This is a genomic window from Paraburkholderia sp. A1RI-2L, from assembly GCF_048957375.1.
Classification (GTDB): Bacteria; Pseudomonadota; Gammaproteobacteria; order Burkholderiales; family Burkholderiaceae; genus Paraburkholderia.
Window position 1 is genome coordinate 57,672 of the sequence record NZ_JARBTA010000001.1, and the last position, 113,966, is coordinate 171,637.

Sequence of the window (113,966 nt, forward strand, 5' to 3'; positions counted from 1 at the left end):
GGCGGCTGCGGCAGCAGAGGCAGCACCCGAGGCGGAAGGTCCGGTGTGCATGATGCGCCCGGGCGATCCCGGCTTTGAAGAGTGCGAGGCTTGCCAATAAAGCGGCAGCGCGCGATGCAACGTCGCGCACATGCAGCAGGGCCGCAAGCACGGCAGCATCAGTAGTCAGTAGTAAACAGTAGGTAGTCGATGTAACGGTCAGCGCGCGCAATGTGCGCTGACCGACTCTCCTGGCGACGCGCGGCACGCGCGTTGCGAAGCGCGAAGCTGACGCAAACGCGGGATGCAGCGAGATGCACATGCGAGAAGCAAGAAGCGCTAACAGGAAGGAATCCCTGGAGTTTCGCGCGCGAGCGAACGGCGCGCTGCGAACCGACTTTCACACACGCTTGCGATGTCGCGAAGACCCACGATCAGGCTCGCATGGACATGATCGTCGCGACGAACACGCGATGCTTGAGCGCCGTTCATGCGATGCGAACGACACGATGCAATAACAAAGTGTTGTATCGAGGTCGCAACGCGAATCGAAAACAGGATTTTTCGTGTGCGAACCCTTTTATCGCGCATGAAAAGATGGTACAAACCGATCTAAATTGATGGTGACATTTATGCTCAACTGGGATGACGAGATCACGGCCGTAACTCCGTCGAGCGGTGCGCAGCAAAACGCAATGCGCAACCTCGCGGGAGTGGCTGTCTCTGTTCCGGATGCACAGATTGCGCAGCTCAATCTGCATTCCACTCCTCAGTCCTCTTCGGCGCACAACATCTTCGCCGCCGACTTCGCAGTCGCACCGCCGCCGCAAGCACCGGTCTCGGCAGAAGCCCGCGTGAATGTCGCCGACAAGCGCATCATCAACGGCCAGACCGACGTGAACCAGTTGGTCCCGTTCAAGTACAAGTGGGCTTGGGAGAAGTACCTGTCCGGCTGCGCGAACCACTGGATGCCGCAGGAAATCAACATGTCGCGCGACATCGCCCTGTGGAAAGACCCGAATGGTCTGACCGAGGACGAGCGCCGCATCGTCAAGCGTAACCTCGGCTTCTTTGTGACCGCCGACTCCCTCGCCGCCAATAACATCGTGCTCGGCACCTACCGGCACATCACGGCGCCCGAATGCCGCCAGTTCCTGCTGCGGCAGGCATTCGAAGAGGCGATCCATACGCACGCGTACCAGTACATCGTCGAGTCGCTGGGCCTGGACGAAGGCGAGATCTTCAACGCGTACCACGAGGTCAAGTCGATCCGCGACAAGGACGAGTTCCTGATCCCGTTCATTCATACGCTCACGGATCCGTCGTTCAAGACCGGCACGCTCGAAGCGGACCAGAAGCTGCTCAAGTCGCTGATTGTGTTCGCCTGCATCATGGAAGGCCTGTTCTTCTATGTAGGCTTCACGCAGATTCTCGCGCTCGGCCGCCAGAACAAGATGACCGGTGCTGCAGAGCAGTATCAGTACATCCTGCGCGACGAGTCGATGCACTGCAACTTCGGTATCGATCTGATCAACCAGATCAAGCTCGAGAATCCGCAGCTGTGGACCCCGGCGTTCCGCGCGGAGATTACCGAGTTGTTCAAGCATGCGGTCGACCTCGAGTACCGTTACGCGGAAGACACCATGCCGCGCGGCGTGCTGGGCCTGAACGCATCGATGTTCAAGAGCTATCTGCGCTTCATCTGCAATCGCCGTTGCCAGCAGATCGGTCTCGATACGCTGTTCCCGAACGAAGAGAACCCGTTCCCGTGGATGAGCGAGATGATCGACTTGAAGAAGGAACGCAACTTCTTCGAGACGCGTGTGATCGAATATCAGACCGGCGGTGCGCTGTCCTGGGAATAACCCGGGCGCACCCGGAGCCAAGTCTTTTGGGGTTGCCGCCAGGCGCCATATGAGCGCCTCGGCCGGCGGATGATTAGGAGCAGGAACGCCTGATGCAAAGCGTGCCCGGAGCCTTGGCGGCTCACCGATATGACCGGCACTTTGCGAACCCTTCAGTGGGATGGGCAAACTTCCCCCCGGAAAAGGGCGTGGGTCGTGTGACCTGCGCTTTCAACGAACGTTGGCCGGCGTCGGTATCCGACGCCGGATCGATCTGGCGCGCGGTGCCTCATGGCACGGTGCGCCTTACCGCATTCATTAGCGTAAGCGCGCGGGATCAGCGTACGCCGATGAATAGCCCGCTTCGTAGTGTGCGCCGTGAGAAGCGTTCGCGGGAAGCGGGTTTTGACGAAGGGTGTAGTTTGAACTGACTCTCATCTGAACCTGAAGGAGAAAAAAATGGCAACTGCCAAGAAAAAGCCGGCGGCCAAGAAAGCCGCAGTGAAGAAGGTTGCAGCGAAGAAGGCAGCACCGGCCAAGAAGGCCGCAGCGAAGAAGGTTGCTGTGAAGAAGGTTGCAGCCAAGAAAGTCGCAGTGAAGAAGGTCGCAGCGAAGAAGGCCGCACCGGCGAAGAAGGCTGCAGCGAAGAAAGTCGCGGTGAAGAAGGTTGCGGCGAAGAAGGCAGCACCGGCGAAAAAGGCCGCTGCAAAGAAGGTTGCAGCGAAGAAAGTCGCCGTGAAGAAGGTTGCAGCGAAGAAGGCAGCACCCGCGAAGAAGGCCGCAGCGAAGAAAGTCGCGGTGAAGAAGGTTGCTGCCAAGAAGGCGCCTGCGAAGAAGGCTGCTGCCAAGAAGGCCGCGCCTGCGAAGAAGGCTGCTGCCAAGAAGGCTGCGCCTGCGAAGAAGGCTGCTGCCAAGAAGGCTGCACCTGCGAAGAAGGCCGCCGCGAAGAAGGCTGCCAAGAAGGCACCTGCGAAGGCGGCCGCTGCCGCGCCTGCTGCCCCTGCTGCGCAACCGGCTGCGCCCGCAGCAACGGTCAAGACTGCCCTGAACCCGGCCGCAGCATGGCCGTTCCCGACCGGCAGCCGTCCGTAAGTAGTACGAGCCGAAGCGCACGAGAGTCAGTCAATACGCGCGCTTCGGTGGCAGGGCGGGGCGCTGTGTCTGCGGATGCATCTGCGCAGGCGCAAATGCCGGGCCCGCTCCCAGTCCCGTCGTCGGTTTGTCCGCGACGGGATTTTTTTCGTCCGTGGCTTTTGCTCACTCGCCGCGTCAAGGCGCGCTGAGTGCCGGCAACGCCGTTTGGCGCGGGCATGAAAAAAGGCGCATGCACAGGGGAGCACATGCGCCTGAGGTTCCGCAGGAAGGCGCAAGACGCCGCTGCGGTACAGGGGAAACCGGTTAATCAGTGCGTCACGCGCGTGACGCCTCCGCTCGAGACCAGGCGCACCCGCTCGCCAGCTTGAAAGGCCTCGCCGGTGGCGGCCTGGGTGATGGCGCGATAGTCGCCGTTATCGAGGCGCACCGTGATCTCGAGGCCGTTGTGCATCGCAACGCCGTTCTCGACGGCGTTGCCGGCCACTGCACCCGCGATGCCTCCGATGATGCCCGTGATGATCGAGCCTGTGCCACCGCCAATCTGGCTGCCCGCCACGGCGCCAAGCGCGCCGCCGCCCACTGCGCCGATTCCGCTCGGCTGGCCGTTGTTGGAACTGATCTTCACCGCGCGCACGCTTTCGACCGTGGCCATGCGCACCGTGGCTTCGCGTTGCGCCTGGGAGGCGGTGTAGACATCAGCGGAACTGCTGTTATAAGCACAGCCCGACATGGCGAGCGAGCCCGCAATCATGACGGCGACGATCACACGACTTGTTGTTTTCATTTCCCGTAACTCCAAAGAGCGCCGCCGGTGACGAAGGAGGCGGCGCCCGGATTCAGAGCGGCAGTTCGTAGTCGAACGCCGCCTTGAACCGTTCCTTGATTTGCGCCCGCGAGGGCGCGTAGTTCTGCGGTCCGAGATGCTCGATTTTCAGCGCGCCCATGAGGCTGGCAAGACGTCCCGTGGTGGCCCAGCCGAGGTTGTTCTGGATGCCGTAGAGCAGACCGCCGCGGAAGGCGTCGCCGCAACCCGTGGGGTCGAGCACTCGTTCGGCACGCACCGATGGAATTTCTTCGATGCCGCCGCCGTGGTAGATCTGCGAACCGTGCTCGCCGCGCGTGACGATGAGTGCATCGACATGGCTCGCGATTTCTTCGAGCGACCAGCCAGTGCGATGACTGACCAAATTCGCTTCGTAGTCGTTGACCGTCACATAGGTCGCAAGTTCAATAGCGCGTCGAAGCGACGCACCGTCGAAGAGCGGTAGTCCTTGACCCGGATCGAAGACAAATGGAATGCCCGCATGCGCGAACTGCTCCACGTGCTGGACCATGCCGTCGAAGCCGTCCGGCGCGACGATGCCGAGCTTGATGCCAGGCGCTTCGTCGGCGCGGTTCAGGTGCGATTGCATCATCGCGCCCGGGTGGAAGGCCGTGATCTGGTTGTTCTCGAGATCGGTCGTGATCATCGCCTGTGCCGACCACGTGTCGGGCAGCACGCGCACGTGCGCTTTCGAGAGGCCGAGCGTGTCGAGGCGTTCGAGATAAGGTTGCGCATCGGCGCCACCGAGCGTCGCCATGATGCGCGCGTCGCCGCCAAGCAGATGCAGCGAGTAAGCGATATTGCCCGCGCAGCCGCCGAATTCGCGGCGCATCGTCGGCACGAGAAAGCTCACGTTCAGAATGTGCACCTGCTCAGGCAGGATGTGTTCCCGAAAGCGGCCTTCGAAAGTCATGATGTTGTCGTAGGCGAGCGAGCCGCAGATCAGCGTAGCCAAGGCAGGGATTCCTGTAATGCGTTGGGTGGAGACGGCGGCGCGCCGTGAGCGGTATTGAGCCGGCATGGTGCCGGGGCGGTGTCCAGCTCGCGCGCCGCGACGGGTATTACTTCAGTGCAGCAAGTGCGGCGTCGTAGTTCGGCTCGTTCTTGATTTCGCTGACGCGCTCCGCGTAGACGACGTTGTCGTTCGCGTCGATGACCACCACGGCGCGCGCCGTGAGGCCCGTCAGCGGGCCGCTCGTGACGTCCACGCCGTAGGCTTGCGCGAACTCGTGGCCGCGGAAGGTCGATGCCGTGACGACATTTTCGATGCCTTCGGTCGTGCAAAAGCGCGCAGCGGCGAACGGCAGATCCGCCGAGATCACGACGACGGCCGTGTTGTCGAGCTTGGCTGCGGCTTCGTTGAACTTGCGCGTGGAGGTGGCGCAAACCGGCGTGTCGAGGCTCGGCACGATGTTCAGCACCTTGCGCTTGCCGGCGAAATCAGCGAGCGAGACGGCATTGAGGTCGCGGCCGACGAGCGAGAATGCGGGGGCCTTCTGGCCGGCCGTCGGGAACGTGCCGGCGACGTCGATCGGGTTACCGCCTAGCGTGACTTGACTCATGATGTGTTCTCCGAATGTAGTGCTGTAGTGGTGAAGAGCGCGCCCGGCGTGGCCGGGCGCAGGAAACGCGCGCCGGCGCGAAAGTGAGCGCCGGCGCGGAATTCAGGGGTAGAAGATTTCGATGCGGAAGTTCGACGCCACGACGTTGCCGGTGTCGAGCCGCACGATCATCGTCTGCGTGCTGTGCGGGGCCATGCCGGCCTCGATGCGCGTGCCGGGCGGCGCGTAGTCCTGCGGCCACAGCACGCGGCGCAGAACGATGTTGTTCTGGCGGTCGAGCAGCGTGAGCTCCATGGCCGGCCAGGCGAGCGCCACGTCGAAGCGGTTGTGCAGCGGAACCTTCAGCTCCAGGTGATGCGGATCGTCTACCTGGCGCAGATCGGATGGCCGGACCTGCAGGCCGTCGATGTCGCGCGGTGGCCGCAGCTTGCATCCGAGCTCTGCGCAGGCCTGTTGATAGTACGGCTGCGACGCGGGCCAGTAGACCATGACGGTTTCGCGCATCCACCACGCGAGCTGCGCGGCGAGCGTCGCGAGCAGCGCGAGGGCGATCAATACGCCCACGATGCGCCAGCCCGTATGGCGTTTCACACGAACGGGCGCTTCCCGCGTGACCGCGAAGGGTTCGCCGCTGGGGTTGGGTTCGAGCGCAGTGAACGCGGGGGTAGCCGACGAACCAGCTGGCGCGCGCCGCAGCACGGGCTCGGGGTCGGCATGGCGGCTGTGAATGGCGTCATTCGCCGAAAGAGTCGGCTCGACGGGACCGGATGCAGCGGGTTGCCGGCCATGCGTTGCGCCATGCCCGGCGCCAGGCGAAAGCGTGGGCTCGGCGTCGCGGGCGATGCGCATTTCGACATCGCGTGTCGGGGCCAGGCCTGCACGCGGCAGGTGGCTGCCGTTGTATTGCAGGCTAGGGTCGAGGTTGCTGTCCGCGCGCGGCGCCCATGGGTCCCAGCCACGGCCCGAGAAGTTTGGCGCTCGAGGCGAGGTGGATTCCCCGGCCGGGGCCGCTGGCTCGCCTTGCGGCGGCTGTTCGGGAGTTTGCGCGACTTGAGCAGCCGCGGCCTGCTGGGCGGATGGTGCGGCGAGGCTAGCGGCGATATCGGCCGCGACAGGCGTGGCCTGGGCGAAATCGCCGCTTTCGGGCAGCTCGTACAGGCTACCCGACGCATCGAACGCTTCCTGACAATGCCCGCAGCGCACGAGACCGCGACGCGCGGCGAGGTGTGCGGGCTGGATACGGAAGACGGTTTCGCAGAAGGGACAGCGCGTTGCCAGAAGCATGTGTGCCGTGGAACCGGAGGGTTGGCGATACTCGCATTCTACTGGCAATCCACGGCGGCCTACGACTTCGCGCCTTGCTCGTGGGGCGCGAACAAGTTTTACGCGCGTCGCGTCCCGGCGAGGCAGACCCAGCCTTCGTGCTCGCGCCAGACCGAGATGTCGATCCAGCGTGCGTAGACTTGCGCCACTTCGTCGGCCTGACGCGCGAGGATGCCGGAGAGCGCAAGCCGTCCGCCCGGCTTCACGCGCGACGACAGCATCGACGCCATCAGCTTGAGCGGATTCGAAAGAATGTTGGCGACCACGATGTCGAACTCGCCCGCCGGGCAGTCGTCGGGCAGGCCGTAGGTGACGTCGGCGCGATTGCGCTCGCTGTTCTGGCGTGCCGATTCGACCGCCTGCGGGTCGATGTCGATGCCGATCACGGGGTTCGCGCCGCACTTCTTCGCGAGGATCGCGAGGATGCCCGAGCCGCAGCCGTAGTCGAGCAGCGAATTGCCGGGCTGCACGTGCTGCTCGAGCCACTCCATGCACAGCCGCGTGGTGGGATGGCTGCCGGTGCCGAACGCGAGGCCCGGATCGAGCTCGAGCACGAGCGCGTCAGGGTCGGGGGCGTCGTGCCACGAGGGCACGACCCAGATGCGCTGGCCGATCTGGATCGGATCGAACTGCGATTGAGTGAGCCGCACCCAGTCCTGCTCCTCGACTTCGCGCAGCGAGAACTTCGGCGTTTCAGCGAGACCGACCTCGTTCGCGGCAGCCGCGAGCAGCACGGCGGGATCCTGATCGTTGCCGATCAGCGCGATCACGCGCGAATGCTGCCACGCGGTGCGCTCGGGCGTGAGGCCCGGCTCGCCGAAGAGCGGCTGCTCGTCGGGTGTGTCGGCGTCGGCGTCTTCCACCGACACCGAGAGGGCGCCAAGCTCGATCAGCGCGTCGGAGAGTTCTTCCGCGCGATTGCGATCCAGCTCGACGATCAGTTCCCGGTAGCTCATGAATTACGCTTCGTCCTTCTTCACAGCCTGACGTTCGGCCAGACGGCTTTCGAGGTAGTGAATGCTCGTGCCGCCTTCGACGAACTTCGCGTCGAGCATGAGCTCGCGGTGCAGCGGAATGTTGGTCAGGATGCCTTCGACCACCATTTCCGAGAGCGCGATGCGCATGCGCTGAATGGCCTGCTCGCGCGTGGTGCCGTAGGTGATCAGCTTGCCGATCATCGAATCATAGTTCGGCGGCACGAAATAACCATTGTAGGCGTGGGAATCCACGCGCACGCCCGGACCACCCGGCATGTGCCACGACGTGAGGCGTCCCGGCGAAGGCGTGAACTTGAACGGATCCTCCGCGTTGATACGGCACTCGATCGCGTGGCCCTTTAACTGGATGTCACGCTGGCGGAACGAGAGCTTTTCGCCCGCGGCGATGCGGATCTGCTCCTGCACGATGTCGATGCCGGTGATCAGCTCCGTGACCGGGTGCTCGACCTGCACGCGCGTGTTCATCTCGATGAAGTAGAACTCGCCGTTTTCGTAGAGGAATTCGAACGTGCCCGCGCCGAGGTAGCCCATCTTCTTGCAGGCGTCGGCGCAACGGTCGCCGATGCGATCGAGCAGGCGGCGCGCGATGCCCGGCGCCGGCGCTTCCTCGATCACCTTCTGGTGGCGGCGCTGCATCGAGCAGTCGCGCTCGCCGAGCCACACGGCGTTCTTGAACGAATCGGCAAGCACCTGAATCTCGATGTGACGCGGATTCTCGAGGTACTTCTCCATGTAGACCTGCGGGTTGCCGAACGCACGGCCCGCTTCCTCGCGGGTCATGTTGACCGCGTTCACGAGCGCCGCTTCGGTGTGCACCACGCGCATGCCGCGCCCGCCGCCGCCGCCCGCCGCCTTGATGATGACGGGGTAGCCGATCGCGCGCGCGATCTTCACGATTTCCTTCGGATCTTCGGGCAGCGCGCCTTCCGAGCCCGGCACGCACGGCACGCCGGTCTTGATCATGGTCTGCTTGGCCGTGACCTTGTCGCCCATCATGCGGATCGTTTCCGGGCGCGGGCCGATGAACGTGAAGCCAGATTGCTCGACACGCTCGGCGAAGTCCGCGTTCTCGGAGAGGAAGCCGTAGCCGGGGTGGATTGCTTCGGCGTCGGTGACTTCGGCCGCGCTGATGAGCGCCGGCATGTTCAGATAGCTCAGGTTCGAAGGCGCCGGGCCGATGCAGACCGCCTCGTCGGCGAGCTTCACGTACTTGGCTTCCTTGTCGGCTTCCGAATAGACAACGACCGTCTTGACGCCGAGCTCGCGGCACGCGCGCTGGATGCGCAGCGCGATTTCGCCACGGTTGGCAATGAGGATTTTTTCAAACATGGTGGGTATTCGCCCTCGCGCCTTAGGCGATCACGAAGAGCGGCTGGCCGTATTCGACCGCCTGGCCGTTTTCGACGAGGATTTCCTTGACGACGCCGGCTGCGTCCGATTCGATCTCGTTGAGCAGCTTCATCGCTTCGATGATGCACAGCGTCTGGCCTTCCTTGACCGTGTCGCCCACTTGCACGAACGGATCGGCGCCCGGCGACGGTGCGCGGTAGAACGTGCCGACCATCGGCGAGGTCACGACGTGGCCCTGCGGCAAGGCCGGTGCGGCCGCGGCGGGCGCGCCGGCTTCGGCTGCGGGGGCCGGAGCGGCGGCGAACGGGGCTCCGGCGAGGGGGGGGGCATATTGCGCCGCGCTCGGCTGCACGTAAACCGGCGGCGCATTCTTGACGATGCGCACCTTGCCTTCGCCCTCGGTGACTTCGAGCTCCGAGATGCCCGATTCGGAGACGAGGTCGATCAGAGTCTTCAGCTTACGTAGATCCATGGTGCAGCCCCCTTGCTATGCATGCGTGAGGTGCCGGCGCGCGCGCCCGGCACGGGATTGGTGTTGTCTTGCAGAATGCGTTGGTTTCTCGCCGCCGGTGTCACGCGGCCGAGCCGGCTGCGAGCCGGTCGAGCGCGTATTCGAGCGCGTAGAGATAACCCTTCCAGCCGAGGCCGCAGATGACGCCCTCGGCCTGGTCGGAAAAATACGAGTGGTGCCGGAAGGCTTCGCGGCGGTGCACGTTCGAGAGATGGACCTCGACGAACGGAATGCCGACGCCTGCCAGCGCGTCCCGGATCGCCACGCTCGTGTGCGTGTACGCCGCCGGGTTGATCAGGATGAAATCCGTGTGCTCGCAGCGGGCCGCCTGAATGCGGTCCACCAGCGCGCCTTCGTGGTTGCTCTGAAAAGTTGCCAGCTCCACACCCGCATCGGCGGCACGGTCGGCAAGCGCCTGATCGATCTGTGGCAGCGTCACGCGCCCATAGACCTCGGGTTCCCGTGTGCCGAGAAGATTGAGGTTGGGGCCGTGCAGAACCAGCAGTCGCGTCATGGTGGCTTCTTTTTCCGTGGAATTGCGCGAACTTTAGCGCTGATTAGAGAAATTTGTCTAGTTTTCCATACGATCGATATGGCCCCGAGCGCGGTTTGCAAGACGCGCAACGGCCGATCTCCCGCTAATTTCCCTGAATTCCGCAGCAAAAAGTGCTGTACGCCCGTTAAGCCCCGGTCAATTGTTCCGCGGCAATTGCAGCGCGTCAGAGCGTATCAAGCGTGTGACGCAGCTCGCCCATCTTGATTTGGCCTAATTTCGTTGCACGTACCGTGCCGTTCGCGTCGATTACGACCGTGTAAGGCAAGCCGCCTGCTGCATTGCCGAACGCACGCGCCACATCGGCGCCGCCGAATCCGGCGATGTAGATCGGGTAATCGACCGGCACTTTCTTGAGGAAATTCTGGATGTTCGCGGCGGAGTCGACGCCGAGGCCGACGAACTGGATGCCTTTCCTGGCGTACTCGCGCTGCAGCGCGGAGAGTTCGGGCATCTCTTCGACACAAGGCCCGCACCACGACGCCCAGAAGTTGATCACGATCGTGCGGCCCTTATACATGGAGAGCGATTGGGGTTTGCCGTCGGGCGTGGTCACGGCAGCGGTCCACAACTGGCCGACCGCATTGGGCTTGCCGGCGACCGATGCCGCATCGGCTAAGCCGGTGTTGCCGCTGTTTGCATAATGTCCCGCCAGGATGCCGCCGCCGGCTGCCACCGCCGCCACTGCGACGCCGGCCAGAATCCGCTTCATGTTCATTGCTGCGTTTAAGCTCTATATGAGTCAGGTGGTGGAAGAGGTGGCACCGTTTTCGTTAATCAGCGCCTGGAGCGCCTGCGCATTCGCGCGCGGCAGACGCCCGCGGGCGTCTGCGCGCACCGCGCCGCGCAGGTCGTCGGTATTGTAGAGCGCAATATGGATGCCCACCGGCTCCTCGTTTCGCGACGGCTGCCACATGAAACTGAAGGTTTCCACGTAGCCCCGCGCGGCGAAATGGCGCGTTTCCGAGACGTCATACTGCACATTCGCATTGAGAAGCCAGATTGCGACATCCTTCGCGTTGTCGCAAAAAATCTGCAGATGGATATCCGAGTGCTCTCCGGCCGTGCCGTTGAGCACCGCGCCGGTGAGGAACGGATTGAACGGTTCAAGCCGCCGCATCCACTCGAGCGCGATTTCGCGCAGGCGCCGCAGTATCGCCGGCTGGTGATCGCCCTGAAAGAGGGCCTGATATTCGCGGATCTCGTCTTCGATCTGGTCGTTGTCGGGCAGCCAGGCGCCTTCGATGCGCGCGTCCCCCGCAACCTGCCGCGCGGCTTTGCGTTTGGCGGTGGCGTAGTCGAGGCCGTCCTCGGCAATCATCCTTGCTGCCGCGATGGCGATTTCCTCGCGCACGCGCTGGGGATCGAAATGTGATCTGCGAACCATGCGCTCATCATACTAGAGATCGTATGGCCTCCTGTTCGGCTTCCGGCGCCGGGCGCGCCGGGGGCGGCGGCGAAAAAGCCGCAGGGCGTCGGGTACAATAGCAATCTTTGCTCCGGCGGCCTTGCGCCGCCGCTCTGCCTTGCCCACGCCGGCAAACCGCCTGGCTCCGCTTTAACCCACTAACCGTTCACGACGCCCGCGTGGCGCGACAGGCTTATGCACATCCATATCCTCGGCATCTGCGGCACGTTCATGGGCGGTCTTGCCGTGCTCGCGCGCAGTGCGGGCCATACGGTGACTGGCTGCGACGCAGGCGTGTACCCGCCGATGAGCACCCAGCTCGAAGCGCAGGGTATTCGCCTGATCGAGGGTTACGACGCAAGCCAGACCGAACTCAATCCCGATCTTTATGTGATCGGCAACGTGGTTTCGCGCGGCAATCCGCTGATGGAGGAGATCCTCAATCGCGGCCTGCCGTACACGTCGGGGCCGCAGTGGCTCGGCGAGCATGTGCTGCGCGACAGGTGGGTGCTCGCCGTGGCGGGCACGCACGGCAAGACCACCACGAGCTCGATGCTCGCGTGGCTGCTCGAAGACGCCGGCCTGAACCCCGGCTTTCTGATCGGCGGCGTGCCGCTGAACTTCGGCATCTCGGCGCGCCTCACCGATTCGAGCTTCTTCGTGATCGAAGCCGACGAGTACGACACGGCGTTCTTCGACAAGCGTTCGAAGTTCGTCCATTACCGTCCGCGCACAGCAGTGTTGAACAATCTCGAATTCGATCACGCAGACATCTTCCACGATCTGGCCGCCATCGAGACGCAGTTCCACCATCTCGTGCGCACCATTCCGGCTGTGGGCCGCGTCGTCTCGAACGGGCGCGAAGACGCGCTCGAACGCGTGCTTTCGCGCGGCGTGTGGAGCGACGTAGAGCGCTTCGGCGTGCAGGGCGGTTGGCAGGCGCTGCCCGCTGAGGACGGGACGCCGCTCGATGAACGCTTCGCGGTCTATCACAACAGCGAGCGCGCGGGCGTGGTCGACTGGCAGATCCAGGGCGAGCACAACCGCATGAACGCGCTCGCGGCCATCGCCGCCGCGCGCAGCGTGGGCGTGCCGCCCGCGCAGGCTGCGGCCTCGCTGTCGACCTTCCGCAACGTCAAGCGCCGCATGGAAGTGCGCGGCAGCGTCGACGGCGTGACGGTTTATGACGACTTCGCGCACCATCCCACGGCGATCGAAACGACGATCGCCGGGTTGCGCACGCGCATCGGCAATGGGGAAGACGGCAAGCGCACGCGCATTCTTGCCGTGCTCGAGCCGCGCTCGAACACGATGAAGCTCGGTGTGATGAAGGCGCAACTGCCTGGCAGTCTCGCTGATGCCGACCTCGTGTTCGGCTACGGCGCGCCGAGCGGCAAGGACGCGCTCGGCTGGGATCTCGCGGGGGCGCTCGCGCCGCTGGGCGAGAAGGCTCGCGCGTTTCACGATCTCGACGTGCTCGTGAAGGCCGTGGTGTCGGCCGCCCGTCCCGGCGACCAGGTGCTCGTGATGAGCAACGGCGGGTTTGGCGGCGTGCATCAGAAGCTGCTCGATGCGCTCTCGGCGCGGGGCGCGGCGTGATTGTCTATCTGCACGGGTTTCGCTCGTCGCCGCAATCGTTCAAGGCGCGCTTGCTGGACGCGCGCCTTGAAGCGCTTGGGCGCGGTCGCGAATGGCTGTGCCCGACGCTGCCGGTGTCGCCGGTCGAGACCGTGGCGCTCGTCGAGCGCGAGATCGCGGCGCGTGCGCAAGCCGGCGAGCGCATTACGCTGATCGGCAGTTCGCTTGGCGGTTTCTTCGCCACGCATCTGGCCGAAAAGCATGGCTGGCGCGCTGTGCTGCTCAATCCGGCCGTGGTGCCGGACCGCGACCTGTCGAAGTATCTCGGCGAGCAGCCGCTCTGGCACGGCGGCGGCAGCATCGTCGTGGAGCCGCGCCATCTGGAAGAACTGCGCGCGCTGGCCGTTGCCGCGGTGACCGAGCCCCAGCGCTACTATCTGGTCGCCGCAACCGGCGACGAAGTGCTCGATTACCGCGAGATGCTCGCTCATTATCCGGGTGCCAAAACGCGCTTGATCGAAGGCAGCGACCACGGCATCAGCGAATTCGCCGATTACGTCGACGACGTGATCCAGTTCTGCGACGCACCTTGATGCGTCGCTTACGTTCGCGCCGCGCGCGAACGCCTATATGTATACAGCGGCACCGCCAGGGCGCGCCGCGCCCGCGGTCCGGCAAGTTTGAACGAGAGTGTTGAGTGAACGTTTTCTTTGAGGAATCGGGCAGTTTCAAGGCGGGCAGCGTGCTGTCGCGCCAGGGCGATGCGTTTCAGGTCGAGTTGCCAGGTGGGCGGCGCGCCAAGGTGCGCGCGAAAGACGTGCTGATCGAATTCGAGAAACCCGCCGCCGGCGACCTGTTGGAGCAGGCGGACGCCGCTGCACAGGACATCGACCTCGATTTCCTGTGGGAATGCGCGCCCGCCGAGGAATTCGCCTATACGACGCTCGCCGCCGAGTACTTCGGCGAGACCTATGGCCCGGTCGAGCGTGCCGCGCTCGTGCTGCGCCTGCACGGCTCGCCCGTGTACTTCCGCCGCAAGGGCCGCGGCCAGTATCAGCGCGCGCCCGAAGAGCAACTGAAGATGGCGCTCGCGTCGCTCGAGCGCAAGCGTCAGCAGGCGCTCGTGCAGGCCGGCTACGAAGAGGACCTCAAGGCGGGCAAGCTGCCCGAGGCGCTCAAGGACAAGGCGCTGGGTCTGCTCACGAAACCCGACAAGAACTCGATCGAATACAAGGCGCTCGAAGCGGCCGCCGCTGCGCGCGGCATTTCGATGCCGCGCCTGATGCTCGAATGCGGCGGCATTGCCTCGCCGCGCGCGCTGCATGAGGCGCGCTTTCTCGCCGAATTCTTCCCGCACGGCACCGGCTTCCCGGGCGTGGCGGTGGGTGCGCTGCCCGACGACCTGCCCGATGCGGCCGAGCACGTGCAGGCGTTCTCGATCGACGACGTCACCACGACCGAAATCGACGATGCCTTCTCGATCGAGCATCTCGCCGATGGCCGCGTGCGCATCGGCATCCACATCGCGGCGCCTGCACTGGGCATCAAGCGCGGCGATACCGCCGATACGGTTGCGCGCACGCGCCTGTCGACGGTGTACATGCCCGGCGACAAGATCACCATGCTGCCCGACGATTTCGTCGACGCCTTCACGCTGAAGGAGGGCGGCATGCGCCCGGCGCTCTCGCTCTACTGCATCGTGAACCGCGAGACGCAGGAGATCGTCGCCACGGAAACGCGCGCCGAGCGCGTGTTCGTGAAGAGCAACCTGCGCCACAACACGCTCGACGAGGTCGTGACCGAAGAGACGCTGGCCGCGGGCACGGGCGACTATCCGCATAAAGACGACATTGCCGTCCTGTGGCCGTTCGCGCAGGCGCTGTTCGAGAAGCGTCAGCAGGCGCGCGCGGGCTATGGCCTGCGCCGCGAAGTCCAGCGCAACACCGACTTCAACTTCTACGTGGATGGCGAGCACGTCACCATCTCTCCGCGCCGCCGTGGCTCGCCGCTCGATTTGATCGTCGCGGAACTGGCGATTCTCGCCAATTCCACGTGGGGCGCGTTCCTGCACGATCATGGCGTGCCGGGCATCTATCGTTCGCAGCGCGCATTCGGCGCGCCCATGGGCCCCAAGCGCACACGCATGCAGACCAACGCCGCGCCGCACGAAGGCCTGGGCGTTGCGCAGTACGCGTGGAGCACCTCGCCGCTGCGGCGCTATGTCGACCTCGTGAACCAGTGGCAGCTGCTCGCGTGCGTCGAGCACGGCGTGGCCGCCAAGCTGGTCGCGCCGTTCAAGCCCAAAGACGCCGATTTGTTCGCCGTCGTGCAGGGCTTCGACGAAACCTACACCGCCTACGCCGATCACCAGCGCCGCATGGAGTACTTCTGGTGCCTGCGCTGGCTCCAGCAGGAGATGCGCGGCGAGGACGGCCGCGAAGCGCGCCGCGAATTCCCGGCCACCGTTGTGAAGGACGATCTCGTGCGCTTCGAGGAAGTGCCGCTGCTCATGCACGTGCCCGCGCTCGGCGTGCACGCGCGCGGCACGCGCCTGATGATGGAAGTGCTGTCGATCGACGAGTTGACGATCGAGGCGTCGGTGCGCATGCTGCGCGTGCTCGACGCGCCGGTCGTGACGAGCGGCGAGCAAGCCGAAGACGACACGGGCGAGGACGAAGAACTCATCGAATCCGCCGACGCTTCCGCCGAGAGCGAAGCAGAGGCGCTGGCCGAAGCGCCGGCTGATTCGGCTGGTGCGGACAATGCCGCCGAAGGCGAGGACGCGCAGTCGCCAGAGCAGCATGCTACGGAGCCGCGCTCATGAGCGCCCGGCAAGTCCGCGACCGCTATGCCGTGGTCGGTAACCCGGTCGCGCATAGCAAGTCGCCATACATTCACGCGCAGTTCGCCGTCGCAACCGGCGAGCCTGTCGAATATGACCGGCTGCTCGCGCCGCTCGACGGTTTCGTCGAACACGTGCAGGCGTTTCGGGCCGCGGGTGGCCGTGGCCTGAACGTGACCGTGCCGTTCAAGCTGGAGGCGCACGCGCTGGCGGACCGGCTGTCGCCGCGCGCGGCGGCGGCGGGCGCCGTCAACACGCTGCGCTTCGACGAAGACGGCATTTTCGGCGACAACACTGACGGTTTCGGCCTCGTTCGTGACATCGAGGTGAATCTGGGCGTCTCGCTCGAGGGCGCACGCGTGCTGCTGCTGGGCGCGGGCGGGGCGGCGCGCGGCGTCGTGCTGCCGATGCTCGAGCGTCGGCCGCGCGAGATCACCATCGTGAACCGCACCGCGAAAAAAGCGCACGCGCTCGTAGAGCAGTTCGAAGACGCGGCGCGCCAGGCTGGCTGCCTCATCAACGGCGGTGGCCCGGACGCCATCTATCGCGACGCGATCGATCCCAAGCCCTACGACGTGATCGTCAACGCAACGGCCGGCAGTCTCGACGCCGCGCTGCCCGAGTGCGACGCTCGCGCGTTCGGCCCGGGAACGCTGGCCTACGACATGATGTACGGCGCCGAACCGACCGTGTTCATGCGCCATGCCGAATCGCTGGGCGCGCGCGCATCGGATGGGCTCGGGATGCTGGTCGAGCAGGCCGCCGAGTCGTTCTTCGTGTGGCGCGGCGTGCGCCCCGAAGGCGCGCCCGTGCTGGCCGCGCTGCGCAGGCAACTGGCAGCGCAGGCCTGACGCGTGCGCCGCCATGCGTAGAGAAGCCTCGGGGGCGCGCGCAGCAGGGCTCGGCAATGGGCAACGCAGTGGACAACCCGGCGAGCCGTTCGTGCACAGCGTTGCCGCGCTGAACGCGACGTGCCCCGGCTTGCTGCGCTGGCTCGCCTACGTGGCGCTGGTGTTCGGCGTCGCCTGGGCCGGGATGCAGCTTTTCTACTTCGCGCAGATTGCCGTCTGGAATTTCGCCGATCCGCAATCGACGGCCTTCATGCGCACCGACGAGGCGCGCCTTTCCGCCGACCGTCCCGATCTCGACATTCAGCACCAGTGGGTGCCCTACGACCAGATCTCGCGCAACCTCAAGCGCGCGATCATTGCGTCCGAGGACGCCAATTTCGCCAGCAACAACGGTTACGAAACCGACGCCATCCTGCAGGCGTGGGAGCGCAACAAGAAGCGCGGCCACATCGTGCGCGGCGGATCGACGATCACGCAGCAACTCGCGCGCAATCTGTTTCTATCGGGCGAGAGGAGCTATATCCGCAAGGGCCAGGAACTCATCATCACGTGGATGCTGGAGACGCTGCTCGACAAGGAGCGCATCTTCGAGATCTATCTGAATTCGGTGGAGTGGGGCAATGGCGTCTACGGCGCGCAGGCCGCCGCGCGCTACTACTACCGAACGACAGCCGCAAAGCTCACGCCGTGGCAGGCGGCGCGATTGGCGGTCATGCTGCCGCAGCCGAAGTATTTTGACGAGCACCGCAACTCTCTGTATCTCGCCCAGCGCGCGAGGGTGATCGCGCGCCGCATGGGAGCCGCCGAACTCCCGCCTTCGTCACAATAGCCAATAGCCCATCGGCTCAGACGACACACAAGCAAAAAGCGCCGGACGAACCGGCGCTTTTTATTAACTTCCCACTATTGCGGCTTACTGGCGCGCAAGTCTCGCGTTGTCCGGCATCGGCATATTGAAGTTGGTGCGAAACGGATTGATGTCGAGGCCGCCGCGCCGCGTGTAGCGCGCGTACACCGCGAGCCGGTCCGGTTTGCACTCGCGCAGGATGTCCATGAAGATGCGCTCGACGCATTGCTCATGAAAGCCCGTGTGGTTGCGGTACGAAATGATGTAGCGCAGCAGGCCCGCCTGGTCGATCTGCGGCCCCACGTAATGAATCTGCACGCTGCCCCAGTCGGGCTGGCCCGTCACGGGGCAGTTCGACTTCAGCAGATTGGAGATCAGCGTTTCCTCCACGGGCGACTCTTGCTGGGCGGCCTTGAGCAGCGTCGGGTCGGGGTGATAGATCTCGGTGTCCAGATCGAGCCGGTCGAGCGACAGGCCGTCGAATTCCTCGAACGGGATTTTGCCGAATCCGCCCGGCTGATCGAGCCGCGCGGAAACCGAAGCGCCGCACGCCGCCGACACATCGCGCTTGATGGTGTCGCGCACCACGTCGGCGGATTCGAACGGCGTTTGCGCGAACGAGCCCAGATAGAGCTTGAACGACTTCGATTCGATGATGTTGGGTGAATCGGCGGGAATGAAGAACGTGGCGATGGCAATCTGCGGCTTGCCGCGCGCATTGAGCCACGAAAGCTCGTAGGCGTTCCAGATATCGGTGCCGAAGAACGGCAGTTGAGCGCCGATGCCGATTGCTTCGCGCGCGCCCGCGCGCGGAATCGGAAACAGCAGTGAGGCGTCGTACTGCTCGGTGTAGGTCGCGGCCTTGCCGAGCGGGGATTGTTCGGGAGTCATGATGCGCTGGTTTCAGTGGGTGCGTCGTTCGACGCGTTGCTCGTCGCGCTCGTTGCGCGCGCCGCGCGGTTTGCCGGATTCGCGGGGTTGGCCACGCCGCTCGCCACGTGGCCGGTTGCCGTGACCGAGCGGGCCGATTCGCAATGGCGGATCTGGTCGTCGAAGAAAAAGTCGGGCTCGAACTCGCCCAGGAACGGACCTTTGTCGAGTCCGCCGAGGAACATCGCTTCGTCGATTTCGATGTTCCATGCCATCAGCGTGCGGATCGCGCGCTCATGCGCGGGCGCCGAGCGCGCCGTCACGAGCGCGGTGCGGATGCGCATCGTCGCGTTGGCGTCGGCGAGCTTTTGCAGCCGGTTGAGCGCTTCGAGCAGCGGTTTGAGCGGCCCTTGCGCGAGCGGCAGCTCGCGATTGTCGCGCTCGTGGCTCACGAACGCACTCAAACCCTCGCGCTGGAAGATCTGCTCGGCTTCGTCGGAAAACAGCACCGCATCGCCGTCGAACGCGATGCGAATCTCGTGTGCATTGCGTTCCGACATTGTCGCCGAATTTGCTTCGATGCGTGGAAAGACCCGCGCGGCGGGAAACCCGGCGTCGAGCGCCCCGCGCACGTCCTCGGGGTTCGCCGAGAGAAACAGCGATGCGTTGAGCGGCTTGAGATAGCGCCACGGCTCGCGCCCGCGCGTGAACACGCCGCGCTGCACGTCGAGCTGATGCTCGCGGCACGAGTTGAAGGTGCGCAGCCCGCTGATGGGATCGCTGCGCGAGAGGATCACCACTTCCACGTGGTGTGCGCCGTTATTGAGCGCGAGCAGCTTCTCGATCAGCGCGAACGCGACACCGGGCTGCGCCGGCACGTTCAGGCGTTCGCGCTGCAGCGCCTCGTAGTCGCGCAGCTCACCGGTCTCGTAGACGCGGTTCTCTTCTTCGAAGTCGAAGAGCGCGCGCGACGAGATGGCGACGACGAGTTTGTCGGAGAGCGAAACGGCCATGATCGTCGGGCTTTATGCGAGAAACAACCGGTAAGCCGGATTCTGCGTCTCTTCCCAATGCGGATAGCCGAGCGTGGCGAGAAAGCGGCGGAACTCCGCGTCCTCGGCCGCCGGCACCTGGATGCCCACCAGAATCGAACTGTAATCCGCGCCCTGGTTGCGGTAGTGGAACAGACTGATGTTCCAGTTCGGCGCCATCGATGAGAGAAAGCGCATCAGCGCGCCCGGACGCTCCGGAAACTCGAAGCGGAACAGCCGCTCGTCGTGCGCGAGCGGCGAGCGCCCGCCCACCATGTAGCGGATGTGCTGCTTGGAGAGCTCGTCGCCGGTAAGGTCGACGCACGGGAAACCGTGATCGACGAAGGCCTGCGCGATCTGCTGCGACTCGCCCCGGTTGCGGATCTGCACGCCCACGAAAATGTGCGCGCGCTCGGCGTCGTCGATGCGGTAGTTGAACTCGGTCACGCTGCGCGTGCCCACGAGTTCGCAGAAGCGTTTGAAGCTGCCGCGTTCCTCGGGGATCGTCACCGCGAACACCGCCTCGCGCGCCTCGCCCACCTCCGCGCGCTCGGCCACGAAGCGCATGCGGTCGAAGTTCATGTTCGCGCCCGAGGTCACCGCCACCAGCGTCTGGCCCGTGATGCCCTCGCGCTCCGCGTACTGCTTGGCGCCCGCCACGGCCAGCGCACCCGCCGGCTCCAGCACGCTGCGCGTGTCCTGGAAGACGTCCTTGATGGCCGCGCACAGCGCGTCGGTGTCCACCGTGAGCACCTCGTCCAGATACTGCTGGCACAGCCGGAAGGTTTCCTCGCCCACGAGCTTGACCGCCGTGCCGTCCGAGAACAGGCCCACTTCGCTCAGCTCCACGCGCTTGCCGGCCTTCATCGATTGCGCCATCGCGCACGAATCGTCCGTCTGCACGCCGATCACGCGGATCTCGGGGCGCACCGCCTTCACGTAGGCCGCCATGCCCGCCGCAAGCCCGCCGCCGCCGATCGGCACAAAGATCGCGTGAATCGGGGCCTGATGCTTGCTGAGCACTTCCATCGCCACGGTGCCCTGGCCTGCGATCACGTGCGGATCGTCGAACGGATGCACGAAAGTCAGTCCGCGCTGCTCCTGCAGGCGCACGGCGTGCGCGTAGGCGTCGCTATAGGATTCGCCGGCCTGCACGACCTCGACGGTGGGGCCGCCGTGGGCGCGCACCGCGTCGACCTTGACCTGGGGCGTGGTGACCGGCACGCAGATCACGGCCTTCACGCCGAGCCGGGCAGCTGAAAGCGCCACGCCCTGGGCGTGATTGCCGGCCGAGGCGGTGATCACGCCGCGCTCGAGCTGCGCGGGCGTAAGGTGCGCCATCTTGTTGTAGGCGCCGCGCAGCTTGAAGGAGAACACGGGCTGGTTGTCCTCGCGCTTGAGCAGGACGGTGTTGCGCAGGCGCGCCGAGAGGTTCGGCGCCCGCTCCAGTTCGGTCTCGCGGGCCACGTCGTAGACGCGGGCGGTGAGGACTTTTTTCAGATAATCGTCGTGGGATGCCATGCGAGGGACGCGTCGGGCGCGGGATTTGACGGGAAAACGTAAATGATAGCGCCAATGATCATGCCAGCAGCGGGCCAATTCCCGACTGCCCGGACGGCGAATCCATTGCGGCATGGCGCTTCGTGGAGATGTCAGGCCCGATTCATCTGCCTGTATCACGTGCTTGTCGCGTGAATGACAGAGACTGGCGTTTGCAAGATGGCAAAGTTCCCGGCACCGTCAGCGCAGGCGCGGATCATGCGTTAAAATCGCTTTTTGAAACAAGGATCGGAAGATGCACAGGCAGACTCGGATAGCCCATTTGATGCCCGCGCGGCGCGAGACCCGCCCCGCGGCGCAGCGGCAAGTCCGGCACGCACGATCGTGCCGCTAAGTCCGAGCGCCGGGGAACCATCGGCGTGAGTGCAGCCGCCATGCTTGCCCACCCCTAAAGTCCGCCATCAGCCCACCGCGAGCCAACAGCGCGCCACTACGCGCCGGCCGCGAGCCACCGGCGGACACGATTTCAGAATAGCGCCCCACGCGCCCCGTCAGCGTCCGCCATGCCCGCAGCGAGCGATATCAGCGAGCCACATGAGCGGGCCTGTCACCAAGAGTCGTCCAACCATGAACGCACCTCAAGTTTTCGATCCTCACGGCGCCGCCGCTACCGTGGCCGCCGATGTCGAACCGCGCCTGCGCGAGATTCCGTACAACTACACGTCCTTTTCGGATCGCGAAATTGTCATCCGCCTGCTGGGCGAGGATGCATGGAACGCGCTCGCCGAACTGCGCGCCGAACGCCGCACCGGCCGCTCGGCGCGCATGCTCTATGAGGTGCTCGGCGACATCTGGGTCGTGCGCCGCAATCCGTATCTGCAGGATGACCTGCTCGACAATCCGAAGCGCCGCGCGCTCCTGATCGAGGCGCTGAACCACCGCCTCGCCGAAATCGAGAAGCGCCGCCGCGCCGACCTCCAGGAGCATGCCGACAAGGAGGGCATGGACCGCGCCGCGCGCGTGGAAACGTTGGTCGGCGCCACCCGCCGCGCCATCGACGACTTCGCCGCCGAATTCGATAAGATGGCCGACCTGCGCCGCCGCGCGACCAAGGTGCTCGGCCGCTGCACGCAGAAGGACAACATCCGCTTCGACGGCATGGCACGCGTTGCGCACGTCACAGACGCAACCGACTGGCGCGTGGAATATCCGTTCGTGGTCCTCACGCCCGACACCGAGGCCGAGATCGCGAGCCTCATCAAGGCCTGCTTCGAACTGGGCCTCACCGTGATTCCGCGCGGCGGCGGCACGGGCTACACGGGCGGCGCGGTGCCGCTCACGCCGTTCTCGGCCGTCATCAACACGGAAAAGCTCGAGCAGCTCGGCCCGGTCGAAATGACCGACCTGCCAGGCGTCGACCGCAAGGTCGCGACGATCTTCTCGGGCGCGGGCGTCGTCACGCGCCGTGTGACCGAGGCGGCGGACGCCGCCGGCTTCGTGTTCGCGGTCGACCCGACTTCGCTCGACGCCTCGTGCATCGGCGGCAACATCGCGATGAACGCGGGCGGCAAGAAGGCCGTGCTGTGGGGCACGGCGCTCGACAATCTCGCGTGGTGGCGCATGGTCGACCCTGAGGGCAACTGGCTCGAAGTCACGCGACTCGACCATAACCTCGGCAAGATCCACGACGTTCCCGTGGCGCGCTTCGAGCTCAAGTGGTTCGACGGCGAATTCGCGCCGGGCGAAAAGCTGCTGCGCACCGAATGGCTCGACATCGAAGGCAAGCGCTTTCGCAAGGAAGGCCTCGGCAAGGACGTCACCGATAAATTCCTCGCGGGCTTGCCCGGCGTGCAGAAGGAAGGCTGCGACGGGCTCATCACGTCCGCGCGCTGGGTGCTGCACAAGATGCCCGCGCACACGCGCACCGTGTGTCTGGAATTCTTCGGTCAGGCACGCGAGGCGATTCCGAGCATCGTCGAGATCAAGGACTATCTGTTCGAGACGTCGAAGAAGGGCGGCGCGATCCTGGCCGGCCTCGAGCATCTGGACGAGCGCTATCTGCGCGCCGTGGGCTACGCGACCAAGAGCAAGCGCAACGCGTTTCCGAAGATGGTGCTGATCGGCGACATCGTCGGCGACGACGCCGATGCCGTGGCCACCGCCACCTCGGAAGTCATCCGCATGGCCAACGGCAAGAGCGGCGAGGGCTTTGTTGCCGTGAGCGCCGAGGCGCGCAAGCGCTTCTGGCTCGACCGCAGCCGCACCGCCGCGATCGCGAAGCACACCAACGCGTTCAAGATCAACGAAGACGTCGTGATCCCGCTCGACCGCATGGGCGAGTACACGGACGGCATCGAGCGCATCAACATCGAGCTGTCGATCAAGAACAAGCTTCAGCTCGTGGACGCGCTCGAAGCGTTCTTCAAGGAAGGCAAGCTTCCGCTCGGCAAGACCGATGACGCCAACGAAATTCCGTCGGCCGAACTGCTCGAAGACCGCGTGCAGCAGGCGCTCGACTTGCTCAAGCGCGTGCGCGAGCGCTGGACCTTCGTGGGCGAGAAGCTCGACATGCCGCTGCGCGAGGCGCAGCACTATCTCGTCCAGCTCGGCTACGAGGCGCTCGCGGAGAAGTTCGCCGATCGCACCGACATCCAGCCGGACGCCACCGTGTTCGACGTCACCCAGGACCGCACGGTGCGCATCTCGTGGAAGCAGGAGATCCGCGCGGAGCTGCGCCAGATCTTCAACGGCGGCGCGTTCAAGCCGATCCTCGACGAAGCCCAGGCGATCCACAAGAAGGTGCTGCGCGGCCGCGTGTTCGTGGCGCTGCACATGCACGCCGGCGACGGCAACGTGCACACCAACATTCCGGTCAACTCGGACAACTACGAGATGCTGCAGGACGCGCACCACTCGGTCGCGCGCATCATGAAGCTCGCGCGCTCGCTCGACGGCGTGATCTCGGGCGAGCACGGCATCGGCATCACCAAGCTCGAATTCCTCACCGACGAGGAGATCGCCGAATTCCGCGCCTACAAGCAGCGCGTCGACCCGCAAGGGCGCTTCAACAAGGGCAAGCTGCTCGACGGCGCCGACCTGCGCAACGCCTACACGCCGTCGTTCGGCCTGATGGGCTACGAGTCGCTGATCATGCAGCAGTCCGACATCGGCGCGATTGCCGAATCGGTGAAGGACTGCCTGCGCTGCGGCAAGTGCAAGCCCGTGTGCGCGACGCACGTGCCGCGCGCGAATCTGCTCTACAGCCCGCGCAACAAGATTCTCGCGACTTCGCTGCTGGTGGAGGCGTTCCTGTACGAAGAGCAGACGCGCCGCGGCGTGTCGATCAAGCACTGGGACGAGTTCAACGACGTGGCCGACCACTGCACGGTCTGCCACAAGTGCGTGACGCCGTGTCCGGTCAAGATCGACTTCGGCGACGTCACCATGAACATGCGCAATCTGCTGCGCAAGATGGGCAAGAAGAAGTTCAACGCGGGCAACGCGGCGGGCATGTTCTTCCTCAACGCGACCAACCCGCGAACCATCAACCTCGCGCGCGAAGCGATGATGGGCGTGGGCTACAAGGCGCAGCGCCTCGGCAACGACCTGCTCAAGAAGGTCGTGAAGAAGCAGACGGCGCATCCGCCCGCATCCACGGGCAAGCCGGCCGTGGTCGAGCAGGTGATCCACTTCGTCAACAAGAAGATGCCGGGCAATCTGCCGAAGAAGACGGCGCGTGCGCTGCTCGACATCGAAGACAACAAGATCGTGCCGATCATCCGCAACCCGAAGACCACGAACGTGGATTCGGAGGCGGTGTTCTACTTCCCGGGCTGCGGCTCGGAGCGGCTGTTCTCGCAAGTGGGTCTCGCGACCCAGGCGATGCTCTGGGAGGCGGGCGTGCAGACCGTGCTGCCGCCGGGATACCTCTGCTGCGGCTATCCGCAGCGCGGCTCGGGCCAGTACGACAAGGCCGAGAAGATCGTCACCGATAACCGCGTGCTGTTCCACCGCGTCGCGAACACGCTCAACTACCTCGACATCAAGACGGTGGTGGTGTCGTGCGGCACGTGCTACGACCAGCTCGCCGGTTATGAATTCGACAAGATCTTCCCCGGCTGCCGCATCATCGACATCCACGAGTTCCTGCTCGAGAAGGGCATCAAGCTCGATGGCGTGACGGGTACGCGCTACATGTACCACGACCCGTGTCACACGCCGATCAAGACGATGGACCCGGTCAAGCTCGTGAACGAGCTGATGGGGTCAGAGAAGGATGGCTACAAGATCGAGAAGAACGAGCGTTGCTGCGGCGAATCGGGCACGCTCGCCGTGACACGCCCGGATGTCTCGACGCAGGTGCGTTTCCGCAAGGAAGAGGAAATCCGCAAGGGCGCGGCGAAACTGCGCGGCATCCCTATCGTTGGCAATGGCGCGAACGGGGTGCAGCCGGCCACGCAGCAGGAAGCGGGCGGGCAGGGCGGCACGCAGGACGTCAAGATTCTGACGAGCTGCCCGTCGTGCCTCCAGGGTCTGTCGCGGTACAACGAGGATGCCAACATCGAAGCCGACTACATCGTGGTGGAAATCGCCCGACACGTGCTTGGCGAAAACTGGATGGCGGACTACGTTCAGAAGGCGAACAATGGCGGAATCGAGCGCGTGCTGGTTTAATGGCAGCGCCAATTTTTCCGTGACACGGGTTCGAGGACGACGATGGGATGCGTATTCTGCAATGAGGAAGGCGGCGATGTGCTGTGGGAGGACGAGCGTATGCGCGTCGTGCTCGCGACCGCCGAGACCGAGTATCCCGGCTTTTGCCGGGTTATCTGGAATACGCATGTCGCCGAGTTCTCGGATCTGGGCGCCGAGGATCGGGAACATCTGATGCGTGCGGTCTACGCGGTCGAGCGGGCGCTGCGCCGCGTGATGCAGCCGTCGAAGGTGAATCTCGCGAGCCTCGGCAATCAGGTGCCGCACGTGCACTGGCATGTGATTCCGCGCTTCACGAACGATGCGCATTTTCCGATGTCGATCTGGTCGCCGCGCCAGCGCACGGTCTCGGAGGCCATGCTCGGGCAGCGCCGCGCGCAGGCCACGCTGCTGCGCGACGCAGTGCGTCAGGAAATCGAGCAGGCGCTTGCGTGAGCCGGAGCGCCACACACGAACGTCTTGCCTTCGTGCCTGCTCGTGCCGGCAACCTTGAGGGAGGAACAGAAATAATCATGAGTGGATTGAAATCCGATACACCGGTGCCGACCGGCATCGTGGTGCATGCGCTGTCGCGCGTGCTCGAACTCCAGTACGGAAACGGCGAGAGCTATCGCGTTCCGTTCGAGTTGATTCGCGTCTACACGCCCTCGGCCGAAGCGCGCGGCCACGGGCCCGGGCAGGAAACGCTGCAGACGGGCAAGCGCGAAGTGGCCATTACGGCACTCGAAGCAGTCGGTAACTACGCGCTGCAGCCCACCTTCTCCGACGGCCACAATACCGGCATCTACTCCTGGGACCAGCTTTACGAACTGGCGACGTGCCAGGACGAACTCTGGGCCGAGTACTTCGCCAAACTGAAAGCCGCGGGCGTCGATCGCGACGCGCCCATGGCGCGCGAGCCCCAGGGCGGCGCCGCGCACGGCCACTGCCACTGACGCTTCCTGTTACGATCCTGCCCGCCGCGGCGCCCACGCGCCGCACCCATCATCAAATAAGACCCGGACACGACCTGGTCAGACCCGCGAAAGGACGAGCGCGATGAGCAAAACCCACTTCGGCTACGAAACAGTCGACGAACAGGACAAGGCGAAGAAGGTGGCCGGCGTGTTCCATTCGGTCGCTTCGAACTACGACCTGATGAACGACTTGATGTCGGGCGGGCTGCATCGCGCCTGGAAGGCGTTCACGATCGCCCAGGCCAACGTGCGCCCGGGCGCGCGGGTGCTCGACATCGCGGGCGGCACCGGCGACCTCTCCATGGCGTTCGCAAAAAAGGCCGGCCCGACGGGTGAGGTCTGGCATACCGACATCAACGAGTCGATGCTGCGCGTGGGCCGCGACCGGCTCATCGACCGGGGCGTGATCACACCCGCGCTGCTCTGCGACGCCGAGAAAATTCCCTTTCCGGACAACTACTTCGACGTGGTGACGGTGGCCTTCGGCCTGCGCAACATGACGCACAAGGACGCCGCGCTCGCCGAAATGCGCCGCGTGCTCAAGCCGGGCGGACGCCTGCTCGTGCTCGAATTCTCCAAGGTCTGGGAGCCGCTCAAGAAAGCGTACGACGTGTACTCGTTCAAGGTGCTGCCGTGGCTGGGTTCGCGTTTTGCGCAGGACGCCGATAGCTACCGCTATCTTGCCGAGTCGATCCGCATGCATCCCGATCAGGAAACATTAAAGACGATGATGGAACAAGCCGGCCTCGACGCCGTCAAATATTACAATTTGTCAGCTGGCGTGGTAGCCTTACACGTCGGCACAAAATATTAGTGTTCCCAAATCACTGTCTTTAAAGGAAATTCCGCTATGTCTGAGTCCCGAAGCGTTGCTTACAAAAAGCTTTCAGTGTCATGGGCCAGACGGATTGGAGTTCTGGCCCTCGTCGGCGTGATGGTGGCCGGCAGCCTCGCGTCTTTCGATGCCGAGGCGCGCCGCCTGGGCGGCAGCCGCAGCATCGGCAAGCAGTCGTCGGTGGCTTCGCAGCGCAGCACCACGCCGCCGCCGGCCCAGCCGAGTCCCACGAATCCCGCACAGCAGGCCGGCGCCCAGCGCGCCCCCGCTACGCCGGCGCCCACGCCGGCGCCGGCGCGCAACCGCTGGCTCGGGCCGATCGCGGGCCTTGCGGCTGGCCTTGGCATCGCGGCGCTGCTGTCGCACTTCGGGCTCGGCGAGGCGTTCGCCGGCATGATGGCGAACATGATCGTGGTCGCGCTGATCGCATTCGTCGCCATCTGGCTGATTCGCAAGTTCATGGGGCGCCGCCGTGGCGCGCAGCCCGCGTATCAGACGGGTGGCGCGAGCTTGCCGCCTTCGGGCGGGTTGAGCCAGATGGGCGGTTACCAGCCGCCGGAGCCGCGCTACACGGCGCCGCCCACGGGCCAATATCTCGCACCTGAAGCCAATCCGCTCAGCACGCCGCAGATCGAGACGCCGCCGCCGGTTCCGGCGGGCTTCGACACCGAGGCGTTCGTGCGCAACGCGAAGGTCTATTTCGTACGCCTGCAGGCCGCGTGGGACGTGGGCAACGTCGAGGATATCCGCGAGTTCACCACGCCCGAGATGTTCGCCGAGATCCGTGTGGATCTGGCGGGCCGCGGCACGCAGCCCAATCAGACCGACGTCGTTCAGCTCAACGCCGACCTGCTCGCGGTGGAAGAGCGCGGTAACGAATATCTGGCGAGCGTGCGCTTCTCCGGTCTGATTCGCGAAGAAGCGGGCGCTGCTGCGACGCCGTTCGTAGAAATCTGGAATCTCTCGAAGTCACGCACTTCCGGCGAGGGGTGGCTGCTGGCCGGTATCCAGCAGGTCGAATCGCATTGATAGACCAATGAGCCGGCATTGATGCAGCGTTGATCCCGCGCAGCCCCGCGGCGCGCGTTAGCCAGGTGGCCAAGGCCCCGGCAAGGCGCGATCGGACGGCGCGAACGCTACAATAGGAACCCGCGCGAGCTTGAGCCCGCGCGGGTTTTTTTATTCAACGCCGATGACTCTCGCCGCCAAGCCCTTCGCCGCCGCCGTCAATCACCTGCTCGCCCGTGAATCGTGGGCCCGCAACCGCCTCGCGCCGTATGCCGGCAAGACGGCGCGCCTGTCTTGCCCGCCTGTCGTGCTTACGCTGCTCGTGGAGCCCGAAGGCTACCTGGCGGCGGTCGAAGAGCACGATGCGCAGTGCGCGGATGTCGCGCTCTCGCTTCCGGCCGGCGCGCTTTCTTCGTACGTGCAGGGGGGGCAGTCCGCCGTCATGAAGCACGTGAAGATCGAAGGCGACGCCGAATTCGCGCAGATTCTCGGCAAGCTGGCGGAACACCTGCGCTGGGAGCCCGAAGAGGACCTCGCGAAGCTGATTGGCGACGCGCCGGCGTCGCGTGTCGCGTCGCTCGCGCGCACGGTGCATGAGCAGGCATTGCGCACGGGGCGCAACGTGCTCGGCTCCGTGACCGAATACCTGCTCGACGAGAATCCGCAGCTCGTGCGGCGCGCCGAGCTCGACGGCTTCAACGCAGAGCTGTCGCGCGCGCGCGATGCATTGGCGCGCGTTGAGAAGCGCATCGAGCGCCTTGAACAAAAATCACAAGCGCGGGGGGCCGCAAACGGTACCCCGGCGGCGCCGTCGGGCACCGCACCGCGCGGCCCGAGCCAGATAACAGGCCACTAAGACATGCGTTTTCTGCGTTTCCTGAAGATCTTCTTTACGGTCATCCGCTTCGGTCTCGACGAGATGATGTTGAGCCGGATCAATGACCGGCGCGTTGCGCTCTTGCTGCGCATCACGACCGTCGGCCGCAAGTTTGATCAGCCGGCCGGCGTGCGCCTGCGCCTCGCGCTCGAAAGCCTGGGCCCGATTTTCGTGAAGTTCGGCCAGGTGCTCTCCACGCGCCGCGACCTGCTGCCGCTCGAGATCGCCAATGAACTCGCGAAGCTGCAGGACCAGGTGCCGCCGTTCGAATCGCAGGTGGCAATCGACATCATCGAAAAATCGCTGGGCGCGCCGGTCGACACGCTGTTCGACGAGTTCGAGCGCGTACCGGTGGCGAGCGCCTCGATCGCTCAGGTGCACTTCGCGAAGGTGAAGTCCGGCCAGCATGCGGGCAAGGCCGTGGCGGTGAAGGTGCTGCGACCGAATATGCGGCCCGTGATCGATTCGGACCTGCTGCTGCTGCGCGACATCGCCGTGTGGGCCGAACGCCTGTGGGCCGACGGCAAGCGCCTGAAGCCGCGCGAGGTGGTGGCCGAATTCGATAAATACCTGCACGACGAACTCGACCTCATGCGCGAAGCCGCCAACGGCAGCCAGTTGCGCCGCAACTTCGTGGGCCTCGATCTGCTGCTCGTGCCGGAGATGTATTGGGAGTTCAGCGCGCCCGACGTGCTCGTGATGGAGCGCATGGTGGGCGTGCCGATCAGCCAGGTGGACAAGCTGCGCGCGGCCGGCGTCGACATTCCGAAGCTCGCGCGCGAAGGCGTGGAGATTTTCTTCACACAGGTGTTCCGCGATGGCTTTTTTCATGCCGATATGCACCCCGGCAACATCCAGGTCAGTCTCGACCCCGCACACTTCGGGCGCTATATCGCGCTCGATTTCGGCATCGTCGGGGCGCTCTCGGACTTCGACAAGAACTACCTCGCGCAGAACTTCCTCGCGTTCTTCAAGCGTGACTATCACCGCGTCGCCACGCTGCACATCGAATCGGGGTGGGTGCCGCCCACCACGCGCGTCGAGGAACTGGAGAGCGCGATTCGCGCCGTCTGCGAACCGTATTTCGATCGCGCGCTCAAGGACATTTCGCTCGGCCAGGTGCTGCTGCGTCTGTTCCAGACTTCGCGGCGTTTCAACGTGGAGATCCAGCCGCAGCTCGTGCTGCTGCAAAAGACCATGCTCAACGTCGAAGGCCTCGGGCGCTCGCTCGATCCGGAACTGGATCTCTGGAAGACCGCCAAGCCGTATCTCGAGCGCTGGATGACCGAGCAGATCGGCCTGCGCGGCTGGTATGAGCGCTTCAAGATCGAGGCGCCGCAGTGGAGCAAGACACTGCCGCAGTTGCCGCGCCTCGTGCACCAGGCGTTGCTGCATCGCCAGACTCCCGCGCATCTCGCCAACGACGACACCATTCGCCAGATTCTTGCCGAGCAGCGCCGCACCAATCGCCTGCTGCAAGGCCTCGTGCTGTTCGGCGTGGCAGTGGGGGTGGGCATGGTCGCTGCGCGCGTCTGGCTGACGCTGGCCTATGGTGGATGAAGCATGCCTGCTGCGCCGACGCGCAGCGAAGTTGCATGGGACCGGAGCAAGGCGCTTTGCATGGGACCAGAGTAACGATCTTTGCATGGGACCGGAGTAAGTGCTGAAGCACTCACTCCGGCGGACCGCTGAAGCGCGAACTCTGGTCGACAGCTAAAGCGCCAACTCCGGATAGACAAGGAGTGACACGATGAGCGAGCCGAACCTTCCCCACCAGCCAGACGGAACGCCCGCCGAGGCGCCTGAGTTCGAGACGCGCGACCCGGGGGCGCGCGAGTTCTGGCAGGAGCGCTTCGAGCGCGGCTTCACGCCGTGGGACCAAGCCGGTGTGCAGCCGGCCTTCGAGACCTTCGCGCAGGCTCATCCCGCCGCTGCCGTGCTGATTCCCGGCTGCGGCAACGCGTGGGAAGCGCGCTGGCTGGCCGAGCGTGGCCGGACCGTGCGAGCGATCGATTTTGCACCGTTGGCGGTGGCGAACGCGCGCGTAGCGCTCGGCGATTTCGCGGATGTGGTCGAGGAAGCGGACTTCTACACGTACGAACCACCGTTCGCGCCGGACTGGATTTTCGAGCGCGCGTTTCTGTGCGCGCTGCCCAAGGCGCACCGGCCGCACTACGCGCAACGCATGGCGGCGTTGCTTGCGCCGGGGGCGCTGCTGGCGGGCTTCTTCTTTCTCGGCGATACCCCGAAAGGGCCGCCGTTCGGCATCGCGCGCGCCGAACTCGACGCGCTGCTGACACCTTATTTCACGCTGGTCGATGACCAGCCTGTGGAGGGGTCGCTGCCCGTGTTCATTGGCCGCGAGCGCTGGCTCACGTGGCAGCGCAACGACACGCCTGCAGCGCCGCCCCTGTCGTCACGAACGTGAAAACACGCATGCGTACTTGATCGCGCGCAAGCTGCCCCCAACTAACACCCAGTCGCTTTCGTCCAACCTGGCCCGGCAAATGCCGGGCCAGGGGAGCGTTTGCGGCTATAATTCAAGGCTTTGCAAGCATTTCTCAGAATTTCACCCGTTTCATCAGGAAAGAGATCATGCCGATCTACGCTTATCGCTGCGAGTCGTGCGGCTTCGACAAGGACGTCCTGCAAAAGATCAGCGATGCGCCCCTGACGCAGTGCCCGAACTGCGGCGCGGACACATTTCGCAAGCAGGTCACCGCGGCTGGCTTCCAGCTGAAGGGCTCGGGCTGGTACGTCACCGATTTCCGCGGCGGCCAGTCCGGCGGCACGAGCGCGGCTGCAACCGGCGCGAAGACCGCCGAGGGCGCGTCGTCGTCCGAGGGCAGCAAGGCAGGCGTGGGTGCGAGCGCCGCAACGCCTGCGGCCGCGCCCGCAGCAGCACCCGCGAGTTCGGCGACCGGCACGGCCGGCACCTCCTGAAACCTGCTGCCGGGCTCTCCTGAGCCCGGCGGCGCAAGCGCCGCGCGTCGCGCGGCCCGGATGGCGTGTACATGACGATCAAGAAAGCGACCTTCAAATCGGTATTCCTGACCGGCCTTCTCGTGCTGGTGCCTTTGGCCATCACGCTGTGGGTGCTGAATCTCGTCATCGGCACGATGGACCAGACGCTGCTCCTGCTCCCCGCAGCATGGCGGCCGCCGGTGCACCTGCCCGGTCTGGGCGCGATCCTCACGCTGGCGTTCATCTTCCTGGTGGGCTTGCTCACTCACAACTTCGTCGGCCAGAAGCTGGTGGTGTGGTGGAACGCGCTGGTGCGACGCATCCCGATCGTGGGCCCGCTGTACAGCAGCATCCAGCAGGTTTCCGATACACTGCTTTCCAGCAACGGCAATGCTTTTCGCAAGGCACTCCTGATTGAGTACCCGCGCAAGGGCTCCTGGACCATCGCATTCCTCACCGGCATTCCGGGCGGCGATGTGGTGAACCATCTGCAGGGTGAGCACGTGAGCGTTTATGTGCCGACCACGCCCAATCCCACTTCGGGTTTTTTCCTGATGGTGCCGAAGAGCGAGGTGATCGAGCTCGACATGACGGTCGACGCCGCGCTCAAGTATATTGTCTCGATGGGCGTCGTCGCGCCGGTCGCGAATTCCCGCCGCCCCATCGATCCCCCGCTTTAAATACCGGACGCCGCGCCGCATGCGGCGCTCCCGTTCATTCATGCATAACGAAAGACGAACATCATGTCGATGAGATCTGAATACTGCGGTCTGGTGACCGAACAGCTGCTGGGCCAAACTGTTTCGCTGTGCGGATGGGTGCAGCGCCGCCGCGACCATGGCGGTGTCATTTTCATCGACTTGCGCGATCGCGAGGGCCTCGTCCAGGTGGTGTGCGACCCCGACCGCGCCGAGATGTTCAAGACTGCCGAAGGCGTGCGCAACGAATTCTGCGTCCAGGTGAAGGGTCTCGTGCGCAACCGTCCGGAAGGCACGGTCAACGCGAACCTCACGAGCGGCAAGATCGAAGTCCTGTGTCACGAGCTCGTGGTGCTGAACGCGTCGGTCACGCCGCCGTTCCAGCTCGACGACGACAACCTCTCGGAAACCACGCGCCTCACGCATCGCGTGCTTGACCTGCGCCGTCCGCAGATGCAGCACAACCTGCGCCTGCGCTACCGCGTGACGATGGCCGTGCGCAAGTATCTCGACTCGCTCGGCTTCATCGACATCGAAACGCCGATGCTCACGAAGAGCACGCCCGAGGGCGCACGCGACTACCTCGTGCCGTCGCGTGTGAACGCGGGCCAGTTCTTCGCGCTGCCGCAGTCGCCGCAGCTCTTCAAGCAGCTGCTGATGGTGGCGAACTTCGATCGCTACTACCAGATCGTCAAGTGCTTCCGCGACGAAGATCTGCGCGCCGACCGTCAGCCCGAATTCACGCAGATCGACTGCGAAACGTCGTTCCTCGGCGAGCAGGAAATCCGCGACCTGTTCGAGGACATGGCGCGTCACGTGTTCAAGGAAACGATCGGCGTAGAGCTCGACGCGAAGTTCCCGATCATGCCGTACTCGGAAGCCATGAGCCGCTTCGGTTCGGACAAGCCGGACCTGCGCGTGAAGCTCGAATTCACCGAACTGACCGACGCCATGAAGGACGTCGACTTCAAGGTGTTCAGCACGCCTGCCAACAGCAAGGACGGCCGCGTCGCGGCGCTGCGCGTGCCCAAGGGCGCCGAGCTCTCGCGCGGCGACATCGACGGCTACACGGAATTCGTGCGCATCTATGGCGCGAAGGGCCTCGCGTGGATCAAGGTCAACGAAGCTGCGAAGGGCCGTGACGGCCTGCAAAGCCCGATCGTCAAGAACCTGCACGACGCTGCGATTGCCGCGATCATGGAGCGCACCGGCGCGCAAGACGGCGACATCATCTTCTTCGCGGCCGACCGCGCGAAGGTCGTGAACGACAGCCTGGGCGCGCTGCGCCTGAAGATCGGCCATTCGGAATTCGGCAAGGCCAACGGCCTCGTCGAGAAGGGCTGGAAGCCGCTGTGGGTCATCGACTTCCCGATGTTCGAATACGACGAGGAAGAAAACCGCTACGTGGCCGCGCACCATCCGTTCACAAGCCCGAAGGACGAGCACCTGGAATACCTCGAAACGGATCCGGGCCGCTGCCTCGCCAAGGCTTACGACATGGTGCTGAACGGCTGGGAAATTGGCGGCGGCTCGGTGCGTATCTATCAGGAAGACGTGCAGAGCAAGGTGTTCCGTGCGCTGAAGATCGGTGCCGAGGAAGCGCGTGCGAAGTTTGGCTTCCTGCTCGACGCCCTCCAGTACGGCGCGCCTCCGCACGGCGGCATCGCGTTCGGTCTGGACCGCATCGTCACGATGATGGCCGGCGCTGACTCGATCCGCGACGTGATCGCGTTCCCGAAGACGCAGCGCGCACAATGTCTGCTCACGCAGGCGCCGAGCGAAGTGGATGAGCGTCAGCTTCGCGAACTGCACATCCGTCTGCGTCAGCCCGAGCAGAAGACGGCGCAGTAAGCTACGCCGTGACGTGTGCAGGAGCCGCAGCGCGGCTTCTGTGGCACGTAACGCAACACAAAAAAGGCGCATCGTGCGCCTTTTTTGCTTTTTGCGTTAAATTCATTACTAAAGCGCCGCGCGCTGTTCCACACATTGCTCCGCGTATCTCTCAAGACGTACTGTCGCGCACCATCGCCATGCAGAAGCCGCCGAAGATTCCGCAATCCGTACTCGTCGTCATTCATACCCCGCGGCTCGAAGTCCTGATCATCGAGCGCGCCGATCGAGCGGGCTTCTGGCAGTCGGTGACCGGTTCGAAGGACAGCGTCGACGAGCCGCTCGTCGAAACGGCCATGCGCGAGGTGGCTGAGGAAACCGGCATCGTGGTGGGTGCGCCAGGCGTGCCGCAGGACGCGCTGCGTGACTGGCGCCACGAGATCGAGTACGAAATCTATCCGGTCTGGCGGCACCGCTATGCGCCGGGCGTCACGCGCAACACCGAGCACTGGTTCAGCCTCGAGGTGCCCGAGGGCACGCTTGTCACGCTCGCGCCGCGCGAGCATGTCGCATATCGATGGCTGCCTTACGAAGAGGCGGCCGCGCAGTGCTTTTCGTGGTCGAATCGCGAAGCGATCCTGCAACTGCCCGGGCGTCTCGAGCAGCTTCGTGGGGCGCATGTGTGAGCGATACCCGCACCGAACCCCGCACCGAACCCGGTACCGAATCCGGCACAGAATCGCCGCGTGTCGTGCGGCTGCGCGATGTGCTGCTGGGCCGGCGCTATCGTTCGCGCTACCGCTTCACGAGCGGCAACGAGGTGCGTCTGTTCTGCTCGGGCGCGGAACTCTTCGGGGCGATGATCGAGCATATCGATGCCGCCACGCGCGACGTCGTTATCGAAACCTATATCTTCTGCGACGACGAAATCGGCCGTGCGCTTTCCGCGGCGCTCGTGCGCGCGGCGCAGCGCGGCGTGCGCGTGCGCGTGATCACCGACGGCATCGGCACGCCCCATCTCGCGCTCTTCGAGACCTGGCTCGCGGCCGGCATCGAGCATCGCGTCTACAACCCGCATATCTTCGGGCGCTTCGGCTTTTCGCGCACGCATCGCAAGCTTGCCGTGATCGACGACCAGTACGCGTCGTGCGGCGGCATCAACGTGATCGACGACCTCGAGCAGGACGGCAAGACGCTGCCGTATCCGCGCTGGGATTTCGCCGTCGAACTGCATGGGCACGTGGTGGTCGATGTGCACCTCGCGTTCGAACAGCAATGGCGGCGCATCCGGCTCGGCCATCGGCCGCCGCTGCCCGCCGGCATGCCTTCGCCCGGCGTTCCCGCAAGCGCGGGGTACCTCGCGCCGCGCCCGACCGGGCATACGATCGCGAATGCGTCTTCGGCCCAGATCGTCGACGACGCGTTGCGCGCACTCTCGCCCGCCATGCGCTCGGGCCCCGCTGGGCGCCTGTTTGCGCGCTTGCGCGAGCGCCTGCGCGCGAGCGTGCGCGACCCGCGCGCGGCGCAGGTGCCGTGTGTGGCTTTCGTCGCACGCGACAACGTCGTGAACCGGCGCGCGATCGAGAAGGCCTATCTCGATGCCATCGGCGAGGCGCGCCAAGAAGTGCTGCTCGCCAATCCGTACTTCATGCCGGGCCGCCGGCTGCGCCGCGCGCTTCTCGAAGCCGCTGAGCGCGGCGTCGCCGTCAAGCTATTGATAGGACGAAAAGAGTTTGCCGTGCTCGACTACGGCGTGCCGTTCCTCTACCACCAGCTACTGAGCGCCGGCGTGCAAATCGCCGAATACGAGAAGACCATGCTGCACGGCAAGGTCGCGGTGGTCGATTCGAACTGGGCGACCGTGGGCTCCTCGAATCTCGATGCACTCTCGCTCGTGCTCAACAACGAGGCCAATGTGCTGCTCGTGCGGCATCCGGAGATTGCGCAACTGCGCGACGCCATCCTCGACGCCTTCGAGGAATCTCCGCAGATCGACCGGGCGCGCTACGAGGCGCGGCCCTGGCATATGCGTGCGCTGAACTGGCTGGCGTGGTCGTTCTATCGCGCGGCCATGAAGCTGCTCACCGTGGGCGGCTACGACTAGCTGCCTTATCTCCCGGGCATGCCGCCTGCCACACGAATCGACAAGCCTGCAATCCAGAAATGTTCGCTTGTGTATGGCGCGCGATGCCCGAAAATTAGAGTACCGGCTAGAAATCGGTTTCTAATAAAGTTCTTGTTTTCGCGATCGGCTGTCTTCAATAATAGTACGGCCGTTCGATTTCATTTCGGCCTTGATGTGACGGGTTGCCGGGTTCGGACACCTCACATCACGGTCTCATCGTTACGGTAAATAAGCTATGCGAAAAGGCGAACAGACACGAGCCGCCATCCTGGATGCAGCACTCGACCTCGCGAGCCGCGACGGACTGGAAGGTCTGACGATTGGCCTGCTTGCCGAGCGCATGCAGATGAGCAAGAGCGGCGTCTTCGCGCACTTCGGGTCACGCGAGGACCTGCAGGTCGAGGTGGTGCGCGAGTACCACCGCAGATTCGAGGAAGAAGTCTTCTTTCCGAGCCTGCGCGAACCGCGAGGTTTGCCGCGCCTGCGTGCGATGCTCTCGCGATGGATCGAAAAGCGCATCCACGAGGTCACGACCGGCTGCATCTACATCAGCGGTGCGGTCGAGTACGACGACCGGGCGGAGAGCCAGGTGCGTGAGACGCTCGTGGCGAGCGTGACGACGTGGCGAGCAGCGCTGATGCGCGCGATTTCGCAGGCGATTGAAGAGGGCCATCTGCGCAAGGACACCGATCCAGCGCTGATGTTGTTCGAACTGTATAGCGTGACACTCGGTCTGCACCATGACGGCCGCTTCCTGCACTTGCCGGATGCGGTTGACCATACGTGGGCCGCGTTTGAAAAACTGATCGTTTCGTACCAGAGCGTAAGCCATTAGCGGCCGGGCGCGCGCGAGCGCAGCGCGGCGGCACATGACGGTACGCGAGAGGCCCGAAACTCCAGGTTCAATTCAGGGAGAAGAGAGATGGGACAGTACACCGCGCCGCTGCGCGACATGCAATTCGTGCTGCACGAACTGCTGAACGTCGAAGGCGAAGTCAAGCAGATGCCGAAGCACGCCGACCTCGACGCCGACACGATCAACCAGGTGCTCGAAGAAGCCGGCAAGTTTTGCTCGGAGGTGCTGTTTCCGCTGAACCAGGTCGGCGACCGCGAGGGCTGCACCTACGCCGGCGACGGCGTCGTGACCACGCCGACGGGCTTCAAGGAAGCGTACGCGCAGTATGTCGAGGCCGGCTGGCCGGCGCTCGGCTGCGATCCCGAATTCGGTGGCCAGGGCTTGCCTGCGTTCGTGAACAATGCGCTCTACGAAATGCTCAATTCGGCGAACCAGGCGTGGACCATGTATCCGGGTCTCTCGCACGGCGCCTACGAGTGCCTGCATGCGCACGGCACGCCCGAACTCCAGAAGACCTATCTGCCGAAGATCGTCTCGGGCGAATGGACCGGCACGATGTGCCTGACCGAGCCGCACTGCGGCACCGACCTCGGCTTGCTGCGCACGAAGGCCGAGCCCAATGCGGACGGCTCGTACGCACTGTCCGGCACGAAGATTTTCATCTCGGCCGGCGAGCACGATATGGCGGCCAACATCATTCACCTCGTGCTCGCGCGTCTGCCGGACGCGCCGCCGGGAACCAAGGGCATTTCGCTGTTCGTCGTGCCGAAGTTCGTGCCGACCGACGCGGGTGAGCCGGGCGAGCGCAACGGCATCAAGTGCGGCTCGATCGAGCACAAGATGGGCATCCACGGCAACGCGACCTGCGTGATGAATCTCGACGGCGCGAAGGGCTGGATGGTCGGCGAGCCGAACAAGGGCTTGAACGCCATGTTCGTGATGATGAATGCTGCGCGCCTGGGCGTGGGCATGCAGGGTCTCGGCCTTACCGAAGTCGCGTATCAGAACTCGCTCGCCTATGCGAAGGAGCGTCTGCAGATGCGCGCGCTGACCGGCCCGAAGGCGCCTGAAAAGGCCGCCGATCCGATCATCGTGCATCCGGACGTGCGCCGGATGCTGCTCACGCAGAAGGCCTGGGCCGAAGGTGCGCGCGCGTTCGCGTACTGGGCCGCATTGCAGATCGACAAGGAACTCTCGCACGGCGACGAAACCGAGCGCAAGGAAGCGGCCGATCTCGTCGCGCTGCTCACGCCGATCATCAAGGCCTTCCTCACCGACAACGCGTTCGAATCCACCAACCTGGGCATGCAGGTCTACGGCGGTCACGGCTTCATTGCCGAGTGGGGCATGGAGCAGTACGTGCGCGACGCGCGCATCAACCAGATTTACGAAGGCACCAACACGATCCAGTCGCTCGACCTGCTCGGCCGCAAGGTGCTCGGCGACATGGGCGCGAAGCTCAAGAAGTTCGGCAAGCTCGTGACGGATTTCGTCGAGGCCGAAGGCATCAAGCCGGAGATGCAGGAGTTCGTGAATCCGCTCGCCGACATCGGCGACAAGATGCAGAAGCTCACGATGGAAATCGGCATGAAGGCGATGCAGAACCCCGACGAAGTGGGGGCCGCCGCCGTGCCGTACCTGCGCACGGCGGGCCACCTCGTGTTCGCGTATTTCTGGGCGCGCATGGCGCGCATCGCGCTCGACAAGGAAAGCTCGGGCGATCCGTTCTACAAGTCGAAGCTGGCCACGGCGCGCTTTTACTTCGCGAAGCTGCTGCCCGAAACGGCGACCTCGATCCGCCAGGCGCGCGCGGGTTCGAAGACGCTGATGGAAGTCGACGAAGCGTTGTTCTAAAAGCCAATGGGTGCGCGCTTGCCAAAGACGCGCGCCCCATCAACACGATGTCCAGAGGCGGTCCACGCGTGACGCATGCCGCCCCCACACCTCAATCCGCTCGACATTGCATATCCGCTGGAGGAACAACGTGAGCAATCTGAATATTCGCAAGGTGGCCGTGCTCGGCGCCGGCGTGATGGGCGCGCAGATCGCCGCGCACCTGATCAACGCGCGCGTGCCCGTGCTGCTGTTCGATCTGCCCGCGAAGGAAGGCTCGAAGAACGCCATCGCGCTCAAGGCGATCGAAACGCTCAAGAAGCTCTCGCCCGCGCCGTTCGGCGTGAAGGACGACGCGCAATACATCACGCCCGCGAACTACGAAGACGACATTGCCAGGCTCGCGGAATGCGACGTGGTGATCGAGGCGATCGCCGAGCGCATGGACTGGAAGCACGATCTTTACAAGAAGGTCGCGCCGCACCTTGCCCCGAACGCGATCTTCGCGACCAACACCTCGGGCCTGTCGATCACGGAATTGTCGGAAGGCTTCGACGATAACCTCAAGGCGCGCTTTTGCGGCGTGCACTTCTTCAATCCGCCGCGCTACATGCACCTCGTCGAGCTGATCCCGACGACGCATACGAAGCCCGAAATCCTCGACCAGCTCGAATCGTTCATGACGAGCGTGGTGGGCAAGGGCGTGGTGCGCGCGAAGGATACGCCGAATTTCATCGCGAACCGCGTGGGCGTTTTCTCGATCCTCGCGGTGATCGCCGAGGCGAAGAAGTTCGGACTGCGCTTCGACGAAGTCGACGATCTCACGGGCGCACGCCTTGGCCGCGCGAAGTCGGCAACGTTCCGGACTGCTGATGTTGTCGGCCTCGACACCATGCAGCACGTCATCAAGACGATGCAGGACAACCTCAAGGATGATCCGTTCTTCCCCGTGTACGAAACGCCGGAGGTGCTCGCGGGCCTCGTGGCGAAGGGCGCGCTCGGTCAGAAGACCGGCGGCGGCTTCTATCGCAAGGAAGGCCGTGCGATCAAGGTGCTCGACGCCAGCACGGGCGAGTACGTCGACGGCGGCGGCAAGGCCGACGAACTGGTGGGCCGCATCCTCAAGCGTGCGCCCGCGGAACGTCTCAAGCTGCTGCGCGAAACGCAGCATCCGCAGGCGCAGTTCCTGTGGTCGATTTTCCGCGACGTGTTCCATTACATCGGCGTGCATCTCGCGTCGATCGCGGACAACGCGCGCGACGTCGATCTCGCGATCCGCTGGGGTTTCGGCTGGAATGAAGGTCCGTTCGAGGGCTGGCAGGCCGCGGGCTGGAAGCAGGTCGCCGAGTGGGTGAAGGAAGACATCGACGCGGGCAAGGCGCTCTCGAATGCGCCGCTGCCCGCCTGGGTGTTCGAAGGCGCGGTGGCCGAGAACGGCGGCGTGCACGGTGCGCAAGGCTCGTGGTCGCCGGCCGCGCAACGCTTCGAGCCGCGCTCGAATCTGCCGGTGTACGAGCGCCAGGTATTCCGCGCGGCGCTGTTCGGCGAAACCGGTGCGCGCGATCCGAAGACCTTCGGCAAGACGCTGTTCGAGAACGAGCATCTGCGCGCGTGGGTCGACGACCGCGCCGGCGAGGACGACGTCGTGATCGTCTCGTACAAGAGCAAGATGAACACGATGGGCCCGGGCGTGCTCGACTCGCTCGTGAAGGCCATCGATATCGCTGAAGACGGCTACAAGGGCGTCGTGATCTGGCAGCCGACGTCGCTGAAGCTCGGTGCGCCGGGCGGCCCGTTCTCGGCGGGCGCGAACCTCGAAGAGGCCATGCCCGCGTTCATGATGGGCGGCGCCAAGGGCATCGAGCCGTTCGTGAAGAAGTTCCAGGACACCATGCTGCGCGTGAAGTACGCAAACGTGCCGGTGGTGGCCGCGGTGTCGGGCATCGCGCTCGGCGGCGGCTGCGAAATCATGCTGCACAGCGCGAAGCGCGTCGCGCACATCGAGAGCTATGTCGGCCTCGTGGAAGTGGGCGTGGGTCTCGTGCCGGCGGGCGGCGGCCTCAAGGAAGCGGCGCTGCGTGCTGCCGAAGCCGCACAAGCCGTTGGCGCGGCGCCCAGCGACTTGCTCAAGTTCCTGCAGAAGTCGTTCGAAAACGCGGCGATGGCCAAGGTTTCGGGCTCCGCGCTCGAAGCGCGCGCGATGGGTTACCTGAAGCCTTCGGACACCATCGTCTTCAACGTGTTCGAACTGCTCGACACGGCGAAGAAGGAAGCTCGCGCACTGAGTGCGGCCGGCTGGCGTCCGCCGCTGCGCGCGACGCAGATTCCGGTCGCGGGTCGCTCGGCGATCTCGACCATCAAGGCGTCGCTCGTGAACATGCGCGATGGCCGTTTCATCAGCGATCACGATTACCTGATCGCGGGCCGCATCGCGGAAGCGGTGTGCGGCGGCGACGTCGAGGCGGGCAGCCTCGTCGACGAAGCCTGGCTGCTCACGCTCGAGCGCCGTGCTTTCATCGACCTGCTCGGCACGCAGAAGACGCAGGAGCGCATCATGGGCATGCTGCAAACCGGCAAGCCGGTGCGCAACTAAAGCGGCACGACGTACGCATATAACGGACTGGAGTAAGAGATGAGCAAACAGTTGCAGGACGCCTACATCGTCGCCGCGAGCCGCACGCCCATCGGCAAGGCGCCGCGCGGCGCGTTCAGGAGCACCCGCCCCGACGAGCTGCTGGTGCACGCGATCAAGTCGGCGGTGGCGCAAGTTCCCGGACTCGACACCAAGGTGATCGAGGACGCCATCATCGGCTGCGCGATTCCCGAGGCGGAGCAGGGCCTGAACGTGGCGCGCATTGGCGCGCTGCTCGCGGGGCTGCCGCAGAGCGTGGGCGGCGTGACCGTCAACCGCTTCTGCGCGTCGGGCCTTACGGCGCTCGCGATGGCCGCGGACCGCATCCGCGTGGGCGAAGCCGAAGCGATGATCGCGGGCGGCTGCGAGTCGATGAGCATGGTGCCGATGATGGGCAACAAGCCGTCGCTCTCGCCGCATATCTTCGATCGCAATGAAGACATCGGCATTGCTTACGGCATGGGCCTGACCGCCGAGAAGGTCGCGGAGCGCTGGAAGGTGAGCCGCGAGGCGCAGGACGTGTTCTCCGTGGAGTCGCATCGCCGCGCGCTGGCCGCGCAACAGGCGGGCGAGTTCAAGGACGAGATCGCGCCGTACACGGTGCTCGAGCGCTTCCCGGATCTCGCCACGGGCGAAGTGAGGGTGAACGAGCGCCTGATCGAACTCGACGAAGGCCCGCGCGCGGAGACCTCGCTCGAAGGTCTCGCGAAGCTGCGCCCGGTATTCGCGAACAAGGGCTCGGTGACGGCGGGCAACAGCTCGCAGACTTCGGATGGCGCGGGCGCGCTGATCGTCGTCTCCGAGAAGGTGCTCAAGCAGTTCAATCTCACGCCGCTCGCGCGCTTCGTGAGCTTTGCGGTGCGTGGCGTGCCGCCCGAGATCATGGGCATCGGCCCGAAGGAAGCGATTCCCGCGGCGCTGAAGGCAGCGGGGCTCAAGCAGGACGATCTCGACTGGATCGAGCTCAACGAGGCGTTCGCTGCGCAGTCGCTGGCGGTGATTCAGGACCTCGGCCTCGATCCGTCGAAGATCAACCCGCTTGGCGGCGCGATCGCGCTGGGCCACCCGCTCGGCGCGACGGGCGCGATCCGCGCTTCGACCGTCGTGCACGGGCTGCGCCGCCGCAACTACAAGTACGGCATGGTGACGATGTGCGTCGGCACCGGCATGGGTGCGGCGGGCATCATCGAGCGGCTGTAAGCGCTTCACGCCATTGGCAGGTGGGCGTTTATCGACACGGTCTGCGGGCTTCACGGCCCGCGGGCCGTTTTTCGTATCGGGCTCGCAACGACGTCGAGCCCGGCATGAGACTGGAGACAACTAGATGAGCAACGAAATCCTGATCGCGCGCGAGAGCGGCGTGCTGACGATCACCATCAACCGGCCCGAGCGCAAGAACGCGCTCACGCCCGCGATGTACCAGGCGATGGCCGATGAGCTGGCTTCGGCGCAGGACGACGCCGCCGTGCGCGCCGTGCTGGTGCGCGGTCACGCTGAAATTTTCACGGCGGGCAACGATATCGAGGACTTCCTGAAGTCGCCGCCCACCGGCGCCGATTCGCCCGTGGCGAACTTCCTGAAAGCCATCGCGGCTTTCGAGAAGACGATCGTGGCGGCCGTGACCGGGGCGGCCATCGGCGTCGGCACGACGCTGCTGCTGCATTGCGACCTGGTCTATGCCGCCGATACCGCGCGCTTCGCCATGCCGTTCGCGCAACTCGGGCTGTGTCCCGAGGCGGCTTCGTCGCTCTTGCTGCCGCGCGTGGCCGGCTATCAGGGCGCCGCGGAAAAGCTGCTGCTGGGCGAAACCTTCGACGCGGCAGAGGCGCACCGCATGGGCTTCGTGAATCGCGTGTTGCCCGCCGCCGAGCTCGACGCATTCGTGGCGGCGCAACTGGCCAAGCTCGTCGCGCTGCCCGCTTCGTCGCTGCGCGCGACCAAGGCGCTCATGAAGCGCGCGAGCGCGCCCGAGATCGAGGCGCGGATGGACGAGGAGGGCGCGCAGTTCCGCAAGATGCTGACCGCGCCCGAAGCGCGCGAGGCGTTCACGGCCTTTCTGCAAAAGCGCAAGCCGGATTTCCGGCAGTTCGACTAAGCGAGCGCGGCTGGCTCACTCGGCGTCCCGCACGGCATTCGACGCCGTGTCGTAATCGACATAGCCGGACTCGCGGCAGAAGCTCACGAGCCGCAGTCCGGCGCGCTTCGCGATGGCGATGGCGAGCGTCGAGGGCGCCGAGATGGTCGCCACCATCGGAATGCCTACGCGCGCGGCCTTGCGCACCAGCTCGTAGCTCGCGCGGCTCGAGAGGAACACGAAGCCCTGCTGCGTATCGGCGCGCTCGATCACCAACTGGCCGATGAGCTTGTCGAGCGCGTTGTGGCGGCCCACGTCTTCGAAAGCGCGCAGTATCGCACCGCTCGCGTCACACCACGCGGCCGCGTGCAGTCCGCCCGTGAGTTTCGTGAGCGCCTGATGTCGCGGCAGTTCGCGGGCGGCGCGCGCGATGGCGTCCGGCGCAAGGCGCGCGAGAAAGCCCGTGTCGGGCACGATTTCGGGCTCGAGGTCGAGCAAATCGATGCTCTCGATGCCGCACACGCCGCAGCCGCTGCGCCCGGCGAGGGCCCGGCGCTTCTCCTTCAACTCAACGAATGCCTGCTGAACGACCGTGAGATGGACCTCGGCGTGCGGCAGCTCTTCCGAATCCGGCTTGGCGTACCAGAAGACTTCGATGTCCTGGATATCGGCGTTGCGCGCGACGATGCCCTCCGAGATGGCAAAGCCCACCGCGAACGCTTCGAGATCGCGCGGCGTGCACATCATGACCGCGTGCGAGATGCCGTTGAAGACGAGCGCGACGGGCCATTCCTGGCCCACGTGATCGGCGCGCGTTTCTACCGTGCCGCCGCGATGGCGGTGCACGCGCAGTTCGATGGCGCCGGGCTGGCCTTCGGTTGCCAGCGGGTTTGGCGCGGCGTTGGAGGCGGGGTTGGGTGCGGCGCCCGGCGCGGCGGGCAAATGAGGATTCGGGCGGAAATTCAAGCAGGGTGCTCCATTAATGCCTGGTGCGTCGTCGTGCAGTCTGGCAGGCCGCATGGGCATGCGCTTGACGCGGAAGGTTCTAAAATACCTCAAGCGGGCGCCTTTCGCTGCTGTCCGGCTTTTCGCCCAGCATTTGGCCCAGCCTTTGCCCGGACGGGCCCGCATCGCGAGGAATAACGCCATGGCATTGACCGAAGCTCCGTTGCTGTTCCATTACGAGGTCGAATCGTCGGAAGATCTCACCTTCATCCCGATGTGCGTGCGCTTCAATCTGGACCGCTTCGGGCTGCGCATCTCGCTCGCGCAGTGGCAACTGCTGCCTTACGAAGACCGCCGCCTGCTCGCGCGTTTTCCTGTCGACGAAGACACTGAGATCGAGCCCAATTTCGATCACGCGCTCTTCGAGATGTTGCGCACGCATGCCAATGTCGAGCCGGAATGGTTCGCTCCCGAGGAAGCGCCTGCCTGGCGGGACACGCAGACCGTGCCGGGCGGCATCGCGAATCAGGCGGCGCTCGCGAACCTGCGTGCGCCGGCTGTCGAGGACTGGGCCCAGCTCGCGCCCTTCCAGCGCTACGTGCTGACCAAGCTCGCGCGCAAGCCCGAGGCGAATCACGACTTCGTGCCGGCGATGCGGGAGTTCGGGCTGGCCGGGCCGACCGGTTCGGCTCAGGCGTCGCCGTGAGCCGCAGCATGAGCCGCGCGTCTGGCCCTCGCGCATTTTCCTAAAGGTCTTGCCGTTTTTTGCCGTTATACGGTATGGCGCATTCGCGCTGGCGCGTGTGCGCGCCGGCCTGTTGCGCGCAGATCGTAAGCAGTCTTTCCGTGCCCGCCGCACGGGGGCGAACGGCGTTCGGCATTCATGAATCTTCATTACTCGAAGCGGCACCTCATCAACCTGCTGGTCGTTGCCGCAGCAGTGGGCGCGAACGCGTTCGTGGCGTGGGCGCAGATCGGCGCGCAGCACCAAATCGACGAGCGGGCTGTGCAGGCCGCGCGCGTACGGCAGGATCTGGACCATTTTCGCATTGCGCTGGGCAGCGGGCTTGCCGCGCTTGGCCGCATCGAGGCTGGCGGCGCGACCGAGTCGTCCGGCGAGCGCGAGGGCCGCGCCGCCGAGCTTCGCAATACGGCGCAGGCATTGCGTGCCGAACTGGCTGGAGACCCCGCGCAGGCGCAGCGTTTCGACGCCGTAGCGGGGCAAGCCACGCGGCTCGCGCACGAGATCGACGAAACGCTTTCACGCGCCCAGGCGCGGCTTGCCGATGTCCGCGTGCAAGGCAGCGCGGAGCAAGTCATGACACTCCCTGTTGCGCGAGCTGATGCCACGAAAACCACCGATGCCGCGCTGGCGAACGTCGCGCCCTGGATCGCCAGCGAATACATTCGGCTCGATGCGCGTGCCGACAGCGTCGATGCCACGCTCTCGGCCTTGCAGGGCGAACAGGATCGCGCGCTCGCCGGTGCCTTCGCCGAGTCGTCGAGCATGGGCCGCCGCGCGTCGATCCTGCTGATCGTGACGATGCTCTCGGGCGCGGCGCTGCTGCTCCATACCTTTGGCGCCCGCGAGAACGCCGAGCGCGAAAAGCGGCGCGCGCTTGCCGGCACGCGGGCACGCAACGAGCGCGTCCATGGCCTGTTCGACGCCCACCCGGTGCCGATGTACGTATTCGACCGCGAAACGCTGCGCTTTCTCGCGGTCAACGCGGCGGCGATCCAGCAGTACGGCTACAGCGAGGAGGAGTTCCTCGCGATGACGATCCGCGACATCCGCCCGGCCGACGACGTGGCGCGGCTCGAACAGCATCTCGCGCGCCTGGACACGCTCACGCAGAACGTGCGCACGATGGCGGGCATCTGGCGTCATGTGCGCCGCGACGGCTCGCTGATCAGCGCCGACATCTCGCACCATTCGCTGGTCTTCCAGGGCAGGGCGGCGATGTTCGTGCTCGCCGACGACGTGACCGAGCAGATCAAGGCCGAGGTCGAGGCGCAGCGCTCCAACCAGATGCTCGAGACGGTGATCGACAACATCCCGCAGCGAATCTTCTGGAAGGACGTGCGATCGCGCTATCTGGGCTGCAACATGGCCTTCGCGCGCGATGCGGGTCTGGCCTATCCCGAGCAGATCGTCGGCAAGACCGACGAGGATCTGCCATGGCACGCCTACGTAAGCACCTTGCATGCACAGGACCGCGAAGTGATCGAGTCGGGCCTGCCGCGCGTCAATTTCGAGGAAGAGCTGACGATCGGCGACGTGCACCGCACCATACTTGCGAGCAAGCTGCCGCTGCTCGACGGCGCCGGCCGCGTGATAGGCGTGCTCGGCAGCTACTCGGACACCACCGAGAGCAAGCGCGCCGACCTCGCGCTGCGCCTGCAAAGCCGCGCGCTCGACGCCTGCGTGAACGCCATTCTGATCACCGCGCCGGGGCCGGACGGCAGCAACCTGATCGAATATGCGAATCCGGCGTTCCGCCGCATCACCGGCTACGATCCCGCCGAGGTGATCGGTCAGGACTGCCGCTTCCTGCAGCGCGACGACCGCGACCAGGAAGGACTCATCGCCATGCGCCAGGCGTTGATCTCGAACCGCGAAGTCAACACCGTGCTGCGCAACTACCGCAAGGACGGCGCGCTCTTCTGGAACCAGTTGCTGATCGCGCCGGTGCCCGATTTCGACGGCCGCATCACGCATCACATCGGCATCATCAACGAGGTGACCGAGCTGATCCGCTACCAGGAACAGCTCGAATACCAGGCCAATTACGACAGTCTCACGCAACTGCCCAACCGCAACCTGCTGCGCGACCGCCTGCAGCAGGCGCTCGTTTCGGCGCAGCGCCACCAGCGCGGCGTGGCCGTGGTGTTCATCGACCTGGACGGCTTCAAGAACGTCAACGACAGCCTCGGCCACAGCGTGGGCGACCGCTTGCTGGGCGTGGTGGCCGAGCGGCTCACGCGCTGCACGCGCACGAGCGATACCGTCGCGCGCCACGGCGGCGACGAGTTCGTGATCGTGCTGACCGAGACCATCGACGAAAAAGTGCTGATCAGCTGGATGGAGCGCGCGCGCTCGATGATTTCGGAGCCCGTCTGGATCGACGGCACGGAGCTCTATGTCGGTTGCAGCATGGGCGCGAGCGTGTACCCGCAAGACGGCAACGACGCCGAGGCGCTGCTCAAGAAGGCCGACGTTGCGATGTACCGAGCCAAGGAACTGGGCCGCAACACGTTCCAGTTCTATCAGCCGGAGATGAATGCGAGCGCGGGCGCGCGCATGGACCTCGAGCGGCGCTTGCGCCGTGCGCTGCGCGACGGCGAGTTCTTGCTGCATTACCAGCCGCAGGTGGAGATCGAGGGCGGGCGCATCGTGGGCATGGAGGCGCTGGTGCGCTGGCGCGATCCCGAGGCGGGGCTCGTGCCGCCCGCGCAATTCATTCCCGTGGCCGAGGAAAGCGGCCTGATTGGCCCGCTATCCGACTGGGTGCTGCGCGAGGCCTGCCGGCAAAACCGCGCGTGGCAGGACGCGGGGCTGCCGCCCGTGCGCGTTTCGGTGAACTTCTCGGCGAAGACATTCCACCAGCGCGATATCACCGAACTGGTGAAGGGCGTGCTTCAGGAGACGGGGCTCGACCCGTGCTGGCTCGAAGTCGAGCTCACCGAGAGCACGCTGATGCGCAATACGGAGGAAGCCGTCTCGATGCTCAATGCGCTGCACGAGGCGGGCGTGGGCATTGCCATCGACGATTTCGGCACGGGCTATTCGAGCTTGAGCTATCTGAAGCGACTGCCGGTGGACCGGCTCAAGATCGACCGCTCGTTCGTGGCGGACATCGGCAACAGCAGCGACGACGAGACCATCACGGCCGCCATCATCGCGCTTGCGCATGAGTTGCGGCTCCAGGTGATCGCGGAAGGCGTGGAGACGTCGCAACAGTTCGCGTTCCTGCGCGAGCGCGCGTGCGACGAACTGCAGGGGTATTTCTTCGCGCCGCCGATGCCGGGGGAAGAAGCTGCGGCGCTGTTGGGCGCCAGCGTGGCGTACGAGGAGGGCGCGGGCCTCGCGTGGCCCGCTTGAGGCTCTGAGGCTCGCGCTCGCTCACGGCGCGCAGGCCTTGAAGCACGCCCAGTCAGGTGCGTGTCCGGGCGCTTATGCGACCTCGGGCAGCGGGCGCGGGCGGCGGTCGTTGCCCGTGGCCACGTAAGTGAGCGTCGCTTCGGTGACCTTCACGACTTCGTCGGCCAGGCGCATGCGCTGGGCGTAGACCTCGACCTCGACGGTCACCGAGGTCGTGCCGGTCTTGACGATCTCGGCGTAAAAGCTCAGCAGGTCGCCGACGAACACCGGCTGCTTGAACACGAACGAGTTCACCGCGACGGTCGCGACGCGGCCATTGGCGCGGCGGCTGGCCGGGATCGAGCCTGCGATGTCGACCTGCGACATGATCCAGCCGCCGAACACGTCCCCATGGACGTTGGCGTCGGAGGGCTGCGGCATGACGCGCAGCGCGGGGGGCTTCTGGGGGAGCGGTGAGGAGTCGGTCATCGGGTGTCCATGAAAGGGGCAGGATTGGCGGGGCTCGAGCAGCGACGCTGAAACAACGGGCCGCGCCCGGCGGCCGTCAGCGGCGCGAGCGGCCTTCTGCGACAATACGGTGTCAGGAATTGTACGGGAAAGCCGCAGGCGCGGCGGTGCGGCCGGAACGGCGCCCAGCCACAGCCTCGCGCCGGTGCGCTCCGGAACCCGTCTTCCACTCCTCCAACCCGATGCCGTGCTCCCCGCGTGCGCCCTCGATGCTTCGGGCGCACACCCGCGGCACGCTCATAGCCGCTCGCCCATGCGCCGCTTTCCCGCTTCCAACGAACCCGCGCCGCCCGCTGTCGGGCCGCGCAACGACTGGCAGACTATCGTTTCGCTGCTGCCTTATCTCACCGCCTACAAATGGCGCGTGGCGTTTGCGCTCACCTGCCTGATCGGCGCCAAGGTCGCCAACCTGGGCGTGCCGGTCGTGATGAAGCATATCGTCGACAACCTCGCGGCCGTGCAGCACCTCACTGCGCTCGGGCGCGCCGAGCACGCGCCCGGCATCGTGCTGATGGGCGGCGTGGGGCTCCTCGTGGTGGCCTACGCGGTGGTGCGTCTGTCGACTTCGCTGTTCACCGAGCTGCGCGAGATACTGTTTTCGAAGGTGACGGAGAGCGCCGTGCGCCAGCTCGCGCTCAAGGTGTTCCGACATCTGCATTCGCTTTCGTTGCGCTTTCATCTGGAGCGGCAGACCGGAGGCATGTCGCGCGACATCGAGCGCGGCACGCGCGGCATTACGCAGCTCATCTCGTACTCGCTCTACAGCATCTTGCCGACGCTCGTCGAAGTGGGGCTCGTGCTGGGCTTTTTCACGGTGAAATACGAGGCGTACTACGCGATCGTCACGCTCGTGGCGCTGGCCGCGTACATCGTCTTCACCGTGAAGGTCACCGAGTGGCGCACGCATTTCCGGCGCACGATGAACGAGCTCGATTCGCGCGCGAATTCGCGGGCGATCGATTCGCTCATCAACTATGAGACGGTGAAGTACTTCGGCAACGAAGCCTGGGAGGCGCAGCGCTACGACGAAAACCTGCGCCGCTATCGCGCTGCGGCGATCACCTCGCAGCAGTCGCTTTCCGTGCTCAACTTCGGGCAGCAGGCGATTATCGGCACGGGGCTCGTCTTCATCCTGTGGCGCGCGACCCAGGGCGTGATGGCGGGCAAGCTCACGCTGGGCGATCTCGTGCTCATCAACACCTTCATGCTGCAGCTCTACATTCCGCTGAATTTTCTCGGTGTGGTGTATCGCGAACTCAAGCAGAGCCTCACCGACATGGACCGCATGTTCAACCTGCTCACGGTCGCGCGCGAGGTGCCCGATGCGCCGGGCGCGCCGCCGCTCGCGGTGCGCGGCGCGGAGGTGCGCTTCTCGCACGTGAACTTCTCCTACGAGCCGGCGCGCCAGATTCTGCATGACGTGAGCTTCACCATCGCGGCGGGCACGACGACGGCAGTGGTGGGCCACAGCGGCTCGGGCAAGTCGACGCTTTCGCGCCTCCTGTTCCGCTTTTACGATCTCGACAAGGAGACGGGCGGCGCCATCACGATCGATGGCCAGGATATTCGCGAGGTGACGCAGGATTCGCTGCGCGCGTCGATCGGCATCGTGCCGCAGGACACGGTGCTGTTCAACGATTCGATCTACTACAACATTGCCTATGGGCGGCCCTCGGCAAGCCGCGAAGAGGTGATCGCGGCGGCGCGCGCAGCGCACATTCACGCGTTTATCGAGAGCCTGCCGAAGGGCTATGACACGCCGGTGGGCGAGCGCGGGCTGAAGCTCTCGGGCGGCGAGAAGCAGCGCGTCGCGATCGCGCGCACGCTGCTCAAGAATCCGCCGATCCTGCTATTCGACGAAGCGACTTCGGCGCTCGATTCACGCTCGGAGCGCGCGATCCAGCACGAACTCGACCAGATCGCGCGCGAGCGCACGACGCTCGTGATCGCGCACCGGCTATCGACGATCATTCACGCGCAGCAGATCATCGTGATGGATCACGGGCGCATCGTCGAGCGCGGCACGCACGCGGAGCTTTTGCAGGCCGACGGCCACTATGCGCAGATGTGGGCGCTGCAGCAGCAGCGCGCGAGCGAAGCGGAGCGGGCCAGAGCCGAGGCGGCTCCGGTTGACGCCGGGCGCGGGCATTGAGCGCGCTTGACCGGGCGCTGGGCGCTTCAGCCGTGCATCACCCGCGCTGCGGCGCGCGCAACGCGGCGTCGAGCGCCGCGAGCTGCGCGGGCGTGCCTACGTTCTCCCAGAGCCCCTCGAAGAGTTCGCCGCTCGCGCGCCGCGCCGCGATGGCCTCGCGGTAGTACGGCGTGAGCGCGCGCTTTTGCCCGCGCGGCAGCGCGCGGAACATGCGCGTGTCGTAGAGACCGATATTACCGAAGGTGTAGCGCGGTGCGCCGTCGAGTGCGAGCAGGCCGTCGGCGCCCAGCGCGAAGTCGCCGGCCGGATGAAACGGCGGGTTGGGCACCATCACCAGATGCATGCCCGGCTCGGACTGCATCGAGAGCGCCTCGGCGCGTGCTCTCAGCAAGCCGAAGTCGTAATCGCTGTGGACGTCGCCGCTCACGGCGAGAAACACGGCCGGCTCGCCGGCGCGCTCCAGCAGCGGCAGCGCCTGCGCGATGCCGCCGGCGGTTTCCAGCGCATCGGTCTCGGCGGAGTAGAGCAACTGCACGCCGAAGCGCGCGCCATCGCCGAGCGCGGCCTCGATGCGCGCACCGAGCCACGCGTGATTGATGACGATGCGCGTATAGCCCGCCGCGGCGAGCCGCTCGATCTGCCAGACGATGAGCGGTTTGCCGCCGGCTTCGAGCAGCGGCTTGGGGCAGGTATCGGTGAGCGGGCGCATGCGCTCGCCGCGCCCGGCGGCGAAGATCATCGCCGTGCGCTCCGCCGTGTCCCTTGCAGTGGCACGCGTCATGAATTCGACCTTGTTGTGGGTGAGTGTGGTGAGCCGGCGCGATCAGAACGTGTAACCGACGTTGGCGCTCGTGCCCTGCAGCTCGTCGATGAGCCGCGCGAACGGCGCCAGCGGCCGATAGCGGTGCGCGACCTTGCCCGCGTAGTCGAGAAAGCGCGGCAGGTCGGCCATATAGTGCGGCTTGGCATCCCGGTAGTTGATGCGGCAGAACAGGCCCAGCACCTTGATGTGGCGTTGCAGGCCCATCCATTCGAGCTGGCGGTAGAACTCGCCGAAGTCTGCATCCACGGGCAGCCCCGCCTTCTTCGCGCGCTCCCAGTAGTACGCGAAGCAATCGAGCTCGAACTCCTCGTCCCAGCTCAGGAACGCGTCGCGCAACAGCGAGGCGATGTCGTACGTAATCGGTCCGTACACGGCGTCCTGGAAGTCCAGCACGCCGGGGTTGGGCGTCGCGATCATGAGATTGCGCGGCATGAAATCACGCAGCATGAAGACTCGCGGCTGGGCGAGCGCGCTCGCGCTCAGCAGCGCGAAGGTGCGATCGAGCATGCTGCGCGTGCCCTCGTCGATCTTGCGGCCCAGGTGGCGCTCCAGATACCACTCGGGCATGAGCTCCATCTCGCGGTGCAGGAACGCATCGTCGAACGGCGGCAGCACGCCCTCGCGCGAGGCGAGCTGGACGCGGATCAGCGCGTCGATGGCGTCGCGCATGAGCGCACGCGCTTGCGGGCCGGGGCCGGCTTCGGTGAGCGCCTTGAGGTAGGGCGCCGTGCCGAGGTCGGTCACGAGCATGAGGCCGGCGTCGAGATCGACTTCCAGCACGCGCGGCACGTGCACGCCGGCTGCTTCGAGCAACTGGGCGATCTGCACGAATTCGCGGCATTTTTCCGGCGGCGGCGCGTCGACAGCGATCAGCGTGGCGCCGTGCGCGCCGGCGCTCGCGAGCCGGAAGTAGCGCCGAAAGCTCGCGTCGGCGGAGGCCGGGGCGAACGTGGCGAGGTCGAGTGCGTATTTTTCTGCGTGACCGGCGAGCCAGGCGGCGAGCAGGTCGCGGCGGGCATCGGCCGGGGTAGGCGGGGCAGTGAGGGTCATGAAAACCGGAGGCAGAATCAGTGGATCAACGTCTTGCCATATAATACCCCACGACTTTTTTGACGCGACTCGCGCCAACGCCTGCATGACGGTTCGCTCACCACATTTATCGTCAGTCCATCATCCGATGAATTGTAAATATTTGTGCGTGCAGTTGCCTTGGGTTGCCTTGATAGTTGCTTTGACCGTCGCCCCCAACCGGATTCTCGCCCGGGCCGGGGTTCATCCGTCAATGCACTGGCGCCAGGGCCGTGATGGGCGGGCAGGCTGACGGGCCGATACGCCAAAACCATACATGCCGCCCAGACAGTATTTCCAGACGATCTCCAAAAGTGACGACGGCGTGCCGGGCAAGCGGCGGCTCATCGCGGCGCTCGTGGCCATGCCGGGTCTCATGCCCGCGCTGGCGCACGCCCAGCTTGCGGGTGACGCTGCGCAGCCCCAGCGGCTGGACGACGCGTGGAGCCTGCGCCTTTCCCCGCAGCTCGAGGACCAGCCAAAAGCGCCGGGCCAGCGCCCGGCCACGTTCGTGCTCGGCGAATCGACCACCGGCACGTCGGGCACCGACTTCGCCGTCAAGGGCGCGGCCGAGTTGCGCCAGGGCACCAACGTCGTCAAGGGCGACGCGCTGCACTACGACCAGGACACCGACATGGCCGACGCTTACGGCAATGTCGTGGTCTCGCAGAGCGGCACCACCTTCGCCGGCCCCGAAGCGCACCTGAAGGTCGAGGCGAACGAAGGCTTCATGCCCGCGCCGAAGTACCATTTCTCGGCCACAGGCGGCTCGGGCAGCGCCGAGCGTGCGGACCTGCTCGACAGCGAGCGCTCGGTGCTCACCAACGGCACCTACACGGCCTGCCAGTGCTCGTCGGATCCGGCCTGGTACATCAAGGGCACCGAATTCGACTTCGACACGGGCGCCGACGAAGGCGTCGCGCACAACGGCGTGCTGTTCTTCCAGAACGTGCCGATCCTCGCGAGCCCGTGGTTCACGTTTCCGCTTTCGGGCGAACGCCGCAGCGGCCTCTTGCCGCCGACGTTCTCCATCAGCTCGACGAACGGTCTCGAGCTGTCGATGCCGTATTACTTCAACATCGCGCCGAACCGCGACTTCACGTTCACGCCCGAGATCATCTCGAAACGCGGCGTGTTCCTGGAGGGCAACTACCGGTATCTGTCGACGAACTACTCGGGCTCGATTACCGGCACGTTCCTGCCTAACGACGCGATCACGAAGACCAACCGCTATGCGCTGTTCATCCAGCACAACCAGAACTTCGGCAACGGGTTCGGCGGCTACATCTACTACAACAAGGTTTCGGACAACACCTATCCGGAAGACCTGGCGTCGCCCGCCAATCAGTTCCTGAACGGCACGCAGACGCTGTATCAGCAGGAAGCCGGCCTGACGTACAACAACGGGCCGTGGTCCGTGCTCGGCCGCTACCAGCACTGGCAGACGCTGTCACCGTCAGTCGCGCCGTACGGCCGCGAGCCCGAGCTCAACGTGAAGTACGCGAAGTACAACGTGGGCGGCTTCGACTACGGCATGGAAGCCGACTACTCGCGCTTCCGCATCACCACGGCCGATGCGACCGAAGGCGACCGCGTCGTCTTCAATCCGTACCTGTCGTACTCGCTGATGGGGCCCGGTTACTTCGTCACGCCGAAGGTGCAATGGCACTTCGCCGACTACAACCTGAGCAACATCGGCACTGGCTCGCCCGCGGGCACGCCCAAGAGCTTCACCGAATCGATCCCGACCTTCAGCTTCGACACGGGGCTTGTGTTCGACCGCTCGGTGCAACTGTTCGGCCAGGACTATATCCAGACCCTGGAGCCGCGCCTGTACTACGTGTACACGCCGTACCGCAACCAGGACTTCGCGCCCCTTTTTGATACCGCCGAGGCCGACTTCGGCCTCGCGGAGATCTTCACGCCCAACACCTTCGTCGGTAACGACCGCATCGCCGACGCGAACCGCCTCACGGCGGCGCTGACCACGCGCTTCATCGACGCGGCCACGGGCGACGAGCGCGCGCGTTTCGTGATCGCGCAGCAGTACTATTTCACCGACCAGCGCGTCACGCTGCTGCCGCCCGTCGCGGGTGAACCGGCCCCAACTTCGGGATCGGCGCATTCCGACCTGATTGCGGGGATGTCGCTAAAGATCGGGGGCGGTTTCGCTTCGGAAACGGCGTTCCAATATAATGCCGACGCGGGCCAGTTGACCAAGGCGAGCGTCGGCTTCGGCTATAGCCCGGGGCCGAGCCGCGTGCTGAACGTCGCATATCGCTACACGCGCGAGAACAACAGCACGCTCGACAATCAGCCGATCAACCAGATCCTGATTTCGGCCCAATGGCCGTTCTCGCATCGGGTGTACGCTGTGGGCCGCTTCAACTACGATTTGAACGGCCACAAGATCGTCGACGGCCTGGTCGGCATGCAGTACGACGCGGATTGCTGGGCGCTCGGCGTTGGCGTGCAGCGCTATGCGAACGGGATCAACACCACGGGCGGCAACAATTCGTCCACGCGTTTTCTCGCGCAGCTCACGCTCAAGGGGCTGTCGAACGTGGACAACGGACTCGTTTCGGCGTTCAAGGCCAGCGTGCCGGGCTACACGCAGCCGCCGGGGCAGTTGCCGCTGCCGTCGCGCTTCACGGATTACCAATAACGCGTGAACCAGGGCATGCGGCCGCAGGGCCGGGCGTTCGGATACAGCGCGAGGTCGGTTGCATAGAGACGGGCGAAGCTGCCCGCCAACTTTGGAGTATCAGTGGGAATCATGAAAAAGCTTCGCCTGGCAGCGCTTGCTGCGAGCATCTTCGCTGTCGCAGGACTGTTGCCGGCCGCGCCGGCGTTCGCACAGGGGCTGGCGCCCGCCGGCGGCCGCACCGCCGACACGATCGCGGCGGTCGTCAACGACGGTGTGATCACGCAGCGCGAGCTCGACAACCGCGTTGGCCTCATCACGCGCCGCCTGAACCAGCAGAACGCGCCGGTCCCGCCCATGGACCAGTTGCAGGCGCAGGTGCTCAACCAGATGGTGCTCGAGCGCATCCAGCTGCAAAAGGCCAAGGAAGACGGCATTGCGGTCGATGACGCCGCCGTGCAGCGCACGCTCGCGCGTCTGGCCCAGGCCAACGGCATGGACCTCGCCACCTACCGCACGCGCATCGAGGCGGCCGGGGTGCCGTGGGCGACGTTCATGGGCGACGCGCGCACCGAGCTCACGCTCTCGAAGCTGCGCGAGAAGGAAGTGGACAGCAAGATCTCGGTCACCGACGCCGAAGTCGCGAACTACATCGCGAGCCAGCGCGGGCCGAACGCGGGCCAGCAAAACGACCTGCACTTCGAGCACATCTTCATCAAGGCGCCGCTGAACGCGTCGCAGACCGACATCGAGGCCGCGCAGAAGAAGGCCGACGATCTGCTCAAGCAGGCCCAGTCGGGCAGCAAGTTCTCGAGCCTCGCGAAGTCCAATTCGCAGGCGGCCGACGCCAGCAAGGGCGGCGACATGGGCTACCTGCCGCCCGCGAAGCTGCCGCCCGAACTGGTGACGGCAGCGTCCACGCTGCGTCCGGGCGAGGTGAATCCCTCGGTGATCCGCACCAACGACGGCTTTGAAATCGTTCGCCTCGTCGAGCGTCGCCAGGGGCAGGGCACGAGCGCCTCGGCGCCGCAACTCGTGCAAACGCACGTGCGCCATATCCTGCTGCGCGTGGGCGACGGCACGTCCGAGCCGCAGGCGCGCCAGAAGCTGCTGGAAATCAAGAAGGAAGTGCAGGCGGGCGGCGATTTCGCGAAGTTCGCGCACACGTACTCGCAGGACGGCTCGGCCTCGCAGGGCGGCGACCTCGGCTGGATCAGCCCGGGCGAAACCGTGCCCGAGTTCGAGCGCGCCATGAACACGCTCCAGGACGGCCAGATCAGCGAACCGGTGCGCACCGAATACGGCTACCACCTGATCCAGGTGCTGGGCCGCCGCGAGGCCGAAGGCTCCGTCGCGCAGCAGATGGATCTCGCGCGCCAGGCCATCGGCCAGCGCAAGGCGGAGCAGGCCTACGCCGACTGGCTGCGCCAGTTGCGTGACACTGCCTACGTCGACTACAAGATCGGCGGCCTGACTCCGCCGCAGCAACACTGACCCGTCTTCGAAGGAATCGCGCCGTGAATGCTCCCGCCTCATCGTCTTCAGCGCCGCGGGGGCCGCGGCCGGTTCGCATCGCCATCACCACCGGCGAGCCGGCCGGCGTGGGCCCCGAGCTCACGGCCGCCGCGCTCGCGGGCGCCTCGGCGCACTGGCCCGGCGCGCAATTCGTCGTGCTCGGCGACCCGAACCTCATGCAAGCGCGCGCGACGGCGGCCGGCGTCGACTGGGCCGCCGTGCTGGCGGGCCAGCACGTGAGCGTCGAGCCCGTTGCGCTCGCCGCGCCGGCGAAAGCCGGCAAGCTCGACGCCGCCAACGGCCCGTACGTGCTGGCGCTGCTCGACCGCGCCATCGACGGCGCCATGGCGGGCGAGTTCGACGCCATCGTGACCGCGCCGCTGCAAAAGAGCACGATCAACGACGCCGGCGTGCCGTTTACCGGCCATACCGAATACCTGGCCGAACGCACAAAGACGCCGCGCGTCGTCATGATGCTCGCGGGCACCGGCGCGCGGCCCTTGCGCGTCGCGCTCGCCACCACGCATCTGCCGCTCAAGGACGTGCCGGCGGCGCTGACGATCGACGGGCTGCTCGACACGCTACGCATCGTCGACCACGACTTGCGCCATCACTTCGGCGTAGCCACGCCGCGCATCCTCGTGACGGGACTGAATCCGCATGCGGGTGAAAACGGCTACCTTGGGCGCGAGGAAATCGACGTCATTGCGCCGGCGCTCGCACAAGCCACGGTCGCGGGCATCGATGCGCGTGGCCCGTATCCCGCCGATACCCTGTTCCAGCCGCGCTACCTCAACGAGGCCGACTGCGTCCTGGCCATGTTTCATGACCAGGGCCTGCCGGTCCTGAAATACGCAACGTTCGGCGAAGGCATCAATGTGACGCTGGGCCTGCCGATCGTGCGCACGTCCGTCGATCATGGCACCGCACTCGACCTCGCCGGCACCGGCCGCGCGGATGCGGGCAGCCTGATCGCCGCCATCGACACCGCCGTTTCGATGGCCCGCCACCGGCGCGCCATCTGATTGACCCATTGATCTGACCAGGATGTCCAATAGCAGCAGACAGCACCAGGGCCACTTCGCGCGCAAGCGCTTCGGCCAGAACTTCCTCGTCGACACGGGCGTGATCGACTCGATCGTCGACGTCATCCGCCCGCAGCGCGGCGAACGCATGGTCGAAATCGGGCCAGGCCTCGGCGCGCTCACCGAGCCGCTGATCGAGCGCCTTGCTACGCCCGAAGCGCCGCTGCACGCGGTCGAGCTCGACCGCGACCTGATCGCGCGCCTCACCAAGAAATTCGGGCCGCTGCTCGAACTGCACGCGGGCGATGCGCTCGCGTTCGATTTCGGCTCGCTCGCGGCGCCGGGCGAGAAGCCCACGCTGCGCATCGTCGGCAACCTGCCGTACAACATTTCGAGCCCGCTGCTGTTCCATCTCGCGACTTTCGCGGAGCGTGTGATCGACCAGCACTTCATGCTGCAGAACGAAGTGGTCGAGCGTATGGTGGCCGAGCCCGGCAGCAAGGCGTTCAGCCGGCTCACGGTGATGCTTCAGTATCGCTACGTGATCGACAAGCTGCTCGACGTGCCACCCGAGTCGTTCCAGCCGCCGCCGAAAGTGGATTCGGCGATCGTGCGCATGATTCCGTATGCGCCGCACGAACTGCCGCGCGTGGACGAGGCGATTCTCGGCGAGCTCGTGACGGCGGCGTTCTCGCAGCGGCGCAAGATGCTGCGCAATACGCTTGGCGACTACCGCGAGCGGGTGGACTTCGAAGCGCTCGGCTTCGACCTCGCGCGTCGTGCGGAAGACGTGCCGGTGGAGGAGTATGTGCGCGTAGCCCAGGCGGTCGAGGCCGCCCGGGCACCGGGCGACGCGCCGGCCGCGTAAGCGTGCGAGGGCGGCGCCGTGCCCTTCGGAGGTCTCAGCCCGCTTCGGCGCGTTGCGCCTCGTACGCCTTGAGCTGGCTATAGACGATCCGCAGCACCGACAGCTCGCTCGATGCGCGTTGCGCTGCGCTACCGCGACGGATCAGATCGCCGAGAATATGATCGGCTTCGATGCGCGAACCGTTCTGCACGTCGCGCAGCATCGAGGCCGTGAGCGTCGAGCCCGTAGCGAACAGCATGGCGCGCGAGCGCTCGAGGAAGCTCTCACGCACGGCGTGCCCGTGTTCGGCGGCTACGGCGCGGCATTCGGCGAAAAGACGTTCGATGGTGGCCGCACCGTCCGGCGTCGCGACGATGACACCCACAGGCGCGCGAAACAGACAGGTACTGCCCGCGAGCGTCGCGAGGAACACCCACTTTTCCCACATTTCCTGCAGGATGTTCGCGCTGGCTTTCACGTTGAAGCCAGCGTTGCCGAAAGTGCCGGCAATGGCCTCGACGCGCGGCGAGGCGCCATTGCCGAGCTCGCCGAACGAGATGGCCTGTGCATCGTTCAGGTGCACGATCTCGCGCTTGTCATTGAGGGTGGAGGCGATCAGACAAACCCCGCCGAGTACCGCCTGCGTGCCGAAGCGCGCCTGCAACCGCTCCAGATGGCCCATTCCGTTGAGCAACGGCAGGATGACGGTGTGGGGCCCGACGGCCGCCGCGAACGAGTCGATGGCGTTGTCGAGATCGTAGGCCTTGCAGCTCAGCAGCACCAAATCGAATGGCTGAGTGTCCGGCGACTCGAGCGCCTCGCGTGTCACCGTTTTGGGATCGCGCAGCGTGAGATCGCCGGCATGCGGACTGCGGATCACGAGGCCGTCCTTGCGCAACTGCGCAGCGCGCGCGTCGCGCACCAGAAACGTCACATCGCGCCCCGCGGCGGCGAGTCGTCCGCCGAAATAACCGCCTGTCGCGCCTGCACCCACCACCAGAATCCGCATGTCGGCTCCTTTGCCTCACTTGTTGTCGGCGACGCTGGCCAGGGCGCATCGCACCCTGGCGGCTTCGAGATGGCGTCCATGCTAGAGCAAATCGGTGCGGCCGGCGAGGCGCGGCCGGCGAGGTGTGGCCGGCGTCGGCAGCGCCGACGGGATTTTGGTACAGTCGCGTTTTTGACGATGGCAAAACGGAGTACACGATGCGCCTTCTGCACACAATGATCCGGGTTGGCGACCTGGACCGCTCGATCAAGTTCTATACCGAATTGCTCGGCATGAAACTGCTGCGCCGCGACGACTATCCCGAAGGCAAGTTCACGCTCGCGTTCGTCGGCTACACCGACGAGCGCGATGGTACGGTGATCGAGCTTACGCATAACTGGGATACGCCCTCGTATGACCTGGGCACGGGCTTTGGCCATCTGGCAGTGGAGGTGGCCGATGCCTACGCCGCCTGCGAGAAGATCAAGGCGCAGGGTGGCACCGTAGTGCGCGAGGCCGGGCCGATGAAACACGGGACGACGGTGATCGCATTCGTCACGGATCCGGACGGATACAAGATCGAGTTTATCCAGAAGAAGTAAAACGATTTCGCACGGTGGCGTCAGGTTATTCTGACGTCACTACCTTATTTGTCGAGATAAGTTGTAAATCGGTGAGGCGCTTTCAATAAAAAGGGAAATAAAGCGCGATTTAAACAAATTTAAAAATCCCCTCGTGGATTGAATGAAGATTCGGATGTTATTCGGCCAACACATCCGACTGACACACTCTGCATCGCTAAAATTCCGACGCATTTTTCGCATTTCATCCAGACGGATACAAGTCGATACATTTACTTTGTAATCCTAATTTGAAGATGGCGGACTTTTGTGCATAACCCAATTGGGTTGAATGTGAGACGTATTTCAAGACTTCTTCATGGCATCCGGGCGTTACTTCGCAAGGCCAATTCGGAGCATTCCTATATACGAGAATAGCTCGGCAGACGAGACTCTGTCCCTCGGATATTAACTAACTACAAAACAGTTCTGGGAAGTATATCGCGCGCGAAGCCGGCGGAGACGCCGTCTTGGGCAGCTTGCAGGAATCAGGCTGCTCTCGACGCGTTAGCGCCCAGGATTTTCTGAGAGCGATTCAAAAAATGCAGGCTTTCCTTCAACCAGGCAGTCCTATGTTCTACGCATGTTCGGGTGCGCTATGTGGCTGGAATCTTATCGAATGATCCGTCTGCTTCTGGCCGCCAATCGGCAGCACCCGGCCTTCCAGGCAGCCGCGCAGGCGCTATCGCGCGAGAACACGAATATCCGAAGGAAATGCGATGAACTTGCCCATTCAAACCGAGGCTGGAGCACCGTCCTCCCACAGCAGCCTTTGGGCTCGCCTGCTTGACATGCTCGTTATCGCAGCTGGGGCGCACATCACAATGTCCGGCAAAGGCATGCCGGGGCACGCCGGCTATGACAGCGCTCTCGTTGCATTCACGCTGCTGGCCGCATTGCTGGTGTTTCCCGTCTTCGGGCTGTACCGCACCGCGCGCGCGCACCTGTTCTGGCGCTGCGTTTGCGTGCCCGGCATCGTATGGCTCTTCACGCTCGCAGGCGCCACGTTGATCGCCTCCATGATGCACCGGCCGTACCATCCGGCACTCGCGTGGTTCTCCGAGTGGGCACTCGTCTCCGGTCTTGGGCTCATCGCGTGCCGGCTGCTGGATTCCGCGTTCAGCTTGCACCGCGCGGATCAGGCGGCGAGCTATCGCAGCGTCGCGATCGTCGGCAGCGGCATGCACTGCCGCCAGTTGCTGCACAAGGTCGATACGACGCCCGATTCGATTTATCACGTCGCCACGCTGTTCGACTCCGGCCCGGATCTTGGCGAGTCGCCCGGCAACGTACCGGCGTTTCGCGACCGCGAAGGCTTCGCGTCGTATGTGCGTCGCTACGGCATCGACGAGCTTTGGCTTGCGCTACCGCTTTCTGAAGAAAAAACCATTCTCGAGTTCACCGAGCTCTTCCGCAACGATCTGGTCAACATCCGCTTTATTCCCGACGTCAGCGGTCTCGCGCTATTTGAAGGTGAGATGGTGAATCTGGGCGGTACGCCGGCGATCAATCTCGTTGGCTCGCCGATCTCGGCGGAGGCGCTCGCGCAAAAGGAAGTTTTCGACCGCCTGTTCGCCTGCTTCGTATTGCTTGCGATCTCGCCGCTCCTGCTCGCCATTGCTATTGCCGTGAAGCTGACCTCACGCGGCCCGGTGCTTTTCACGCAGCGGCGCAAGGGCGCCAACGGCAAGGTCTTCAACATCTACAAATTCCGCAGCATGCGCTTGCACGCCCAGGCCCACGGTGTAGTCGAGCAGGCGAAGCGCGGCGACCCGCGCATCACGCGCGTGGGCGCATTCCTGCGTCGCACGAGCCTCGACGAGCTGCCGCAGTTCTTCAACGTGCTGCGCGGCGAGATGTCCGTCGTCGGTCCGAGGCCGCACGCCATCGAGCACGACACGCTCTATCAGGACATCGTGGACAACTATATCCATCGCTATCGCATCAAGCCGGGCATCACGGGCTGGGCGCAAGTGAACGGATTTCGCGGCGAAACCGATCGCATCGAAAAGATGCAAGGCCGCGTCGAACACGATCTGTATTACCTCAGCAACTGGTCCTTCTGGCTCGACATGAAAATCGTCCTGGCGACGATCTTCAAGGGACTGGTTCATCGCAATGCTTATTGATTGGCTGGAACGCTGAAGTGCTGAAACGATTGAAAAAACCGTCGATTCCCGGGCACCGTGGCATGTGCCGCGCTAGAACCATTCACGTCTCTCATGTGAGCGTTGCCGTCGCGATGTGTTCGGTGCTGGCCGCGTGCGGGGTGGCGCCGGGAATGCGCATGGAAACAACCTTTATGCCGACGGTGAATTCCATGCCGGCCGACGCTTCGTCAACTATCGCAGATGGCGGCACGAAGTCGACACAGGTGGCCAACGCCACCGGCGCGACCCCCGAGATCGCCATCACCGAGTTGGACGTGGCGCTCGTGCGGCGTATTCAGGAGGAGCGCCGCGCGAAGCAGCAGGCCCAGGTCAAGCTGCTTTCCGCCGTGCCGCAGCCGTATAGCATCGGCCCGGGCGACGTGCTGCAGATCGTGGTGTGGGATCACCCGGAAATTGCTGCCGCCACGGGGTCGGGCCAGGCGCAGGCATCCACGCGGCCCGGCGACCCATCTTCGGGCTTCGTGGTGGATCAGACCGGCGATCTGACGTTTCCCTATGCGGGAACGATGCGCGTTGCCGGGTTGCGTACCGAGGAGGTCCAACGTCGCTTGACGGCCGCGCTCGGCCGCTACTTCGTCAAGCCGCAGGTGACGGTGCGCATGGCGTCCTATCGCGCCCATGAGGTGTACGTCGACGGCGAAGTGCGCAGTCCGGGCGTGGTCGCAGTGAATGACGTCCCGATGTCGTTGTACGAAGCCGTTTCGCGTGCTGGCGGCTTTGCCGATACCGCTGATCAGAGCGATCTCGTGCTCGTGCGCGGCGGCACTTCGCACCGTATCAATCTGACGCAAATGCTGGCGGGTGGCGTGAGCCCGTCGAAGCTCTATCTTCAGCCTGGCGATCTGCTGCGCGTGATCGCACGCGACGAAAACGACGTCTACGTCATGGGCGAAGTCAACAAGCCGATCTCGGCCATTCCGCGCCGCACGGGGCGCATCACGCTGGCGGATGCCATTGCACAGGCGGGCAGCGTTAATTCGTCGACAGCCGATGCCGCACAGATGTTCGTGATTCGCGGGTCGCTCAGTGGCACGCCCGAGGTCTTCCACCTCGACGGACGCTCGCCAGTGGCCATGCTCGTCGCCAAGGAGTTCGACCTGCAGCCCAAGGACGTCGTGTACGTCGACGGCAACGGCCTTGTCCGCTTCAATCGCGTGTTGACGCTGCTGATCCCGGCCATTAACGCGGGCTTGACTGCAGGGTTGGTGGCGAAATGATCGATCGCGTTCTGGTGGTTTGCGAAGGCAACATCTGCCGCAGTCCGTTGGCCTGCGCCATGCTCGCGCAGGCGCTGCCTGATATCGGCTTTAGTTCAGCCGGCACACATGCGCTGGTTGGAGAGGGGGCGGACCCGCTCGTCCTCGAAATGGCCCGCGAGCGCGGCGTGCAGCTAGAGAAGCACGTCGCCACGGCGCTCACCGACGAACAGGTGCGCGCGGCCGACCTCATTCTGACGATGACAAAAGTGCAGCGCGAGCAGATTGAGCAAGCGTGGCCGTATGCGCGAGGCAAGGTCTACAGGCTCAACGAGAACGATGGCGTCGATGTCGTCGACCCGTATCAGCGCCATCGTGTTGCATTCGAACTCGCATTCGCGCAGATCGAGCACGGCGTCGCGCATTGGAGTGACGTACTGGCAGGACTGGCGCACTGAATCATGACCCTTCTTAAGCAAAACCATCCGGCTGAACAGGCGGATGACGACGAAATCGATCTTTCCGAAGTCTTCAATGTTCTTCGCGAAGGTTGGCAGCAGATCGTAATCGTGGCGGTATGCGTGCTGCTCCTCGGCACGACATATGCCTTTCTCGGGGCGCCGGTTTATCGCGCGGATGCCGTCATTCAGGTCGATGACGATTCGGGGACCGGGTCGATCAATGACAAGCTCGGCGATCTGGCATCGCTGTTCCAGAACAAGGCGACCGCGGACGCGGAAATCGAACTGATCCGCTCGCGCATGGTCGTGGGCGAGACGGTGAACAGGCTGCATCTGGATGTGAGTGCGAAGCCGCATTATTTCCCGCTGATTGGTGGGGCGATTGCGCGCCGATCGCAGGGCGAAGGCGGCTCCGATCTCGCGAAGCCGGTACTCGGCTTGGGTAGCTATGCATGGGGTGGAGAACGCATCAGTGTTTCGCAGTTCGAAGTACCTGCGGTGCTGTATGAAAAGGCGTTCAGACTGCGCTCACTCGACGCCGAGCGTTACGAGCTCATGGATCCGGACGGCAGCGTGGTGGTGCGTGCGCGCGTGGGGGACGCGGTAAGCGGCATGGTTGCCGAGGGGCCCGTGCGGCTGACCGTGGCCTCGCTAGTGGCGAGACCGGGGACGAACTTCGATCTCAGGCGTTATTCGACCCAACAGACAGTCGAGGAACTGCAAAAGAAACTGGACCTTGCCGAGAAAACGAAGCAGTCGGGCATTATTGGCGTCAAGCTCGATGGCGAGGACGCGCAGCGCATCACCGCAACGATCAACATGATCGCGAGCCTGTACGTGCAGCGCAACGTCGACCGCAAATCGGCACAAGCGGAGCAGATGCTCACCTTCCTTGGCGACCAGTTGCCAAAGTTGCGTGCTGACCTCGATCAGTCAGAGGCGCGCTACAACGCATTTCGAGCGAAGACAGGTGCGATTGACTTCGACGCTCAAGGCAAGCTCCTGCTGCAAGCTGTCGTCGACGCGAAGTCCCGCTTGACCGAAATGCAGCAGCAACGCGCCGAACTGGTTCAGCGATACACACCCTCGCATCCCGCAGTAGCGGCAGTCGATGCACGCATCGCCGAACTGGATCAACTGCAGGATCAATACGAGCACCAGGTGAGCGGTTTGCCGCAGACGCAGCAAGAAGCACTGCGCCTCATGCGCGACGTGAAGGTGAATACAGACCTCTACATGAAGCTGCTCGACAGCACACAGCAATTGCGCGTGTTGAAGGCGGGGCAGCTCGGTAACGTGCGCACGGTCGACTTCGCCGTCGTGCCGGAAAGGCCGGTGCGCCCCAAGAAGCTCCTCGTGATTCCGCTTGCGGCCTTGCTGGGTCTGCTGCTTGGCTGCGTTGTAGCGCTGGGGCGTCGCATGTTCAATCGTGGCCTGGAAAGCCCTGCGGAGATCGAGCACGCCGTGGAGGTGCCTGTCTACGCGATCATCTCGCATAGCGACAAGCAACTTGCGCTCGAGCAGTCGGTGCGCCGCAATCCGTCCAAGCTAGGCGTGCTGGCGGCGGCCTTCCCGGATGACGTCGCGGTTGAAGGGCTCCGCAGCCTGCGCACGGCGCTGCAGTTCGGCGTGCTCAAGCCCGAGAACAACATCGTCATGATCACGGGCCCGAGGCCCGGTGTGGGCAAGTCGTTCGTCTCCGTGAATCTGGCGACGGTGCTGGCTTCGACAGGCAAGCGCATCTTGCTGATCGACGCCGATATGCGGCGCGGCGACGTGCATTCCTATTTCTCGATCAATGGCAAGCCGGGTCTTTCAGAGGTGCTGACTGGGCGCGAGGCCGCCGAGGTCATTCATCGCCAGGTGCTGCCTAACCTTGACGTCATGATGGCGGGTGCAATACCAGACCGGCCTTCGGAACTCCTGCTGCGCGAGCGCTTTGCGACAGTACTCAAGGCGCTTGCCGCAGCCTACGACATGGTGATCGTGGATTCGCCGCCTGTGCTTGCAGTGACCGATCCGGTGTTGATCGGCAAGGCGGCGGGCGCGACGCTCATGGTGGTGCGCCATGGCCGGCATTCGGCTGCGGAATTGAGGGAGACGACTCGTCACCTCGCCAGCGCGGGCGTTGCAGTGGACGGCGTGTTGCTGACCGATGTGCCGCAGCGCGGGGCGGCTTACGGCGCGTATTCGGATTATCGGAAGAAGGCCGACTAACGCAAGAAGCCCAGCCTTCCTGGGGGCTGCTTATGCGAGATCATGACAATGAAACAAAAAGTACTACTAACGTTCGGAACGCGGCCAGAAGCAATCAAAATGGCACCCCTCGTGCAACGTCTGCGGAGCGATCCGCATTTCGATTGCAAGGTGTGCGTGACTGGCCAGCATCGCGAAATGCTCGACCAGGTTCTTGCCCTTTTCGACATCGAACCGGATTTCGACTTGAATGTCATGAAGCCCGGCCAGGACCTCTATGGCGTGACGACTTCGATTCTTTCCGGCATGAGCGGTGTGTTGGAACGCGTCCAGCCGGACATCGTGCTCGTGCATGGCGATACCACCACGACCATGGCGGCGACGCTTGCGGCGTTCTACAGACGTATTCCTGTCGGACACGTCGAGGCAGGTTTGCGCACCGGCAATTTGCTTTCTCCATGGCCGGAAGAGGCGAATCGCAAATTGACAGGTGCGCTTGCGACGCTCCATTTCGCACCTACGGCACGGGCTCGGCAGAACCTTCTGTGGGAAGGGGTGGATGACGCATCGATCACGGTGACAGGCAATACCGTGATCGATGCACTTCTGCATGTGCGTGGGCGTCTCGCTAACGACGCAGATTTGCGCGCGGAAGCTCAGAGGAGCCTGCCTGCGCTGCAGGAGGCAGGCAGGCGTTTGGTGCTGGTCACAGGGCACCGCCGCGAGAGCTTTGGTGATGGCTTCGAGCGCATCTGTACCGCGCTTTCGCAGTTGGCTTACGCGTATCCCGATGTCGACATTGTTTATCCCGTGCATCTGAATCCGAGCGTGCGCGAGCCGGTGAATCGCTTGCTCACGGGCATTGCCAACGTCCACTTGATCGAACCACTCGACTATTTACCATTCGTGAGCCTGATGGACCGCTCGCATTTGATTCTGACCGACTCGGGGGGCATTCAGGAGGAGGCGCCTTCGTTGCACAAGCCAGTGCTCGTGATGCGCGATACGACTGAACGTCAGGAGGCGATCGACGCTGGCGTCGTAGAGCTTGTTGGCACCGGAGTGCGGGCGATTGTCGAGGGTGTTTCGCGACTGCTCGATGACCGCTCAGCGTACGTGGCGATGAGCCGAGGCGACAACCCGTATGGAGATGGGCTGGCATGCGGCCGTATTGCGGAAGCATTGAAGGCCAATTGGAGTACCGCGCCGCGCGCGGCGTGAAGGCAACGACTAATCAAGACACCAACATCATGAACTTCGAAACGATTTCGGTTGTAGGGCTAGGCTACATTGGCTTGCCGACGGCAGCAGCATTTGCCGCCAGGCGTAAGAAAGTGATTGGCGTCGATGTGAATCAACATGCGGTCGACACTATCAATCGCGGCGCAATTCATATTGTTGAGCCTGAACTCGACATGCTCGTGCATGCTGCGGTGACGCAAGGATACTTGCGCGCGACTACGATGCCGGAGCCTGCCGACGCATTTCTTATCGCCGTTCCTACGCCGTTCTCGGACGACCATAAGCCTGATCTGTCTTATATCGAGGCCGCGAGCCGAGCGGTTGCTCCCATATTGAAGAAGGGAGACCTGATTGTGCTCGAGTCGACCTCGCCTGTCGGGGCGACCGCAAAGATTGCCGAGTGGATGGCTGAAATGCGTCCGGATCTGACCTTCCCGCAACAGGCAGGGGAGGCGTCGGACGTGCGTGTTGCGCATTGCCCGGAACGTGTTTTGCCAGGTCATGTGATTCGAGAACTGGTTGAGAACGACCGCGTGATTGGCGGCATGACGAGCCGATGCAGCGAAGCTGCGCGAGAACTCTATCAAGTGTTCGTGCGTGGCGAATGCATCGTTACCGATGCGCGAACGGCTGAGATGTGCAAGCTCACCGAGAATTCGTTCCGCGACGTGAATATTGCGTTTGCGAATGAACTTTCTCTGATATGCGACCGACTGGACATCAACGTGTGGGAGCTTATCAAACTGGCGAATCGCCATCCGCGCGTGAACATTCTGCAGCCCGGACCGGGCGTGGGCGGCCATTGCATTGCGGTTGATCCGTGGTTCATCGTCGACTCGGCGCCCGAACAGGCGCGCCTCATTCGTGCCGCCCGAAACGTGAACGACGACAAGCCACATTGGGTGGTCGAGCGCGTCGAGAACGCGGCGAATCGGTTTCGCGAGCCGGTTATCGCGTGTCTGGGACTTGCATTCAAGGCAAATATCGATGATCTGCGCGAAAGTCCTGCGGTGGAAATTGCAAAAGAACTTGGCGGGCGTTTTCCCGGGCAGGTGATGGCGGTCGAGCCGAACATCCGCGAATTGCCAGAGGGACTCGAAGGCGTGCTGCAGCGTTGCGATTTGCGGACGGCTTTGGCCGAGGCGGACGTGATCGTGATTCTCGTGGATCACGTGCAGTTCAAGCAGGTCGACCCGATTCGCCTGCAGGCGAAGGTGGTGATTGATACGCGTGGAGTGTTGGCGCGTGCCTGAGGTCGTGCCCGCCGTCGGCAAACACAATGTAGCAGGCCCATTTGAGACTGGGGACGATTTGCACCATGTGCCGCAGGTGAAGATCGTCTCCGGGCGTAATTGAATCGACGATGAACTACGGACGACTAATCGGAAAAGCAGAGGCGATCATCGCGACCGGTATGCCGGGACTTTATCGTGTCTTGGCGTTCGTAGGGATTCAAAAGGTCTATTCTCTGAGCGATCTTGGGCGCGCGGCATCGGCGTTTTCCGTAGCGCAGATGCTGGCGTTTTTTACCGCAATTGGCTGGGCTACGTTGATTCTGGCTCGTGTGCCAGCGGCGAATGGCAGAGAAGAACGGGTTCAGCGGTTCTATGAATTGCTGCGAATGGCATCCGTATCGCTACTGATATGTGGAATAGGTGTCGCTCTATGGTCGTATTTCTTCAAACCGGAAATCTCCGGATTGGAGATCATGGTAATCATGCTGGGATGGACGTTCTATCAAGTGACACGGCACTATTTTCTCTCAATGAGGGAGTACCGTCGCGTTATTGCCTACGACGTCTTTCTTCTCATTGTGACTGCCGGCTGCGTGGTCGCTTTTCATCGCTTGGGAATGAGTGCGGGATTACCTCTGGGCGCCGCGTTAGCTGTGACCGGGGCAATGATGCTGCTGAACGTCGGGTTGCCAGAGCGATTCCCCTGGTTGGGAAAGTTCGAATTGAAGGGGATTGAATTCGGCTTCACGAATTTCCTTTCCGGTGGAGTCGCGCTTAGTCTCGTACCGATTGCGAACTATACCGACGGCGCCCGATTCGCAGGTGTGATATCACTATTTGCGTCCATCAGCGCCATCAGCGGATTGATTCCTCGCGCAATCTCGATGTATCGGCTCCCCGACCTAAGCAAGTACGTGAGCGTGGGAAAGTCGTTAGCGCAGATCACTGTGCAAACTAACCGCGAGATTATGAAAGCTTGCGGTGGAGCATTCTTGGTGAATGCATTCATTGTGCTCGGGTTCGGGGTCTTTGTTGGGGCGCACGAGGGGCTCTGGTACGCAATGATCTGCAGCCTTGCGATTTGCTTGCAAAGCTCTCTTAGCATGCTAAGCACTGCGTTTAGTAATGTGCTGATGGTTCGTGAAGAAAGCCGCAAGTCGATGTCCGTCAATCTTGTCACCTGCAGTCTGTTTGTCGTGGCGCTGAGTATTTTTTATGCGTTTTTTGGCGGACTTAATTTTGCGTTTGTACTGGTTGTATGTATTTTCGTGACAGGCTTACGCAACATCATTCTCCGAAAATTCAGCATGCCGTTACTTGAGCCTGCGGTTCGGGCAGGCTGATTGGACATGGAGCTTGCGCAGGTAATGAAAATGACAATACGGGTCTTGTGATGACATTATGCAATGTAGTCCTGTCCACTGAACCGCGGGGAGGAAAGGGGGGGGTTGCCACGGTTATTCCTATGCACCTTGAGGCATTGGGCCTGTTGGGCAGGACCGAGTTCATTTCAACCCACAATGGCCGGAGCATATGCGGAAAATTTGGTCCTTGGATCTGCTCTTTCTTCCGATGTGCTGGATTGATTCTGAGAGAGGGGCGGTCACCGCTTATTTTTCATCTGCATCCGGGGTCAGGATTCTGCATCATCAGAATGCTTGTTCTCGCCATGTTTTTGCGCGGCGTAGCAAGACAACACGTCATTGTCTATTTGCATACGCCCTATCTTGAGGGGTATCTCGAACGCACAATGTGGCGTTCGATTTTCGGAGCGCTGATTGGACTATCCAGCGGGGTCATTGTACTGACGTCGTACGCGCGTGCCTTGCTGGATAAATACGACCTAGCCGCCAAGGCGAATGTGGTGCCGAATCCTTATCGGGTTTGCGCACACTATCCCGAGCGTACCGGAAGCGCTAATGGTGAGATTACGGTTTTGACGATGGGGCGACTTGTTGAGGGTAAAGGTATTGCCGAAACGGTTCGTGCGATGTCAAACCTTCCTGATCACTTTCGCCTCGTGGTGGCTGGCGATGGAGAATTAGCGGAGGAAATCAAGGCAGACGTCGAGAAATACAAACTGGGCTCACGGGTAACATTGGTGGGGTGGGTCGCCGATCAAGACAAAATTAACCTTCTATCGGAATGCAGTGTCTTCTGTCTGCCGAGCAAAGTTGATTCATTCGGAATGAGCTTCGTGGAAGCTCAATGCTATGACTTGCCCATCGTCGCGTTTCGCCATCCGCCTGTAATGGAGGTTATTCGCCACGGAGGAGCGATCTATGTCGACGAACTTGGTGAGAAAAATCTTGCCTCGGCTATTCTGGAAGCGAATTGCCTGAATTCGAAAATCGTCCGGGGAAGCGGCGCGAGATGGATCGACGAGTCGTTCGGAATAGAAAATATATCACGCATATTGAGGCGGGTTGTTGATGGAGTGGCGGTGAAGAGCTGTTAACCAACGCAAAATATATATATTTTTATAAATGAGATCTGAATTTAATAGATTATGGCTTTTTGCCATTCTTCCTGTGATGATTCCAGGTGTCGTGCTCGCAGATAATATGGATATGTCGGGATTTGACGTTTTGTTTTCGTCCGCATGGAAACACGGGGTCGACAGAAACATCCAATATCAAATGCCGGACAAGGACTCTATCCAGGTTGTGGATTTTGGGGATCCCGTGATGCCATATGCTCTCAAGGTGAAAATTTCACGCGATGAGAACTATGGACATGTGGCTAATGGGACGCCTCGGGCAGAAATCTCATTTGGGGAGTATATAAAATTCCACCGAAATAACGAGTATGTTGTGAAGTGGCAGACTTATATTCCATCGAATTATAAATTTGATAAAAAACAACCTGAAGTCATTACGCAGATTCATCAGGGAGCTCAAATTCATTGGGGATATCCAACGCTCGCACTCTTCTTTTCGACAGACGCAGGATATGGCGTGCGTAGCAGAACGGGGAAATCTGTGGATTCCGTTGGGAAAATATTTGGAAATTTGGAGGCAGACAGGGGGCGAGTTGTTGATTGGACTCTGCGCTATATCCCCGATGATATGGGAGAGAAAGCTGTTACTGAGCTATTCAAAGATGGGGAGCGTGTTTTTCAGACTCTCGGTGTCCCTAACGCATATCCGGGTGACGATGCGGCATATTTAAAAGTTGGCCTGTATAAAGCCGGATGGAAAACAAAGCCTACTGATGTTGACGTGAGAACGTTGTATTACGGGCGTATTTCTATATTTCAAAAAAATAATTTCACTTTGACGGACGATGTACTCACTGATGTGAGAGTACGAGAAGGGCACGGGAAATGATGAACCCTATCGTAGCGAGCTCTGAACAATATAAATTGGTGTGATGCTATGAAGCGAATACATGTGTTTGGTTGTCCCATGGATTCTTCTACGATGGGAGAGACCGTCGACTGGATTGCAGACAGAGTGGAGCGAGGTATTTTTACACAGCATGTTGTAGTGAATGTTGCAAAACTCGTGCATATGCAATCAAATCCCGATCTTGCATCCTCTGTCAAGGGTTGTGACATTATCAATATTGACGGGATGGGTGTGGTTTGGGGCGCAAGGTTGCTTGGGAATTCCGTTTCTGAACGGGTTGCGGGAGTTGATCTTTTTTATAAGCTTGTTGAGATGGCAAGTGAACGGCGACTTCCACTCTATTTGCTTGGCGCTACCGATGCTATTGTCGAGAAAACCGCCGATATTTTGAGTAAAAAATACCCTGGTATTAAAATCGCTGGATTTGGCAACGGCTATTTCTGGGATGATGAAGAAAGTCAGGTCAAGAAGATTCGGGATTCTGGCGCACGGCTACTTTTTGTTGCCATTACGTCTCCAAAAAAGGAGATATTCATCGAGCGATGGAAGGAGCAGCTAGGTGTTGATTTTGTCATGGGCGTTGGCGGCACATTTGACGTTGTCGCAGGGAAGGTGCGACGCGCTCCAAAATGGATGCAGCGAAGCGGGTTGGAGTGGTTTTATCGGGTAATTCAGGAGCCGCGACGTATGTGGAAGCGATATTTGGTAACTAATGCGCAGTTCGTTTATATGCTTGGAAAGGCATATCTACAACCGCGCCAGTAATGGCCGTGCAAGCTGTGGGTGTATGAATAAATTTGCAGGAGCAATTTAATTTTACATGGTTCATGGCGACGGGTGCTGCACATATTTTTGAATGCGATAATGAGAAGTTGGGGAACAGAATGCCTCGCGCGAGAATTTCTTTAATCAAAAATTTGGGCAACGACAGTAAGTTAAGCCAATCTGCTGAAACCGGGTTGAAGCGCGTCAACCCCTTTATGCTGTTCCTCGGGATCTACGTTGCTTACAATATTGTCGGGTTAATAAATACGCCGTGGACGATTAGAGGTGCGTATGACAAAGGTCTGTGTTGGCAATTGTTTATAACAGGATTGAGCGGCTTCCTGTTAGCGCTTTTGTTTTGCAGGCGAGGAGGAAGGAAAGTCGTATCGTCAGTATCAAGGCAGAGGACGTCCAGACAATTGACGGTATTCTTTTTCTCGATTTTCGTTGTCTGTCTTGCATTGACTATCTTAATGAGCGGTGGAATCCCTCTTTTTATGGGGGAGGATCGATTTGGAAATTCTGCGTTAGCTTTCAATTTGATTCAGTTTTATGGGTTCTGGATTCTTGTCAGAATGATATCTGCCATGGAGTGTAATAAGAGGATTGGCCTAATTCAGCCAATCGTATATGTAATTGGCGTTCTTTGTTTTGGATATAGAACCCCCGTCCTAGTCTTTTTTTTGGTGATTTTTGTCTATCAAATTGTTTTTAGAATGCCAAGAGGGAGGGCTTTATTGTTCGGACTTGTCTCTATTTTTGTGATAATTGGGTTTGCGGCAATATTTGCCGCGTATCGTGTTTCCCAAAGCTATGACTTGATCACATTTTTCGGAAATATCGATTTTCGGTATATGAGTGATCACAGGTATTTGTGGCCTTTCGTTCCTGCGCTGGCAATGTTGGATTTCAGTCAGAGCACTGTCAGTTCTATAGGCAGTGCGTTACATCAATATATGTACGGTGGCCTCTTTCTCAGCAACTATGAGACCTTTTTGCCAGGAAAACACTGGGGGGCTCGTAATATAATTGGGGACATTACGTCGGCTCGATGGGTGTCCGGCAGGCCAATGAGTATCACGCCCACGCTGCAAGGTGCACTTTATGTTGATTTTGGATATATCGGTGTTTTTGCCGGGTTTTTCATAATTTCTGCTGGTATTGGGATTTTATGGAGGAGAGCGAAGAGGTGGGGGGCATTAGGTAAATTTGGATTTTGTTACATCTTTGCGCTTTCTATCATGTCTATCCACAATGGATATTGGGATGCGGGGTTTGTTTTCTTTTTGATATTCGTTGGAATAATTCTGGGTTTTGATTTTATTAGATTGAGAATTGCCGGTATCGAGAGATGAGAGGATGATTTTGGGGGGCGGTTATTTTGAGAATTTGATGATTTGGATAAGTTAATTGGCGAGGGGCAGATGCTATATATTTACAGGATTTCACGTTTTTTTTACTTGATTTATATTCCTTTATTGCCGTGGATTTTCAAGGTGATCAATAGGATTCTCTTTTCCGTATCTATTCCTCCATCAGTTAAGGTCGGGAAGAATGTGATTTTCGGTTATCAAGGTTTGGGTATCGTAGTGCATCGTCACGCAATAATCGGTGACAACGTCGTCATTTCGCCGAATGTAGTCATTGGTGGACGGAGTGGAAAGGCTGGCGCTCCGTTTATTGAGGACGATGTACTGATTGGGGCCGGTGCTTCTGTTCTGGGACCAATTCGTATCGGACGGGGAGCAAAAATAGGGGCGAACGCCGTTGTGCTGGCAGATGTACCGGCGAATTCAATTGCCGTGGGCGTTCCGGCGAGAATTTGCAATCGCCACGATTGACCTTGCCCTCTCACATCTCCGGCGGATGCTGCTTGAGCTGCTTCCTGGCCTCCCTGAACTCAGGAAAGATCGACTCCACAGTCCGCCAGAATCGCGGACTATGATTCATCTCCCGCAAATGCGCGAGTTCATGCGCCACGACGTAATCAACAACCGAAAGCGGAAAATGAATCAACCGCCAGTTGAGCCGAATCCTTCCTTCGCTCGAGCAACTCCCCCAGCGCGTCATCGCCGATGAAAGCGCATACGACCGAAACGTCACCCCAAGCCTCGCGGCATAAACCGCAAGCCGCTCGCCGAAAATACGCGTCGCCTCGCCCTGTAGCCATCCGGTCACCCGGTCCTTGATCTGCTGCGCATCCGCATGAAGCGGCAGTGGCAGCGCCAGCACGCGCGTCACCTCGTCAAAGGCCAGCAGCGAGGCGCCAAGCCTCACGCGCATCGGCTTGCCGAGATAAGGCAACTCGGCCCCATCGCCCCATTCCACGCGCGGCAGCGCACGCTGTTCCACGCGCGTTTGCCACTCGATCAGCTTCGCAAAGATCCAGCGCTGCTTTTCGGCGATAGCCGTTTCGATATCGGCAATCGTCACCCATCGGGGCGCGGTGATCGTGAGCCCGCTTGCATCGATGGCAAATCCAATTGATTTTCGCGACGAGCGCTTGAGCCGATAGTGCAGCGTGCGCGCGCCCATTTCGAGCGTGCGCACACGCGTGCCATCCGGCGCAAGCGGCCCCTTGGGCGACCTGAACGGCGATGGTGTGGAAGGCGGTGCGTGGAAGGGCGATGCCGGAGAGGGAGCGACAACGGGCGCCGGCTCGGCAAAGAGCGGCAAATCGAGCTGCCCGTTATCGAGCGCCGCTGAAGGGCGCGGCGTGGGTGACTTCTGCATCGTCAGGCTAGGTGCGGAATGGCGTGCGTGGCGTATGACGAGCGTGGTGGATAACGCAGCGAGCGCAGGTTGGACAGCCGCCTTGCCGCCGGAGCATCAAGTCCGCGCGGCGTCCACCGATGCGCCATCCGTTTCGCGATACGCGTCAGGATCGATGCGTCGCATTTCGGTTTCGATCCATTGCTCCACGCGTGTATTCAACTGGTCGGGCGTGAGCCCGGTTGTATCGATCGGCTTGCCGATCGACACCGTGACTATACCCGCATATTTGAGGAACGAGTTGCGGGGCCAGACATGTCCCGCGTTGTGCGCGATCGGCACGACGGGTGCGCCTGTAGAGATCGCAAAGCGCGCGCCGCCGGTCTTGTACTTGCCTTGCTTGCCCACCGGCGTGCGCGTGCCTTCCGGAAACATGATGACCCACGCGCCTTCGGCCATGCGCGCCTTGCCCTGGCGCGTCACGGACGCGAACGCGTATTTGCCTTCCTTGCGGTCGATATGAACCATCTTCAGCATGCCCAGCGCCCAGCCGAAGAACGGCACATACAGCAGTTCGCGCTTGAACACGTAGCACATCGGACGCGGCATCAGCGCTGGAAACGCGAGCGTTTCCCAAGCCGATTGGTGCTTCGAAAGCAGCACGGCGGGGCCGTCGGGCAGGTTCTCCATGCCCTCGATGCGGTACCGGATGCCGTTGAGCCAGCGCGCGACGAACAATGTCGAACGGCACCAGCCAGCGGCCATCCAGTAGCGCCGCTCCGCGTTCATGAACGGGAACGCAATGAAGCACGCGATTGCGTACGGAATCGTGTAGACGACCAGGTAAATCGACAGCAGCAGGGAGCGGATGAAGCGCATCGGTATCGGTTGGACCGTTCGGGAGGCAGGGCTGCAGGGTCGGGTTAAGCCGACTCGTTCGCGAGGAAGTCGAGCGCGAACGCGCGCAAGTCGTCGTGCACTTTCGTGCCGTCGGGCAGGCCGCCCGCTGCGAGTGTTTTCTTGCCCTTGCCGGTGAGCACGAGGTGCGTTGGGAAGCCGAGCACCGCGCCAGCCTGGAGGTCGCGTAGCGAATCGCCCACCACGGGCGTATCCGCGGGATCGATCTCGAAGCGCTCGGCGATCATCTTGAGCATGCCGGGCTTGGGCTTGCGGCAGTCGCAGTGGTCCTGCGCGGTGTGCGGGCAGAAGAACACGGCATCGACGCGTCCGCCCACCGCGGCGGCCTGGCGCTGCATTTTCGCGTGCATCTCGTTGAGCGCCGTCGTGTCGAACAGGCCCCGGCCGATGCCGGACTGGTTCGTCGCGACGGCGACGCGGTAGCCCGCCTGATTCAGGCGGGCGATCGCTTCGAGGCTGCCCGGCAGCGCGATCCATTCGTCCACGGTCTTGATGAACGCGTCGGAGTCGACGTTGATCACGCCGTCGCGGTCGAGGATCACGAGTTTGCGGCTGGTGCTGGTCGGCATGGCGTCGCTCAGTAGAGTGTCACGACGCCATCACGCCGCAAGGCGCGAGATGTCGGCAACGCTGTTCATCTGGCGATGCAATGCCTTGAGCAGCGCGAGGCGGTTTGCACGCAGCGCGGGGTCTTCGGCATTCACCATCACGTCGTTAAAGAACGTGTCGACGGTTTCGCGCAGTGCTGCAAGCGCCGTGAGCGCGCCCGTGTACTCGCGCGCGGCCAGTTGCGTCTGCACGCGCGGCGCGACCTGTTCGAGCTGCGCGAACAGTGCCTTCTCCGCGCCTTCCACGAAAAGCGCGCTCTGCACGCCTGCGTCCTCGACACCGTCGGACTTCTTGAGGATGTTCGAGATGCGCTTGTTGGCCGCCGCGAGCGACGCGGCTTCCTCGAGCGCCGCGAATTCGCGCACGGCGTCGAGGCGCGCGACGATGTCGTCGAGGCGCGTGGGGTTCATCGCGAGCACCGCGTCGATTTCCTGCGCCGCGTAGCCGCGTTCGCGCAGCATGCCGCGCAGGCGGTCCATGCTGAATTCGTAGATCGCTTGCGTCGATTCCGTTACCGCTTCGATGCCCGCAAATTGCGCGTAAGTCGTGCGCAGCAGTTCGACGAGATCCAACGGCAGTTGCTTCTCGACGAGGATGCGCAGCACGCCCAGCGCGTGGCGGCGCAGCGCGAACGGATCTTTTTCGCCGGTCGGCGCAAGGCCGATGCCCCAGATGCCGACGAGCGTCTCGAGCTTGTCCGCGAGCGCGACGAAGGTACCCGTGGCCGTGCCCGGCAATGCGTCGCCGGAGAAGCGCGGCTGGTAGTGCTCGGAGCACGCGAGCGCCACTTCTTCGGGCTCACCGTCGTGGCGCGCGTAGTAGGTGCCCATCGTGCCTTGCAGCTCGGGGAACTCGCCCACCATGTCGGTCAGCAGGTCGGCCTTGGCGAGGCGCGCGCCACGCTTGGCGAGCGCGACATCGGCGTCGCACATGTCGGCGATGGCGCCCGCGAGCGCTTCGAGGCGCTCCACGCGCTTGAGCTGCGAGCCGAGCTTGTTGTGATAGACCACGTTCGCAAGCAGCGGCACGCGCTCGGCCAGCGGCTTCTTCTTGTCCTGCTCGAAGAAGAACTTGGCGTCGGCGAGGCGCGGGCGCACGACGCGCTCGTTGCCTTCGACGATTTCGCCCGGCGTTTCGGTCTCGATGTTCGAGACGATCAGGAAGCGCGAGCGCAGGCGGCCTGCGGCATCGGTGAGCGCGAAGTACTTCTGGTTCGTCTGCATCGTGAGGATCAGACATTCCTGCGGCACTTGCAGGAATTCGTCCTCGAACTTGCACGCGTACACGACGGGCCATTCGACGAGCGAATTCACTTCGTCGAGCAGCGCTTCGGGCATGACGACCTTGTCGTCGCCGGCTTGTTCGATGAGTTGTTCGCGGATGGCTTCGCGGCGGTCGGCGTAGCTCGCGATCACGCGGCCCTTGTGCTGCAGCGTGTGTGCGTAGTCGTCGGCGCGCGTGATGGCGACGTTGCCGTGCGAGAGGAAGCGGTGGCCGCGCGTGGTGTCGCCCGCGTCGATGCCGAATGCGGTGACTGGCACGATTTGCTCGCCGTGCAGCGCCGTGAGGCGGTGCACCGGACGCACGAACTGCACGTTGCTGCCGTCGGGGCGCTGGTACGTCATGACCTTCGGGATGGGCAGCTTGCCGAGCGTTTCGTCGAGTACGGCCTGCAGGCCGTCGGCGAGCGTGGCGCCCGGCGCCGAGTAGCGCAGGAAGAACGCTTCGTTCTTGCCGTCGCTCGCGCGTTCGAGGTCGCTCACCGGGAAGTCGGCAAAGCCGAGCGCCGCGAGCTTCTTCGCGAGTGGCGCGGTGGGCTGGCCGTTGGCGTCGAGCGCGACCGAAACGGGCAGCACTTTTTCGCGCACCTGTTTTTCGGGCGCGACATTGCGCACGTTTCTGATCGTCACGGCGAGACGGCGCGGCGTGGCGTAGCGCTCGAATGAGAGGTCGCCTTCGATCAGGTCGCGTGCGGCGAGGCGCTGTGCGATGCCTTCGGCGAATGCGTCGCCGAGGCGCGCGAGGGCCTTCGGCGGCAGTTCCTCGGTCAGCAGTTCGACGAGGAGTGTGGCGTGATGAGCTTGCGTCATTGTTCTGGAGATCCCTTCATGCCTCGTCGAACTTGCGTTCGACCTTCAGCGGCGGCGCCCAGGCGGGCATCGCGGCGTCCTGTTCGTCGGTGGTCAGGCCCGGCACGCCGTGCACCGGATTGCCGAGCATCGGGAAGCCGAGCTTCTCGCGCGATTCGTAGTACGACTGCGCGACGCTGCGCGAGAGCGCGCGAATGCGGCCGATATACGCTGCGCGCTCCGTCACGGAGATCGCGCCGCGCGCGTCGAGCAGGTTGAACGTGTGGCCGGCCTTGAGCACGAGTTCGTAGGCGGGTAGCGCGAGCTGGAGCTCGATCATGCGCTTGGCTTCGCTTTCGTAGGCGTTGAAGAACGTGAACAGCAGGTCGACGTTCGCGTGCTCGAAGTTGTACGTGGATTGCTCGACTTCGTTCTGGTGGTAGACGTCGCCGTAAGTGAGGCGGCGCAGCTCGGGGCCGTTGGGGCCCTCTTCTTCCCACTCGGTCCAGATCAGGTCGTAGACGTTCTCGACCTTTTGCAGGTACATCGCGAGACGCTCGAGCCCGTAGGTGATTTCGCCGAGCACCGGCTTGCAGTCGATGCCGCCCACTTGCTGGAAGTACGTGAACTGGGTGACTTCCATGCCGTTGAGCCAGACTTCCCAGCCGAGGCCCCATGCGCCGAGCGTGGGGTTCTCCCAGTCGTCCTCGACGAAGCGCACGTCGTTCTGCTTCAGGTCGAAGCCGAGTGCTTCGAGCGAGCCGAGGTACAGGTCGAGGATGTTTTCCGGCGCGGGCTTGAGCACCACCTGGTACTGGTAGTAGTGCTGCAGGCGGTTCGGGTTCTCGCCGTAGCGGCCGTCCTTCGGGCGGCGCGACGGCTGCACGTAGGCCGCGCGCCACGGCTCGGGGCCGATTGCGCGCAGGAAGGTGTGGACGTGCGAGGTGCCGGCGCCGACTTCCATGTCGATCGGCTGGAGCAGCGCGCAGCCCTGCTTGTCCCAGTAAGACTGGAGCGTCAGGATGATTTGCTGAAACGTGAGCATGTGTGCCTGCAGTGTCTTTTAGGGCGAACGGCGTGGGCTGCGGCGGCAAGGGCCGCCACGCGCGGCCGGGTGTAGCCGGCTGTTTCGCGCGTGGCGGGCGTTCCTTGCGTGCTGCGGTCCCGGCCCCCGGTCAGGAGGGGCGGCCCGGTGCTAAAACCTTGAATTTTACCGGATTGGCGCAGCGTTGAGACCGGCGCGCGGGGACCAGGCACATTCCGGGCATATTTTGGCGCATCAAGCCTTCTTGCGACCGGGGCGGGTGGGCCCGAATGCGAAGCCGAGTGCCAGCAACACGAGAGACACGGCGATCACCGTGTTGTTGCCGCTCCTCACGTAGGGCGTGAAGCCCTGGGTGCCTTCCACGCGCAAGTCGAGAGAGCCCACGGTGAAGGCGGGCAGGCGCGCGATCACGTTGCCGTGCGCGTCGATGGCGGCAGTGGCGCCCGTATTGGTCGCGCGCAGCATCGGCCGGCCGGTTTCGAGCGAGCGCATGCGCGCGATCTGCAGATGCTGGTCGAGCGCGATGGTGTCGCCGAACCACGCGAGGTTCGTCGAGTTGATGAGGATGCCCGGCGAGGTCGGATTCTCGCGCACGGTGCGCGCGATTTCCTCGCCGAAGATGTCCTCGTAGCAGATGTCGACGGCGACGGGCTGGTTATGCACGAGGAACGGCGGCTGCACGGGGGCGCCGCGCGCGAAGTCGCCGAGCGGGATGTTCATGAGGTTCACGAACCAGCGGAAGCCCCACGGCACGAATTCGCCGAAGGGCACGAGGTGGTGCTTGTCGTAGCGATACAAGCCGTTCTGGCCGGGCGTGATGCCGAACAGGCTGTTGGTGTAGTCGACTACGCGCCGGTCCGGCGTGATCGTGCCGCCCACGGCGCCGAACAGGATGGCGGTGTGGGTGCTGTCGGCGAACGCGCGGATATCGCGGCCGAATTTTTCGGGCATTTCCTGCAGCAGTATCGGAATCGCGGTCTCGGGCGTGATGACGAGATCGGCGGGCTTTTCGGTGATGAGCCGCTGGAATTCGGCGAGCGATTCTTCGAGGCCGGATTCGGAAAACTTCATCTCCTGCTTCACATTGCCTTGCAGCAGGCGCACGTTCAGCGGGGTGTTTTCGGGGTGCGTCCAGTTGACGAGCGGGAGCAGCAGGCCAACGCCGGTCACGGCTACAGCCATCATGGCCGGCGTGGCCGCCGCGCCGATGGAGCTGGAGGAGCCGATGGAGCCGATGGAGCCGGTAGTGCCGCCGCGCGCAGGCCCGCCAATCGCGTCGGATCCCGCCTTGCGCACGTGCACCAGTGCCTGGACGAGGAGCGCCGCGACGAGCGCGAGCACCCAGCCCACGCCATAGACGCCGACGATCGGCGCGAACCCGGCCAGCGGCCCGTCCACCTGCGCGTAGCCGCTCGAAAGCCACGGAAAGCCGGTGAAGACGTAGCCGCGGGCCGATTCGCCCAGCGCCCACGCGCTCGCGAAGGCAAAGGCGCCATGCCATGTCGGCGAAAACGGCAGGGTGCGCCCGTTGCGTGCGTGTCCCGCGCAAAACGACCAGACCAGCGCGGCGAGCGCCGGATAGAGACCGAGGTAGAGCGAGAACAGCACAAGCGCCGCGCCGGCGAGCGCGGCGGGCATGCCGCCATAGAAGTGCATGCTCACATACAGCCACCAGACGCCGGTCACGAAGTTGCCGAAGCCGAACGCCCAGCCGGTGAAGAGCGCGCTTTTCCAGCCCGTGGTGCGCGTGAGCCAGAAGTAAAAGCCCGCGAAGATCGCGATTTCGAGCCAGCCGCCGTGCGGTGTGGGCGCGAACGAAAGCGTGTTGAGCGCGCCCAGCCCGGCAGCGGCCACGCAGTGCCAGGCCGGCAGCGCGCGGCGCGCGGCGGAAGGTGTGTCTGCGGCGCGCGCGCCGTCGCGCGTGCGGGAATCGATCGGTTCAGCCATGGGTGTGCTTGGGCGCTGCAGTCCGACTGCAGGGGCGCGCGAGGCGCGGGTTGCAAAACGTTCGCTGCACACGCCGTGTGCGCAGCGAGCGCAACGATAGCATTTTCACGCGTCGGCATTGTGTGGCGCCGGGGCGAGTTTGAGGTGACGTTTGGGGGCGCGATCGCACTCCGCCGGCTTGAAAAGCACGACGCCGGCCCGCAGGCCGGCGTCGTTCAAAGCGCGCGCGGGCGCAGGGCGTCAGGTGCCCTGCGGCTGCAACGCGGCTTCACGCTGGCCGGCGAGCGGATCGCGGCGCACCAGCAGCATGTGCAACTGGCGCGCGTCGGCGCGCAGCACCTCGAAGATCAGGTCGTCGATGCGGACCTTTTCGCCGCGATGCGGCACGTGTCCGAAGTGATTCGTAACGAATCCGCCGATGGTGTCGACTTCGTCGTCCGAGAAATGGGTGCCGAACGTTTCGTTGAACTGCTCGATCTCGGTGAGCGCGCGCACGCGGAAACGCCCATCGGGCGAGGCGATGATGTTGCCGCTTTCCTCGTCGAAGTCGTATTCGTCCTCGATGTCGCCGACGATCTGCTCGAGCACGTCCTCGATCGTGATGAGGCCGGCCACGCCGCCGTATTCGTCCACGACGATGGCGATGTGATTGCGGTTCTGGCGAAAGTCGTGCAGCAGCACGTTCAGGCGTTTGGACTCGGGGATGAACACGGCCGGGCGCAGCATGCCGCGCACGTCGAATTCTTCCTCGGCGTAGTAGCGCAGCAGGTCTTTCGCGAGCAGCACGCCGATCACGTTGTCGCGGTTGCCTTCGTAGACGGGATAGCGAGAATGCGCCTTGTCCAGCACGAAGGGGATGAATTCGTCGGGACTATCGGCGATGTTGATCGCATCCATCTGGGCGCGCGGAACCATGATGTCGCGCGCGCAGAGCTCGGACACCTGGAATACGCCTTCGATCATCGAAAGCGAATCGGCGTCGATCAGATTGCGCGCGTGCGCGTCCTGGAGGATTTCGAGAAGCTCGCTGCGCGAGTCGGGCTCGGGCGAGATGAAGTCGGTCAGCCGCTCGAGCAGGGAGCGCTTTTCCTGGGGTTTGCCGGTTTGTCGTCGACTGGGATAAGAGTCGTTCATGGTGGTGCGCCCTGGGCCTCTTGATGGCTGGGCGCGCTGTTGCGGATAGGAAAGGATACAGCATGCGTGTGGCGCGCCCGTGTAGGGCATGCCCGTGATCCATCCTAACGCAGATGCGAGGTGCCCGGGGGGACGCACGGCATGCGGCAGGGGGCGTCGATGAGTTTGCCCGATGCGCCCGCCATATCTCGCGAATTTTCGGGTTTCAGATTTGGATGATTTTTGTCCTGGGTTTGATGGGTGTCACCTGCGCTGGATTGTTTGACATTTTCCTTTCAGCGACCTTGCTCTAATTCGGACCTTCACGCGGAACCCCCCATGGTTCCGCGCGTCGTTGGCCGGGCACGAGGTCCGGTCCAGGTGCGTAAGGAGACCTATCTTGCAGGTGTTATCGAAGCAGCGCGCAACGCGGTGTGCGGCATGGCTCGTGCCGTCTTTGTTCATTGTTCTGGCAGGTTGCGCGACTGAAGCGTCGCGCACGCTGCCGGTTCCGGAAGTGGCGGTGGCGCGCACGCCATACGCCGGCAAGCCGGTGGCGGTCGCCGTCGGCAAGTTCGACAACCGCTCGAGCTACATGCGCGGCATTTTCACGGACGGGATCGACCGTCTGGGCGGTCAGGCCAAAACCATTCTGATCACGGCGCTCCAGCAGAGCGGGCGCTTCAATGTGCTCGACCGAGACAACCTCGACGAGATTCGCCAGGAGGCCGGCTTCACGAAGCAGGCACAGGCGCTCAGGGGCGCGCGCTACATCCTCACCGGCGACGTGACGGAGTTCGGCCGTAAGGAAGTCGGCGACCAGCAGCTATTTGGCATCCTCGGGCGCGGCAAGAGTCAGGTGGCTTACGCGAAGGTGAGCCTCAATGTGGTCGATACGGTCACGTCGGAGGTCGTGCTGTCGGCGCAGGGCGCGGGCGAATACAGCCTGTCGAACCGCGAGGTGATCGGCTTTGGCGGCACGGCGGGGTATGACTCGACACTCAATGGCAAGGTGCTCGACCTGGCGATTCAGGAGGCCGTCAATCGCCTCGCGGAACGCGTCGATGCAGGCGCGCTCGCAACCGCTGGGCTGCCCGCCGTGAAGTGACGGCTGCGCGAATCCATCCTGTTTGAACAGAAGACTCAGACCTATGACCCAAACCCACACTACACGGCGGTCCACCGCTGCGCCGCTTGGCGTTGCCTTGGCCGTTGCCGGCGCGCTGCTCGCCGGCTGTGCGACGCGCACGCAACCCACGCTCTATCAATGGGACGCCTATCAGCCGCAGGTCTACGCGTACCTGAAAGGGCAGACGAGCCCGGAAGAGCAGATCACTGCGCTCGAACAGGCGCTTCAACAGATCCGCGCCAAGGGCAACCGGCCGCCCCCCGGTTTTCATGCCCACCTCGGCTCGCTTTACGCGAGTGTCGGCAAGGGCCAGCAGGCGCAGCAGGAACTGCATGCCGAGAAGGAGGCCTTCCCTGAGTCGTCCGCATACATGGACTTTTTGTTGAAGAACCTCTCGAAGTAGGCACGCCATCATGCTCAAATTTTCGATACTGAAATGCCTGCCGGTGCTCGCGGCTTCCGCGCTGCTCGCCGCGTGCGTGGGGCCGCAGAAGCAAACCGCCGGCTACGACTACACCGCGTTCAAGAGCGCAAAGCCGCGCTCGATTCTGGTGCTGCCGCCGCTGAACGAAACCGTCGATGTGAATGCCACCAACGGCATGCTGTCGCAGATGACAATGCCGCTCGCGGAATCCGGCTACTACGTTCTGCCCGTGGCCGAAGTGGCGGAGACCTTCCGCCAGAACGGCATTGCGTTGCCCGTGGAGATGCAGGCTACGTCGCCGAAGAAACTGCATGAAATCTTCGGCGCCGATGCCGTGCTCTACACGAAGGTCACGCAGTACGGCTCCGTCTATCGGGTGGTTGACAGCAATACGTCCGTCTCGGCGACCGCGAAGCTCGTCAGCCTCGATACGGGCGATGTGCTCTGGCAGGGCAGCGCGACGGCCAACGGCAAGGAACTCGGCAACGTGGACTTCGGTAGCGGCAGCATTATCGGCATGATGGTGCAGGCGGCGGTCAAGCAGGTGGCGCATTCGCTCGCCGACGAGAGCCAGGAGGTGGCGGGTTTGACGAGCCAGAGGCTGTTGTCCGCGGGGCAGCCGAACGGGATCCTCTACGGCCCGCATTCGCCGAAGTACGGCAGCGATTGAGCTTGCTGCGCTGAACCGGGCCTGGTGCTCACGCGCAGCGCGCGAGCAACCGCTCCAGCGCCCGGTCGGGCATGCCGCTCTCGCGCAGGGCCTCGACGGTGCGGCGCACGTAGTCGAGCGTCGTGCCGTAGCGGCCCGATGCGCAGCCGAACACCTGGCGCACCGTGTCTTCACCGAGCTTGCCCGTGTAGGTGGGCACGTCGCGGCGCATCACGAAAGCGAGCGCCGCGACGCGCCGGCCATCGACGAGCGAGCAGGGCAGCCAGGCGGGCCGGTACGAACCCATCGGCATTTCGCGGCGCCACAGTGCTTCCAGATGCGGCATGACGCCATCGGCGGCCAGGCGGAACGCCACGCCGGCGCACGAGCCGCCACGATCGAGTGCGAGCACGAGGCCCGGCTGCTCGGGCGTGCCGCGATTCACGCGCGACCAAAGATACAGGCCGCGATGGTAGCCATGCACGCGCGAGCGCACGTTCTCGACGGTCGGCAGGCCCGGGTTCCAGATCAGCGAGCCATAGCCGAACAGCCAGATGTCGCTCGTGCGGTCCCATGGCTCAAGCGTGTGGTCGAGCGATGCGCGCAGTTCGTCTTCGCTGAGCAGGCGCGACTCGCCGAGCGATGGCGGATAGCCAGGACAGGGCCTGGGCATGCCGCTGGCGGGCGCGTCATTCACCAGCGGTTCGGCAACAACACTGGAATCGTTCGCGCGCTTGTCGTTCATGTCTGACGGGCTCGGGCCGGAAGGGGGCCGTGTGGCCTTACTTGTACGGGTCGGGAAAGCCGAGCGAGTTGAGCACCTCGGTTTCGATGCCCTCCATCTCCTCGGCTTCGGCGTCGTCCTCGTGATCGTAGCCTTGCGCGTGCAGCGTGCCGTGCACGAGCAGGTGCGCGTAGTGCGACGAGAGCGGCTTGCCCTGTTCGGCGGCTTCCTTCTCCACTACCGGGCAGCAGAGGATCAGGTCGCCCGTCACCGGGTCGTTCTCGCTTTCGGCGTAGGCGAACGTGAGGACGTTGGTCGCGTAGTCCTTGCCGCGGTACGTGCGATTGAGCGTGCGGCCTTCTTCGGCGTCGACGAAGCGCACGGTCAGTTCGGCATCGGCGAATAGCGCGGCCTTTATCCACGCCGCCACGGTGGCCCGTGGCAGCGAGGCCTTGTGCTCGGGAAACGCCTTCGCGGCGGGGAACTGCACGTTCAGTTTGAGTTTCGGTGCGCGGGCCATGTGCGTGATTCGTGGCGATTCAAATTCGGGCTCCAATCTGGGCTCGATCTCATGCCTTAGCGCGCGTCGCCGCCGCTTTCATCCTTTTTCGAATGCGCGTCGTATGCCTCGACGATACGCGCGACGAGCGGATGGCGCACGACGTCCGCGCTCGTGAAGCGCGTGAGCGCGATGCCGCGCACGTTGTCGAGCACCTGCTGCGCTTCGATCAGCCCGCTCTTGTGGCCGCGCGGCAGGTCCACCTGGGTGGTGTCGCCGGTCACGACGGCCTTCGAGCCGAAGCCGATACGCGTCAGGAACATCTTCATCTGCTCGGGCGTGGTGTTCTGGGCCTCGTCGAGGATGATGAACGCGTGATTGAGCGTGCGTCCGCGCATGTACGCGAGCGGCGCGATTTCGATCATCTGGCGCTCGAACATTTTCGCGGTCTTGTCGAAGCCGAGCAGGTCGTAGAGCGCGTCGTACAGCGGGCGCAGATACGGGTCCACCTTCTGCGCGAGATCGCCGGGCAGGAAGCCGAGGCGCTCGCCCGCTTCCACGGCGGGGCGCGTGAGCACGATGCGCTTGACCTGGTCGCGCTCGAGCGCGTCCACGGCGCAGGCCACCGCGAGATAGGTCTTGCCCGTGCCCGCAGGCCCGACGCCGAAGGTCACGTCGTGCGAGATGATCTGCTTGAGGTACTCGCGCTGCGCGGGCGTGCGGCCGCGCAGGTCGGCGCGGCGCGTATAGAGCTTCGGGCCGAGTTCTTCTACGTCGACGCCTTCGCGTGCGGGCTCGTCGAACGGGTGGTCGGGGTCGCCGCGAAATCGTACGTCCCGCGGGTCGATCTCGGCGGCATCGGCGCCGTTGTTGCCGCCATTGCTGCCGCCGCTGTTTCCACGCACGCCGCCGTTGCCGCTCGCGCGCGGATCGTTGGCGGGATTGCCCGGATGCCGCGCCTCGACCAGCGCGAGCTGGATGTCGTCGACCGAAAGCGGATCGCGCGCCTGGTTGTAGAAGTTTTCGAGCGCGGCGAGCGCGAGTTTCGCGCCGCGGCCGCGAATCGAGATGCGATGGCCGCGCCGCGCGAGGGTTACGTCGAGTGCCTGCTCGATCTGCCGCAAGTTTTCGTCGAGCGGGCCGCAGAGGTTCGCGAGCCGCGCATTGTCGTCGCGCGGCGCGTTGAATTCCAGATGCTGCTGATTGGGCTTCAAGGTATCAGTGAACTCCGTTCAGGCGCCGCTCAATGCGGGAGTGCCGAAGTGTCTTCGTGCGCGAGCACGAGTTCGCCGCGCAGCGAGTGCGGGTAGGCGTGGTTGATCTTCACGTCGATCATCTGGCCGATCAGGCGCGCGTGCGAAGCGAGCGGCGCCGGGAAGTTGACGACGCGGTTGTTCTCGGTGCGGCCCGAAAGTTCGCTCGGGTCCTTGCGCGACGGGCCTTCCACGAGAATGCGCTCGACCCGGCCGACCATCGACTGGCTGATGCGCTGCACGTTCTCTTCGATCGTGGCTTGCAGATGCTGGAGGCGCTTCAACTTGACTTCGCGCGGCGTGTCGTCGTGCAGATTCGCAGCGGGCGTGCCCGGGCGCGGGCTGTAGATGAACGAGAAGCTCGTGTCGTACTTCATCTCCTCGACGAGCGCCATGGTCTTCTCGAAGTCCTCTTCGGTCTCGCCGGGGAAGCCCACGATGATGTCCGTGGAGAGCGACAGGTCCGGGCGAATCGCGCGCAGCTTGCGGATCACCGACTTGTATTCGAGCACGGTGTAGCCGCGTTTCATCGCCATGAGCACGCGGTCCGAGCCGTGCTGCACCGGCAGATGCAGATGGCTCACGAGCTTGGGCACCTTCGCGTAAGCGTCGATCAGGCGCTGCGTGAATTCCTTCGGGTGCGAAGTGGTGTAGCGGATGCGCTCGATGCCGGGAATGTCGGCGACATATTCGATCAGCGTGGCGAAGTCGGCGATGTCGTGCGCGCCTTGCGTGAGTGCACCGCGGTAAGCGTTGACGTTCTGGCCAAGCAGTGTGACTTCGCGCACGCCCTGGTCGGCGAGGCCGGCGATTTCGGTGAGCACGTCGTCGAGCGGGCGCGAGACTTCCTCGCCGCGCGTGTACGGCACGACGCAGTAGCTGCAGTACTTCGAGCAGCCTTCCATGATCGAGACGAACGCGCTCGGGCCTTCCACGCGTGCGGGCGGCAGATGATCGAACTTCTCGATTTCGGGGAACGTGATGTCGACCTGCGCGCGGCCCGAAGCGCGGCGCGCGTCGATCATCTGCGGCAGGCGGTGCAGGGTTTGCGGGCCGAACACGAGGTCCACGTACGGCGCGCGTTGCACGATGGCCGCGCCTTCCTGGCTCGCCACACAGCCGCCCACGCCGATCAGCAGGTTCGGGTTCGCTTCCTTCAGCTCGCGCACGCGGCCGAGGTCGGAGAACACCTTCTCCTGGGCTTTCTCGCGCACCGAGCAGGTGTTGAAGAGAATCACGTCCGCGTCTTCGGGCGTGTCGGTTTTGACGAGGCCTTCAGCGGCGCCGAGCACGTCGACCATTTTGTCGGAGTCGTACTCGTTCATCTGGCAGCCAAAGGTCTTTACATAAACTTTCTTGGTCATCGGGGTCGCCGTTCGCAGTGGTTTACCTGGGGGCGTCGTCCGGTTGATGCACTCGTGCACTTCGGGACTACGGTGATAAAAGAGGGCTGAAACAGGTGGCCGGGCCACCTTGGCCATGGCGCACCTCGGCGAGCGCGATTCGCGTGCCGATTTACGTGCTGATTTTCATCCTTTTGCGTATTTTTGCCGCCAGTTCGCGGTGCAAATCGGGCTTTCAGGTGCTTTCAGCGCAATCCGCCATTATAGCCTCATGCGCTGATCAGCCCATCGCCGATTTCCGTGCGGATCGCCCACGGCCGCTACGTCTACTGGTTTTTACTGCGCTGCACAACGGCGCACTCTGCGGTATCCTTTGCCAGCCGGTTCAACCGGCAATCAGTGCGTCTTCAGGGCGGGGTGAAATTCCCCACCGGCGGTATGCCGGCCGCGCCGCAAGGCAAGGCCGACGAGCCCGCGAGCGCCTGCGCGAAGCCTTTCGCGCGGGGTCAGCAGATCTGGTGCGATGCCAGGGCCGACGGTCATAGTCCGGATGAAAGAAGATGTGCAGATGGTCATGTTTGCCCAACCGCCGCGGCTGCTCTGCCCGCGCGGGCCTCGCGCGCGACGTTCCGGCGTCGTGCTCCGGCACGTGCGCCCTACGCCGTTCGCCGGGGATTCCTGTCTGTTTGCAATGCCCTGAAACGTTTTTCGCCCAACTCTTGCGAGGAGCGTTTCACATGTCCTTTACCCGCAACGCAGTATTTGTCGAGTCGCCGCTCGACGCCATCGAAGATCTTCCCCTGCTCGATACCGAACCGGTGCCGCCGCGCATCGCCGCCGCGCTGCAAGCCATGCGCGAAGGCCGTCCGGTCGTGCTCCAGGACGACCACGACCGCGAAGACGAAGCTGATCTGGTGCTGGCTGCCGAATGTCTTACCCCGGAGACGATGGCGCTGTTCATCCGAGAATGCAGCGGCATCGTGTGCCTGTGCCTGTCCGACGAGAAGGTGCGCGCGCTCGAACTGCCGCCCATGGTCGCGCACAACGAGAGCCGCAATCGCACCGCGTTCACGGTGTCGATCGAGGCGCGCGATGGCGTGAGCACGGGCGTATCCGCCGCCGACCGCGTGACGACGATCCGCGCCGCCATCGCCCCGAACGCGCAGCCCGCCGACATCGTGCGCCCGGGCCACGTGTTTCCGCTGCGCGCGCAGCCGGGCGGCGTGCTGGCGCGTCGCGGCCACACCGAAGGCACCGTCGATCTGGCCGTGCTCGCGGGCCTCGCGCCCGCCGGCGTGCTGTGCGAGCTGATGAACCCGGACGGCACCATGGCGCGCGGCCAGCAGGTCGATGATTTCGCGAAGCTGCACAACCTGCCGATGCTGACGATCGCCGAGCTGGTGGCGTTCCGTGAGTCGCTCGCGCAGGCGCGCGAGCGCTGCGCCGAGCCTGCATAAGGCGCCTGGCTCATCGCTGATCCGGGCTCGGTAGTGAAAACGGCGCGTGGGCCAGATGGCTCACGCGCCGTTTGCCGTTCTGCGCACGCGCCGCGTTACGGCACGCGCGCAGGCAAGCGGCTAGGACTGTTGATCGCCGAATTCCCCGCGTACGCCCGCCTCGACGAGCGCGGGCAGTTCGTCCATGTGCTTCATGATGCGCGTGATGCCCATCTCGCGCAGCACGTCGGCATAGCCCGACGGGATATGGCTCGCGCCGACGAACGCGATCGTCTTCATGCCGGCCGCGCGCGCGGCGTTCAGGCCCGAGAGGCTGTCCTCGACGACGAGGCAGCGCTCCGGTTCCACGCCGAGCGCGAGCGCCGCGTGCAGATAGATGTCCGGATAGGGCTTGGGCCGCTCGACCTGCTCGGCGCTGAAGATGCGCTCGCCGAAGATCGCATCGAGCCCCGCGCGCCGCACCGAGGCATGCACGCGCGTGAGCCGGCTGTTCGACACCACGGCGGCAGGCAGCGCGAGCTGGCGCAGCGCGTCGCGCACGCCATTGATCGGGCTCACCGATTCTGCAATGGCGATTTCGCAGTTGTGTTCGATGGTTTCGAGAAAATGCTCGGGCAGCGTGAGATCGAAGCGCGCCGCGACATCGGCGAGAAAGCGCGAGGTCTGCTGGCCGAACGCCGTGGCCACGGCGGCGCGGAAGTCGATGCCGGGAAACGTGCGGCTGAGCGTATCGAAGAGGACGTGGTCGGCAATGACTTCGCTGTCGACGAGTACGCCGTCGCAGTCGCAGATGAGATGGTCGATCATGCGCAAGACGAAAGGGCGGAAAAGCGGGGTGGCCGGGCCAGACGCAGCACGGGTGGCCGGGCAAGACGGGAAGGTTGAAAACATCATGATACGTGCTTTTGCTGCCGTGGCGACCATCCTGCCGGCTTTCCGGGGAGAGGTACGGGTCTGCGCGGGGAGAGTGTGGCGCGCGCTGCGCGATGCGACAATAGCCAGCGTGACCGAACGCCGTCGAAGCCGACGGAAATCAGTAGCACCAGGCGAATAAAGACGAGGGGAAGGCTATGCGTGGACTTGCAACGATCGGTGCAGCGGTGCTGGCCGTCGGGTGTGCCGGATGCGCCGGCGCGCCTGGGCTACTGGGCGGGAGCGCGCCGCCGTTCGCACAATTGCAGCAGATGTGCGGCGCTCAGCAAGCCGACTATGGCGCCGATACGCCGGCCGTCTATTCGGCCGTCTACGACGCCTGGGTGGCGAACCGTCACGGCAAGCTGCCGCAGGCGCAGTTCTGCAGCTTCCAGGCCGGTCTTGCCCAGCAGTACGCCGCGCACGGTGCGGGCGCGAACACGCAGGCGCGCGACCAATGGGTGACGTATCTGAACGAGCAGCGCGCCTTGGCGCTGTCATGGCGCGCATCGGCGGACCCTACGCTGCGCGGGGGCTGAGCGCGGCGTAGCGGCGCATCCTTCGTCTGCGCAGGCGCGAAAAAAATGGTCACGCGGGCATGAAGCGCGCGGGTCCGCGTGACCATGCACTGCAGGCGTACGTCTACAGCCGTGCGCCTGCATCGGGGAAGGTCTCGACACATCTCGCTGGCGGACGATTCCGGCGCCCGCGCAGGTCGAGAAAGATTAGCGAGGCATCAGCGAGATGAGGCCGGCCTGCGCGCGAGCGCCACAGGCCGGTTCCGCTATGAAAAGCGCTTGATGGCGCGCAACGCGGAGTCGCCAATTTCTGTCAGTCGCCACTGCTGGAGACCGGAAGCGAGGCGCTCCAACTGGACGAGCTGTCGTTCGAGGAGGGCGTCCAGTTCTTCGCGTTCCATGTCGATCTGGTTGGGGGCGTCCTTCACTAGCAGCAGGGTGGCGAATTCATGCGGACTCAGCATCGTTCTCTCCATGTTGCCGCATCAGAGGTCATCAATCGCGGCCCGCTGGGCGGCGTGACGACAATCATGCGGTGGGCGTGAGCGAAAGCCTGCAACGGCGCGACCTGGGTGCCAGATGAGCGGTCCGTTTGCTGCCGTGCGCCACGAATTCTGCAAAGTAGCGACAAACAACGCAAACATCATCCAGCCCGGATCGACGCCGGGGAACTGGAGTGTAGTCAACCGCCCTGCGTTGTACAAATCACTCTCCGAAAATTTTCTGTTTGACATTCCGCGTCTGCTGCGGCGGTCGAGCTGTGCGCGCAGATCCTTGATTTCACTTCAAGTTTTTGCCGCAGTGCGGGAGAGCGCGGCGATGGGCGCCCGGCGCATGTGCGGGTGCGGGACGGGGCCTGCGCACGCGGCGCAAGGTCGCCGAGCGCCCGTGGCCACGCGCCTTGGCGTCTGATCAGGGCATGAAATGCGCTCGCAAGCGCCTTACAAGTCGACTCTTCCTGGAACTGCGTTAAGCGGGATTGGTCTGTGCTCTCAGACTGCAGCTTCGCGAAACAAGATCTAAGATGAAGTAATGACGGCTGGTGCCTTTCACCACGCGGCGCAAATGCTGGACCGGCAAAGACCGGGTTGCCACTCCGGTGGCGTGCTGCGCGAAAAGGGGCCGCTTTGGAGCAAGACAGAATGCGCAACAACACCGAGCCTCGCCACGTGATGCCCTGGCGTATCGAAGATATCGACCTCACGCGGATCGACTGTCAGCGTGCCCGTACCAACGAAGACCTGCTGTTGCTGCTCTGCGCGTCGTCGTTCATTGAAAGCGGTTCGGACCTGTACACGAGCAACCTCAGCATCTTCTTCAACGGCGATCCGGAAGTCTCCGAGTGGCTCAACAACGAGTGGGAGCACGAGGAGCTTCAGCATGGCCGCGCACTGAAGACCTACATCCAGTACGTCTGGCCCGAATTCGACTGGGACACGGCGTTCCGAAACTTCATCGAAGAGTATTCGAAGACCTGCTCTTTCGAGGAGTTCGAGCGTACGCGTGCGCTGGAAATGGTCGCGCGCTGCGTGGTGGAGACGGGCACGGCCACGCTCTATCGAGCGATCGGCGAATGCTCGGACGAGCCGGTGCTCAAGGAAATCACCGACAACATCCGCAGCGACGAAGTGCGCCACTACAAGCACTTTTTCCGCTACTTCAAGAAGTACAACCAGGTCGAAGGCCATGGGCGCCTCGCCGTGCTCGGCGCGCTCATGCGTCGTGTGATGGAGATCAAGAACGAGGACTCGGAGATTGCGTTGCGTCACGTGTTCGCGGTTCGCTATCCCGACCGTGTGAAGGATCTCGCCTACAACCGCGAACTGACGGCGCGCGTGAACAAGCTCGTGCGCCACAATCTTTCCGCCGATATGTGCGTGAAAATGCTGCTCAAGCCGCTCGATATTCCCGCAAAAATTCAGCCTGGCGTGCACTATCCGCTGGCGAAGATCACGCAGCACGTGTTCTTCCGCTGAAGCCCCGTCTCGCCGCTCGTCTGGCATGAAGCCAGGCTGAAAACGAAAAAGGCCCGCTAAACAGCGGGCCTTTGCACCTTCGGCGACTAACGGCGATTACCGGTCGCGCTGGCCGTTGCCGTCGCGGCGCGAGCTGGCGCCCGGGCGTCCGCCAAGCAGGGCGCCCGGATTCGATTGCGGCTTGCGTTGCGGGCGTCCCAGCGCGCTTTCATGCGACACCCCGCGCTGGCTTTCACGGCGCGTGTGCTCGCCGCGGCTGCCCGGTGCGCCATGATTCGCGCTTTGCTGCTTCACCGGCTTGGCCGTGCGCACGCCATTCGGTGCGGCGGGCTTGGCCGGGCGCTGGCCGCCGCCGTTACCACCGCCGTTGCCGCCATGATTGCCACCGCTGTTGGCGCGATTGCCACCGCCATTGGCCGCCTGAGCACGGTTCCCGTCGCGGCTACCCTCGCGGTTGCCGCCGCGCGTGTCGCGTCCGTCACGTCCCTGTGCGGGCTTGGCCGCCGCGGCATTGCCGGTCGCGGCGCGCCCCTGGCTTTGCCCTTGACGCTGCCCACGGCCTTGCTGCTGGCCACGGCGCAGGATCGGCTCAGGCTTGGCGTTCGGATCCGGCTCGAAGCCCGCAATGACCTCTTGCGGCACCGCGCGCTTGATGAGCTTTTCGATGTCCTTCAGAAGCTGGTGCTCGTCCACGCACACGAGCGAAACCGCTTCGCCCGTCGCGCCCGCGCGTCCGGTGCGGCCGATGCGGTGCACGTAGTCCTCGGGCACGTTGGGCAGGTCGAAGTTGACCACGTGCGGCAACTGGTCGATGTCGATGCCGCGCGCGGCGATGTCGGTGGCCACGAGCACCTGCAGCGTGCCGTCCTTGAACTCGCTCAAGGCGCGCGTGCGGGCCGACTGGCTCTTGTTGCCGTGGATCGCGAGCGCGCTGATGCCGTCCTTCGTGAGTTGCTCGGCAAGGCGGTTCGCGCCGTGCTTGGTGCGAGTGAACACGAGCACCTGGAACCAGTTGTGCTGGCGGATCAGGTGCGTGAGCAGATCGCGCTTGCGGTCGCGATCGACGGGGTAGATCTTCTGCGCGACGGTTTCCGCCGTGGTGTTGCGGCGTGCGACTTCGATGAGCGCGGGCGAGTCGAGCAGGCTGTCGGCGAGCGCCTTGATCTCGTCGGCGAAGGTGGCCGAGAAGAGCAGATTCTGGCGCTTTGGGGGCAACTTCGCGAGCACGCGCTTGATGTCGTGGATGAAGCCCATGTCGAGCATGCGGTCGGCTTCGTCGAGCACGAGGATTTCGAGATGCGCGAGGTCGATGGTCTTCTGCTGCATGTGATCGAGCAGGCGGCCCGGCGTCGCGACCACGATGTCCACGCCGCGCTTGAGCGCGTCGATCTGCGGATTGATGCCCACGCCGCCGAACATCACCGTCGACTTGAGCTTCAGATACTTGCCGTAGGCGCGCACGCTTTCCTCGACCTGGGCAGCCAGCTCGCGCGTGGGCGTAAGAATGAGCGCACGCACGACGCGCTTGCCTGAAGCGGCGGGCGGCATCTCGGACAGGCGCTGCAGGATGGGCAGCGTGAAGCCGGCGGTCTTGCCGGTGCCTGTCTGGGCGCCGGCGAGCAGATCGCCGCCGTTCAGCACGGCGGGAATGGCTTGCAGCTGGATGGGCGTGGGCGTGGTATAGCCCAGTTCGTTGACGGCGCGGACCAGCGGTTCGGACAAGCCGAGAGAATCAAAAGACATAAAGACCTGTTGTATTGCAGTGGCGCGAGCGGCAAGGCGCTGCTGGCCGAGGCAACAGCACGGCGCGGCGCGCGAGATGCGGCTGCGCCCGCTCGCGTTCATTCGGACGGCGCGCCAGTGCGCGCGCCGGGTGTCGGCGGTCTATGCAGACCCGCCGGCTGGCGTAAAGTTGCATCGCGCAGCCGCGGACACTGCGGCCGCCGCGCGATGGTCTTCGTATGGGCAACGCGCGCCCTGTGTGCGTCCGGTGAATGCGCCGGCGGCGCATCATGCGACGTAGGCCGCGACGCTCACGAATTGACAGACGCTCCCGGCGAGCACGAACAGATGCCAGATACCATGTCCGTGCCGGATGCGCTCGTCGTTGACGAAAAAATAAATGCCGCCGCTATAGATGATGCCGCCTGCCAGCAACCACGCGGTGCCGGCTGCCGGCAGCGCGCCGATGAGCGGCCCGGCGGCGACCAGCGCGAGCCAGCCCATGATCACGTACAGCACCATCGAGAGCTTGCGCGTGCGGCGCCCGATCGTGAGTTCCTGCACGATGCCGAACACGGCAAGCCCCCAGCTTACGCCGAACAGCGACCAGCCCCACGGCCCGCGCAACGTGACAAGCGAGAACGGAGTATAGCTGCCCGCGATCAGCAGATAGATCGCGGCATGATCGCACTTTTGCAGCACGGCCTTGAGGCGCGGCCCGCGCACGCCGTGATACAGCGTGGAGACGGTGTACAGCGCGCACAGCATGGCGCCGTAGACGGCGAAGCTCACGACCTTGTATGCATCGTGATCGAGCGCGCCGAGCGTCACGAGCGAAACCAGCCCGGCGACCGACAGCAGCGCGCCCAGGAGGTGCGTAACGCTGTTCAGACGCTCACCCGGGTTCATGACGGCTACTCCTTGTTCTTCTTGCCCCGACAATAGCGAAGGGCGCAGCCGGCGGCGTTTTGCCGGCTGCGCCCTTTATCAGGCAGACGCCACTATAACAAACGAGCGTCAGTCGAGCGGCGCGGAGCGCAGATCGGCCACCTGTTGCGGGGACACCGGCGTGCCCTTGTTGCCCCACGACATGCGGATGAACGTCACGACCGCCGCCACTTCCTGATTGGACAGCGATTGCGCGAACGGCGGCATGCCATAGGGGCGCGCATTGCCCTGCGTGCTGGGCGGATAGCCGCCGTTGAGCACCATGCGGATCGGATTCACCGCCGATTTCATCTGGATCGACTGGTTGTTCGCGAGCGGCGGGAAGTTCGGCGGCATGCCGAGGCCGTTTTCCGCGTGACACTTTGCACACTGGTCATGGTAGATCTTCTGACCTTGCTGTAAGAGTTCGCCTCCGAACGCTTCGGACGTTTCCATCTGCATGTTCTCAGGCGCTTCCTTCTTTTGTGGAATCGTCTTGAGATAGGTCGCCATCGCCTGGATATCGTCGTCGGGGAGATATTGCAGACTGTTATGGACCACGTCCGCCATCGGACCGAATACCGCGCCGCGTTCCGAGACGCCGGTTTTCAGAAGGCTCGAAATCTCCTTGATGTCCCAGTCGCCGAGGCCGCCTTCACTCGAGGTGAGCGACGGCGCGTACCAGTTCTGCAGCGGGATCAGGCCGCCCGCGAACGCCGACGAGTTGACCGGCCCGCCCATCATGTTGATGGACGTATGGCACATGCCGCAGTGACCCAGGCCCTCGACCAGATACGCGCCGCGGTTCCATTCGACCGATTTGGTCGGGTCGGCCTTGTACTCGCCTTCACGGAAGAACAGCGTGCGCCAGCCGATCAGCAGGTTGCGGTTGTTGAACGGGAACTTGAGCTCGTGCGGGCGGCTCGGCACGTTCACCGGCTCCACCGAGCGCAGGTACGCGTAGATGGCGTCCGAGTCGGCGCGCGTGACCTTCGTGTAGCTCGTGAACGGGAAGGCCGGGTAGAGCAGGCTGCCGTCCTTCGAGCGGCCTGTGTGCATGGCGCGATAGAAGTCGTCGGCGGTCCATTTGCCGATGCCGTACTTGTCGTCGGGCGTGATGTTCGGTGTATAGAGCGTGCCGAATGGCGTCGCCATCGGCAGGCCGCCCGCGAAGGTCTTGCCGCCGCGCACCGTGTGGCAGGCCACGCAGTCGCCGGCGCGGGCGAGCAGCTCGCCCTTCTTGATGAGTTCGGACTGGTCGGCGGGCGTGGCCGCCTGCGCCGAGCTGTTGCGCAGAAAGTCGGTGCCGGTCCACAGCACCGGCACGAGCGCGGCGGCAGCGGTGACGACGACTGCGGAAAGTGCGAACAGGGACTTGCGGTTCATATGGCTGTCTCCCCCGGCGCCTTATTGCGGTTCGCTGCCGCATGCAAGCGGCGTCTTCAACGAGCCAGCCGGTGCCGGCACGGGATTTTGCGGTGCGCTTTGCGTCGAGAGCCAGGCAGCGACCGAGTTCACGTCGTCATCCGTGAGGCGCGTGGCGATCTCATGCATGCAGTCGGGCGCCTTGGCGTGGCGCGAGCCCGAACGCCAGGCGCCGATCTGCGCGCTGATGTAATCCGAATGCAGGCCGACGAGGCCCGGAATGGCGGGCTCCATGCCGGTGAGCTTCGCGCCGTGGCAGGCCGCGCACGCGGGCACCTGCTTTGCCGGGTCGCCATGCAGCACGATTTCGCGGCCGCGCTTGAGCGTGCTTTCGGCGACCGCGGACTTCGAAGGCGGCGGGTAGGGCGGCCGCTGCTGCGAGAAGTACGTCGCGATCTCGTGCAGGTAGTCGTCGGAGAGATACGTGACCAGATAATTCATCGGAGGGTACTTGCGGCGACCCTCGCGAAAATTCATCAGCTGGTTGTACAGGTACTCCGCCGGTTTGCCTGCGAGGCGCGGGAAGTAGTCGTTGTCGGTCCCCTGGCCGTGCGTGCCGTGACACGCGGTACAGCCCTGCACGCGCGCTGCAATCGTGTCGGGGGCTTTGGGCTGCGGGGTCTGGGCGGACGCTGCGCTGAAGATGCCGGCCGTGCCGAACAGCAAGGCGGCCAACAGCGGCGCGGCGAGCGTATTGAGCGGTCTGGAGATACGTCTTGGGGACACGCGCGACTCCATTCTTTATCGTGGACCTGACCAGGCTTCGAACGACCCGGCTTGTAGGCTGCGCGCGCTTGAAACCAAACACCGTGCGCGCCGCGGCGACGCAGCAGATTCTATCATCGCGACCTGATAGTGACTATTTGCCACGTGTGCTATCGAGTCGCCTGCACAGGCCTTGCCCGAACGCGATTGCGGCAGGGAGCCGCAACGTCGCCGGTTATGATTCTGCACTTGTTGGCCGATCCGCGACTCGGGATTGCCCCTGCTTGCGCCGCACTGCATGCCATGCGCATCGGGATCGCAGCATGTTCGCGGTTGAACCCGCGGTTGAACCGATCGGCGTGGCGGCTATCGAAGAAGGCACGTCGCGAAATGGCATGCAAGCGCGCTACCGGCATGCATGCATCGTTGCGCCAGCGTCGATGCTGATCTGATTCCACCTTGTTTTCTTGTTGTTTCCTTGCCACTCGTCTCGATGACTTCAATTGCACTTTCTCACTCGATGCCGCAGCCGCGTGCCGCGGACCTCGCCACGCTCCCCGTATGTCGTGAATGCCGGGAGGTCGTGGTCCGATGAAAGCTGACTGGCTGTGGATCGGGCAGGTCGCGATGGCCGCCCTCGTGAACATCGCCTATGCGTTTGCGCTGGGCTCGACGCTCTATGGCGCATGGCTCGAGAAGGATGCTCGCAGTGCGGTCGCGCCGGCGCGACCCGCGTGGCTGCGTGCACAAACATCGCTGCGAGCGGGCTCGCTCGTGCTCGTGATCGCGCTCGTCATGTGGCTGCTGTATGAAAGCGCGTCGATCAGCGGCGGGACGCTGCCGGGCTCATTTAGCGTCGTGCCGACGGTGCTCGCGCAAACGCACGTGGGCCACGCGTGGAGCGTTGCGTTCGTGGGCGCGCTGGTGGTGGCCGCCATGGCGCTGATGCCGGCCAGCGCGGCGCGCGACGGCGTGTTGTGGCTCGCGCTCATCGCCACGGCCGCCGGGCGCGCGGGACTCGGTCATGCCGTCGATGCCGGCTTCGCTTCGGCGGCGCTCGGCGTGCAGACGCTGCACGTGCTCAGCGCGAGCGCATGGAGCGGCATCGTGATGGCCGGCGGGCTGGCCGTGCTGCCGGCGCTCGGCGCATCGACGGCGCGCGGCGTGCTGATCCGCACGGCAGGGCAAGTGTCGAATGTGGCGCTGTTCGCCGTAGGGCTCGTGCTCGCGACGGGCGTGTTCAATGCGCTGCGCGGCACTGGCGGCTCTCCCCATGTGCTCATGACGAGCACATGGGGCCACGTGCTGATCGCCAAGCTCGCGCTCGTCGTGCTGGCGATGCTGCTGGGCGGCTTTAACCGCGTCGTGGCGATGCCCGTGTTGCGCCGCGCGGCATCGACGGTCGCGGCGCGCCGTTTCGTCAACGTGCTGCATCTCGAAGCGCTGGTGATGATGGCGGTGCTCGTCGTCGCGGCCGTGCTCGGGCACAGTGTGCCGGGCTATGTGTTGCAGGGCTGAAACGCCGGACCAAAGATGGCGCTCGCGGATTGCGCGTGCGCCTTCGTTCGAGCGCTAGCGCAGCCTCATTCGTAGCCGAGCCGGTGACTGAGGATCGGCGAGAAGAAGAGGGCGATGGCGCAGCCGATGGCCTTGCCTTCGAGTTCGGCGAGCGCGAGCACCGAAGACGGATGAGCGATCAGCTCGACGAGCTGCGGCGCGCACCACAGCATCGCGACGCCGATCAGGCTCTGCTCGACAACGAGGATGCGCCAGCCGCGCGTACACGCGACGGCGGCAGCGATCACGCGCATCAGGCCAAAAACGAACAAAGCGCCAACAGCGGCCTGCTCGCGGATCAGATAGTCGGGGAGCATTGCTTCCATGTGAATCCCTGCGGCTGGTGTAGGGCGGGTATGAGTGCCGCAGGGAATTCAGCAAGGAGCAGGCCAGCGAGGGCCAGATGGCGCCGTAGATGGCGCGCGGGCAAAGTGCGAAGTGCGCAAAGCCTTGCGTGACGGGCATCTGCAGGTGCCCACGCCATGTGCGAAAGCGCCATTCGCAGAACCCGCCCGAAGGCATGTTGCAGCGTTTGGGCCGCAAAACGGCCTCGAACGTTACGGCGCTGAAACGCGCCGTAACGTGCGCGTCACGTAACGCGCGTTTGCATCGAAATCACCATTCGGCGACGCTGCCGTCCTCGTGACGCCACACCGGGTTGCGCCAGCGATGTCCCGTCTTCGCCATCTCGCGCACCTTCTCCTCGTTGACTTCGATGCCGAGACCCGGGCCTTGCGGAATCGACACGAAGCCGTCTTCGTACTTGAAGACTTCGGGATTCCCGATGTAGTCGAGCAGATCGTTGCCCTTGTTGTAGTGGATGCCGAGGCTCTGCTCCTGGATGAACGCGTTGTAGCTCACCGCATCGATCTGCAAGCATGTCGCGAGCGCAATGGGCCCGAGGGGGCAATGCAGCGCGAGCGCGACGTCGTAGGCCTCGGCCATCGCGGCGATCTTGCGGCACTCGGTGATGCCGCCCGCGTGCGAAGCATCGGGCTGGATGATGTCCACATAGCCGCCCGCGAGGATGTGCTTGAAATCCCAGCGCGAGTACAAACGCTCGCCCAGCGCGATCGGCGTGCTCGTCTGATTGACGATGTCGCGCAGCGCCTCGACATTCTCCGAAAGCACCGGCTCCTCGATGAACATCAGCTTGAACGGGTCGAGCTCCTTCGCGAGCACCTTGGCCATCGGCTTGTGCACGCGGCCATGAAAGTCCACGCCGATGCCGACGTTCGGTCCCACGGCCTCGCGCACCGCCGCGACGTTGTTGATCACGCCTTGCACCTTGTCAAAGGTGTCGATGATCTGCAGTTCTTCCGAGCCGTTCATCTTGACGGCCTTGAAGCCGCGCTCGACCACGGCGCGCGCGTTGTTCGCGACGTCGCTCGGACGGTCGCCGCCGATCCACGAGTAGACCTTGATCTTGTCGCGCACCTGGCCGCCGAGCAGCGCGTGCACGGGCACGCCATGATGCTTGCCCAGGATGTCCCAGAGCGCCTGATCCACGCCCGCGATCGCACTCATCGAGATGGGACCGCCGCGGTAAAAGCCCGCGCGATACATCACCTGCCAGTGATCTTCGATGAGCCGTGGATCCTTGCCGATCAAGTAATCGGCGAGTTCGTCGACCGCCGCCGCGACGGTGTGCGCGCGGCCTTCGACAACGGGCTCGCCCCAACCGACGATGCCCTCGTCCGTTTCGATCTTGAGAAAGCACCAGCGGGGCGGCACGACGAAGGTTTCGAGCTTGGTGATTTTCATGCGGGGTCTCCCATCCCATCAAAGCTAATCATTGCGCGGCCACATCGTCACTTGTCGCCGCGTCGAGGAGCCCATGCTACTGCAAAAATCGCCTTTAAGTGCTATTAATAGTATTATTTCGCGTGAGCTCCCAGTATCTGGGCTTTTGCAGTGGATTTAACCTAGGGAGAACGGCAATTCAGCGCGATCTGCATGGAACGGTGGCGTTCGAACTTGGCAGCGCGATCCTGCGCGGCGACTACGCGCCCGCCGAGATACTGCCCCGCGAAGCCGACCTCATGGCGGCCTTCGACGTAAGCCGCACGGTGCTGCGCGAGGCCTTGCGCACACTGACCTCGAAGGGGCTCGTGGAGTCGCGTCCGAAGGTGGGCACGCGGGTGCGCGAGCGCACAGCGTGGAATCTGCTCGATGCCGACTTGCTCGACTGGTACGCGCGCGTCGCGCCGCCGCTTGCATTCGCGCTCAAGCTCCAGGAGATGCGCGAGATGATCGAGCCGTTCGCGGCGGGCCTGGCCGCGAGCGCCCACGATGCCCCCGCGCTCGAGCGGCTCGCAAACGCCCACACCGCAATGGCCGAAGCGCGCAACGTCGACGAATGGGTGCGCGCCGACTTGCGCTTTCACCTCGCGGTGCTGGCGGCGTGCCGCAATGAACTGCTGGTGCCGCTCGGCACGCTGATCGAGCGCACGCTCGAAGGCCAGTTGCGCGTCAACGCAAAACGCGCGGACGTGTTCAACGCCGCGCTGCCCGACCACACGACGGTGTTCGAGGCGATAGGCCGGCGCGATGCGCAGGCGGCGAGCGCCGCGATGGCCTCGCTGTTGCGCGTGACGCGCGAGCGCATCGAAGGCTGAGCGGCATGACAGCGAGGGTTTGCTATCCTGTTATAGATCAGACCTTTGCCTTTCAGTGCTGTCAGGCACGCTCACGCAACGCCATCCGGCTCATTTCGCAACCGTTCGTCGCAATGAAAATCTCAACCGGCTTCTCGACCCTGGACAACGCAACGCTCCTCGAAATCATCCGCGCGCAATCGGATATCGCGAAGCTGGGATTGGATCTCGGCGGCGTGATGGCCTTCGTCGCACAGCGCGCCGAAGAGCTGACCGGCGCACAAGGCGCCGTGGTCGAGCTCGCTGAAGGCCACGAGATGGTGTATCGCGCGGCCTCGGGCAGCGTCGGGAACATGCTGGGCTTGCGGCTCGCGCGCGAAACGAGCCTCTCCGGACTGTGTGTGAGCAGCGGCGAAATCCTGCGCTGCGACGACTCGGAAAGCGATCCGCGCGTGGATCGCGAAGCGTGCCGGCGCGCGGGACTGCGCTCGATGGTCGTCACGCCACTCAAGCACCTGGAAACCACCGTGGGCGTGCTGAAAGTGGTGGCGCCCGAAGTGGCTGCGTTCGACGAAGCCGATATCGAAGCGCTCTCGCTGATATCCGGCCTGATCGCGGCCGCGATGTTCCATGCCGCGCGCCAGGAGACTAGCGAGCTGTACCTGCAAGCGACCCACGACGCGCTCACGGGCTTGCCGAACCGCGCGCTGTTCTACGACCGCTTGCGCCAGTCGGTCGATCTGGCGACGCGCTCGGAGGGCCGGCTGGGCGTGCTCAATCTCGACATGGACGGCCTGAAGCCGATCAACGACCGCTACGGCCACCGGGCCGGCGACGCGGCCATCAAGGAGACGGCGGCGCGCATCGTGAAAAACTGCCGCCGGGTGGATACCGCCGCGCGCGTGGGCGGCGACGAATTCGCGATGATTCTGCCCGGCATCAGCTCGCGCAAGGACGCCGAGTCGCATAGCCGGCGCATCGCGGAGAAAGTGGGCGAGCCGTTCGAGTTCGAAGGGCGGCCGATCGAACTCGGCGTGAGCGTGGGGTTCGCACTGCTGCCCGAGGACGGCGTGGAGATGACCCGCCTGATCGATCACGCCGATCAGGCGATGTATGAGGCGAAGCGGGGAAGGAAGGCGATGGGGTGAATCGGCACATGCCTGTGCATCGTGTCGAAAGCGGCAGTGCCGACGCTGCGCATGGTCTTGCGCTCATGCGCCATCTGCTTCAGCGGCGACAGCGTTGCTGAACCAACGCACGCTGGAGAGCGCGAAGTGTTTTGCGCACATCCCGATCGGGTAAGCGCAGCAAGGGCTCGAGATGACCGCTCAAGATTTGCGTCATGCCCCGGTACCCCCGTAACGGCACCGGAGGAAACGTGCGGATCTGCCTGTCATTCGCGAGCCGGTCGATCACTTCGACAACACGGTTGCGTTGCCGGACATAGCGGTCTTCCGCAACGGAATGACGGGCACTGCCGGCGGCGCCGTGAAGCACAAAATATTTCATCAGTTCGGGAGACGTCAGCGTCTCGATGGTCCGCCACGCCCGTCGCGCCGCGACTTCGGAATTTCTCAGCGGAATGGCGAGCAGTGCGCCGCCAAGGGGTGACAGGGGCGTCATGCCGGGCGTGCAGGTGGGATGCAGTTGCAGTCCGACGCGGCCGCCTTTTTGCAGGAGCGCGTGACTATCGAGCACGCCAAAGCGGTTTGACCAGTGGTAACACATTGCGGCTTTTCCCGAGCCGAATAGCCGGGCGTTCCTCGCCCAATCCACGCTGCTCGAGTGCGCAGGCGAAACGGGAACCAGTGCGCGCAGATACTCGATGACCTGCATGCCTGTTTCGGTATCCACCTGCAGGACCCCATCGTCAAACTCGACGCCGCCCTGGGCGCCGAGAATCTGCAGGAACGTTTCCGCGAGCGGCAGTCCCGAGGCGGAGTTCCAGCTGATGCCGGCACGCCCCAGCCGAGGCCGATGCATGCGCGCCGCGATGCGGAGCACATCGTCGAAGCAACGCGGAGGCTCGAGTCCGTCGGCTTCGAGCAGATCCTGCCGGTACCAGAGAAAGTCGACGGTGGGTTGCAGGGCGATCGCGTAGAGTTCCTCGTCGAACCAGCCTGCCTGCCACACGGCATCGTAGAAGTCGGCTCCGGAAAAGCTGCTTTCCGCTTGCAGTCCCCGCAGCCCGAGCAGGTGACCGTCCTCGCACAGTTCGGCAAGCCACGGAAACGGAATCGCGATGAGCAACGGCGTCGTGCCGCCGGCCGTGGAGGTATCGGTGAGCGACCTGTCGAGCACTGCGCGATATCCGGCTTGAGGGAACGTCTGCATCCGCATGCGCTGTCCAACGAATCGCTCGATGTCGGACCGGTTGCGTTTGAGGATGTCGAATACCGGGTCCTCATAAGCGATCAACGTCACCTCGATCGAATCGTCAAAGCCTTCGGTCGCGGCGTGCGGCCACGCAATACCGGTGTCGCGGTCGAGGTTCATGGCACCGAGACTGTCGAACGATCTGTTGCCGGTTGCACCGACGATCATGCGGACCGTCTGCTCGGTGATCCGATCGAAACGGTCGAGCAGCCAACCGGACGGAACGATCGTCGTTCGGCTGCCGGAACCCGTGATCGCGCGAAACTCAATCCAGCCCTTCGCTTTCAGGCCGAAGATGATGCGGCGCGCGCTCGTGCGCGGCAGGCCGGACAGGTCCGCGAGTGCGGTGATGCTCGTCGGCCGGTCACGCGCATGGTTTTGCAAGAGCGCGGAGACGACCGGCCAGATCGCTTGGGCTTCGTCCCCGAGTTCGGAACGCAGTATCTCGCCCGCGCGGTCCAGTACGGCGATGGCCGCGAGCCGATCATCAGCATGCATGGCACTTCCCGGGACTGAAATTTACCATAACTATATGATAAACAAGAAAATAACCAGAATGGCTATTTTGCCGCGAAGCTCGTGCGGGACGCTCGCCATACGATTCATGTGCAGACCGGAATCCAGCCGGCAACCTGTGCTTCGGAAAGGAGACGAGCATGAAAGGAGCAACGAGGCTGATCGCTGTGTTGGCCACCATGGCGTTTAGCGTGAGCGCGGCGGCAGCGGGTGTGCGGTTCGTCGTCGTGTCCCATGCACCCGATGCCGACCCGTTCTGGAACGTGGTCAAAAACGGCATTGCCGATGCGCAAAAAGACTTCGGCGTGACGGTGGACTATCGCAATCCGCCGAATGGCGATCTCGCCGACATGGTTCATCTGCTTGACCAGGCGAGCGCCCGCAACTACGACGGCGTCGCAACGACCATCGCCGACTTCGACGTCGTGCGCGGCCCCGTGAATAAAATCGTGGGGAAAGGCATCCCTGTCATCACTTTCAATTCCGGAACCGCGCAGCAGAGCAAGGAATTGGGCGCGCTGCTCCACGTGGGGCAGCCCGAATATCTCGCAGGGAAGGAGGCCGGAGCGCGCGCCAAGGCTGCCGGCGTTAAAAGCTTTCTGTGCATCAACAACAACGCGACTAATCCCGAATCCTTCGAGCGTTGCCGAGGCTTCGCGGACGCGATCGGCGCCGATTTCAAGAAGTCGACGCTCGATACCGGCAACGATCCTACCGAGGTCGAAAACAAGGTGTTCGCGGCGTTGCATAAGCAACCCGGCACGCAGGCGGTCCTGGCTCTGGGCCCAACGTCGGCCGTACCCGGGATGCGTGCCATCCGCAAGCTGAGGCTGGCGGGCAAGATCTGGTTCGCCACGTTCGATATCACCCCGGAAATCAGTAAAGATATCGAAGTAGGCGTCGTGGCTTTCGCGATCGACCAGCAGCCCTATTTGCAGGGCTATATCCCGGTTGCGCTGCTCGCGCTCATGAAGCAGGACGGTACACGAGACACCCGCAAGGCCATCGCTGCACTGCAGGCCAATCCGAAGTTTCAGCAACGTGTCCGGACCTACGGACTCACTCCGCGTTTCGCAGCGGATGGTGTCGACACCGGGCCCGGATTTGTAACGCGTGAGAACGTCGGTCTCGTCGGGAAATACGCCGGGCAATACCGCTGAACCCGTCACGGCCGCACGGCCCTGCAGGCCGCTTGCGCATCACGAATTTCTGGAGGATTCCTATGTTTAAACTGGCCGTGTGCGCGGAAATGATTTTCCGCAGTCTTTCATTTGTCGAGCGCGTTCGCAGGATCGCCGAACTCGGATTCCAGGTGGAGATCTGGGATTGGACGAAGCACGACCTGACGGAGTTGCAGCAGACCGGTGCGACGTTTTCTTCGATGACGGGATACATCGAAGGCGATCTGATTACGGAGAGCGGCGCGCAAACCCTGCTGAAAACGGCGGCGCATTCGATCGATGCCGCGAGGCGGTTGCGTTGCCCCCGCCTGAATCTGCACGGCACGGGTCTGGATGGCCATGGCATGCCCGTGAAACTGATGCCCGCCGTGACTGGACCGATGTGGCTTGCGGCATTGCATACGCTGACCCGAGTGGCGCGACTCGGCCAGACCGCGGAGGTCGTCTTCTGCCTCGAAAACCTCAACACGACGGTGGATCATCCGGGGGTGCCGTTTGCCCGCGCCGCGGATACCATGGCGCTCGTGAAGGCAGTCGACAGCCCGAATCTGCGCCTGAACCTCGACTTGTATCACGCACAGATCGGCGAGGGGAATTTGATCGAACTGGTTCGAGACGCGCTTCCGTTCATTGGCGAAATCCAGGTTGCCGATGTTCCGGGGCGTTGCGAACCCGGCACGGGTGAGATCAACTATCCCGCGATCGCCCGCGCGCTGGCGCAGGCGGGCTTCCGGGGCACGGTCGCCATGGAGGCGTGGGCAAGCGGCGACGACGAACTCGCGCTGCGGCGTTTCCGGAACGCTTTTTCCGTCTGATGCCGCAGGGCCTTCAATCCAGCCTGGAAATGCTGTTGAAACCAGCCAGTGCTGATCGAATGATCGATCATTCCGTCAAACATCAATGGAGCGATTCAACATGTTGAACGTTGCCCTCGTGGGTGCCGGCCGTATCGGGCAGGTGCACGCCAGATCAATCCAGTCGCACCCGGACTGCACGCTCGCCGCAGTGTGCGACGTCGGCGTGGAGGCTGCGCAAAAGCTCGCCGGCCAATATGGTGCGAAGGCTCGACGGGTCGACGATATCCTCGCCGATCCGGCGATCGACGCCGTGCTCATCGCTTCCTCGACCGATACCCATTCCGGGTTCATCGAGCGCGCGACGGCGGCCGGCAAGGCCGTCCTCTGTGAGAAACCGGTGGACCTCGCACTCGCACGCGCACTGCAATGCGAGGTCAAGGTGGCGAGGACCGGCAGGCCCGTGATGATCGGATTCAATCGCCGCTTCGATCCGAATTTCGCGGCGCTCAAGAAGGCGTTCGACGCTGGCGATATCGGCAAGGCCGAGTTGCTGTCCATCACCTCATTCGACCCGGCGCCGCCGCCCGTTTCATATATCGGAACCTCCGGCGGCCTGTTTCGCGACATGATGATCCATGACTTCGACGTCGCCTGCTGGATCTTGGGCCGCGCGCCTTCGAGCATCACGGCGACCGGCGCCTCACTCGTCGATCCGGAGATCGGCGCCGCCGGCGATTTCGACACGGCAGCGGTCACGCTGGCGTGGCCCGACGGGCGTCTCGCCGTCATCAAGAACTCCCGCCGTGCGGGGTATGGCTACGACCAACGCATCGAACTGCTGGGTTCACAAGGCCTCTTGTCGGCGAAGAACGTCCTTGAGAATACGGTCGAGAAGATCACGCCCGAAGGCTCGCTATCTGCGAAACCGGTCTACTTCTTTCTCGAGCGCTATATGCGCGCTTACGAAGCGGAATGGTCTGCTTTTGTCCATGCTGTCGAGAATGAGGCTCCCATGCCCGTGACGCTGCGCGACGGCATTATGGCGCTTGCGTGCGCCGAGGCCGCTGCGCGCTCGGCGAACACCGGCAAGACCGTGGCAATCACGCCGGACATGCTCTCGGCACTGTGAAAAAGTGCCAACCTGGGCGAATGGGCCGCCGAAAGCAGAAAAGCCGCTGTCCCTTTCGGAACAGCGGCTTTCGCATTTGGTGGCGAATCAGGGATTCGAACCCCGGACCTGCGGATTATGATTCGGCGTGTGACGCGGTAAGTTACTGAAAACTATGAGAATTCGACCGTAAACGACCGAAATCAAAAGTTGTTTGGCATCAATAGTTTACCGTAATTTGGGCGGGGTTAGAGAAGTTGAGCTATGCACCGCCCGTGCACTTCTGAGCGGCGGCGGAGGCACAGCAAGCCGGCACCCCGCCGGTATAATGAACTGCTATGGAGCGCATACAGTCGATCAACCCCGAGCGGATAGCTTGGTGCTGTGCCGATCACGGCACGACGCCAGGCGAACTCGCGTCCGCTGTCGGCATCTCGCCGACGACGATGGACCGTCTTATGGCGGGGGAGGGAGGCTTGACGTTTCCTCAGCTCAGCAAGGTGGCAAGTTTCTTTGGTCGGGGAGTGCTTTTCTTCCTGGAGCCAGGGCCGGTCGATGAAGCCCAGGTACATACCCCGGCTTTCCGGACCTTGGCGAACCAGAAGCCGGAGTTGACGGCCAGGCTGAAGGTGCTCATAGAGCGGGTCGAGAGACAGCGCGAGATATATCTGAGCCTTCGCGAGGACTTGGACGACGCGGACTTGCCTCGATTCGAGGAGCCGGATCTCCCCCGCGACAATCCGGTGGAGGCAGCGAGGATTGCTCGCCGGTGGCTGGGCCTCGGCGACGACAACACGTTTGACAGTTACCGGTCGGCTGTGGAAGCGCGCGGTGTGTTGGTATTCCGTAGCAATGGGTACAACGGCAAGTGGCAGATTGCCAAAGAGAGCCCAATCCTCGGCTTCAGCATCTACAGCCCTGACTGTCCTGTCATCGTTGTAAAAAAGCAGGCCTATGAACCCCAGCAATCCTTCACGCTCATGCATGAGCTGGGGCACCTACTGCTGCATCGGAGCAGTTCGATCGACGATGAGCATGACATGCAGTCCCACCGAGGTAACGAGCGGGACGCGAACGCTTTTGCCGGTCACTTGCTTGTGCCTGCGGCGTTCTTGGCCAGGGTGGATGATCTGGGCCGCCCGCGACAAGTTGCTGAGTACGACGAGTGGCTCAAGCCACTGCGGCGTCAGTGGGGCGTCAGTACCGAGGTCATATTGCGTCGGTTGCTTGACGCCGGCCGACTGCCGCAGGAGCAATACGCTGCTTATCGACAGTGGCGGGCTGCTCAGCCCTGGCCCGAGCAAGATGGCGGGAGTCGGATGTACCGCCATCGGGAGCCCTCGCATATTTTCGGCGACAGATTCGTGCGTACGGTATTGGATGCACTGAATGGCCGATACATTACGTTGGCAAAGGCGAGTCGGTATCTCGATGGCTTAAAGATCAACGACCTGCATCAATTGGAACGCTTCTATGCAGGTGTTTGACGCCTCTTCGATGATCTATGCCTGGGACAACTATCCCGTAGCTCAATTTCCAGGACTGTGGACCTGGATAGCGGCTGAGATCAATGCGCGGAGGCTCATGATGTCTATCGTGGCCTACGGAGAGGTATGCGCAGGGACACCGGACTGTGGTGATTGGCTCGTGACGGCCGGTCTTGAGCGATTGGAAGTCACCAACGAAATTGTGCAGGATGCCATGCGCATCAAGGCGCTACTTGGAGTGGTGGGCGATAACTACCACCCGAAGGGCGTGGGCGAAAACGACTTGCTCATCATTGCTACAGCTCGGGCCCACGGGAGAGAGCTGATATCGAATGAGGCTCAACAAAACAATCCACCGGACGTGAACTCGAAACGCAAGATACCTTCCGTTTGTTCCATGCGTGAGGTTGCAGTACCTTGCATCGACTTCGTTCAATACATACGTCGATCAGAGGCGGTCTTCCGCTAAATATTTCTGGGGTGGAAAGTGGTCTGTCGCGTCCCATTGCGCCGCCTTCGGGTTGTTGACAGATGAGGGACACCAAGCGCCTGGCGGCTGCCTTCGGCGACTCGTTGATGGGACGGGGACTTGCACCGGCGATACCGCTCAAAGCCCAATCCCCCAAGTGTCAATCAGCTTGCCTCAATCGCCGAGGTTCCATGAGCCGCCTCGGTATTCGTAGGTGCCGTTAAGGATGCCGGCCAGCCACGTCGATACCGTGGCTGTCTTGAGACCGCCGAACAGGACGAGTTGCGAGCCCTCGGTATCGAGCATCGATACCGGTAACTCTGGCAGCATGCCCGTGCCGATTCCGCCCGGCGGGAACTCGTTGCCGAAATCGCGTTTTAGCAGCAGGCGTGACGTCGCCTTCGCCAACGTGCGAAAGTTCTCTTTGCGGACCAGCCAATAACATTCGACGGCCGAAGCGGTGTAGCGTTCCTGGCGGCGAATGAAATCGCGTAAGTGCTGGTATGAGCGTTGCAGCTCAATCACGACGGTACGCCCAGGGACGGAGAAGAAAACGTCGGCCTCCCACTTGTCGCCGCTCGATGATCTTCCAGGCGCTTCTTCGCTGCCCACAATGCCCATGCTATTCAAAGCTGCTAGGACCGCCGCTTTGCCGGCCTTATGCCATTTCGTCTCGGGTGCAGTGGTGCACTCGTCCGACAGATGAGCGAAGAAGGGCAGGCCGTTGATGCTCGTCTTTAGCACCGCTGGGGCCTTGCAGCATGGCATCACGAAGTCGCCTAGCGGCGCGGTCTGCTTCAGTCGATCCCACTCGGCGCTGGCGATTGCGGCTGCGTCCACCGGACGGCCGTCACGTGTCCAGGCTGATTGCGTCATGGCAGTCCTCTTCGAAAAAGTGCAGTGCTGGCGCGGCGCGGTCAGTCGTCTTTGCCTTGCTCAGCGCGCTGCCAAGCATCCAGGAATTCCAAGACCTCTGGATGCTGGCCTGTGCTGGCAACAGCTTCGACTCGGGATCGGAACGCGTCGAGGTCGAGTAATCGGGCCATGCCTTTCCGATTGACTCTTGTCACGCGCTGGGCGACAACGTCGCCCATTCCTCCGAAGCCCATCGATTGGGTCCAGCCGTGTGAGGTGAACGCTTTTGCGAGGTGCCGAACGCCATCATCACTGGCGAAGACTCCAGATGTCCATGCACGAACTGCCGCGCCATCGTCAGTACTTAAGTCTGCCCACCAATGCAAAAGGTACGATAGATCCCGGTGTGCGAGCAGCGTGCCATCCGCTGCCGCCGCTTCGATTCGCGAACGCAGGAGGGCACGGAGATGCTCCGCGTCGGCTTCTGTGGTCAGGCAGTTCTCCGGAGGCTCGCGCTCTTGGCCTTCGCGTGGGTGGTAGTCGGTCCAAGCGGAACGTGTGAAGTCGGCAAGCCACCCAAGGGAAGCCGCGTCGCAGGCGTGCCGGAAGATCGCGGAGCGTTCGTCGAGCGTGTACCGCTCTTTCGTGAGCGCTCGCAGCAGCCAGTGCAGACGCAATTCGTTGCTGTCCATGCTGAACGCTTTCGCGGAATCAGCTTCGACGTTGATC

101 protein-coding genes, 1 tRNA gene, 2 pseudogenes and 1 riboswitch (2 of these 105 cut by a window edge) are annotated in these 113,966 nt (G+C 63.6%); of the genes and pseudogenes, 62 read left to right on the forward strand and 42 right to left on the reverse strand.

Features of this window, described 5'->3' with window-relative positions; genetic code table 11:
- The 4 genes from PWP93_RS00250 to PWP93_RS00265 form a co-directional block, all read left to right on the forward strand.
- On the forward strand, window positions 1–100 hold the 3' portion of the coding sequence (locus tag PWP93_RS00250) for a ribonucleoside-diphosphate reductase subunit alpha (protein WP_421043050.1). Its footprint begins 2,885 nt before the window's first position; only the last 100 of its 2,985 coding nucleotides appear in the window; its start codon lies off the left edge, out of view; it ends in the stop codon at window positions 98–100.
- Window positions 101–611: 511 nt separating this feature from the next.
- Window positions 612–1,844, forward strand: a complete 1,233-nt coding sequence (locus PWP93_RS00255) for a ribonucleotide-diphosphate reductase subunit beta (protein WP_421024787.1) — start codon at window positions 612–614, stop codon at window positions 1,842–1,844.
- 92 nt (window positions 1,845–1,936) lie between these two features.
- Window positions 1,937–2,254 carry a hypothetical protein gene (locus PWP93_RS00260; protein WP_421043051.1) on the forward strand — a complete coding sequence of 106 codons (318 nt, stop codon included), beginning with the start codon at window positions 1,937–1,939 and terminating at the stop codon, window positions 2,252–2,254.
- 28 nt (window positions 2,255–2,282) lie between these two features.
- Window positions 2,283–2,915, forward strand: coding sequence for a histone H1-like DNA-binding protein (locus tag PWP93_RS00265; protein WP_129562856.1), 633 nt, complete (start codon window positions 2,283–2,285; stop codon window positions 2,913–2,915).
- A 310-nt stretch (window positions 2,916–3,225) separates the two neighbouring features.
- Here the strand turns inward: PWP93_RS00265 and PWP93_RS00270 are convergent, their stop codons facing one another.
- The 10 genes from PWP93_RS00270 to PWP93_RS00315 form a co-directional block, all read right to left on the reverse strand.
- A complete protein-coding gene (locus tag PWP93_RS00270) occupies window positions 3,226–3,702 on the reverse strand; it encodes a glycine zipper 2TM domain-containing protein (RefSeq protein WP_421043052.1) in 477 nt (158 codons plus the stop codon).
- 52 nt (window positions 3,703–3,754) lie between these two features.
- Window positions 3,755–4,696 (reverse strand): carbohydrate kinase family protein, encoded by a 942-nt coding sequence (locus PWP93_RS00275; RefSeq protein WP_421024784.1) that lies wholly within the window; start codon window positions 4,694–4,696, stop codon window positions 3,755–3,757.
- Window positions 4,697–4,802: 106 nt separating this feature from the next.
- Complete coding sequence (gene tpx / locus PWP93_RS00280; protein WP_129562853.1) at window positions 4,803–5,303, reverse strand: thiol peroxidase; 501 nt, start codon at window positions 5,301–5,303, stop codon at window positions 4,803–4,805.
- Between the two features lie 102 nt (window positions 5,304–5,405).
- Window positions 5,406–6,587 (reverse strand): zinc-ribbon and DUF3426 domain-containing protein, encoded by a 1,182-nt coding sequence (locus PWP93_RS00285; RefSeq protein WP_421043053.1) that lies wholly within the window; start codon window positions 6,585–6,587, stop codon window positions 5,406–5,408.
- A gap of 98 nt (window positions 6,588–6,685) precedes the next feature.
- Window positions 6,686–7,582 carry a 50S ribosomal protein L11 methyltransferase gene (gene prmA, locus PWP93_RS00290; RefSeq protein WP_421043054.1) on the reverse strand — a complete coding sequence of 299 codons (897 nt, stop codon included), beginning with the start codon at window positions 7,580–7,582 and terminating at the stop codon, window positions 6,686–6,688.
- A gap of 3 nt (window positions 7,583–7,585) precedes the next feature.
- Window positions 7,586–8,953 (reverse strand): acetyl-CoA carboxylase biotin carboxylase subunit, encoded by a 1,368-nt coding sequence (gene accC / locus PWP93_RS00295; RefSeq protein ID WP_421024781.1) that lies wholly within the window; start codon window positions 8,951–8,953, stop codon window positions 7,586–7,588.
- 22 nt (window positions 8,954–8,975) lie between these two features.
- Complete coding sequence (gene accB / locus PWP93_RS00300) at window positions 8,976–9,446, reverse strand: acetyl-CoA carboxylase biotin carboxyl carrier protein (protein WP_421043055.1); 471 nt, start codon at window positions 9,444–9,446, stop codon at window positions 8,976–8,978.
- A gap of 100 nt (window positions 9,447–9,546) precedes the next feature.
- Window positions 9,547–9,999, reverse strand: a complete 453-nt coding sequence (gene aroQ, locus PWP93_RS00305; protein WP_421043056.1) for a type II 3-dehydroquinate dehydratase — start codon at window positions 9,997–9,999, stop codon at window positions 9,547–9,549.
- A gap of 205 nt (window positions 10,000–10,204) precedes the next feature.
- Complete coding sequence (locus PWP93_RS00310) at window positions 10,205–10,756, reverse strand: TlpA family protein disulfide reductase (protein ID WP_421043057.1); 552 nt, start codon at window positions 10,754–10,756, stop codon at window positions 10,205–10,207.
- Between the two features lie 24 nt (window positions 10,757–10,780).
- Complete coding sequence (locus PWP93_RS00315; RefSeq protein WP_421043058.1) at window positions 10,781–11,425, reverse strand: UDP-N-acetylmuramate--alanine ligase; 645 nt, start codon at window positions 11,423–11,425, stop codon at window positions 10,781–10,783.
- Between the two features lie 216 nt (window positions 11,426–11,641).
- Here PWP93_RS00315 and mpl point away from each other — a divergent pair, with 216 nt between their 5' ends.
- The 5 genes from mpl to mtgA all read left to right on the forward strand — a co-directional run bounded on the left by mpl (window position 11,642) and on the right by mtgA (window position 17,546).
- Window positions 11,642–13,045: a UDP-N-acetylmuramate:L-alanyl-gamma-D-glutamyl-meso-diaminopimelate ligase gene (gene mpl, locus PWP93_RS00320; protein WP_421043059.1), complete on the forward strand. Its 1,404-nt coding sequence runs from the start codon at window positions 11,642–11,644 to the stop codon at window positions 13,043–13,045.
- Window positions 13,042–13,617: a YqiA/YcfP family alpha/beta fold hydrolase gene (locus PWP93_RS00325; protein ID WP_421024776.1), complete on the forward strand. Its 576-nt coding sequence runs from the start codon at window positions 13,042–13,044 to the stop codon at window positions 13,615–13,617. Before mpl ends, PWP93_RS00325 begins: the two co-directional genes overlap by 4 nt.
- Window positions 13,618–13,721: 104 nt before the next feature.
- Window positions 13,722–15,848: a ribonuclease catalytic domain-containing protein gene (locus PWP93_RS00330; protein WP_421043060.1), complete on the forward strand. Its 2,127-nt coding sequence runs from the start codon at window positions 13,722–13,724 to the stop codon at window positions 15,846–15,848.
- Window positions 15,845–16,717, forward strand: a complete 873-nt coding sequence (gene aroE, locus PWP93_RS00335; RefSeq protein ID WP_421043061.1) for a shikimate dehydrogenase — start codon at window positions 15,845–15,847, stop codon at window positions 16,715–16,717. Before PWP93_RS00330 ends, aroE begins: the two co-directional genes overlap by 4 nt.
- A gap of 13 nt (window positions 16,718–16,730) precedes the next feature.
- Entirely contained in the window at window positions 16,731–17,546 is an 816-nt protein-coding gene (gene mtgA / locus PWP93_RS00340; RefSeq protein ID WP_421043062.1) for a monofunctional biosynthetic peptidoglycan transglycosylase, read from the forward strand.
- An 84-nt stretch (window positions 17,547–17,630) separates the two neighbouring features.
- Here the strand turns inward: mtgA and queF are convergent, their stop codons facing one another.
- From queF to ilvA, 3 genes and pseudogenes are all read right to left on the reverse strand, one after another.
- Window positions 17,631–18,455, reverse strand: coding sequence for an NADPH-dependent 7-cyano-7-deazaguanine reductase QueF (queF, locus tag PWP93_RS00345; protein ID WP_421043063.1), 825 nt, complete (start codon window positions 18,453–18,455; stop codon window positions 17,631–17,633).
- Between the two features lie 86 nt (window positions 18,456–18,541).
- Window positions 18,542–19,447, reverse strand: a pseudogene (locus PWP93_RS00350) (5'-nucleotidase); the annotation flags it as partial.
- A 12-nt stretch (window positions 19,448–19,459) separates the two neighbouring features.
- Window positions 19,460–20,986 carry a threonine ammonia-lyase, biosynthetic gene (gene ilvA / locus PWP93_RS00355; RefSeq protein WP_421043064.1) on the reverse strand — a complete coding sequence of 509 codons (1,527 nt, stop codon included), beginning with the start codon at window positions 20,984–20,986 and terminating at the stop codon, window positions 19,460–19,462.
- A 606-nt stretch (window positions 20,987–21,592) separates the two neighbouring features.
- Here ilvA and PWP93_RS00360 point away from each other — a divergent pair.
- From PWP93_RS00360 to PWP93_RS00445, 18 genes are all read left to right on the forward strand, one after another.
- Complete coding sequence (locus tag PWP93_RS00360) at window positions 21,593–25,639, forward strand: DUF3683 domain-containing protein (protein WP_421043065.1); 4,047 nt, start codon at window positions 21,593–21,595, stop codon at window positions 25,637–25,639.
- A gap of 42 nt (window positions 25,640–25,681) precedes the next feature.
- Window positions 25,682–26,113 (forward strand): HIT family protein, encoded by a 432-nt coding sequence (locus tag PWP93_RS00365; RefSeq protein ID WP_421024769.1) that lies wholly within the window; start codon window positions 25,682–25,684, stop codon window positions 26,111–26,113.
- Window positions 26,114–26,190: 77 nt separating this feature from the next.
- Window positions 26,191–26,613 carry a gamma-butyrobetaine hydroxylase-like domain-containing protein gene (locus PWP93_RS00370; protein ID WP_421024768.1) on the forward strand — a complete coding sequence of 141 codons (423 nt, stop codon included), beginning with the start codon at window positions 26,191–26,193 and terminating at the stop codon, window positions 26,611–26,613.
- A 103-nt stretch (window positions 26,614–26,716) separates the two neighbouring features.
- Complete coding sequence (gene ubiE / locus PWP93_RS00375; protein ID WP_213299473.1) at window positions 26,717–27,448, forward strand: bifunctional demethylmenaquinone methyltransferase/2-methoxy-6-polyprenyl-1,4-benzoquinol methylase UbiE; 732 nt, start codon at window positions 26,717–26,719, stop codon at window positions 27,446–27,448.
- Window positions 27,449–27,484: 36 nt separating this feature from the next.
- Window positions 27,485–28,498 carry a Tim44 domain-containing protein gene (locus tag PWP93_RS00380; RefSeq protein ID WP_421043066.1) on the forward strand — a complete coding sequence of 338 codons (1,014 nt, stop codon included), beginning with the start codon at window positions 27,485–27,487 and terminating at the stop codon, window positions 28,496–28,498.
- 163 nt (window positions 28,499–28,661) lie between these two features.
- Window positions 28,662–29,333, forward strand: a complete 672-nt coding sequence (locus PWP93_RS00385) for a ubiquinone biosynthesis accessory factor UbiJ (RefSeq protein WP_421043067.1) — start codon at window positions 28,662–28,664, stop codon at window positions 29,331–29,333.
- A 3-nt stretch (window positions 29,334–29,336) separates the two neighbouring features.
- Entirely contained in the window at window positions 29,337–30,914 is a 1,578-nt protein-coding gene (ubiB, locus tag PWP93_RS00390; protein WP_421043068.1) for a ubiquinone biosynthesis regulatory protein kinase UbiB, read from the forward strand.
- Window positions 30,915–31,104: 190 nt separating this feature from the next.
- Complete coding sequence (locus tag PWP93_RS00395) at window positions 31,105–31,782, forward strand: methyltransferase domain-containing protein (protein ID WP_421043069.1); 678 nt, start codon at window positions 31,105–31,107, stop codon at window positions 31,780–31,782.
- Between the two features lie 167 nt (window positions 31,783–31,949).
- Complete coding sequence (locus tag PWP93_RS00400; protein WP_421043070.1) at window positions 31,950–32,297, forward strand: FmdB family zinc ribbon protein; 348 nt, start codon at window positions 31,950–31,952, stop codon at window positions 32,295–32,297.
- Between the two features lie 71 nt (window positions 32,298–32,368).
- The gene (locus PWP93_RS00405; RefSeq protein ID WP_213299491.1) at window positions 32,369–32,998 is read left to right on the forward strand and encodes a DUF502 domain-containing protein; all 630 of its coding nucleotides are present in this window, start codon (window positions 32,369–32,371) and stop codon (window positions 32,996–32,998) included.
- A 63-nt stretch (window positions 32,999–33,061) separates the two neighbouring features.
- Window positions 33,062–34,867: an aspartate--tRNA ligase gene (gene aspS / locus PWP93_RS00410; RefSeq protein ID WP_421024761.1), complete on the forward strand. Its 1,806-nt coding sequence runs from the start codon at window positions 33,062–33,064 to the stop codon at window positions 34,865–34,867.
- Window positions 34,868–35,046: 179 nt separating this feature from the next.
- Window positions 35,047–35,532, forward strand: coding sequence for a dihydroneopterin triphosphate diphosphatase (nudB, locus tag PWP93_RS00415; RefSeq protein ID WP_421043071.1), 486 nt, complete (start codon window positions 35,047–35,049; stop codon window positions 35,530–35,532).
- Between the two features lie 65 nt (window positions 35,533–35,597).
- Complete coding sequence (gene clsB / locus PWP93_RS00420) at window positions 35,598–36,950, forward strand: cardiolipin synthase ClsB (RefSeq protein WP_421044963.1); 1,353 nt, start codon at window positions 35,598–35,600, stop codon at window positions 36,948–36,950.
- A 256-nt stretch (window positions 36,951–37,206) separates the two neighbouring features.
- Complete coding sequence (locus tag PWP93_RS00425; protein WP_421024759.1) at window positions 37,207–37,806, forward strand: TetR/AcrR family transcriptional regulator; 600 nt, start codon at window positions 37,207–37,209, stop codon at window positions 37,804–37,806.
- A gap of 87 nt (window positions 37,807–37,893) precedes the next feature.
- Entirely contained in the window at window positions 37,894–39,681 is a 1,788-nt protein-coding gene (locus PWP93_RS00430) for an acyl-CoA dehydrogenase C-terminal domain-containing protein (RefSeq protein ID WP_421043072.1), read from the forward strand.
- A 130-nt stretch (window positions 39,682–39,811) separates the two neighbouring features.
- Window positions 39,812–42,253 carry a 3-hydroxyacyl-CoA dehydrogenase/enoyl-CoA hydratase family protein gene (locus tag PWP93_RS00435; protein WP_421043073.1) on the forward strand — a complete coding sequence of 814 codons (2,442 nt, stop codon included), beginning with the start codon at window positions 39,812–39,814 and terminating at the stop codon, window positions 42,251–42,253.
- A 39-nt stretch (window positions 42,254–42,292) separates the two neighbouring features.
- Entirely contained in the window at window positions 42,293–43,492 is a 1,200-nt protein-coding gene (locus PWP93_RS00440; RefSeq protein WP_421043074.1) for an acetyl-CoA C-acyltransferase, read from the forward strand.
- Window positions 43,493–43,616: 124 nt separating this feature from the next.
- Window positions 43,617–44,387, forward strand: coding sequence for an enoyl-CoA hydratase (locus PWP93_RS00445; RefSeq protein WP_421043075.1), 771 nt, complete (start codon window positions 43,617–43,619; stop codon window positions 44,385–44,387).
- 15 nt (window positions 44,388–44,402) lie between these two features.
- Here PWP93_RS00445 and fdhD read toward each other — a convergent pair whose 3' ends face one another.
- Window positions 44,403–45,251 carry a formate dehydrogenase accessory sulfurtransferase FdhD gene (fdhD, locus tag PWP93_RS00450; protein WP_421044964.1) on the reverse strand — a complete coding sequence of 283 codons (849 nt, stop codon included), beginning with the start codon at window positions 45,249–45,251 and terminating at the stop codon, window positions 44,403–44,405.
- A 262-nt stretch (window positions 45,252–45,513) separates the two neighbouring features.
- On the opposite strand from fdhD, the gene PWP93_RS00455 reads away from it, so the two are divergent.
- Both PWP93_RS00455 and PWP93_RS00460 read left to right on the forward strand, forming a co-directional pair.
- On the forward strand, window positions 45,514–46,017 hold the full coding sequence (locus PWP93_RS00455) for a nitrate reductase associated protein (RefSeq protein ID WP_421043076.1): 504 nt from the start codon (window positions 45,514–45,516) through the stop codon (window positions 46,015–46,017).
- A gap of 177 nt (window positions 46,018–46,194) precedes the next feature.
- Window positions 46,195–49,413, forward strand: a complete 3,219-nt coding sequence (locus PWP93_RS00460) for an EAL domain-containing protein (protein WP_421043077.1) — start codon at window positions 46,195–46,197, stop codon at window positions 49,411–49,413.
- 72 nt (window positions 49,414–49,485) lie between these two features.
- Here the strand turns inward: PWP93_RS00460 and PWP93_RS00465 are convergent, their stop codons facing one another.
- Window positions 49,486–49,881, reverse strand: a complete 396-nt coding sequence (locus PWP93_RS00465; protein WP_421024752.1) for an acyl-CoA thioesterase — start codon at window positions 49,879–49,881, stop codon at window positions 49,486–49,488.
- Window positions 49,882–50,173: 292 nt separating this feature from the next.
- Between PWP93_RS00465 and PWP93_RS00470 the strand changes: the two genes are divergently transcribed.
- On the forward strand, window positions 50,174–52,072 hold the full coding sequence (locus PWP93_RS00470) for an ABCB family ABC transporter ATP-binding protein/permease (RefSeq protein ID WP_421043078.1): 1,899 nt from the start codon (window positions 50,174–50,176) through the stop codon (window positions 52,070–52,072).
- Window positions 52,073–52,109: 37 nt separating this feature from the next.
- Here the strand turns inward: PWP93_RS00470 and murU are convergent, their stop codons facing one another.
- Window positions 52,110–52,811, reverse strand: a complete 702-nt coding sequence (murU, locus tag PWP93_RS00475; protein ID WP_421044965.1) for an N-acetylmuramate alpha-1-phosphate uridylyltransferase MurU — start codon at window positions 52,809–52,811, stop codon at window positions 52,110–52,112.
- 84 nt (window positions 52,812–52,895) lie between these two features.
- Complete coding sequence (locus tag PWP93_RS00480) at window positions 52,896–53,945, reverse strand: aminoglycoside phosphotransferase family protein (RefSeq protein ID WP_421043079.1); 1,050 nt, start codon at window positions 53,943–53,945, stop codon at window positions 52,896–52,898.
- Window positions 53,946–54,240: 295 nt separating this feature from the next.
- On the opposite strand from PWP93_RS00480, the gene PWP93_RS00485 reads away from it, so the two are divergent.
- The 4 genes from PWP93_RS00485 (at window position 54,241) to rsmA (ending at window position 60,015) form a co-directional block, all read left to right on the forward strand.
- Window positions 54,241–56,628 carry an LPS-assembly protein LptD gene (locus PWP93_RS00485; RefSeq protein ID WP_421043080.1) on the forward strand — a complete coding sequence of 796 codons (2,388 nt, stop codon included), beginning with the start codon at window positions 54,241–54,243 and terminating at the stop codon, window positions 56,626–56,628.
- A 102-nt stretch (window positions 56,629–56,730) separates the two neighbouring features.
- Entirely contained in the window at window positions 56,731–58,101 is a 1,371-nt protein-coding gene (locus PWP93_RS00490; protein WP_421043081.1) for a peptidylprolyl isomerase, read from the forward strand.
- 23 nt (window positions 58,102–58,124) lie between these two features.
- Window positions 58,125–59,147, forward strand: a complete 1,023-nt coding sequence (gene pdxA / locus PWP93_RS00495) for a 4-hydroxythreonine-4-phosphate dehydrogenase PdxA (protein WP_421043082.1) — start codon at window positions 58,125–58,127, stop codon at window positions 59,145–59,147.
- Window positions 59,148–59,169: 22 nt separating this feature from the next.
- The gene (gene rsmA, locus PWP93_RS00500; RefSeq protein ID WP_421043083.1) at window positions 59,170–60,015 is read left to right on the forward strand and encodes a 16S rRNA (adenine(1518)-N(6)/adenine(1519)-N(6))-dimethyltransferase RsmA; all 846 of its coding nucleotides are present in this window, start codon (window positions 59,170–59,172) and stop codon (window positions 60,013–60,015) included.
- Window positions 60,016–60,049: 34 nt separating this feature from the next.
- Here the strand turns inward: rsmA and panE are convergent, their stop codons facing one another.
- Window positions 60,050–61,003: a 2-dehydropantoate 2-reductase gene (gene panE / locus PWP93_RS00505; protein WP_421043084.1), complete on the reverse strand. Its 954-nt coding sequence runs from the start codon at window positions 61,001–61,003 to the stop codon at window positions 60,050–60,052.
- A gap of 197 nt (window positions 61,004–61,200) precedes the next feature.
- On the opposite strand from panE, the gene gloA reads away from it, so the two are divergent.
- The 13 genes from gloA to PWP93_RS00570 all read left to right on the forward strand — a co-directional run bounded on the left by gloA (window position 61,201) and on the right by PWP93_RS00570 (window position 76,059).
- Window positions 61,201–61,584 (forward strand): lactoylglutathione lyase, encoded by a 384-nt coding sequence (gloA, locus tag PWP93_RS00510; RefSeq protein ID WP_421043085.1) that lies wholly within the window; start codon window positions 61,201–61,203, stop codon window positions 61,582–61,584.
- 737 nt (window positions 61,585–62,321) lie between these two features.
- On the forward strand, window positions 62,322–63,731 hold the full coding sequence (locus tag PWP93_RS00515; RefSeq protein WP_421043086.1) for an undecaprenyl-phosphate glucose phosphotransferase: 1,410 nt from the start codon (window positions 62,322–62,324) through the stop codon (window positions 63,729–63,731).
- A 191-nt stretch (window positions 63,732–63,922) separates the two neighbouring features.
- The gene (locus PWP93_RS00520; protein ID WP_421044966.1) at window positions 63,923–64,990 is read left to right on the forward strand and encodes a polysaccharide biosynthesis/export family protein; all 1,068 of its coding nucleotides are present in this window, start codon (window positions 63,923–63,925) and stop codon (window positions 64,988–64,990) included.
- On the forward strand, window positions 64,987–65,427 hold the full coding sequence (locus PWP93_RS00525; RefSeq protein ID WP_421043087.1) for a low molecular weight protein-tyrosine-phosphatase: 441 nt from the start codon (window positions 64,987–64,989) through the stop codon (window positions 65,425–65,427). The genes PWP93_RS00520 and PWP93_RS00525 overlap by 4 nt, the downstream gene beginning before the upstream one ends.
- Window positions 65,428–65,430: 3 nt before the next feature.
- The gene (locus PWP93_RS00530) at window positions 65,431–67,647 is read left to right on the forward strand and encodes a polysaccharide biosynthesis tyrosine autokinase (RefSeq protein WP_421043088.1); all 2,217 of its coding nucleotides are present in this window, start codon (window positions 65,431–65,433) and stop codon (window positions 67,645–67,647) included.
- Between the two features lie 48 nt (window positions 67,648–67,695).
- The gene (wecB, locus tag PWP93_RS00535; RefSeq protein WP_421043089.1) at window positions 67,696–68,847 is read left to right on the forward strand and encodes a non-hydrolyzing UDP-N-acetylglucosamine 2-epimerase; all 1,152 of its coding nucleotides are present in this window, start codon (window positions 67,696–67,698) and stop codon (window positions 68,845–68,847) included.
- A 29-nt stretch (window positions 68,848–68,876) separates the two neighbouring features.
- On the forward strand, window positions 68,877–70,121 hold the full coding sequence (wecC, locus tag PWP93_RS00540) for a UDP-N-acetyl-D-mannosamine dehydrogenase (protein WP_421044967.1): 1,245 nt from the start codon (window positions 68,877–68,879) through the stop codon (window positions 70,119–70,121).
- Between the two features lie 110 nt (window positions 70,122–70,231).
- Window positions 70,232–71,446 carry a hypothetical protein gene (locus PWP93_RS00545; RefSeq protein ID WP_421043090.1) on the forward strand — a complete coding sequence of 405 codons (1,215 nt, stop codon included), beginning with the start codon at window positions 70,232–70,234 and terminating at the stop codon, window positions 71,444–71,446.
- A gap of 311 nt (window positions 71,447–71,757) precedes the next feature.
- The gene (locus PWP93_RS00550; protein ID WP_421043091.1) at window positions 71,758–72,561 is read left to right on the forward strand and encodes a glycosyltransferase family 4 protein; all 804 of its coding nucleotides are present in this window, start codon (window positions 71,758–71,760) and stop codon (window positions 72,559–72,561) included.
- 28 nt (window positions 72,562–72,589) lie between these two features.
- Window positions 72,590–73,432 (forward strand): heparin lyase I family protein, encoded by an 843-nt coding sequence (locus tag PWP93_RS00555; protein ID WP_421043092.1) that lies wholly within the window; start codon window positions 72,590–72,592, stop codon window positions 73,430–73,432.
- Window positions 73,433–73,525: 93 nt separating this feature from the next.
- Entirely contained in the window at window positions 73,526–74,218 is a 693-nt protein-coding gene (locus PWP93_RS00560; protein ID WP_421043093.1) for a WecB/TagA/CpsF family glycosyltransferase, read from the forward strand.
- Between the two features lie 32 nt (window positions 74,219–74,250).
- The gene (locus tag PWP93_RS00565) at window positions 74,251–75,573 is read left to right on the forward strand and encodes a hypothetical protein (protein ID WP_421043094.1); all 1,323 of its coding nucleotides are present in this window, start codon (window positions 74,251–74,253) and stop codon (window positions 75,571–75,573) included.
- Window positions 75,574–75,615: 42 nt separating this feature from the next.
- The gene (locus PWP93_RS00570) at window positions 75,616–76,059 is read left to right on the forward strand and encodes a serine O-acetyltransferase (RefSeq protein ID WP_421043095.1); all 444 of its coding nucleotides are present in this window, start codon (window positions 75,616–75,618) and stop codon (window positions 76,057–76,059) included.
- A gap of 10 nt (window positions 76,060–76,069) precedes the next feature.
- On the opposite strand, the gene PWP93_RS00575 is transcribed toward PWP93_RS00570, so the two are convergent.
- From PWP93_RS00575 to PWP93_RS00605, 7 genes are all read right to left on the reverse strand, one after another.
- Entirely contained in the window at window positions 76,070–76,951 is an 882-nt protein-coding gene (locus tag PWP93_RS00575; RefSeq protein ID WP_421043096.1) for a M48 family metallopeptidase, read from the reverse strand.
- Between the two features lie 96 nt (window positions 76,952–77,047).
- Window positions 77,048–77,809, reverse strand: a complete 762-nt coding sequence (locus PWP93_RS00580; protein ID WP_421043097.1) for a lysophospholipid acyltransferase family protein — start codon at window positions 77,807–77,809, stop codon at window positions 77,048–77,050.
- Window positions 77,810–77,853: 44 nt separating this feature from the next.
- Window positions 77,854–78,417 (reverse strand): D-glycero-beta-D-manno-heptose 1,7-bisphosphate 7-phosphatase, encoded by a 564-nt coding sequence (gmhB, locus tag PWP93_RS00585; RefSeq protein WP_421043098.1) that lies wholly within the window; start codon window positions 78,415–78,417, stop codon window positions 77,854–77,856.
- Between the two features lie 30 nt (window positions 78,418–78,447).
- Window positions 78,448–80,547, reverse strand: a complete 2,100-nt coding sequence (glyS, locus tag PWP93_RS00590) for a glycine--tRNA ligase subunit beta (RefSeq protein ID WP_421043099.1) — start codon at window positions 80,545–80,547, stop codon at window positions 78,448–78,450.
- 16 nt (window positions 80,548–80,563) lie between these two features.
- A complete protein-coding gene (gene glyQ / locus PWP93_RS00595) occupies window positions 80,564–81,571 on the reverse strand; it encodes a glycine--tRNA ligase subunit alpha (RefSeq protein ID WP_084225857.1) in 1,008 nt (335 codons plus the stop codon).
- A gap of 234 nt (window positions 81,572–81,805) precedes the next feature.
- Complete coding sequence (gene lnt / locus PWP93_RS00600; RefSeq protein WP_421043100.1) at window positions 81,806–83,518, reverse strand: apolipoprotein N-acyltransferase; 1,713 nt, start codon at window positions 83,516–83,518, stop codon at window positions 81,806–81,808.
- A 240-nt stretch (window positions 83,519–83,758) separates the two neighbouring features.
- Window positions 83,759–84,652, reverse strand: coding sequence for an HlyC/CorC family transporter (locus PWP93_RS00605; RefSeq protein WP_421024719.1), 894 nt, complete (start codon window positions 84,650–84,652; stop codon window positions 83,759–83,761).
- Between the two features lie 427 nt (window positions 84,653–85,079).
- Between PWP93_RS00605 and PWP93_RS00610 the strand changes: the two genes are divergently transcribed.
- The 3 genes from PWP93_RS00610 to PWP93_RS00620 are packed head-to-tail and all read left to right on the forward strand — an operon-like array spanning window position 85,080 to window position 86,854.
- Window positions 85,080–85,739 carry a CsgG/HfaB family protein gene (locus tag PWP93_RS00610; protein ID WP_421025268.1) on the forward strand — a complete coding sequence of 220 codons (660 nt, stop codon included), beginning with the start codon at window positions 85,080–85,082 and terminating at the stop codon, window positions 85,737–85,739.
- A 43-nt stretch (window positions 85,740–85,782) separates the two neighbouring features.
- Window positions 85,783–86,163 carry a DUF4810 domain-containing protein gene (locus PWP93_RS00615; RefSeq protein WP_421043101.1) on the forward strand — a complete coding sequence of 127 codons (381 nt, stop codon included), beginning with the start codon at window positions 85,783–85,785 and terminating at the stop codon, window positions 86,161–86,163.
- Window positions 86,164–86,173: 10 nt separating this feature from the next.
- Complete coding sequence (locus PWP93_RS00620; RefSeq protein WP_421043102.1) at window positions 86,174–86,854, forward strand: DUF799 domain-containing protein; 681 nt, start codon at window positions 86,174–86,176, stop codon at window positions 86,852–86,854.
- Between the two features lie 28 nt (window positions 86,855–86,882).
- Here the strand turns inward: PWP93_RS00620 and PWP93_RS00625 are convergent, their stop codons facing one another.
- The 4 genes from PWP93_RS00625 to miaB form a co-directional block, all read right to left on the reverse strand.
- Window positions 86,883–87,506 (reverse strand): gamma-glutamylcyclotransferase, encoded by a 624-nt coding sequence (locus PWP93_RS00625; RefSeq protein ID WP_421025267.1) that lies wholly within the window; start codon window positions 87,504–87,506, stop codon window positions 86,883–86,885.
- 109 nt (window positions 87,507–87,615) lie between these two features.
- The gene (gene ybeY / locus PWP93_RS00630; protein ID WP_421043103.1) at window positions 87,616–88,077 is read right to left on the reverse strand and encodes an rRNA maturation RNase YbeY; all 462 of its coding nucleotides are present in this window, start codon (window positions 88,075–88,077) and stop codon (window positions 87,616–87,618) included.
- Window positions 88,078–88,133: 56 nt separating this feature from the next.
- Window positions 88,134–89,270: a PhoH family protein gene (locus PWP93_RS00635; protein ID WP_421043104.1), complete on the reverse strand. Its 1,137-nt coding sequence runs from the start codon at window positions 89,268–89,270 to the stop codon at window positions 88,134–88,136.
- 29 nt (window positions 89,271–89,299) lie between these two features.
- Window positions 89,300–90,673, reverse strand: a complete 1,374-nt coding sequence (gene miaB / locus PWP93_RS00640; RefSeq protein WP_238462600.1) for a tRNA (N6-isopentenyl adenosine(37)-C2)-methylthiotransferase MiaB — start codon at window positions 90,671–90,673, stop codon at window positions 89,300–89,302.
- A gap of 378 nt (window positions 90,674–91,051) precedes the next feature.
- Window positions 91,052–91,218: riboswitch (FMN riboswitch) on the forward strand.
- Between the two features lie 171 nt (window positions 91,219–91,389).
- Here miaB and ribB point away from each other — a divergent pair.
- Window positions 91,390–92,109, forward strand: a complete 720-nt coding sequence (ribB, locus tag PWP93_RS00645) for a 3,4-dihydroxy-2-butanone-4-phosphate synthase (RefSeq protein ID WP_421024713.1) — start codon at window positions 91,390–91,392, stop codon at window positions 92,107–92,109.
- A 120-nt stretch (window positions 92,110–92,229) separates the two neighbouring features.
- Here the strand turns inward: ribB and PWP93_RS00650 are convergent, their stop codons facing one another.
- Window positions 92,230–92,916, reverse strand: a complete 687-nt coding sequence (locus PWP93_RS00650; RefSeq protein WP_421043105.1) for an HAD family hydrolase — start codon at window positions 92,914–92,916, stop codon at window positions 92,230–92,232.
- Between the two features lie 263 nt (window positions 92,917–93,179).
- On the opposite strand from PWP93_RS00650, the gene PWP93_RS00655 reads away from it, so the two are divergent.
- Window positions 93,180–93,560 (forward strand): hypothetical protein, encoded by a 381-nt coding sequence (locus PWP93_RS00655; RefSeq protein WP_421043106.1) that lies wholly within the window; start codon window positions 93,180–93,182, stop codon window positions 93,558–93,560.
- Between the two features lie 245 nt (window positions 93,561–93,805).
- Here PWP93_RS00655 and PWP93_RS00660 read toward each other — a convergent pair whose 3' ends face one another.
- On the reverse strand, window positions 93,806–94,003 hold the full coding sequence (locus PWP93_RS00660; RefSeq protein ID WP_028217863.1) for a hypothetical protein: 198 nt from the start codon (window positions 94,001–94,003) through the stop codon (window positions 93,806–93,808).
- A gap of 708 nt (window positions 94,004–94,711) precedes the next feature.
- Here PWP93_RS00660 and PWP93_RS00665 point away from each other — a divergent pair.
- Window positions 94,712–95,515 (forward strand): ferritin-like domain-containing protein, encoded by an 804-nt coding sequence (locus tag PWP93_RS00665; RefSeq protein ID WP_421025266.1) that lies wholly within the window; start codon window positions 94,712–94,714, stop codon window positions 95,513–95,515.
- A gap of 96 nt (window positions 95,516–95,611) precedes the next feature.
- On the opposite strand, the gene PWP93_RS00670 is transcribed toward PWP93_RS00665, so the two are convergent.
- From PWP93_RS00670 to PWP93_RS00685, 4 genes are all read right to left on the reverse strand, one after another.
- On the reverse strand, window positions 95,612–97,258 hold the full coding sequence (locus PWP93_RS00670; protein ID WP_421043107.1) for a DEAD/DEAH box helicase: 1,647 nt from the start codon (window positions 97,256–97,258) through the stop codon (window positions 95,612–95,614).
- A 267-nt stretch (window positions 97,259–97,525) separates the two neighbouring features.
- Window positions 97,526–98,146 (reverse strand): PAQR family membrane homeostasis protein TrhA, encoded by a 621-nt coding sequence (gene trhA / locus PWP93_RS00675; protein WP_421024708.1) that lies wholly within the window; start codon window positions 98,144–98,146, stop codon window positions 97,526–97,528.
- Between the two features lie 108 nt (window positions 98,147–98,254).
- On the reverse strand, window positions 98,255–99,550 hold the full coding sequence (locus PWP93_RS00680) for a c-type cytochrome (RefSeq protein WP_421024707.1): 1,296 nt from the start codon (window positions 99,548–99,550) through the stop codon (window positions 98,255–98,257).
- A 21-nt stretch (window positions 99,551–99,571) separates the two neighbouring features.
- Window positions 99,572–100,327, reverse strand: a complete 756-nt coding sequence (locus PWP93_RS00685; protein ID WP_421043108.1) for a c-type cytochrome — start codon at window positions 100,325–100,327, stop codon at window positions 99,572–99,574.
- A 290-nt stretch (window positions 100,328–100,617) separates the two neighbouring features.
- On the opposite strand from PWP93_RS00685, the gene PWP93_RS00690 reads away from it, so the two are divergent.
- Together PWP93_RS00690 and PWP93_RS00695 are read left to right on the forward strand one after the other, a co-directional pair.
- On the forward strand, window positions 100,618–100,746 hold the full coding sequence (locus tag PWP93_RS00690) for a hypothetical protein (protein WP_421043109.1): 129 nt from the start codon (window positions 100,618–100,620) through the stop codon (window positions 100,744–100,746).
- A gap of 139 nt (window positions 100,747–100,885) precedes the next feature.
- Window positions 100,886–101,812, forward strand: coding sequence for a copper resistance D family protein (locus tag PWP93_RS00695; RefSeq protein ID WP_421043110.1), 927 nt, complete (start codon window positions 100,886–100,888; stop codon window positions 101,810–101,812).
- Window positions 101,813–101,877: 65 nt separating this feature from the next.
- Here PWP93_RS00695 and PWP93_RS00700 read toward each other — a convergent pair whose 3' ends face one another.
- Together PWP93_RS00700 and dgoD are read right to left on the reverse strand one after the other, a co-directional pair.
- Complete coding sequence (locus PWP93_RS00700) at window positions 101,878–102,177, reverse strand: hypothetical protein (RefSeq protein WP_421024704.1); 300 nt, start codon at window positions 102,175–102,177, stop codon at window positions 101,878–101,880.
- A gap of 289 nt (window positions 102,178–102,466) precedes the next feature.
- Complete coding sequence (dgoD, locus tag PWP93_RS00705; protein WP_421043111.1) at window positions 102,467–103,615, reverse strand: galactonate dehydratase; 1,149 nt, start codon at window positions 103,613–103,615, stop codon at window positions 102,467–102,469.
- Window positions 103,616–103,752: 137 nt separating this feature from the next.
- Here dgoD and PWP93_RS00710 point away from each other — a divergent pair, with 137 nt between their 5' ends.
- Together PWP93_RS00710 and PWP93_RS00715 are read left to right on the forward strand one after the other, a co-directional pair.
- Window positions 103,753–104,469, forward strand: coding sequence for a FadR/GntR family transcriptional regulator (locus PWP93_RS00710; protein ID WP_421044968.1), 717 nt, complete (start codon window positions 103,753–103,755; stop codon window positions 104,467–104,469).
- Window positions 104,470–104,582: 113 nt separating this feature from the next.
- The gene (locus PWP93_RS00715) at window positions 104,583–105,596 is read left to right on the forward strand and encodes a diguanylate cyclase domain-containing protein (protein ID WP_421043112.1); all 1,014 of its coding nucleotides are present in this window, start codon (window positions 104,583–104,585) and stop codon (window positions 105,594–105,596) included.
- Between the two features lie 79 nt (window positions 105,597–105,675).
- Here PWP93_RS00715 and PWP93_RS00720 read toward each other — a convergent pair whose 3' ends face one another.
- On the reverse strand, window positions 105,676–106,944 hold the full coding sequence (locus PWP93_RS00720; protein WP_421044969.1) for an ABC transporter substrate-binding protein: 1,269 nt from the start codon (window positions 106,942–106,944) through the stop codon (window positions 105,676–105,678).
- Window positions 106,945–107,136: 192 nt separating this feature from the next.
- Window positions 107,137–107,322, reverse strand: a pseudogene (locus tag PWP93_RS00725) (hypothetical protein); the annotation flags it as partial.
- 158 nt (window positions 107,323–107,480) lie between these two features.
- Between PWP93_RS00725 and PWP93_RS00730 the strand changes: the two are divergent.
- The 3 genes from PWP93_RS00730 to iolG all read left to right on the forward strand — a co-directional run bounded on the left by PWP93_RS00730 (window position 107,481) and on the right by iolG (window position 110,447).
- On the forward strand, window positions 107,481–108,500 hold the full coding sequence (locus PWP93_RS00730) for a sugar ABC transporter substrate-binding protein (protein ID WP_421043113.1): 1,020 nt from the start codon (window positions 107,481–107,483) through the stop codon (window positions 108,498–108,500).
- A gap of 62 nt (window positions 108,501–108,562) precedes the next feature.
- Complete coding sequence (locus tag PWP93_RS00735; RefSeq protein ID WP_421043114.1) at window positions 108,563–109,336, forward strand: TIM barrel protein; 774 nt, start codon at window positions 108,563–108,565, stop codon at window positions 109,334–109,336.
- Window positions 109,337–109,436: 100 nt separating this feature from the next.
- On the forward strand, window positions 109,437–110,447 hold the full coding sequence (gene iolG / locus PWP93_RS00740) for an inositol 2-dehydrogenase (RefSeq protein ID WP_421043115.1): 1,011 nt from the start codon (window positions 109,437–109,439) through the stop codon (window positions 110,445–110,447).
- 77 nt (window positions 110,448–110,524) lie between these two features.
- On the opposite strand, the gene PWP93_RS00745 is transcribed toward iolG, so the two are convergent.
- Window positions 110,525–110,614: transfer RNA gene (locus PWP93_RS00745), tRNA-Met, on the reverse strand.
- 150 nt (window positions 110,615–110,764) lie between these two features.
- On the opposite strand from PWP93_RS00745, the gene PWP93_RS00750 reads away from it, so the two are divergent.
- Both PWP93_RS00750 and PWP93_RS00755 read left to right on the forward strand, forming a co-directional pair.
- Window positions 110,765–111,913, forward strand: coding sequence for an ImmA/IrrE family metallo-endopeptidase (locus tag PWP93_RS00750; RefSeq protein WP_421043116.1), 1,149 nt, complete (start codon window positions 110,765–110,767; stop codon window positions 111,911–111,913).
- Window positions 111,900–112,382, forward strand: a complete 483-nt coding sequence (locus PWP93_RS00755; protein WP_027807633.1) for a DUF4411 family protein — start codon at window positions 111,900–111,902, stop codon at window positions 112,380–112,382. Before PWP93_RS00750 ends, PWP93_RS00755 begins: the two co-directional genes overlap by 14 nt.
- A gap of 174 nt (window positions 112,383–112,556) precedes the next feature.
- On the opposite strand, the gene PWP93_RS00760 is transcribed toward PWP93_RS00755, so the two are convergent.
- On the reverse strand, window positions 112,557–113,258 hold the full coding sequence (locus PWP93_RS00760; RefSeq protein WP_421043117.1) for a competence protein CoiA family protein: 702 nt from the start codon (window positions 113,256–113,258) through the stop codon (window positions 112,557–112,559).
- Between the two features lie 41 nt (window positions 113,259–113,299).
- Window positions 113,300–113,966 carry the 3' portion of a KAP family P-loop NTPase fold protein gene (locus tag PWP93_RS00765; RefSeq protein ID WP_421043118.1) on the reverse strand. 1,496 nt of this gene lie beyond the right edge of the window, so the window shows 667 of its 2,163 coding nt (coding positions 1,497–2,163); its start codon lies off the right edge, out of view — the gene reads right to left on this strand; its stop codon occupies window positions 113,300–113,302.

What these genes read in the sequence shown, in the direction of transcription:
- PWP93_RS00315 (WP_421043058.1), bottom strand. Translation starts at nt 11,425, where the DNA reads ATGGTTCGCAGATCACATTTCGATCCCCAGCGCGTGCGCGAGGAAATC.
- nudB (WP_421043071.1), top strand. Translation starts at nt 35,047, where the DNA reads ATGCAGAAGCCGCCGAAGATTCCGCAATCCGTACTCGTCGTCATTCAT.
- prmA (WP_421043054.1), bottom strand. Translation starts at nt 7,582, where the DNA reads ATGAGCTACCGGGAACTGATCGTCGAGCTGGATCGCAATCGCGCGGAA.
- PWP93_RS00660 (WP_028217863.1), bottom strand. Translation starts at nt 94,003, where the DNA reads ATGCTGAGTCCGCATGAATTCGCCACCCTGCTGCTAGTGAAGGACGCC.
- PWP93_RS00545 (WP_421043090.1), top strand. Translation starts at nt 70,232, where the DNA reads ATGAACTACGGACGACTAATCGGAAAAGCAGAGGCGATCATCGCGACC.
- accB (WP_421043055.1), bottom strand. Translation starts at nt 9,446, where the DNA reads ATGGATCTACGTAAGCTGAAGACTCTGATCGACCTCGTCTCCGAATCG.
- PWP93_RS00695 (WP_421043110.1), top strand. Translation starts at nt 100,886, where the DNA reads ATGAAAGCTGACTGGCTGTGGATCGGGCAGGTCGCGATGGCCGCCCTC.
- PWP93_RS00605 (WP_421024719.1), bottom strand. Translation starts at nt 84,652, where the DNA reads ATGAACGACTCTTATCCCAGTCGACGACAAACCGGCAAACCCCAGGAA.
- PWP93_RS00690 (WP_421043109.1), top strand. Translation starts at nt 100,618, where the DNA reads ATGTTCGCGGTTGAACCCGCGGTTGAACCGATCGGCGTGGCGGCTATC.
- iolG (WP_421043115.1), top strand. Translation starts at nt 109,437, where the DNA reads ATGTTGAACGTTGCCCTCGTGGGTGCCGGCCGTATCGGGCAGGTGCAC.
- PWP93_RS00530 (WP_421043088.1), top strand. Translation starts at nt 65,431, where the DNA reads ATGACCCTTCTTAAGCAAAACCATCCGGCTGAACAGGCGGATGACGAC.
- PWP93_RS00255 (WP_421024787.1), top strand. Translation starts at nt 612, where the DNA reads ATGCTCAACTGGGATGACGAGATCACGGCCGTAACTCCGTCGAGCGGT.
- ubiE (WP_213299473.1), top strand. Translation starts at nt 26,717, where the DNA reads ATGAGCAAAACCCACTTCGGCTACGAAACAGTCGACGAACAGGACAAG.
- PWP93_RS00625 (WP_421025267.1), bottom strand. Translation starts at nt 87,506, where the DNA reads ATGCCCAGGCCCTGTCCTGGCTATCCGCCATCGCTCGGCGAGTCGCGC.
- PWP93_RS00720 (WP_421044969.1), bottom strand. Translation starts at nt 106,944, where the DNA reads ATGAACCTCGACCGCGACACCGGTATTGCGTGGCCGCACGCCGCGACC.
- PWP93_RS00260 (WP_421043051.1), top strand. Translation starts at nt 1,937, where the DNA reads ATGCAAAGCGTGCCCGGAGCCTTGGCGGCTCACCGATATGACCGGCAC.
- PWP93_RS00265 (WP_129562856.1), top strand. Translation starts at nt 2,283, where the DNA reads ATGGCAACTGCCAAGAAAAAGCCGGCGGCCAAGAAAGCCGCAGTGAAG.
- PWP93_RS00670 (WP_421043107.1), bottom strand. Translation starts at nt 97,258, where the DNA reads ATGTCTTTTGATTCTCTCGGCTTGTCCGAACCGCTGGTCCGCGCCGTC.
- glyQ (WP_084225857.1), bottom strand. Translation starts at nt 81,571, where the DNA reads ATGCTCACGTTTCAGCAAATCATCCTGACGCTCCAGTCTTACTGGGAC.
- PWP93_RS00735 (WP_421043114.1), top strand. Translation starts at nt 108,563, where the DNA reads ATGTTTAAACTGGCCGTGTGCGCGGAAATGATTTTCCGCAGTCTTTCA.
- mpl (WP_421043059.1), top strand. Translation starts at nt 11,642, where the DNA reads ATGCACATCCATATCCTCGGCATCTGCGGCACGTTCATGGGCGGTCTT.
- PWP93_RS00665 (WP_421025266.1), top strand. Translation starts at nt 94,712, where the DNA reads ATGCCCTGGCGTATCGAAGATATCGACCTCACGCGGATCGACTGTCAG.
- PWP93_RS00620 (WP_421043102.1), top strand. Translation starts at nt 86,174, where the DNA reads ATGCTCAAATTTTCGATACTGAAATGCCTGCCGGTGCTCGCGGCTTCC.
- PWP93_RS00615 (WP_421043101.1), top strand. Translation starts at nt 85,783, where the DNA reads ATGACCCAAACCCACACTACACGGCGGTCCACCGCTGCGCCGCTTGGC.
- PWP93_RS00430 (WP_421043072.1), top strand. Translation starts at nt 37,894, where the DNA reads ATGGGACAGTACACCGCGCCGCTGCGCGACATGCAATTCGTGCTGCAC.
- PWP93_RS00650 (WP_421043105.1), bottom strand. Translation starts at nt 92,916, where the DNA reads ATGATCGACCATCTCATCTGCGACTGCGACGGCGTACTCGTCGACAGC.
- murU (WP_421044965.1), bottom strand. Translation starts at nt 52,811, where the DNA reads ATGATCTTCGCCGCCGGGCGCGGCGAGCGCATGCGCCCGCTCACCGAT.
- PWP93_RS00480 (WP_421043079.1), bottom strand. Translation starts at nt 53,945, where the DNA reads ATGACCCTCACTGCCCCGCCTACCCCGGCCGATGCCCGCCGCGACCTG.
- gloA (WP_421043085.1), top strand. Translation starts at nt 61,201, where the DNA reads ATGCGCCTTCTGCACACAATGATCCGGGTTGGCGACCTGGACCGCTCG.
- PWP93_RS00750 (WP_421043116.1), top strand. Translation starts at nt 110,765, where the DNA reads ATGGAGCGCATACAGTCGATCAACCCCGAGCGGATAGCTTGGTGCTGT.
- PWP93_RS00700 (WP_421024704.1), bottom strand. Translation starts at nt 102,177, where the DNA reads ATGGAAGCAATGCTCCCCGACTATCTGATCCGCGAGCAGGCCGCTGTT.
- trhA (WP_421024708.1), bottom strand. Translation starts at nt 98,146, where the DNA reads ATGAACCCGGGTGAGCGTCTGAACAGCGTTACGCACCTCCTGGGCGCG.
- PWP93_RS00400 (WP_421043070.1), top strand. Translation starts at nt 31,950, where the DNA reads ATGCCGATCTACGCTTATCGCTGCGAGTCGTGCGGCTTCGACAAGGAC.
- PWP93_RS00380 (WP_421043066.1), top strand. Translation starts at nt 27,485, where the DNA reads ATGTCTGAGTCCCGAAGCGTTGCTTACAAAAAGCTTTCAGTGTCATGG.
- PWP93_RS00395 (WP_421043069.1), top strand. Translation starts at nt 31,105, where the DNA reads ATGAGCGAGCCGAACCTTCCCCACCAGCCAGACGGAACGCCCGCCGAG.
- PWP93_RS00270 (WP_421043052.1), bottom strand. Translation starts at nt 3,702, where the DNA reads ATGAAAACAACAAGTCGTGTGATCGTCGCCGTCATGATTGCGGGCTCG.
- ribB (WP_421024713.1), top strand. Translation starts at nt 91,390, where the DNA reads ATGTCCTTTACCCGCAACGCAGTATTTGTCGAGTCGCCGCTCGACGCC.
- PWP93_RS00515 (WP_421043086.1), top strand. Translation starts at nt 62,322, where the DNA reads ATGAACTTGCCCATTCAAACCGAGGCTGGAGCACCGTCCTCCCACAGC.
- ilvA (WP_421043064.1), bottom strand. Translation starts at nt 20,986, where the DNA reads ATGGCATCCCACGACGATTATCTGAAAAAAGTCCTCACCGCCCGCGTC.
- PWP93_RS00525 (WP_421043087.1), top strand. Translation starts at nt 64,987, where the DNA reads ATGATCGATCGCGTTCTGGTGGTTTGCGAAGGCAACATCTGCCGCAGT.
- PWP93_RS00715 (WP_421043112.1), top strand. Translation starts at nt 104,583, where the DNA reads ATGAAAATCTCAACCGGCTTCTCGACCCTGGACAACGCAACGCTCCTC.
- PWP93_RS00485 (WP_421043080.1), top strand. Translation starts at nt 54,241, where the DNA reads ATGCCGCCCAGACAGTATTTCCAGACGATCTCCAAAAGTGACGACGGC.
- PWP93_RS00685 (WP_421043108.1), bottom strand. Translation starts at nt 100,327, where the DNA reads ATGGAGTCGCGCGTGTCCCCAAGACGTATCTCCAGACCGCTCAATACG.
- PWP93_RS00360 (WP_421043065.1), top strand. Translation starts at nt 21,593, where the DNA reads ATGAACGCACCTCAAGTTTTCGATCCTCACGGCGCCGCCGCTACCGTG.
- PWP93_RS00555 (WP_421043092.1), top strand. Translation starts at nt 72,590, where the DNA reads ATGAGATCTGAATTTAATAGATTATGGCTTTTTGCCATTCTTCCTGTG.
- ybeY (WP_421043103.1), bottom strand. Translation starts at nt 88,077, where the DNA reads ATGGCCCGCGCACCGAAACTCAAACTGAACGTGCAGTTCCCCGCCGCG.
- PWP93_RS00460 (WP_421043077.1), top strand. Translation starts at nt 46,195, where the DNA reads ATGAATCTTCATTACTCGAAGCGGCACCTCATCAACCTGCTGGTCGTT.
- mtgA (WP_421043062.1), top strand. Translation starts at nt 16,731, where the DNA reads ATGCGTAGAGAAGCCTCGGGGGCGCGCGCAGCAGGGCTCGGCAATGGG.
- aspS (WP_421024761.1), top strand. Translation starts at nt 33,062, where the DNA reads ATGTCGATGAGATCTGAATACTGCGGTCTGGTGACCGAACAGCTGCTG.
- aroE (WP_421043061.1), top strand. Translation starts at nt 15,845, where the DNA reads ATGAGCGCCCGGCAAGTCCGCGACCGCTATGCCGTGGTCGGTAACCCG.
- gmhB (WP_421043098.1), bottom strand. Translation starts at nt 78,417, where the DNA reads ATGCCGACCAGCACCAGCCGCAAACTCGTGATCCTCGACCGCGACGGC.
- PWP93_RS00425 (WP_421024759.1), top strand. Translation starts at nt 37,207, where the DNA reads ATGCGAAAAGGCGAACAGACACGAGCCGCCATCCTGGATGCAGCACTC.
- PWP93_RS00755 (WP_027807633.1), top strand. Translation starts at nt 111,900, where the DNA reads ATGCAGGTGTTTGACGCCTCTTCGATGATCTATGCCTGGGACAACTAT.
- PWP93_RS00465 (WP_421024752.1), bottom strand. Translation starts at nt 49,881, where the DNA reads ATGACCGACTCCTCACCGCTCCCCCAGAAGCCCCCCGCGCTGCGCGTC.
- PWP93_RS00440 (WP_421043074.1), top strand. Translation starts at nt 42,293, where the DNA reads ATGAGCAAACAGTTGCAGGACGCCTACATCGTCGCCGCGAGCCGCACG.
- dgoD (WP_421043111.1), bottom strand. Translation starts at nt 103,615, where the DNA reads ATGAAAATCACCAAGCTCGAAACCTTCGTCGTGCCGCCCCGCTGGTGC.
- PWP93_RS00520 (WP_421044966.1), top strand. Translation starts at nt 63,923, where the DNA reads ATGCCGGCCGACGCTTCGTCAACTATCGCAGATGGCGGCACGAAGTCG.
- PWP93_RS00760 (WP_421043117.1), bottom strand. Translation starts at nt 113,258, where the DNA reads ATGACGCAATCAGCCTGGACACGTGACGGCCGTCCGGTGGACGCAGCC.
- PWP93_RS00470 (WP_421043078.1), top strand. Translation starts at nt 50,174, where the DNA reads ATGCGCCGCTTTCCCGCTTCCAACGAACCCGCGCCGCCCGCTGTCGGG.
- PWP93_RS00560 (WP_421043093.1), top strand. Translation starts at nt 73,526, where the DNA reads ATGGGAGAGACCGTCGACTGGATTGCAGACAGAGTGGAGCGAGGTATT.
- tpx (WP_129562853.1), bottom strand. Translation starts at nt 5,303, where the DNA reads ATGAGTCAAGTCACGCTAGGCGGTAACCCGATCGACGTCGCCGGCACG.
- panE (WP_421043084.1), bottom strand. Translation starts at nt 61,003, where the DNA reads ATGCGGATTCTGGTGGTGGGTGCAGGCGCGACAGGCGGTTATTTCGGC.
- PWP93_RS00405 (WP_213299491.1), top strand. Translation starts at nt 32,369, where the DNA reads ATGACGATCAAGAAAGCGACCTTCAAATCGGTATTCCTGACCGGCCTT.
- aroQ (WP_421043056.1), bottom strand. Translation starts at nt 9,999, where the DNA reads ATGACGCGACTGCTGGTTCTGCACGGCCCCAACCTCAATCTTCTCGGC.
- PWP93_RS00445 (WP_421043075.1), top strand. Translation starts at nt 43,617, where the DNA reads ATGAGCAACGAAATCCTGATCGCGCGCGAGAGCGGCGTGCTGACGATC.
- PWP93_RS00575 (WP_421043096.1), bottom strand. Translation starts at nt 76,951, where the DNA reads ATGCAGAAGTCACCCACGCCGCGCCCTTCAGCGGCGCTCGATAACGGG.
- PWP93_RS00370 (WP_421024768.1), top strand. Translation starts at nt 26,191, where the DNA reads ATGAGTGGATTGAAATCCGATACACCGGTGCCGACCGGCATCGTGGTG.
- PWP93_RS00680 (WP_421024707.1), bottom strand. Translation starts at nt 99,550, where the DNA reads ATGAACCGCAAGTCCCTGTTCGCACTTTCCGCAGTCGTCGTCACCGCT.
- PWP93_RS00455 (WP_421043076.1), top strand. Translation starts at nt 45,514, where the DNA reads ATGGCATTGACCGAAGCTCCGTTGCTGTTCCATTACGAGGTCGAATCG.
- ubiB (WP_421043068.1), top strand. Translation starts at nt 29,337, where the DNA reads ATGCGTTTTCTGCGTTTCCTGAAGATCTTCTTTACGGTCATCCGCTTC.
- lnt (WP_421043100.1), bottom strand. Translation starts at nt 83,518, where the DNA reads ATGGCTGAACCGATCGATTCCCGCACGCGCGACGGCGCGCGCGCCGCA.
- wecC (WP_421044967.1), top strand. Translation starts at nt 68,877, where the DNA reads ATGAACTTCGAAACGATTTCGGTTGTAGGGCTAGGCTACATTGGCTTG.
- accC (WP_421024781.1), bottom strand. Translation starts at nt 8,953, where the DNA reads ATGTTTGAAAAAATCCTCATTGCCAACCGTGGCGAAATCGCGCTGCGC.
- PWP93_RS00550 (WP_421043091.1), top strand. Translation starts at nt 71,758, where the DNA reads ATGCTTGTTCTCGCCATGTTTTTGCGCGGCGTAGCAAGACAACACGTC.
- wecB (WP_421043089.1), top strand. Translation starts at nt 67,696, where the DNA reads ATGAAACAAAAAGTACTACTAACGTTCGGAACGCGGCCAGAAGCAATC.
- queF (WP_421043063.1), bottom strand. Translation starts at nt 18,455, where the DNA reads ATGACTCCCGAACAATCCCCGCTCGGCAAGGCCGCGACCTACACCGAG.
- glyS (WP_421043099.1), bottom strand. Translation starts at nt 80,547, where the DNA reads ATGACGCAAGCTCATCACGCCACACTCCTCGTCGAACTGCTGACCGAG.
- PWP93_RS00655 (WP_421043106.1), top strand. Translation starts at nt 93,180, where the DNA reads ATGCGTGGACTTGCAACGATCGGTGCAGCGGTGCTGGCCGTCGGGTGT.
- PWP93_RS00580 (WP_421043097.1), bottom strand. Translation starts at nt 77,809, where the DNA reads ATGCGCTTCATCCGCTCCCTGCTGCTGTCGATTTACCTGGTCGTCTAC.
- PWP93_RS00285 (WP_421043053.1), bottom strand. Translation starts at nt 6,587, where the DNA reads ATGCTTCTGGCAACGCGCTGTCCCTTCTGCGAAACCGTCTTCCGTATC.
- PWP93_RS00310 (WP_421043057.1), bottom strand. Translation starts at nt 10,756, where the DNA reads ATGAACATGAAGCGGATTCTGGCCGGCGTCGCAGTGGCGGCGGTGGCA.
- rsmA (WP_421043083.1), top strand. Translation starts at nt 59,170, where the DNA reads ATGTCCAATAGCAGCAGACAGCACCAGGGCCACTTCGCGCGCAAGCGC.
- PWP93_RS00730 (WP_421043113.1), top strand. Translation starts at nt 107,481, where the DNA reads ATGAAAGGAGCAACGAGGCTGATCGCTGTGTTGGCCACCATGGCGTTT.
- miaB (WP_238462600.1), bottom strand. Translation starts at nt 90,673, where the DNA reads ATGACCAAGAAAGTTTATGTAAAGACCTTTGGCTGCCAGATGAACGAG.
- PWP93_RS00385 (WP_421043067.1), top strand. Translation starts at nt 28,662, where the DNA reads ATGACTCTCGCCGCCAAGCCCTTCGCCGCCGCCGTCAATCACCTGCTC.
- PWP93_RS00365 (WP_421024769.1), top strand. Translation starts at nt 25,682, where the DNA reads ATGGGATGCGTATTCTGCAATGAGGAAGGCGGCGATGTGCTGTGGGAG.